The organism is Aeromicrobium sp. EU05-FHT14F07 (assembly GCF_058790455.1).
The window spans coordinates 141,436-251,412 of sequence record NZ_JBYTCR010000003.1 but is presented as its reverse complement, the minus strand read 5'-3'; the positions used below and the strand labels follow the sequence as shown (position 1 = coordinate 251,412).

Sequence of the window (109,977 nt, the reverse complement as noted above, 5' to 3'; positions counted from 1 at the left end):
ACATCTCCACTAAGCCGGGAGGTCCTCCCCTTTCACAACCCCGTGTCACCAACGTGCCTGCCAAGTACAACTAGGGCGGGCGGCGTCGACCAGGGGAGGCCGAGCATGCAGGTACGTCACGCCACGCCGCACGATCTCGCGTGGGCGCACGAGCTGCGGCACCGCGTGTACGCGGAGGAGCTGGGTCAGCACCCGGTGCAGCCCGAGGGGGTCCTGCGCGACGCGCTCGACGACAGCAACGTCTACCTCGTCGCGGCCGACGAGGAGGGCCCCGCAGGGTTCGTCAGCCTGACCCCGCCGTGGGTCGGTCGCTACTCCCTCGACAAGTACGTGGACCGCCGCGAGCTCCTCGACCGCGTCGACTCCCTGCTCGCGGCGCTGGCTCTCGCCCTGGTGCTGGGTGCCTGAGCGGGCGGGTCAGTCCTCGTCCTCCTTGGCGGACGACGTGAGCCCGGCCTTGACGATGTAGATCAGCAGCCCGGAGGAGATGACGAGGAAGCCCATCACCCACAGCGGTGCCCACTTCTGCGACGGGTCGTCCTCCACGTCGGTCACGGTGACGTCGTCCTGGGAGCCCGGCGTCGAGCTGGTGCCCGAGGTGCCCGCGCCGTCGCTCGACGGCTTGACGGTGAAGGGGATCTCGCCGCTGACCGCGTGCCCGTCGGCCGACACGACGCGGTAGACCACCCGGTAGGAGCCGGCCGCGGCCTCCCCCGGGCGGACCCCGACGAGCACGCGACGTCCGGCCACCGTCACGTCGCCGTCGTCGAGACGGGTGCCCGACGAGCTCAGCACGCGCAGCGCGGCGCCGCTGCCCACGTCCTCGCTGAGCGTGATCGACACCGTCTCGGGCAAGGCCGTGAGCGCGGCACCGTCCTGCGGGTCCGACGACTCGACCGACGCGTGGGCCAGGGCGGGCGACGGGGCGGCGAGCAGGGCGACGGTCGCGACGAGACCGAGGACGAACGAGCGCACGGGTGACCTCCTGGGGCGACCGCAGGATGCGGTCGACGGCTACGACGCATCGTAGTAGCCGCCCGCTAGAGGCCGACCGGAGGCGCGGTCGTCGTCGACGGCCTCTCCCTCGCCTCAGTCCGGCGGGCCGTCGTCGCCCCGGGTCGGATCCCACAGGCCGACCGCGGAGCCGGCCCTGAGCTGGTCGCTGTAGACGTCGACCTTCCACTCGATCAGTGCACGGGAGTCCTCGAGCGCCCTGATCTGGGCCTTGACGCGGCGGAGATGCTCTTCGAGGATCTCGAGCCGCTCGCCCTCGTTGCCGGGCCCACGCCTGACCAGTGCCGCGAGCCGGGTGAGGTCTGCGAGCGGCATCCCGGACTCACGGAGCTTGACGCAGTGGTGGAGCCACTCGACGTCCACGGCGGTGTACGCGCGGCGGCCTCCGGAGGTGCGCCCCACGGGACCGACCAGCAGGTCCTGCCGCTCGTAGTAGCGCAACGCGTGGACGCTGAGCCCCGTGCGAGCGGCGACCTCACCGATCGTGAACGTGTCGTGCTGCTGCGCCATGGTGCTCCCGTCGACGACATCAGTCCTTGATCTAGAGTCCGCTCTAGATCCTAGTCTCGCGTCATGACCACTGATCTGCAGAGACCTCTCCACTCAGGATTCGGCGCGGCGTCCACGGCTGAGGACGTGATGGACGGCGTGGACCTCCATGGCAGGACGGCGCTGGTCACGGGCGGGTACTCGGGCCTGGGGCTCGAGACCACCCGGGCGCTGGCGAGGGCCGGGGCACGAGTGTGGGTGCCGGCGCGTCGTCCGGAGCTCGCACGCGAACGGCTGCACGGGCTCGAGGGCGTCACCGTGCTCCCGATGGACCTGGCAGACCTGGCGAGCGTGCGCGCGGCGTGCACGCAGCTCGTCGGATCCGTCGCGCGTCTGGACGTCCTGGTCGCCGCTGCCGGGGTGATGGCGTCACCGGAGCGGCGCGTCGGCCCGGGGTGGGAGAGTCAGTTCGCGACCAACCATCTCGGCCACTTCCTCCTCGTCGACCTGCTGCTCCCGCTGCTGTCCAGGGCGAACGGCGCGCGCGTGGTGTCCTACTCCTCCGCGGGGCACCACCTGTCCGACATCCGGTGGGACGACCTGAACTTCGACGGCGGGTACGACAAGTGGCTGGCCTACGGGCAGTCCAAGACCGCCAACGTGCTCTTCGCCCGGCACCTCGACGCCATCGCGAGCGGCCGAGGCGTGCGCGCGTTCTCCCTGCACCCGGGCAGCATCTTCACCGAGCTCCAGCGCGACGTCAGCGCTGCCGAAGGTGTCGCTCTGGGGTGGACCGACATCGCGGGGAACGTCATCGCCCCTGGACTCAAGACACCCAGCCAGGGCGCGGCGACCGGGCTGTGGGCGGCTACGTTGCCCCTCCTGGAGGACCGTGGAGGGGTGTACTGCGAGGACTGCGACATCGCACTCCCTGCCAGCCCGGACGGGTCCATGCACGACGGCGGCGTCCGGGAGTACGCCGTCGACCCTGCCAGCGCAGAACGACTCTGGGAGGTGTCGGCCCGCCTCACCCGGTAGCCGTCCTCCGCGCTCCCCCTCGACGGGGTCGCCAGCAGCGCCCATCGGCGTTATCATCGGCGAATGACGATCAATCACCACAGCGGCGACGGCCACCGGGCCCGGGCGCACGACGCGTCGCGCGGGCACGAGGGTCACCGCCACGTCGAGCTCACCGGGGCCGACGGCACGGTCGTGGCCGCCCGGCTGTTCCACGGCCTGGCCGATCCCGGCCGGCTGCGCATCCTGCGCCACCTGCAGCTCGGCGAGCACCGGGTGGTCGACCTCACCGCGCACCTCGGGCTGGCCCAGTCGACCGTCTCCGCGCACGTCGCCTGCCTGCGCGACTGCGGCCTGCTCGACGTCCGGCACGAGGGCCGCTCCTCGTACTACCGGCTCGCCCACCCCGAGGCGACGGACGAGCTGCTCGCCACCGGAGCCCGCCTGGTCGGGCTCGCCGCACCGGAGGAGGTCGGCTGATGGGCCACGGGCACGGGCACGGCGGACCGGCCAGCCAGCGGCACCGCGGACGCCTCGCGGTGGTCTTCGTGCTCGTCGCCGCGTTCTTCGTCGTCGAGCTGGTGTACGGCCTGCTCGCGTCGTCGCTCGCCCTCCTCTCGGACGCGGGCCACATGGCCGCCGACGTCGTGACGCTCGGCGCCGCGCTCGCCGCCACCCGGATCGCGACCCGCACCGACCGCTCGGGACGACGCACGTTCGGCTCCTACCGGGCGGAGGTCTTCGCCTCCGGGTTCGCCGTGCTGGTGATGCTCGGCGTCTCGGTCTACGTCGTCGTGGAGGCCGTGTCGCGGATCGGCTCGCAGGTGGAGGTGCAGACCGGTCCGATGATCGTCGTCGGCGTCCTCGGGCTCCTCGTCAACGTCGTCTCGCTCGTGCTGCTGAACGCAGGGGCGGGTGAGTCGCTGGTCGTGCGCGGCGCCTACCTCGAGGTCGTGGCCGACGCCGCGGGATCGGTCGGCGTCATCGTCGCCGGCGTGCTGGTCGCCACCACCGGCTCGGCGTGGTGGGACACCGTCGTGGCGCTGGCGATCGGCGTGTTCGTCGCTGTCCGCGCCGTGGTGCTCGCCCGCCAGGTGCTCGCGGTCCTCGGGCAGCACGTGCCGGAGGGCATGGACGTTGACGCCGTCGTCGCCGACCTGCGCGCCGTCGACGGTGTCGACGACGTGCACGACCTTCACGTCTGGGTGCTCACGTCGGGCATGAACGTCGCGACGGCGCACCTCGTGGCCGCCGGCGCGAGCACCGGCCCCGCCGCTCTCGACCGCGTGCTCGCCGACGCCCGCGCGGTGCTGCGCGATCGGCACCACGTCGAGCACGCCACCCTCCAGGTGGAGGGCTGCCGCGCGCCGGAGTGCCACAGCGTCGACTGGTGACGGTGCCGGCGTCCTACGGAAACAACGTCCGGGAGTACCGAGGTCGCTGCCGGTCGGGTCGGCCGTCGCGCCGCGGCGTGCGACGGTCGTGAGGTCGGGCGGTGTGGTCTCGCCTCCGGGATCGTGGACGAGACTCCCAACCGCACCGCCCGACGCCCATCGGGCCCGGCGCCTTCCGCCGGGCCCGGTGTCGTGGTCAGGGCCAGGGGTTCTTGACGCACCCCTGCAGGCCCTTGCTCTGCTGCAGCATCACCGGAGCCTTCGCGCCCGGTGCCGGGCACCCGACGTGGTACTTGCCGAGCGCGTGCCCGACCTCGTGGTTGACCAGGTAGGTGCGGTAGCCCGACAGGTCGTCGCCGTAGTACGTCACGCCGCGCACCCACCGCTTGACGTTCAGCACGACGCGGTCGCCGCTGCGGCACGACACCTCGCCGCGCGTGAGCAGGGGCGCGCACAGGCGGTCGACCGTGTCGGGGCTCGCGAGCATCACGCGCACGTCGGGGTCGCGTGCCACCTGCGTGAACGACCAGCCGTCGGTCCGCCAGCCGCGCTCGTGACCCAGCACGCGGGCGACGTCGCGGGCGAACGTCTCACGGTCCTGCAGCAGGCCCTTCTCGACCTCGACCGTGTAGGTGCGGTCGCGCCCGCCGCCCGACCCGGCCACGTCGACGACGGGGGCCGTGCGGAAGGTGCCGGCTCCCGCCTGCGGGAAGGTCGTGGGCTCGACCTCGTCCGCCGTGCGGGCGGGCCTCGGCGAGCGGGGCGACGCCGACGCGGACGGCGTGACGGTGGGCAGCGCGGCCTCGGCGCCCCAGGTCGTGGCGGTGTCCTCCGTGGCCACCCGCTCCTGGGGCGACGGACGGACGGCCGACAGGACCACCACGACGAGCGTCACGAGCAGGGAGCCGGCGAGCGCAGCGGCACGCCCGCGGCGGACCGTGCGGGCACGGGAGACCCGGTGCCGTCCGGCGACGTCGGGGCCGGGGCGACGCGGGGGTCCGGGCTCGCTCTGCGTCACCCGTCCAGCCTACGCGGGGATACGCTGGCCGCGTCGGCTGCCGCGAGGCGGCCAGCCACCGCAGCAGGAGGGCCGGACGACCATGAGCAACACCGAGACCTCGCCCGACGAGATGGTGTGCGGCGCCGAGGCACCGGCCGGTCTGCAGGTCCTCACGCCGCGTGACGTGCCGCTCGGCGGGCCACGGGCGATGACGGTGCGCCGCACGCTCCCCCAGCGCGAGCGGTCGCTCGTCGGCGCGTGGTGCTTCCTCGACCACTACGGTCCCGACGACGTGTCCGAGACCGGCGGCATGGACGTCCCCCCGCACCCGCACACGGGACTGCAGACGGTCAGCTGGCTGTTCTCGGGCACCGTCGAGCACCGCGACAGCGCCGGCTTCCACGCCGACGTGCGGCCCGGCGAGCTCAACCTCATGACGTCGGGGCGCGGGATCAGCCACTCCGAGCGGTCCACCGCCGACACCACGGTGCTGCACGGCGCGCAGCTCTGGGTGGCGTTGCCGCAGCACGCGCGGTTCGTCGACAAGACCTTCGAGCACTACGCCCCGCCGACCGTCGACGGCGGCACCGACCAGGGACGGTGGGCGGCGCAGGTGTTCCTCGGCAGCCTGCTGGGCTCGACCTCGCCCGTCGTCACCCACACGCCGCTGCTCGGCGCGGAGCTGCGGCTCGACCGCGGCACCGTCCTCGAGCTCGACGTCGACCCGACCTTCGAGCACGGCGTCCTCGTCGACACGGGTGCGGTGCTGGCCGACGCCGACCCCGTCGCGAAGGACGAGCTCGGCTACCTGCCGCCGGGCCGCGACCGCATCACCCTGAGGGCGACGCAGGACAGCCGGGTGCTGCTCATCGGCGGACCGCCCTTCGGCGAGCAGATCGTCATGTGGTGGAACTTCGTCGGTCGCAGCCACGACGACGTCGTCGAGTACCGCGCCGCCTGGCAGGCCGAGATCGAGGGCAAGCAGGCCGGCGACGCCTCGGACGGTCCGTTCGGCCTGCCCGTGGGCGATCCCGAGGCCCCGCTGCCGGCACCTGCGCTGCCGAACGCCCGCATCCGACCTCGCGGCTGACCGCGAGCCCGACGAGAGGAACCCCGATGAGCCTGCCCCCCACCGAGCACCGGGACGACGAGGGACGCGTCGTCGTCGTGCGTCACGCCCCGGAGCAGCACCGCTACGAGCTCCTCGACGACGGCACCGTCATCGGCCACGCCGACTACCGCGACCTCGAGGGTCACGGGGCCGGCGCGCAGCGCGACTTCCTGCACACCGAGGTCGACGAGGCCTACGGCGGACGCGGGCTCGCGTCGGTGCTCGTCGCCTACGCCCTCGACGACGTCCGCGCGTCGGGGCTGCGGATCGTGCCGCACTGCCCGTACGTCGCGAGCTGGCTCCGCAAGCACGAGGGCCGGTTCGACGACCTCGTCGACTGGCCCGCCTGACCGCGCCGGTCCGACCGGCTCAGCGCCCCCCGCGCGAGCTCGGGCACGACCTCCACGAGACGTCGTAGCGCGGACGCACGGAGGCGCTGGCCGCCTCCTACGCAAAGCCACTCCTCTGGAGACGGAGCACGTTGGCCGCGCCCTAGGCTCAGGACATCATCGTTCGCGCGGGTGCGACCCGACCCGCCCGCAGAGTGGAAGGCCCCGGGGCATGAAGAGCTTGGACGACCACGTCGGCGTCCTCGCCGTCGCCGCGGTCACCTGCCTGTGTCTCAGCCTCTTCGCCAGCCGTGACGTCGCGAGCGGCGCCTACATCTTGACGGGAACCCTGACCGTCTACTTCCTGATCTTGTTCGTCCGACGACGCCGGAGAGCGGAGGCAGAGGCCTCCTCGTCGTAGGGGATGCGGCCGGACCACGACGGGTTCGCCGCGTCGGCGTCGGCGTCCTGGTGAGGAGGCGTGGGCGACCACCGAGGGGCAGTGGACGAAAGCCGCCATGGAGGACGCCGCGAGCAGGTGACCCCTGCTCTCTTCCACGTACGGCAGGGCCGCACGGAAGAAGCGCCAGACGCCCGTCAGGCCGATGCCGATGAGGCACTCGAAGACTGCTGGCTCCGGCGACGTGATCGAGCTGCCGTCACGGTCTGTCCGCTCAACGCCCTGAGCGCAGCGGCGGAACGGCCGGCCGCTCACCGGGGGGAAGACCTCCGTCGCACACGGCCTCGCCTCGGGGTGGAGCCTGGGCGTGCACCTACGCACGGACGACTTCTGGCACGGGATCGTGTCCGGTCTCGTACCGCCGTACGAGACCGCTGCGGCAGTGAACCGTCGTGATGGTCGACCGGCCCCACGTCGGCAGGTGGATCACCGGTCGAGGGTCGAGGGTCGAGGGAGGACCATACGACCGCGTCAGGAGGATCGACTCGACCGATGGCGACCGGGTGTCTCCGGGCGAGCGGTCGGTCGGTGGCTGATCGAGGACTGGAACCGGATGAGGTAACCGTCAGGGTCGGTGACGAGGAACTGTCGAACGCCCGCTTCGGTGTGTTCGTCGATGCGGTACCACGTCGTCTCAGGTTGCATGACGATCGCGGCATCGGCGCCGCGCAGGGCGGTGAGGATGGGGGTGAGGTTCCGGACGCTGATCTGGAAGTTGATTCCTCGCCCACGAGGTGGTTCCAAGGGTGCGGTGATCCAGTTTCGGCCCCTGCCTTGCTGCTCGAGCATGAGGTGAGCCAACCCCAGCGTGATGTAAGCGAAGCCCTCCTCAGGGCGTTGATAGGCGATCTGAAACCCGCAGAGTCCGCACCAGAAGTCGATGCTTCTCGTGACATCGCTGACCAGCAGCTCAGGCACCAGGGCGGGGTCGGGGGTCGCGCTGCTCACGCGTCGATCCTCGCAGACGATCGAGGAGCGCAGCCAGAGTGAGACGGGACGGCACCGTCTCCACGGGACCGCTGGTGTTCAGTCCCAGTTGCACTCGTGGAACGGCAGGTAGATCGGGTTGGTGACGTAGCTCCAGGGCTGGTTGGAGCGCCACGCCTCCAGATCCCAGGTGTCGCCACCATGGCCCGTGACGTCAGCGAACCGGTCGTGGCACGCCATCTGCTTGTACAGCGACTCTCCCTGGTCGTCACTCAGCCCCTTCGGGTAGGGGACGCAGCTCCAGATCTCGTTCCAGAACCTCGGCTCGTCGTCCTGAGCGTCGGTGTACGCGGCCGCTGTGGGACGGATCGAGACCGACTGGCGACCGTTCGTGAGATTGCGGAAGACCTCGACCTCCTCGGCCCATGGGCCTGAGCACGACGCCCGGTAGACGACGCACTCGCTCGTGCAGCCAGGCTTGTTCTCGTCGCCCGTGCCGGGATACCACGCGAGGGTGGCGTTCTGGTACGCCTGTGTCTTCCCGCCACCGGAGATGGAGAACTCATCGCTCGTGGGATAGCCGAACGAGCCACCCTCGTAACCGAACTGACCCCAGAGCTCTCCGATCCGGCCCCAGACGGCGAAGGCCCCCGCGTCGGGATTCCAGTAGAGGGTGCCGCCCTCGTACTCCTGCCGTTTGCCGACGCCGTCGGGGTTGGTGAACTCATCGGCCTTCGGATACCCCAGCGCGCCGCGCTCCCAGCCCAGCTGTCCCCACTTCTTGCCGATCTCACCCCACACGGCGTGGGCACCGGTTGCGGAGGTCCAGTAGATCGTGCCGCCGGCGAAGGTGGTGAAACGTCCGCGGCCATCCGGCGTGCGTTTCTCGCCGGACTGCGGGCAGCCGAGCTTGCTCTCCCACGCGCGATTCGGATTCGGAGCCATCGCCCGGTACTTCGCCTCGATCGCTCCGAGCACCGGGTACCCGCAGTACGTTCCGTCGGCCTGCGCCGCCGGCGCGGCCCCCACGAGCCCGACCAGAAGCGCGACGACGCCCGTCAGACTGGTCGCCAGCAGGCGCAGGCCCGGCCGCCGCATCGAAATGGACTGGCTCAGCACGGTGATTCCCCCGAGTCTCGACATGCCCGTCAGTCCCCGCACCATCCGGGGCCCGCCTTGTCGGTCGAGACGTACCCGCCGAGGTCCGGCGAGTGGTAGCGCCCGTTCACGATCGTGTCGCGGTAGAAGTTCGTGCACGGAGCCAACCAGCCGTAGTACGCCTCACCGTTGGGTGTGGCGAACAGCCTCGTCGAACCCGTGGAGTTGACGTGCACCTTGTGCAGGTCGGCAGTCGCGGCCGGCGATGCCGCTCGAGACTCGTGGACCGGTGCAGCCGTCGACGGCGCCGAGACGGCCAGCGCCAGGCTCGCGGTGAGCGTCGCGGCCGACAGTCCGAGTCCGAGTGTCTTGCCCGTGATGCGTCGCTTCATGAGATCCCCCTCGATCAATGATGCTGTCGACGCTCCGCCTGGGACCGCCCACTGTCAACGGTCACTCCCGATTTCCATGTCGGATGAGGTCGAACACCCCAGACCGGGCCACCCCGTGTGGCTCAGGACCCAGGCTCGGCGGCGGACCACGGGTCGAGGCGACGGGTGAGACCGTGCGCCTGGACGAGGTTTCTCTGAACAGTCTTTCGGCCCGAGCGTTCTCAGGTCTCGGCGATCTCGCGTCGGACGTCGTCCATCGAGCGGCCGCGGAAGCGGCGGAAGCTGTAGACGATGGTCGCCAGCGCGATCAGCCCCGACACGATGAGCGTCGCCCCCGTGCCCCAGCCGCCGAGCAGCCACCACGAGTCGCGCAGCGGCCACCAGTCGGGCGCGGGCGGCTGCAGGCCCCACACCACGCCGAGGCCGACCAGCCAGACGACGCCGGCCAGCGAGGCGAGGATGCGCGGCCACGTCTGCACGCCCTGGGCGGCCGTGCGCAGGGCAGCGTCCTTGACCGGCTCCACGCGACGCCGTGCCCAGTCATAGCGCTGGGACAGCAGGGCGAGCCCGCCGAACAGCAGAAGCAGGCCAGGCCCGGGCAGGAAGATGGCGGCGATGCCGAGCAGGACCATGAGCCAGCCGAGGATCTCCAGCGCGATGGTCTTGCCGTGGTGGATGACGCCCATGTCGTCCTCTCGTCGTCGGTCGCCAGAGCCTACCGAGCGAGGGGAAACAGCGGTCAACGCTTCTTCAGGACCAGCTGCGCGACGTAGATGATCGCCAGGATGACGAGGATGATCAGGAGGATGCGCATGGTGGGACCCTTCGCCGGACGCGCGGGTCGCGTCGGTGCCTGAACGGTAGGTCCGGCGGCACCCGTCCGCACCCCGAGCAGGTGTCCGCACGACCCGATAGCGTCGTGGTGTCCGCACGTCAGCACCAGGAGGACCGCATGCCGCAGACCGTCAAGGCCGTCGTCGCCCGCAGCAAGGGTGCGCCCGTCACCGTCGAGGACATCGTCGTCCCCGACCCGGGCCCCGGGGAGGCGGTGGTCGCGGTCCAGGCCTGCGGCGTCTGCCACACCGACCTCCACTACCGCGAGGGCGGCATCAACGACGAGTTCCCGTTCCTGCTCGGCCACGAGGCGGCCGGCGTCGTGGAGTCCGTGGGCGAGGGCGTCACCGAAGTGGCACCGGGCGACTTCGTCGTCCTGAACTGGCGTGCCGTGTGCGGCGACTGTCGCGCGTGCCGGCGCGGACGCCCGCAGTACTGCTTCGCCACCTTCAACGCCGAGCAGAAGATGACGCTGGTCGACGGCACGGAGCTCTCCCCCGCGCTCGGCATCGGCGCCTTCGCCGAGAAGACCCTCGTCGCCGCCGGGCAGTGCACCAAGGTCGACCCCGAGGCGGACCCGGCCGCGGTCGGTCTTCTCGGCTGCGGCGTGATGGCCGGCATCGGCGCCGCCATCAACACCGGCGGCGTGGGTCGCGGTGACTCGGTCGCGGTCATCGGCTGCGGCGGCGTCGGCATCGCCGCGGTGGCCGGAGCCCGGCTCGCCGGCGCGGCGAAGATCATCGCCGTCGACCTCGACCCGCGCAAGCTCGAGCAGGCCAGGGCCCTGGGCGCCACGCACGTCGTGGACGCGTCGAAGGACGACGTCGTCGAGACCATCCAGGAGCTCACCGACACCTTCGGCGCCGACGTCGTCATCGAGGCGGTCGGCCGTCCCGAGACGTGGGAGCAGGCGTTCTACGCCCGCGACCTCGCCGGCACCGTGGTCCTCGTCGGCGTGCCCACCCCCGACATGAAGATCCCCGAGGTGCCGCTCATCGACGTGTTCGGTCGCGGCGGGTCCCTCAAGTCCAGCTGGTACGGCGACTGCCTGCCGAGCCGGGACTTCCCGATGCTGGTCGACCTCTACCGACAGGGTCGGCTCGACCTCGACGCGTTCGTCACCGAGCGCATCGGGATCAACGACGTCGAGGCGGCGTTCGACAAGATGCACGACGGCGACGTCCTGCGCTCGGTGGTGGTGCTCTGATGGCCCCGGCAGCGCGGGTGCAGAAGGTCGTCACGTCGGGGCAGTTCGAGCTCGACGGCGGCAGCTGGGACGTCGACAACAACGTGTGGCTCGTCGGTGACGACAGCGAGGTCGTGGTGGTCGACGCCCCGCACGACGCCGACGCGATCGCCGCGGCGATCGACGGACGCACGGTGCTGGCCATCGTGCTCACGCACGGTCACAACGACCACCTCAACGCCTCGGTGCGGCTGCGCGAGCTGACCGGTGCGCCGATCTGGTTCCCGCCCGCGGACACCATGCTCTGGGAGGCCGAGCACGGACAGGAGAGCACGCCCGACCACGACCTCGTCGACGGCACCACCTTCTCGGTGGCCGGCACCACGCTGCGGGCCATCGCGACACCGGGCCACTCCCCGGGCAGCACGTGCCTCTACGCCGAGGACCTCGGCGTGCTGTTCAGCGGCGACACCCTGTTCCAGGGCGGTCCGGGCGCGACCGGGCGCAGCTACTCCAGCTTCGAGACGATCGTCGACTCCATCCGCGACCACCTGCTGACGCTGCCCGACGACACGGTCGTGCACACCGGCCACGGCGACGACACGCGCATCGGCGACGAGGCTCCCCATCTGCAGGAGTGGATCGACCGGGGGCACTAGGCACGTCCTGCCCGGCTCTCAGCGGTCGAGGGTGCGCGCTCCCGGCCAGTCACGGAGGGCCACGTCGACGGCATCGACCACCCGGTGCCAGCTGGTCTCGGCTGCGGGGTCGCTGTGGTCGAAGGCACCCGAGGCCTGCAGGCTGACGAAGCCGTGCACGGCCGCGCCGACGAGCCGCGTCGCGTGCACACGCTCCTCCTCCGGGACGGGATACCCCCGGAGCACGGCCGCGAGCAGCGCGCTGTGCCGCCTCCCGGCCTCCACGGCAGGCGTGTCGGGCCCGACCCGGCGCCGGCTCGCCGCGTACCGGCCGGGGTGCTGCAGCGCGTACGTCCGGTAGGCGTCCGCGAGCGCGACGAGGGCGTCGTGGCCGGACCGGCCCGCGAGGGCCTCGGCGCCGCGGTCGGCCAGCTCCTCCAGCGCCAAGGTGGTGACCCCGTCGAGCAGTGCCTCGGCACCCGCGACGTGGGCGTAGAGGCTGGGCGTCCGCACCCCGACGGAGCGCGCGACGGCCGAGGGCGTCACCGCGTCGAGACCGTCACGGTCGGCAAGGTCGGCGGCGGCCGCCAGGACGGCGCGGGTCGAGAGTCCGGCTCGGGGCACGCCGCGATCGTAGCAGCATGACTTCTGGGGTAAGGTCAATGCCTAAGTGTGTTAGGAAGAGCATTCTTCCCCTGATGAAGGAGTGACCGTGCAGCCGCTCGACCCGCGCCAGGTGCGCGCCAGCATCGTCAACAGCTCGCGGAGCAAGGTCGCGACGATGACGTTGCCCGCCCCGTGGCCGCCGGACCGTCTCGACGAGCGCGACTACCTCGGCTGGATCGACCCGAAGGCGCCGCTGCGGGCCTACGTGGTGCTCGGGGAGGAGATCGTCGACGAGCCGGTCGGCGTGGAGCTGCGGCTGGCCGACTCGACGGGACCGGCGCGCACCACGCTGTGCGACTGGTGCCGCACCGACGACGGCACGTCGACCGCCCGGCTCGTGGTGGCGCGACGCGCCGGGCCCCGCGGTCGCGCCGGGGACACGGTCGGCCAGTACGTCTGCGGCGACCTCGCCTGCTGGATGCGGGTGCGCCGACCGCTCAAGGCGCACGAGAAGTCGGTGACCGGCGCGCCCGACCTGCGCGTCGACGACCTGCGTCGTCGCGTGCTGGAGTTCGTCGACCGGGTGCGGGCTGCCTGAGGTTCAGCCGCGACGCAGCAGCACGATGCCCACGACGGCTGCCACGGCGGCTCCGGCGAGGATCGCGATGCGACCCTTGTCGGCCTCGGCGACGGCCTCCTGGGCCCGTCCCTTCACGTCGAGCTTGTCGCCGAGGGCGTCGACCGTCTCGGCGAGGTGCTCCCGGGTCGCGTCGATCTCGGCCTCGAGGCGGGCGCGGTCGCTCATGGGTGCTCTCCCTTCGCGGCGGCCACGTCGGCCTGCACGCTCTCGACCCGGGCGGCCGGCGCCTGGGTCACCTTCGTGACGTTCCGCTTGCCCACGAGGGCGGCGACCCCGGCGACCGCGAACAGCACGACGGCCACGATGAGCGCGGCCAGCCACGGGTCGGTGACGTTCGCCAGTCCGAGCACGGCCGCGCTGATCAGCACGCCCAGCCCGTACAGGGCGATCACGCCCGCGGCGCCGAACAGTCCCGCGCCGGCGCCGACGCGCTTGCCGGCCTGGGCGAGGTCGTCCTTCGCGAGCTGCATCTCGGCACGGATCAGCGTCGAGATGTCCTCGGTGGCCTGCGCGATGAGCCGCCCGGTCGACTCGTCCGAGGGGGAGGTCACGGGCGCCTCGTGCGCGGCTCGGCGAGGTCGGCGGCCGTCGGCGGGTTGTTCGCCGGTCGTGCCGAGGTGACCTCGGTGTCGGCCTCGGCGAGCGCGGCGTCGACGTCGTAGGACGCGTCGGCGGGGTCGGTCGAGACGCGTGCGTCGTCGGAGCCGTGACCCTTGACGACGTCGGCCACCTTGGAGCCCGCGGCGCTGGCGGCGGACGAGGCCGCGTCAGCGGCGGCCGAGCCGGCCGCGCTCGCGGCGCTCTTGGCGGCGTCGGCCGCGTGGTCGACACCGCTTTGGACGGTCGGTGAGTTCCAGACCTTCTGGGTCTGGGTGCGGATCTGGTCGTAGCGCTCGCGGCCGGCGCGCGTGCCCAGCACGTAGCCGGCCACTCCAGCAGCCGCGATGAACAGCTTGTTCACGTCAGGTTCCCCTTCGCAGACGACTCCACCATGGTGGAACACACAGAGGTCCACAGCATCCCGGGAGTCGCCGCGTCCCGCAACCGCAGGCAGGGATCACGCGGCCGGCGGGCGTCCCGGCGGTGTCATGGCCCACCGGATCGACCGCGTGACCACCTCGCCGCCGATCCGGACGGCGCTCGCCTCTGCCGCCGGCAGGTAGGGCAGACGCAGCGGCCACCGCGTCCAGCGCGGCATGAGCCCGACGGCTGCCGCCGCGAGCACGCCGTACGGGACGCGGACGGCGAGCGGCACGGGAGGGTGCACCAGCAGGTAGCGCGCCGTGCGCCGTGCGGCCGCCGTGCTCGCGAGCTCGGGACGGAAGGCCGCGATCGCCGCGTCGAGCTCCGCGACCGTCGTGGGCACGTCGCTGGCGCCGAGCTCACGCGCGACGACGGCCGCCTCCGCCAGGTAGGCGTCGCGGCCGGCGTCGTCCAGCGGACGACGGCCGTACCGGTCGTGCGCCCGCAGGAAGCTGTCGACCTCGGCCACGTGCACCCACCGCAGCAGGTGCGGGTCCGACGCCCGGTAGGGGCGGCCGTCCGGCGCGACCCCGGTGATCGTCTCGTGCACGGCCCGCACGCCCCGGATGGCGCGCGCGGCGTCGGCGTCGGTGCCGAACGTCGTCAAGGCGAGGAAGCCGCTCGTGCGCTGGAGCCGGCCCCACGGGTCGCCGCGGAAGCCCGAGTTCTGGTCCACCGCGGCCATCGCCAGCGGGTGCAGCGACTGCAGCAGCAGCGCGCGGATGCCGCCGACGAACATCGACGCGTCGCCGTGCACCCTCGCGATCGCCGAGTCGGGCCCGAAACGTCGGGGCCCGGGGGCGAACATGATCCGCTCCCGCCGCTGCGGTCCCTCGTCACCCGCCACCCGGGCGAAGATCATCCGCCCCAGCCGGTCGCGCACGTCGAGGTCCATGCCCCCAGTCTCGCCGAGCTGACGAAGTTCGCACGGGAATCTCTCGTCCGCCCGGAAAGCTCCCCAGGCTAACCGCAGGAAACCGTGCGCGGTGAGAGATTCCCAGGTCGACCTGGGAATCTCCCTGCAGGTCAGCTGTGCACGGGAATCTTCGATAGGCCCGGAAAGCGTTCCGGGCGAACCGCGGGAAACCGTGCCTGTGGGAGATTCCCAGGTCGACCTGGGAATCTCCCACAGGGTCAGGGCGTCGGGGTGGCGCGCCGGCGGCGCTGCTCGGCCGGGTCGGGCACGGGGACGGCGGCGATCAGGCGCTGCGTGTACGCCTCCTGCGGGCGCCGCAGGACGTCCTCGCGCGGGCCCTCCTCCACGAGCCGACCGTGCTGCAGCACGGCCACCCGGTTCGCGAGCGAGTCGACGACGGCGAGGTCGTGGCTGATGAACAGGCACGCGAACCCGACCCGCTGCTGCAGCTCCGCGAACAGCTCGAGCACCGTCGCCTGCACCGAGACGTCGAGCGCCGACGTCGGCTCGTCCGCGATGAGCAGGTCCGGGTCGAGCGCGATCGCACGGGCCAGGCTGACCCGCTGCCGCTGGCCGCCGGACAGCTCATGACCGAAGCGCGCCGCGTACGACGCCGGCAGCTGCACCGACTCCAGCAGCGACGCCACCTTCGCGTCCACCTGCGCCGCCGACAGGTCCGTCTGCACCCGCAGCGGCTCGGCGATGCAGTCGCCGATGCTCATCCGCGGGTTCAGCGACGACGCCGGGTCCTGGAACACGAAGCCGAAGCGCGAGCGCAACGGACGCAGCCGCGCGTCCGACAACCCCGACACCACCGTGCCCGACACCGAGACCGTGCCGCTCGTCGGCTGCTGCAGCCCCACGGCCGTGCGACCGATCGTCGACTTGCCCGACCCCGACTCCCCGACCAGGCCGAGCACCTCGCCGCGACGCACCTGCAGCGACACGTGGTCGACCGCCGTGAACGCCGGCTGCCCGAGCCGCCCGGCGAACTCCACCACGAGGTCGTCGACGTCGAGCACCACCTCGCTCGACGGGTCGACCGGCTCCGGACCGTCCTCGCGGCCGAGGTGGGGCACCGCGTCGAGCAGCGCCCGCGTGTACGGGTGCCGCGGCTCGGCGAACAGCCGGTCCACCGGTGCCGTCTCCACCAGGCGGCCGCGGTACATGACGACCACCCGGTCGGCCACGTCGGCCACCACGCCCATGTTGTGGGTGATCAGCACGATCGCCGTCCCCAGCCGGTCCCGCAGGCTCAGCAGCAGGTCGAGGATCTGCGCCTGCACCGTCACGTCGAGCGCCGTCGTCGGCTCGTCGGCCACGATCACGTCCGGGTCGCAGGCGATCGCCATCGCGATCACCACCCGCTGCTTCTGCCCGCCCGACAGCTGGTGCGGGTAGTAGTCCACCCGCTGCTCCGGGTCGGGCAGCCCGACGAGCTCCAGCAGCTCCACCGCACGGGCCCGCGCCTCCTTCGCGCTCACCGACCGGTGCGCGCGGATGCCCTGCACGATCTGCCAGCCCACCGTGCGCACCGGGTCGAGCGCCGTCGACGGCTCTTGGAAGACCATCGACACCTCGTCGCCGCGCACGCCCCGCAGGGTCCGCGCACTCGCACCGACGAGCTCGCGGTCTGTGCTGCTTCGCCGCCCGTCGCCCGGCACCCCCGCCGGGCCGGTCTGCCGCCCCTCGCCCGACCGCAGCACCGCCGACCCCTCAACCGACGCGGTCGAGGGCAGCAGCCCGAGCACGGCGCGAGCCGTCACCGACTTGCCCGAGCCCGACTCGCCGACCACGGCGAGCACCTCGCCCGGCGCGACGTCGAACGACAGGTCGCGCACGGCACGCACCCGGCCCGCGTCGGTGCTGAACGACACCGAGAGGTCCGACAACGACAGCACCGCGGCGCGTCGCACGTCGGTCGGCACGTCCTCGGCGACCGTCGCGGCCGCGTCGTCGTCGAGCTGGATCTCGCTCTCGGTCCCGTCACCGGCGCGCGTGCGCAGCAACGGGTTGAGCACGTCGTTCAGGCTCTCGCCCACGAGCGTCACGCCGAGCACGACCAGCACGATCGCCAGGCCCGGGAACACGCCGGTCCACCAGATCCCGTTCGTCGCGTCCGGCAGCGCCTTGTTCAGGTCGTAGCCCCACTCCGCCGCCGCCGTCGGCTCGATGCCGAAGCCGAGGAAGCCCAGGCCCGCGAGCGTCAGGATCGCCTCGGACGCGTTGAGCGTGCCGATGATCGGCAGGTTCTGGGCCACGTTGCTGAACACGTGCCGGAACATGATGCGCGGGGTCCGCACCCCGACCACCCGCGCTGCATCGACATAGGGCTCGGTCTTCACCGACAGCGTCGCGTTGCGGATGACCCGGAAGTACTGCGGCACGAAGATCACGGTGATCGACAGCGCCGCCGACATGATGCCGCCGAAGGCCCCGCTCGACCCGCCCGACAGCACGATCGAGACGACGATCGCCAGCAGCAGCGACGGGAACGCGTACAGCGCGTCCATGACCAGCACCAGCACGCGGTCCAGCGCGCCGCCGACGTACCCCGACACGAGGCCCAGCGGCACGCCAACCACGCTCGAGAGCACCACGGCCAGCGCGATGACGATCATCGCCGTCCGCGTGCCGTACACGACGCGCGAGAACACGTCGGTCCCGCCGACGGTCGTGCCGAACCAGTGCGCCGCGGACGGCGGCTGCTGCGCGCCGAACACGACGCCGTCGCTCGTGCGGTCGGCGTCGAAGCCGTACGGGGCGATCCACGGCGCGAGGACCGCGACGACGACGAACAGCAGCACCAGGCCGAAGCCCAGCAGCAGCATGAACCGCTGCAGCCCGTGGCTCTGCCGCACGACCCCGGGCACCAGACGCTGCACCCCTGCGCGCGCCATCAGAACCTCACCCTCGGGTCGACGAGCGCGACGATGACGTCGATCACGAAGCTCGCCACGCACACCACGAGCGCGATCACCGTGACGATGCCCTGCACGGCCAGGAAGTCGCGGGCCTTCAGGTACTCCGCGAGGGCGTAGCCGATGCCCTTCCACTCGAACGTCGTCTCCGTCAGCACCGCGCCGGCCAGGAGCATCGCGACCTGCATGCCCATCACCGTCACGACGGGCACGAGGGCGTTGCGGAACGCGACCTTGCGGACCACGCGACCCTCGGCCATGCCGCGGGCCCGCGCCGCCGTCACGTACTCGGCGCGCATCGTCTGCAGCAGGTTGATGCGCACGAGGCGCAGGAACACGCCACCGGTCAGCAGGCCCAGGGCGAGAGCGGGCAGCAGCGCGTACTGCAGCACCTCCAGCACGTAGCGCGGGTCGCCCCACAGGATCGCGTCGACGAGCAGGATGTTGGTGCGCGGATGGACCTGCTCGAGCGTCAGGAGCGTCGAGGTCGACGCCCGCCCCGACGACGGCCAGCCGAACGGCGTGAACGCCAGCTTCAGCAGCAGACCCACGAAGAACACCGGCGCGGCGTACGCGACGATCGCGAACAGCCGCAGGGCCACGTCGGGCAGCCGGTCGCGGTAGCGCGCGGCCAGCCGACCCAGCGGCACGCCGACGACGAACGCCACGACCAGCGCGTAGAACGACAGCTCCAGGGTGGCCGCCCCGTTGACGCGCAGCACCTCCGAGATCGGCTGGTTGTCGGTCAGGGACCGACCGAAGTCGCCGTGCAGCAGACCTGAGAGGTACTCCCAGTACTGCACCAGGAGCGGTCGGTCGAGCCCGGCCTCGGCCTTGCGCTCGGCGATCTGCTCGGGCGTCAGGCGTCCGCCCTGCGCGGCCGTGATCGGGTCGCCGATCACCCGCAGCAGCACGAACACGAGGGTGACGAGCACCCAGATCATCGGGACGACGAGCGCCAGCCGGACGAGCAGGTAGCGCGCGAGCGGCGGCAGGCCCCGGCGCGAGCCCGACGGCGCGGCCGGGACGGGAGTGGGCGGCTCGCCGGCAGCGAGCACCTCGGCGGAAGACATGGAGCTCCTCAGGAGTGGAGGGAGGTCGGACGGGCGGGCACGCGAGAGGGGGTGGGTCCGCCGGACCCACCCCCTCCTCCTGCGTCAGCCCTTCGACAGGGACGAGAAGCGGAACTTGAACGAGGCGTCGAGCGTGTCGTCCACGCCCTCGACGTCGTCCCCGGAGACCGCCACCTGCGAGCCGGTGAGCAGCGGCAGGATCGGCACCTGCTGCGCCACCCGCTCCTGCACCTCGCCGAGCGTCTTCGCCCGCGCCGCGGCGTCGGACTGGGTGCGCTCGGTGTCGAGCAGCTTCGTCGTCGTCTTGTCCTCGTAGTGCGACTGGAGGAAGTTGTTCGGCGCGAAGAACGGCGTCAGGTAGTTGTCCGGGTCCGGGAAGTCCGGGAACCAGCCGAGCTGGTACATCGGGTAGGCGTCCTTGACCCGCTCCTCGGAGTACGTCGTCCACTCCGTCGACTGCAGGTTCACCGTGAACAGCTTCGTCGCCTCGAGCTGACGCTTGACCATCGCGTACTCCTGGTCGGAGTTCGAGCCGTAGTGGTCCGGGTTGTACTGCAGGTTCAGCTCGACCGGGGTGGCCACGCCCGCCTCGTCGAGGAACGCCTTCGCCTTGTCGACGTCGGGCTTCTCGCCGTAGAGCTCCTTGAACGGCTCGGTCGCCGCCGTCTGGCCCTCCGGCACCGCCGAGTAGGCCGGCGTGTAGGTGCCCTTGTAGACCTGCTCGGCCAGCTCGTCGCGGTCGATCGAGCTCGCGACGGCCTGACGGATCGCCGTCTTCTGGGCGTCGTCGTCACCGGGCATGGTCTTGAGGTTGAAGACGATGTAGCGCAGCTCGCCGCCGTCGCCCTGGTGGACGGTGACGCCGTCGGCCTTCTCCAGGCTGGCGATGTCGGTCGGGGTCAGCGAGCGCCACGCGACGTCGATCTTGCCGTTCTGGACGTCGAGCTTCAGGTTGTTGGCGTCGGCGTAGTAGGTCAGCGTGACGGCGTCGTTCTTCGGCGTGCCGAACGCGCCGTCGTAGTTCTTGTTCCGGGTGAACTCGGCCAGCTCGTTCTTCTTGTAGCTGCCGATCGTGTACGGACCGGAGAAGCCCTGGGCCTTCACGGCCGCCGCGTCGTCGAGCACCTTGTCGGCCGGGTAGGTCTCCTCGTCGACGATCGGGCCCGCCGACGTCGCCAGCACCTGCGGGAACGTGACGTCGTTCGGCGCGGCGAGGGTGAACACGACGGTCGAGTCGTCGCGGGCCTCGACCTTCTTCATGGCGCCGAGCAGCGAGGCCGGCCCGTTGGGGTCGTTGATGTCGACGATCCGCTGGAAGGAGAACGCGACGTCGGACGCGGTCAGCTCGTTGCCGTTCGCGAACGTCAGGCCGTCCTTGACGGTGCAGACGTACTCGGTCGGCGTCTCGAAGTCGCAGGATTCCGCGGCGTCGGGCGTCAGGTCCGTGCTCCCCGCGGGGAAGTTCATCAGGTACTGGTACGCCTGCGTCTGGACCTGCGTGGAGCCGTTGTCGTAGGAGCCGGCCGGGTCGATCGACACGACCTTGTCGGTCGTGCCGACGAGGATGCCGGCGTCCGCGTCGCCGGTGTTCCCGGCGCCGCAGGCCGCGAGCGCCAGGCCGGCGAGAGTCGTGGCAGCCACGGCGGCCGCCCCCCGATGGATGTGCATGCGCTGCCTTCCTGAGCAGGTGTGACCGGGCCGTCGAGGGCCCGGGCGTCGTGTGCTGGCACGCTAGTCGCGTCCGAGGGTGACGAGAACCCCCGCGCAGGTTGCGTTTCGGTGACGACCGCGCGGTTCGGCGTCATGGTCCGCGCCGTCGTGACTCGTGTCTCTCGTGTCCATCCGGTTCTCGCCAACTCGCCCCACGGAGCCGGCCCCGCACCTATCCTCGCTCCGGAGGGAGTCGTCCATGCGTGAGTCCGGAGTCGGGGCCGAGCGTCAGAGCCACCTGCTCGACGCGGTGGTCGGGCTGTCCCAGGACCTGTCCTTCGACAACGTGCTGCAGCGCATCGTCGACTCCGCGAGCGAGCTGGTCGGCGCCACCTACGGCTTCCTCGGCGTGCTCGACTCGCCGTCGTCGCACCGCATGGGCACCTTCGCCGTGCACGGCCTGGACCAGGAGCACCAGGACCTCATCGGCCGGCTGCCGGAGGGCAAGGGACTGCTGGGCCTCCTGATCGACCACCCCGAGCCGCTGCGGCTCGACCAGCTCGGCGACCACGCCGACAGCATCGGCTTCCCCCGCCTCCACCCGGCGATGACGTCGTTCCTCGGCGTGCCCATCCGGGTGCACGACACCGTCTTCGGCAACCTCTACCTCACCGACAAGATCGGCGGCGGCGGCTTCACGGCGGAGGACCAGGAGGTCGCGGTCACCATCGCGGCGGCCGCCGGCGTCGTCGTCGAGAACGTGCGCCTCTACGAGGAGAGCGAGCGGCAGCGTCGCTGGCTGAGGGCCACCACGGAGGTGGCCAACGCCCTGCTGCGGCCCATCTCGCGCCAGGCGGCCAGCCAGCTCATCGTCGACCGGATCTGCGAGGTCTCCGAGGCCGGCGCCGCCGCGCTCGTCGTGCCGAGCGAGGAGCACCTGTTCGTCGTGGCCGCGTCCACCGGCATCGAGCCCGACCCGAGCGGGCACCACGTCGACATCCCCTTCCTGCGCGAGGTCGTCCGCACCCACGCACCGGTCGTCCTCGACGACGTCCTCGACGACACCCGCATCGACGACGAGACGCTGGCGGCGTTCCCCGGCCTGCAGGCCGTCCAGGCGCACCCCCTGCACTTCGACGACGGCACCGCCGTGATCGTCATGGGCTGGTTCGCCGGTCAGCCGCCGTCGTCCTGGACCCTGGACCCCGAGCTGCCCTACGGCTTCACCCAGCAGGCCGCCCTCGTCATGCAGGTCGTCCGCGCGCGCGAGTCGCAGGCCAAGCTCGCGATCCTCGAGGACCGCGAGCGGATCGGTCGCGACCTGCACGACCTCGTCATCCAGCGGCTGTTCGCGATCGGCCTGTCCCTCGACAGCATCTCCTCCTCGGTGACGCCGGCGGTCGGTGAGCGGCTGTCCGACGCCGTCGACGGTCTCGACCAGACCATCAAGGAGATCCGGCGCACGATCTTCGACCTCAGCTCGCCTTCGGTGCCCGCCAACCTGCGGCTCGAGATCGACGCGATCGTCGGCGAGGCGGAGCGGATGCTCGGCTACCGCCCGGTCGTCGACACGCACGGACCCGTCGAGAGCGTCGTGCCCGACATCGTGGGCGAGCAGCTCACCGCCGTGCTCAAGGAGATGCTGTCGAACATCGTCCGGCACTCCCACGCCGGCGAGGTGACCATCGACCTCGACGTCACCGACGGCATCGTGCTCACCGTCACCGACGACGGCCTCGGCCTCGACCCCGAGCAGCCCTTCGGCAACGGTCTGCGCAACATGCGCCACCGCGCCCAGAACCTCGGCGGCACCTGCGAGTTCTCCGAGCCCTCGCACGGCGGTCTGCAGATACGCTGGAGCGTCCCCCAGGAGATGTCGTGACGTCCGCGACGGAAGGTAGTGAACCTGTCATGTCCGAGCCGATCCGGATCTTCCTGCTCGACGACCACGAGATCGTCCGCCGTGGCATCCGCGACCTCCTCGAGGCCCAGGAGGGTCTGACGGTCGTGGGCGAGGCCGGCACGGCCGCCGACGCGCTCGCGTCGATCCCCCGCCTGCTCCCCGACGTCGCCGTCCTCGACGCGCGCCTGCCCGACGGCTCCGGCATCGAGGTGTGCCGCGACGTGCGCGCCGAGCACCCCGAGGTCAACGTCATCATCCTGACGTCCTTCGACGACGACGAGGCCCTGTTCTCGGCGATCATGGCCGGTGCCGCCGGCTACGCGCTCAAGCAGATCCGCGGCAACGACCTCGTCCAGGCCGTGCGCCAGGTCGCGGGCGGCGGCTCGCTGCTCGACCCCGCCGTCACGGCCCAGGTGCTGGAGCGCATCCGCAACGCGCCGGCCCCGAAGGACCCGCTCGCCGAGCTGACCCCGCAGGAGCGCAAGATCCTCTCGCTCATCGGCCAGGGCATGACCAACCGTCAGATCGCCGCCGAGATGTACCTCGCGGAGAAGACGGTCAAGAACTACGTCTCCCAGCTGCTCTCCAAGCTCGGCCTCCAGCGTCGCACCCAGGCCGCGGTCCTTGCCGAGAAGCACGGGCTCGCCGGCGACGCCTGACCCTCGTCCGCCCTCTCCCCGTTTCGTGGGGTTGGCGACGATCTCTCCCCCAGAAACCGTCGTCAACCCAACAGGACGCGGGGAGGGGACGGCGGACTACCCTGGTAGCCATGGACCACAACCAGTCGCTCGCCTCGTTCGACCCCGACGTCGCACGTCTGCTCGACGCCGAGCTCGCCCGTCAGCAGACGACGCTCGAGATGATCGCGTCGGAGAACTTCGCGCCGGTCGCCGCGCTGGAGGCGCAGGGCAGCGTCCTCACCAACAAGTACGCCGAGGGCTACCCGGGCAAGCGCTACTACGGCGGCTGCGAGGTCGTCGACGAGGTCGAGCAGATCGCGATCGACCGGCTGAAGCAGCTGTTCGACGCCGACTACGCGAACGTCCAGCCGCACTCGGGCGCCAGCGCCAACGCCGCGGTCCTGCACGCCATCGCGCGCAAGGACGACACCATCATGGGTCTCGACCTCGCCAACGGCGGGCACCTCACGCACGGCATGAAGATCAACTTCTCCGGGCGCCTCTACAACGTGGTCCCCTACCACGTCGACGACTCCGGCCTGGTCGACATGGAGGAGGTGCGCACGCTCGCCCGTGAGCACAGCCCCAAGGTCATCATCGCCGGCTGGTCCGCGTACCCGCGCCAGCTCGACTTCGCCGCCTTCCGCGCGATCGCCGACGAGGTCGGCGCCTACCTGTGGGTCGACATGGCGCACTTCGCCGGTCTCGTGGCCGCGGGCCTGCACCCGTCGCCGCTGCCGCACGCCCACGTCGTCTCCAGCACGACGCACAAGACGCTCGGTGGTCCCCGCGGCGGCGTGATCCTGTCCAACGACCCCGAGATGGTCAAGAAGCTGCAGTCCGCCGTGTTCCCGGGCCAGCAGGGCGGTCCGCTCGAGCACGTCATCGCGGCCAAGGCCGTCGCGTTCAAGATGGCGCTCGAGCCGGAGTTCAAGGACCGTCAGCAGCGCACCATCGAGGGCGCGCAGATCCTCGCCGAGCGACTCCTCGCCGACGACGCCCGCCAGGCCGGCATCCAGGTGCTGTCCGGCGGCACCGACGTGCACCTCGTGCTCGTCGACCTGCGCGACAGCGAGCTCGACGGCCAGCAGGCCGAGGACCGCCTCCACGAGGTCGGCATCACGGTCAACCGCAACGCGGTCCCGAACGACCCGCGTCCGCCCATGGTCACGTCGGGCCTGCGCATCGGCACCCCCGCGCTCGCCACCCGCGGCTTCGGCGCCGAGGAGTTCCGCGAGGTCGCCGACGTCATCGCCGAGACGCTCACGCCGGGCGACCTCGACGTCGAGGGCCTGCGCAAGCGGGTCACGACGCTGGCCGAGCGCTTCCCGCTGTACCCCCACCTCACGCCGTTCACCGCCTGACCGTGGGACCTGCCGCGGACCACGGGACCGCGCCGTCGACGGCGCGGCTGTGGCTGCGGCTCACGCCGCTGCACCTGTTCGCCGTCGTCGCCGTGGTGCTGTGCGTGGCGGGCGGGTTCTGGCAGCTCGGTGCCTACGAGTCGCGCCAGGGCGACGCCGTGCGTGAGTCGGCGGCCGCACCCCCGGCGCCCATCACGCAGGTCTGGGGTCTCGGGCGTCCGTTCGCGGCCGACCTGCAGGACCGCCGCGTCACGGTGCAGGGGCGGTTCGCCCCCGCCGACCAGCAGGTGTGGGTCCGCGGCGAGATCAGCGGCGGTCGCACCTGGCTCGTGGCGCCGTTCCTGGTCCACGGGTCGGACGGCGCCCTGCTCGTGGTCCGCGGCTCGACCGACGCCCCCGGCGAGCTGCCGCCGGTGCCGACCGGCGACGTGAGCCTCGGCGTGGTGCTGCAGCCGAGCCAGGGCGGCGGGCTCCCGCTCGACGCCGACCGCGTGACGACCTCGATCACGACGCCGTCGCTGGTCAACGAGCTGCCCTACCGGCTGTGGTCCGGGTACGGGCTCGTGCAGGAGTGGACCGAGCTGGCGGGATCGGGCGACGCGCCCCCCGGCTTCGGCGCGCCCGTCGACCCGCCCGACCCCGACGTGTCGTGGACGGTGGGACTCAAGAACCTCGCCTACGCGCTCCAGTGGTGGGTCTTCGCGGTGTTCGCGGTCGCGCTCTGGTGGCGGATGTGCCGCGACCAGGTCGACGAGGCGCGAGAACGCCACACGACGGCGCGTCGGGACGACGACCACCCCGTCGATAGCCTGACCCCGTGAGTCGCATCGCTGTCGCCTACCGGGTGCTCGCCTGGGTCGTGGGCGTGAACCTGCTCGTCGTGTTCGCCGGCTTCTTCGGCAAGATCTTCACCGACGAGGGCTCCTGGTGGAACCGTCACCAGGACGTCTTCCTCGTCATCGACCAGGTGCACGGCTTCCTGTTCATGGCGCTGCTCGTGCTGATCGCGATCCTCGCGAGCCGGCACCGCTGGTCGCCGACGTTCACGATCACGACGATGCTGCTCGCCACCATCCCGTTCGTCAGCTTCTGGGCGGAGCGCCGCACCACGCGGGTGCTGCGCGCCGAGCACGACGGCCTCGACGCGACCCGCTGAGCCGTCAGCGACCGGTGAAGGTGGCCCGACCGGGGCCGTCCTGCAGGAACGACTCCATGCCGTGCTGCAGGTCGTCGGTCGCGAACAGTGCCGACGCGATCTGCGTGGTCACGGCGTTCGCGCTGGGCACGCCGCCGGTCTCGTAGGCGCGCAGGATCCGCTTGGCCGCGCCGAACGCCTGCGTCGGACCCACGGCGACCTGCCGCACGATGTCGAGCACGGCGTCGTCGAAGCCGTCGACGGGCAGCACCCGGTTGACCACGTTCCATCGCTCGAAGGTCGCGGCGTCGAACAGCTCGCCGGTGAGCACGACCTCCTTGGCCCGGCCGACGCCGGCGCGCTGCGCGAGGCGCTGCGTGCCGCCCATCGTCGGCGTGAGGCCGATGACCCGCTCCACCAGGCCGAACTTCGCCTTCTCGCTGGCGAGCACGACGTCGCAGGCGAGTGCGACCTCCAGCGCCCACGTGAGCGTCAGCGCGTGGGCGGCGAAGAACGTCGGGACGTCGAGCGCGGCGATCCGGTCGGGCAGCTCGATCATCCGGTCGTACAGGTCCTTCGTGTCCTCCTGCGTCTTCCGGGCGTGGAACTGCGCGACGTCGACACCGCCGGAGACCAGCTTGCCCTCTGCGCGGAGCAGGACGGCGCGGGGCAGGTCGGCCTCGACGGCGTCGAGCGCGGCGTCGAAGGCGTCGTGCAGCTCGAGGGAGTACAGGTTGACCGGCGGCGCGCTGAAGGTCACGACCGCGACGTCGTCGACCCGCGTGACGTCGACGCGCGGCTCGCTCACCGGCTCGCCTCGGCCGGGTCGTAGACGCCACCGCGGTCGGCGGTGAGGTTCCGCGCGACGACGATGCCGGCCACGAGGGCGAGCAGGGCCAGGACCAGACGGATGGGGTGCTCTCGCATGGGCCCACGCTAGCGGGCAGCTCGCCGTCTCGCGTCGCGGTGCGTCGACCGGCCTCAGTTGTCGGGTCGTGGGAAGATGTCAAGGTCCCGTCCCGCACGATCCCCCCGAAGGACTGACGTGTCTTCCCCGCTGAGCGCCACCCTGCACACCAACCACGGCGACGTCGTGGTCCGGCTCTTCCCCGATCACGCCCCCAAGACCGTCGAGAACTTCGTCGGCCTCGCCGAGGGCACGAAGGAGTGGCTCGACCCGGCCACCGGCCAGGTCGCCACGCGCCCGTTCTTCGACGGCATCACGTTCCACCGGATCATCCGCAACTTCATGATCCAGGGCGGCGACCCGCTCGGCACCGGCACGGGCGGCCCCGGCTACACCTTCGAGGACGAGTTCCACCCCGACCTCCGCTTCGACAAGCCCTACCTGCTGGCGATGGCCAACGCGGGGCCGGGCACCAACGGTTCGCAGTTCTTCATCACGGTCGTCCCGACGGACTGGCTGAACCGCAAGCACACGATCTTCGGCGAGGTCGCCGACGAGGCCGGCCAGAAGGTGATCGACGCGATCGCCGCGGTGCCGACGGACGGCTTCGACCGTCCCGTCGAGCCCGTGGTGATCGAGAAGGTCACCGTCGACCGCGGCTGACATGACCGGAACGGCACCGGGGTCGCGCCCCGACGGCGCGCCGCGGTGCTACCGCCACCCGGACCGCGAGGCGCTCATCACCTGCCAGCGGTGCGAGCGGCCCATCTGCACCCAGGACATGAACGACGCCTCCGTCGGTTTCCAGTGCCCGGAGTGCGTCAACCGCGGCGCGAAGTCGGTGCGGCTGCCCCGCACGGTCGCGGGCGGTGCGCTGCAGACACGCGAGGGTGCCGTCTCGTTGGTCATCATCGGGCTCAACGTCGTCGTCTACCTGGTGCAGCTGCTCACCGGCGACCTGCGCAGCCCGCTGTACCAGCAGGGCGCGATGTTCCCGGTCGGCGTCGCCGAGGGCCAGTGGTGGCGGCTGCTGACCTCGGCGTTCCTGCACCTCGGGACCCTGCACATCCTCTTCAACATGTACGCGCTCTACCTGTTCGGCCCGCTCGTCGAGCGCAAGCTCGGCACGGCGCGGTTCGTCGCGGCGTACGTCACGACCGCCGTGGTCTCCGGCGTCTTCGTCATGTGGCTGTCGGAGCCGTTCAGCGGGACGGCCGGCGCGTCGGGCGCGGTGTTCGGCCTGTTCGGCATGGCGCTGCTGTTCATGCTGAGGGCGCGCGAGGACGTGCGCGGGCTGCTCGCCCTCCTCGCGGTGAACGTGGCCATCGGCTTCCTGGGCCCGATCAGCTGGCAGGGCCACCTCGGCGGCTTCGTGGCCGGGATCCTGCTCGGGGCGCTGTTCGCGTACGGGCCCCGGGCGCACCGGACGCTCGTGCAGGTCGCGGCCTTCGTGCTCCTCTGGGCGGCCGTGGTCGTCGCCGTGCTGGTGCGCTCCCAGCAGCTGCTGGGCTGAGGTGCCCTAAATCACACGTCTGTCGTTCTCCCCAGCGTTGCCCACAGCTGTGAACAACACCCGTGTAACTCACGCACAGACCTGTCCACAGCTGTGAACAACACCGGTGTAACTCGTGCACAGGGCCGTCCACACCTGTGCACACGGGCCGATCCCGAGGACGGCCGTGGACGTCAGGTTTCGGATACCGTTAGTATCTGAACATGTCGATCTTCGTCCCGGGCACGCGTGTGCTCGTCACCGGCGCGGCCTCCGGGCTGGGCCTCGCCCTCGTCACCCAGCTGGCCGAGCAGGGCTGCCGCGTGCTCGCCACCGACGTCCACGCCGAGGCGCCCGAGGTCCTGCAGGCGCTCGCCGCGGCGCACCCCGACGTGTCCTACCGGACCCTCGACGTCACGTCCGACGTCGACTGGAGCACCGCGCGCGACCATGTCGTGGAGACGTGGGACGGGCTCGACGTGCTCTTCAACAACGCCGGTGTCGCGGCCGGCGGTCGGATCGAGCTGTCGGAGATGGACCAGTGGCAGTGGATCGTCGACATCAACCTGCTCGGCGTCGTGCGCGGCTGCCGCACCTTCGTCCCGCTCCTGAAGGAGCAGGGCGGCGGCACGATCGTCAACACCGCGTCGGCGGCCGGGCTGGTGCACCCGCCGCGGATGAGCGAGTACAACTCCGTCAAGGCGGGCGTCGTCGCGCTCAGCGAGACGCTGTTCCACGAGCTCAAGCCGTCCGGCATCCAGGTCAGCGTCGTCTGCCCCACCTTCTTCAAGACCAACCTGACCGCGTCGCTGCGTGGCAAGGACGAGTCGGCGCAGAAGTCGGCGGCCAAGCTCATCGACGGCTCGAAGCGCACCGCGGCCGACATCGCCGCCATCGTCATCGCCGAGGTCGAGAAGGGGCGGCACATCGTCCTCACCGACCGCGAGGGCAAGCTGGCCTACGCAGCCAAGCGCTTCCTGCGGCCCGTGTACTACCGCGAGATGGCCAAGGCGGCCGCCCGCATGGGCCGGAAGGACTGACGTGCGCACGAACGTGCTCATCACCGGCGCCAGCTCCGGTCTCGGCGCCGAGATGGCCCGCCAGCTCGCCGCCCAGGGCCATTCGCTGGCCCTGACCGCGCGCCGCGTCGACCGGCTCGAGGCCCTCGCCGCCGAGATCACCGCGGCCCACCCCGACGTGCAGGTGGTCGTGCACGCGCTCGACGTCAACGACCACGAGCAGGTCTTCGACGTCTTCACCCGGGCGATCCAGGACCTCGGCGGCCTCGACCGCGTCATCGTCAACGCCGGGCTCGGCAAGGGCGGTCGCATCGGCACCGGGGCGTTCGCCGCGAACCGCGAGACCGTCGAGACCAACGTCGTCGCGGCGATGGCGCAGTGCGAGGCCGCGATGGCGCACTTCTACGAGCGCAAGGCCGGCCACCTCGTCGTCATCTCCTCGATGTCGGCGATGCGCGGCATGCCCGGCTCGATGACGGCGTACGCCGCGACGAAGGCCGCGGTCGCCCACCTCGCCGAGGGCATCCGCATGGACCTCGTCGGTCGCCGCGGCCTCGACATCGCGGTGACGACGCTGTTCCCGGGCTACATCGCGTCGGAGATGAACGAGCAGGTCGAGCAGGAGCAGCGGCTCATGGTCGACACCCCCACCGGCGTGCGCTCGATGGTGAAGGCCATCCAGAAGGAGGTCGACACCGCCGCCACCCCCGGCTGGCCGTGGGGCCCGCTCGGCCAGGTCCTGCGGTACGCGCCGCGCGGCGTGGTCCGCAAGCTCGTCTGACGCTCGCTCTCCTCCCCGTCTCGGCGCTCCATCGCCGCTGTCTGGCTCAGGAGCGGGCGACGGTGCTCCGAGACGGGGAGTCGACGACGGCAGCGGCGGCGACGTCGAGGGGCGTGGCGGGCAGGATCGTCGCGGTCTCGTCGACGAGCAGCGGCTGCGTGAACAGGTAGGACATCTCGGCCATCGCGCGGACGTCGGCGTTGACGACGCCGACCGCTCGCAGCGCCCAGGCGGGCACGGCGCGCACCCGGACGTCGTCCCGTCCGGCAGCGCGCGCGTAGACCAGGGCGAGCTCGTGCTGCGTCGCGTGCACGACGGGGGCGAGCACGGCGTCGGGCCCGTCGGCGGAGTCGGCGGCTGCGACCATGGCGGCCGCGAGGTCGGGCAGGTAGGTCCAGGCGTGGGGCAGGTCGACGCGACCCAGCGGGCGCACCGTCCGGCCCGTGGTCGCCGGCACGACCATCCGGTCGCCACCGTGCGCCATCGCCGCGCCGGGGCCGTAGAAGTCCGACGCGACCACGCTGGTCGTGTGCGCCGACGACGCGGCGCGACGCGCCAGGAGGGTCGCGCGGATCCGTCCGAGGGCGGAGCGCGGCGCGATCCGCGGGTCGGCGCCGAGCGGGGCGCTCGTGTCGAAGGCGTAGACGCTCTCCGGGTAGACCACGTGCACGTCGTGGCGTTCCGCGGCGGTCAGCACCGCGCGCTCGAGGGGCGGCAGCTCCCGCTCCCAGACGTCGGGGCGGTAGGCCGAGGCGTGCACGCACAGGTGCACGACGTCGATGTCGGCGAACGCGCGGTCGAGCGCGGCGACGTCGGTCGCGTCGAGTCGGGTGCGGGTGACGAGCGGGTGCTCGGGGCCGGACCCGGACCGGGTGGCGACGGTGACCTGCTCGCCGCGCTCGGCGAGCAGGGTGGCGACGTGGGGACCGATCTGGCCGGCGCCGATGACGAGGGTGCGCATGATGACTCCTGGGGCTCAGAGAGCAGCGCTCTCGGTTGGTGGACGAGTCCAGGGTGCGCTCGTCTGCGACACCTGTCAAGAGCACTGCTCTTGGTATCGACATATCGACCTCGACGACGCTAGGGTGAGGTCGTGCCCACCCCCCGTCAGGTCGCCCGCGAGCAGACCCTGCGCGACATCGTCCGCATCGGCCGCGAGCAGCTCGCGACTACGACGCCTGCTGAGCTGTCGCTGCGCGCCGTCGCGCGTGAGCTGGGCCTGGTCTCGTCGGCCGTGTACCGATACGTCAAGGACCGCGACGCGCTGCTGACCCTCCTGATCGTCGACGCGTACGACGAGCTCGGTGCCGAGGTCGAGGCGGCGGTGGCAGCGTCGTCACGGCGCACGCCCACCCGTCGCCTGCAGGCTGCGGCCCAGGCCATGCGGTCGTGGGCGTTGCGCGAGCCGTCGCGCTTCGCCCTGCTGCACGGCACCCCGGTGCCGGGCTACGCGGCGCCCCCCGACACGACCGTCGAGCCGGGGACCCGGGTGGTCGTCGCGCTGCTCACGGTGCTCGAGGACGCGTACCGACGGGGCGACCTGCGTGAGGTCGACGGCCCGCTCCCGCGCAGCCTGCGCAGCGACCTCGAGCGGATCCGCGCCGAGTACGACCTGGCGCTGCCCGTGACGAACCTCGCCCGCGCGCTCGGACTCTGGTCGGCCCTCGTGGGCGCCGTGGCCTTCGAGGTGTTCGGCCAGTACGGTCCCGACACCCTGCACGACCCCGGCGCGTTCCTCGACGTCCACGTCGCCACCCTCGCCACGACGGTCGGCCTCCCGCCCCCCTGACCTCCCCACCTCCCCCTCCCCACGATTCGGTACGTCACCGCCCACTTCCCGCCCCGAAAGGGGCGATGAGGTACCACATCGTGGGGACTACTCGGCGAGGGCGCGGCGGGCGAGGGCGCCGACCTGCTCCTGCTCGACGAGGAAGCCGTCGTGACCGTGCAGCGAGTGCACGACGTCGAGCCCGTCGGCACCCGGCACCAGGTCGGCCAGCTCCTGCTGCTGGTACAGCGGGTAGAGGCGGTCGGAGTCGATCCCGGCGACGACGGTCCGGGCGGTCACGCCGCCGAGCGCCTCGGCGACCCCGCCACGGCCGCGTCCGACGTCGTGGGAGTCCATCGCCCGGGTCAGCGCCAGGTAGGAGCCGGCGTCGAAGCGGCGGGTGAGCTTCGTGCCGTGGTGCTCGAGGTACGACGCGACGCTGAACCGACCGTCGGGCTCGCGCTCGCGGCCGAAGCGCTGCTGCAGCTCGGCCTCGCTGCGGTAGGCCACGTGCGCCACCCGCCGCGCGAGGTCGAGCCCGGTGGTCGGGCCGCGGCTCTCGGCGTAGTAGTCGCCGCCGTGGAAGTGCGGGTCGCTGGTGATCGCCGCCTGCTGCACCGACGACAGCGCGAGCTGCTCGGCCGACGCCTGCGCCGACGTCGCCAGCAGGAACAGCCGCTCCACCCGCGAGGGGTGCCCGACCGCCCACTCCAGGCCCCGCATGCCACCGGCCGACCCGCCCACGACGGCGTACCAGCGCTCGATCCCGAGGGCGTCGGCCAGCAGCGCCTCGGCGGCGACCTGGTCGCGGACCGTCAGGTCGGGGAACCGGCTGCCCCACGCCCGACCGTCGGGGGCGAGGGACGAGGGGCCCGTCGAGCCCTGGCAGCCGCCCAGGATGTTCGCGCAGACGACGTGGAAGCGGTCGGTGTCGATCGGAAGGCCGGGCCCGACGAGGGTGTCCCACCAGCCGGGGCTGGCGTGCCCGGGCCCGGTCGGACCGACCACGTGGCTGTCGCCGGTGAGCGCGTGCAGCACCAGCACGGCGTCGCGTCCCGGCGTCCCCCACGTCTCGTACGCCAGCCGGACGTCGGGCAGCACGGACCCGCTCTCGAGCGCGACGTCGCCGACGTCGGCGAAACGTCGGGAACCGACAGGATCTCCCTCCCGCCACGCGCCGGTGACGGAAGGGAGATCCTGGTTGGTCAGGTGGGGTGAGGTCACTTGGCCGCGCGCAGTCCCGCCTCGAGGTCGGCGAGGATGTCGTCGATGCCCTCCAGGCCCACCGCGAGGCGCACAAGACCGGGCGTCACGCCGGTGGCGGCGTGCTCCTCGGGAGTGCCCTGCGAGTGCGTCGTGCTGGCCGGGTGGATGGCCAGCGACCGCACGTCGCCGATGTTCGCGACGTGGCTGAACAGCTCGAGCGCGTCGATGAAGCGGCGGCCGGCGTCGATCCCACCGGGCAGCTCGAACGTCAGGACCGCGCCGGCGCCCCGCGGGACGTACCGGTCGGCGAGCTCCTTGTACGGGTTGCCCTCGAGCGACGCCCACGTCACCGACGCGACGTCGTCGCGGGCCGACAGCCACTCCGCGACCTGGCGCGTGTTCTCGACGTGACGCTCCACGCGCAGGCTGAGCGTCTCCAGGCCCTGCGCGATGAGGAACGCGTTGAACGGCGAGATCGCGGCGCCGACGTTGCGCAGGTACTGCACGCGCAGCTTCGCGATGTACGCGGCCCGTCCGAGCGCCTCCGCGAACACGAGGCCGTGGTAGCTCGCGTCGGGCTGGGTGAAGCCGGGGTACTTGTCCCCGTGGGCGCCGTAGTCGAAGGTCCCGCCATCGATGACGACACCCGCGATGGCCGTGCCGTGCCCGCCGATGTACTTCGTGGCGGAGTGGATGACCGTGTCGACGCCGTGCTTGAGGGGGTTGAGCAGGTAGGGCGTCGCGACGGTGTTGTCGACGAGGAACGGCACGCCGACCTCCTTCGCCACGGCCGAGATCGCCTCCAGGTCGAGCACGTCGCCCTTCGGGTTGCCGATGGTCTCGCCGAAGAACGCCTTCGTGTTCTCCTGCACCGCGGCGCGCCAGGCGTCGGGGTTGTTGTTGTCCTCGACGAACGACACCTGGATGCCGAGCTTCGGGAACGTGTGGCGCAGCAGCGAGTCGGTGCCGCCGTAGAGGCTCGCCGACGCGACGATGTGGTCGCCCGCCTCGGCGACGTTGGTCAGTGCGCCGGTCGTGGCCGCCTGGCCCGACGCGAACAGCAGCGCGCCGACACCGCCCTCCAGCGCGGCGAGCCGCTGCTCGACGGTGTCCTGGGTCGGGTTGGTGATGCGCGTGTAGATGTTGCCCGGCTCCGCCAGGCTGAACAGGTCGGCGGCGTGCTGGGTGTCGCGGAACTGGTACGACGTCGTCTGGTAGATCGGCAGCGCACGGGCGCCGGTAGTCGGGTCGGGCGTCTGGCCGGCGTGGATCTGCTTGGTCTCGAACGACCACTGGTCACTCATGGTGTCTCCTCAGCTGTCGCGGCGGGGTGTCGCGACCGGGTGTCGCGGGGTGGGTCTTCACCGTGGCACGCGGTCCGGGGACCGAGAAGACGTCTCAGAATCCGGGACGTGCGAGGATCGTCCGATGGACCTGCGACCGGCCACCGAGGGCGACGAGGGCCTGCTGGCCTCGATCCAGCAGGCCGCCAACACCGATGCGCTCGCCCACGTATTCGCACCGCCCTACCCCTGGACCGCCGTGCGCGACCGGTGGGCCGAGCGGATCGCGGCCACGGGGGTCGCGGCCTTCGTGGTGGTCGTCGACGGCGTGGGCGTCGGGTACCTCGCGCACGACCGGACGACGCTGCTGCACCTGGGCGTCGTCGCGCGCCACCGGGGGACGGGGCTCGCCGACGCCGTCCTCGCCGAGGTCCCCCGCCACGTCGACCGGCTCTGGGTGCTCGAGGAGAACGTCCGCGCCCGCCGCTTCTACGAGCGGCACGGCTGGCGCCCCGACGGTCGCACCGGCACCAGCGAGTACCCGCCCCACCCGGTCGAGCTGGGCTACACCCGCCACCCCGACCCGCTGGTCGAGTAGTCCGGCCGGCGACGAAGGAGCTCGGTCGGACGTATCGAGACCACTCGGAGCCGTCGCTGGGGGTTGGCCCGCGCTGATCTGTTGCCGGGTGGTCTCGATACGCACCGACGAGCTCGCTGGCGCTCGCCGTCGCCGCTACTCGACCAGCGGAACCGTCCGCTGGTCGAGTGCCTCCACGAGCGCTAGCGAGGGGAGGTGTATCGAGACCATTCCAAGCGGTCGCTGGGGGTCGGCCCGCGCTGATCTGTTGCCGGGTGGTCTCGATACGCACCGACGAGCTCGCTGGCGCTCGCCGTCGCTGCTACTCGACCAGCGGTGGGTCAGCGCATGTCGAAGGGCTGGGCGGTCGACTCGAGGACGCTGAGCCAGAGGTCGCCGTCGGGGGAGACGTGGTGGGGGCGGTGGGTCACGTAGCTGATCGGCACGTGCACGAACCGGTGCCGGCGCCGCCCGACGACCATGTCGGTGCGGCCGGCCATCGCCGCGTGCACGGCGGTCTGCGCGAGCCGTGAGCAGTACACCGAGTCCGACGGCTCTGCGGGCACCGAGCGGATGAAGTATCCCGGGTCGAAGTAGCGGAACAGGACCTCCTCGCCGCGCGACGTGAAGTCGTCGGTGATCCGCTCGCGCAGCAGGCGACCGATGTCGGCCAGCCGCGCGTTGCCGGACGCGTCGGTGGCGCCGTCGTGCGGGAGGTGCTCCTGGCCCGCGCCCTCGGCGACCACCAGCACGGCGTGACCCTGCGCGGCGACCTTGCGCCGGACGTGCTCCAGCAGGCCGTTGTCGCCGTCGAGCGCGAACGGCACCTCGGGGATGAGGACGAAGTCGGCGTCGTGGCCGGCCAGCGCGGAGTAGCAGGCGATGAACCCGGCGTGACGCCCCATCACCTTCACCAGCCCGACGCCGTTGAGCGACGCCTCGGCCTCGATCTTGGCCGCCTTGATCGACTGCGCCGCCCGCGAGTACGCCGTCTGGAACCCGAAGCTCTGCCCGATGTGCGGGATGTCGTTGTCGATCGTCTTCGGCACCCCGACCACGGCGATGTCGGCGCCGCGCGCGATCGCCTCCTCGGCGATCCGGTGGGCGCCGCGCATCGAGCCGTCACCGCCGATGACGAAGAGGATGTCGATCCCACGGGCCTGCAGGGTGTCGACCACGACGCCGACGTCCTGCGCGCCGCGCGACGACCCGAGCACGGTGCCGCCGCGCTCGTGGATGTTGGCCACGAAGTCGGGGGTCAGCGTGACCGGCTCGAGCCCGAGCCCCGGCACCATCCCGGCGTACCCGTTGCGGAACCCGACCACGTCGCGCACGCCGTAGTGCTCGTGCAGCTCCATGACGATCGCGCGGATCACGTCGTTCAGGCCGGGGCAGAGGCCACCGCAGGTCACGACGCCGACGCGCACCGAGCCGGGGTCGAAGAAGAGGCGGGCACGGGGTCCGCCGGTCTCGAAGGTCGGCAGCTCCTCCAGCGGGAGGCCGCGACGCTGGATCAGCTCGACGGTGTCGTCGAACAGCACACGGTCGTCCTCGCCGACGTAGTACTCGTTGGTCGCGCGGCCGCCGACGTAGTGCGAGAGAGGTGAGGGCACCGTGCACGGACCGAGGGAGCGGACCTGGAGGTCGGCGAGCGTCACCATGTCCTCATCCTAGGGTGAGGAAACCCTCAGGTGCGGGGTCCTGGGGAGCCTCTGCGCGGGAGGTCGACCGTATCCGGTTGGGGCGAAAGTCCGCGCCCGCGGGCGTTCGCGGGGAGAATGTCCGGATGGGAGTGCAGATCACCGTGCGCGGCGTCGCCGAGGCGCGCCATCCGGCCGAGCGCGCCCTCGTGCGGCTCGAGGCCGTCGTGGAGGGGACCGACCGGGTCGACGTCCGCGACCGTGCGGCGGCGCTGCAGGAGCCGCTCGCCGGACACCTGCGCGACCTCGCGGCGCTGGGCGCGGTCGACACGTGGTCCAGCGACCAGGTGACGGTCCACGGCAGCCGCCCCTGGGTCGGCGACCGACGCTCGGACGAGGTCGTGCACACGGCGTCGGTGCAGCTGCGGGCCGAGTTCGTCGACTTCGAGCGCATGAACGGCTTCCTCGACCACTGGGCCGGGGTGGACGGCGTGGAGGTGCTGCCCGTCGAGTGGGACCTGGGCGTCCGCAGCCGACGGGTGCTGGAGGCGGAGGTGCGCAAGGCCGCCGTCGACGACGCGGTGACGAAGGCGCAGACGTACGCCGACGCCGTGCGGCGCGGTCGTGTGGTGGCGGTGCAGCTCGCCGACCCCGGGATGCTCGACGGCCACGGCGACGTGGGGTTCGTCGGTGCGGTCGCGCACCGGCTCGACTCCGGGGAGGACCGCTCGGGGCTCGCCCTCGTGCCGGAGGACATCGTGGTGCGGGTCGAGGTCGACGCCCGCTTCCAGGCCGACTGACCTCCGCGCGACGCCCTCACCCGCCCATACCGGGAGTATGGTGGCGGTATGTCCGTGCGTTCCGTCCTGCGTCGACTGAGGGCGCTGCTCCCCGGCGTCGGCTCCGGGAGCGACGCCAGCACCACCGCCCCGGCACGTCCGCGACCCAGCGTCTCCGTCGTGACGCAGCGGGCCCGGACCGGTCTGCCGCTGCGGAACCGACCCATGCGCGTGGTCTACGACCAGGCCGTCGTGCACGAGGACGTCAGTCTCAAGAGCCGCGTCCTCGGTCGCACCACCCGGCTGGTCTTCAAGCCGCTGCTGCGCCTCGCGCCGCTCAACGACCGCACCCTCACGACGCTGCGATCCCTCGACAAGCTCTCCGCGCGCGGTCCGCGGTCCCGCTTCGTCGAGCCCGTCTCCTTCGAGCTCGACGGCGTGCACGTGGAGTCGATGACGCACCGCTACGGGCCGACGAGCGAGATGACGCTGCTCTACCTGCACGGTGGCGGCTTCTTCTCCTGCGGCATCGAGACGCACCGTCGGATCTGCGAGCGGCTGGCGCTGTACACCGGCGCGACGGTGATCTCCGTCGAGTACGTCCAGCTCCCCGAGGGCTCGGTGGCCGACTCGGTCGACGACGCGATCCGCGCGTACGCGGCGCTGGTGGAGATGAGCGACCGGCCCGACAAGATCGTCGTGGCCGGCGACTCCGCCGGCGGCTACCTGACGATGAAGATCGCCGAGCTGGCGAACCGCCGGGGGCTGCCCGCGCCGGCCGCGCTGCTGACCTTCTCGCCGCTGCTGAGCCTCGACCCCGACCGCATCGACAAGGAGGGCGTGGCCCGAGTGGCCCGGGTGCGCGACGCCTACCTGCCCATCGGGCGCGTCGCGGTGATCCGGGAGCGCTGGCTGCCCGAGGGCTCGACCATCGAGGGCGAGGTCTCGCCCCTCGACGCGGCCGACCACATCACCTCGCCGACGTTCTTCGTCGCGGTGGAGGACGAGATGCTGCGGCCCGAGGTGGAGGCGATGGCGCTGCTGCTGGCCGAGCGCGGCGTCACCGTCGAGACGCACCTGTGGCGCGGCCAGGTGCACGCGTTCCCCGTGCTCGCGGACACGCTGCCCGAGAGTCGGCAGGCGCTGCGGCTCGCCGCCGACTTCGCCCGCCGTGCCGTGGGGGAGGAGTCGGTGACGTCGGGCGAGGCCGACCCGCGACGCCACGACGACCCGACCCACGAGGAGCCCGTGGTCGGCGAGGTCGTGCCGGAGGAGCCCGTGACGCGCGCCGACGACGCGGTGCTCGACGGTGAGCTGGTCGGCGAGGGACGCCGGCGCTGGTCCTTCGGCGCGGGCTGAGTCGGGCCGGGCGCGCCGGCCCGCGTGGTTCTCGCGTCGACACCGTGCACGGGCATCCTTCTCGCCGGCACTGTGGCCGTTCCTGGGACACGGGTCGTCAGGTGCGCTTGGCTGAGCAGGCGGACACCGACGGAAGGCACGAGACATGGTGAGCGGCTCGCTCGCACGGCACCATCCCGACAGCATCTACGCTGCCGGGCTGGTCGTCTTCGCGCTCCTGTGGGTCAGTCCGTTCATCAGCGCGCTCGTGCTCGCTCTCACCCTGCTGGGCTTTCGCCGCGCACACCCGACTGTCCGACTCGTCGTGAAGGTCCTGCTCCTCGTGATGGTCGTGTGGGGAGTCGCCCCTCTCGTGGGCTGACGAACGGCGAGCAGGACGAGGGCGGCCCCGTCAGGACCGGACGGGGGTGGCCACGACGACGACGGTGGAACGGAAGTCGCTGCCGTCGTAGTCGCCGCACGTCATGAGGACGAGGCTGGTCGGGCCCGACGTGCGGTAGACGGCCTGCGCGATGCGGCGGAACTGCTCGACCGGGACCGTGCGCACGGCCCGCACGACGAACGCCGCTCGCTCGCCGCCACGTCTGCCGTCGACGCTGACGCGGTCGCCCGTGGCGAGGTCGCCGAGCCGGTCGAAGACGGCCGCGCCGCGCGAGGCGGTGTGCCCGACGATCGCGGCGCTGCCGGGACCGTCGACCTTGGCGCCGTCGCGCCACCAGCCCGTGACGTCGAGCCGCTCGGGCACCTCCTGGGCACCGTCGTCGCCCGTGCCGAGGCCGACGACGGGCGCGTCGACGTCGATGGACGGGATGCGCACCCGTGCCGGCGTGAACCCGGTGGGCTGGTCCGACGTCGTGGCGGAGGCTGACGCGGAGGGGGCGGGCGACGTCGCGGTGGCCGCCGGGCGCGGCTCGGCCGGGTCGCCTCGGGTCACCAGGAACGCGGCGACCGCCGCCACGCCCACGAGGAGCGCGGCGGCGGCCAGGAGGCGTGGTTCAGCGCGACGCACGGGCGCGCGCGGCGCCGGCGGCGACGCCGAGGACGACGAGGAGGCCGATCGGCAGCCACGCCGGGGTGCCGTCGTGCTCGGAGCCGGACACGCCGGCAGCCGGCGCGTTGGTCGGGAACGGCCAGGCGTTGCCGCCGGCGCCCACGGCACCACCGTCGCAGCCCGTCTGCGGGACCTTGACGTCGAGGATCTGGAGCTCCGGCTCCGCCTCGATGTCGCCGGCGATGCCGACGGCCAGCAGGGTGTCGCGCGGGGTCTTCACGGTGCGCTGCTGGCCGGGCGCCAGCGTGAACTGGCCGTCGGCGTTCTCGGCGTCGCCGTCACCGTAGAGGAACTCGATCGGGGTGCCCGTGATGTTGCGCACCGTGAAGCTGCACGGCGCGGTCCTCACCGCGAACAGCTCGCTCTGGCAGTCCTCGCCGCTCGGGACGTCCCACGTGGTGACGGCGCCGTCGGCGACGGTCACGTCGGCGCGCGGCTCGGCGATGATCGTGACGTCGAGGCCGCCGCCGAAGGTGAGGGAGGAGGCCCGGTAGGTGCCGGCCTCGATCGGCTCGGTGTCCTCGGTGTCGCCGAAGTAGGCGAGCACGTAGTCGAAGGAGTCCGAGCGCGGCACGACGACGGTGCAGCCCTGCACGACGACGGGCGGCGGCGTGACGCCCTCGGGCTCGTCCTGCGCGGTCACGGTGATCGTCGTGGCCGACGTGGTACCGGTCGAGTCGGTGGTCTCCAGGCCGAACGTGAGCGACTCACCGGCCTCGGGGCCGGCGACGCGCTGCGTGCCGGAGGGGTCGAGCGTGCCCGACCAGCCGGTGCCCGTGGCGGTGACGGTGGGCGTCTCGGTGCTGGTGACGTCCCAGACGACGTCGAGCTCCTCACCGGGGTCCAGAGTCAGGTCGGTCGAGGAGCCGTTGACGGTGAACTCCTGGATCACCGGGGCGGCGGACGCCGGTGTGGCGAGTCCGACGAGGCACAGGACGGGTGCCAGGAGGAGGGACAGGACGAGTCGGCGCATGGTCGGCTCACTTCGATTCGAGGGGACGGTGAGGCCATCCGACCACATCTGGCGGATTCTTGGCCAATTCTTCTGAAAACCGGTCCTGGCAGGATGGCGGCCGTGCGCCCCCGTCCAATGGAGGCCGTCATCGCGCTGCTGCCGCTGGTGGCCCTCGCGCGCGGCATCGACCTGCTGAGCCTCGTGGTGCTCCTCGGGGTGGCGGCGTGGTTCGGCGTCCGCCGCGACGCGAGCTGGACCGACGCCGTGGGCCGCGCCATCGACCTCTCGCTGGCTGGGCTCGTCGGTGTCGCGCTGGTGCTCGGCACCGTCGCGCTCCTGCCCCGCGCTCTGCACGAGGGGCTCACGGTGACGCTGGTCGGCGCGTGGGTCGTGGCCGTCGTCGTCACCGCCGGTCTGGCGCTCACGACCGCGGACCAGCCGCGGTGGCGCCCCCTGCTGCGCCGCGCGCTCGACGCCCGGGCCTAGCGGCCGGGTGCGTCAGCCCGTCCCGTCAGCGAGCTCCTCGGGCGAGCGCAGGATGCAGAACTCGTTCCCCTCCGGGTCGGCCAGCACGACCCAGCCCGTCCCCGGACCGTGGATGCCGCGCCGGTCGGCCACCTGCGTGGCGCCGGCCGCGAGGAGCCGCGCCACCTCGGCGTCGCGGGTGCCTGCGCGCGGGCGCAGGTCGAGGTGCAGGCGATTCTTGACCGCCTTGGTCTCGGGCACCTCGATGAACAACAGCTGGTGGCCGGTCTCGGGGTCGAGGACCATGCACTCCTCGTGCCCGGGCTCGTTCGGGTCGTCGGGCACGTCGACGTAGCCGAGCACCAGCTTCCAGAACTCGCTGAGCGCGTACGCGTCGGAGCAGTCGACGGAGGTGTGGGAGACGAACGACGTCATGACGTCATTCCTCCCACACCCCCGCGGCCGTGTCGAGGGCTACTGCTTCCGCTCGGTGAAGGCGACCGAGGCGGACAGCCCGATGTAGCCGTCCTGCGGGTGCGTGTTGCTGAGGCCGACGGCCGCGATGTTGCGCAGGCTGGTGAACACGTCGTCCTGCTCCATGTCGGGCTCGGCCTTCGCGACGGCGTCGAGGATCGCGCCAACGTCGACGAACAGGCCGCCACCGTCGCCATCGCCGTCGATCACCGAGGAGTAGAGGTCGGTGCCGGCGAGGTCGCCGTCCTCGACGAGCTCCTTGGCGACCCGCGGCGACGTGGCGATCGAGACCGCGTCATCGCCCTCGGAGGTCGCCAGCTCGACGCCGGCGAGACGCTGCAGCGACGTGGTGAGGCGGTCGGCGAGGTCGGCTGCCTTCTTCTCGTCGCCCTCGGTCACGAGGCCCACGGCCACGTCGGACGGGTCCGCCGGACCCTGGGGACCGGCGATGTCCTCGAGGCCGTCGCGGCCGACGTAGACCGAGAAGGCGTCGCCGAGAAGCGTCACCAGGTCGTCCGGCAGCGTGACGTCGAGCGTCTTCTCGACCTCCTCGATCGTCGCGTCGATGTCCGCGCTGCTCGCCGCGGGCGGTGCCGCCTGCTGCTGCAGCTGGGCGAGGTACTCCTCCTCGTAGCCCTCGGGGTCGGCGGCGTACGCCTCGGCGTCGAACTCCGGCTGCGCCCCCTCGGCGAACGGGTCCGCGCTGCCGGAGAGCCCCTGACCGGGCACGGTGAAGACGTCGCGGAGGCTGAGCAGGTCGCCGAGGCCGGCCTTGATCTCGTCCCAGTTCTCCTCGACGGCCTTGCCGCCGCCCGGGACGGTCAGCCCGACCACGGTGTCCTCGGGCAGGGCGCCGAGACCGCGGACCTTCGGCAGCGTCGTCGGCTTGTCACCCTCGTGGGCGACCGCGTCGAGGGTGAGCGACGTCGACGAGGCGGAGAGCGCGAACGCCAGGCTGCTGGTCTCGTCGGCCACCGTCTCCAGCTGGGCGGCGTCCGGGCCGAGCGCGTCGTCGATCCCGGCCTCCTGGATCGCAGCGACGCTGCCCTTGACGTCGACCCACCCGGACAGCACACCCTGCTCGTCGAGCACGTCCTGGTCGCGTGCGAAGTCGTCGTCGTCGGCGAGGGACTTCGTCGACGCGGCCTTCACCGCGGCGTCGGCGCTCTTCTGGGTGGGCGTGACGATCGCGTAGCCGTCGAGGAAGCCGACGCCGAACTCCTCGTCGCTGCACGCGAAGAGCTTGCCGATGCCGGCCTTCGCGGCCTTCTCGTCCGTGACCTGCACGGCGACGCGCAGCGACTCCTCCTCGTCCTGCAGGTTCGGGCCGACCCCCAGGCCGACGCGCTCGCCGAGCCACGGCTCGACGTCCTTGGCGTAGTCGACGTCGTCGCAGCCCTGCAGCGCGTTCTCGAGCACGATCTTGCGCAGGTCGTCGCCCTCGTCCTTGATGCCGAGCTCCTGCGACAGCTCGGGCACGCGGCGCGCGAGCCGGAACAGGTCGATCTTCTGGCTGGCCGACGGGTCGAGGTCGAGGCGGACGTAGGCGATCGTGTCGGCCGGGAGCACGTCGTGGGGCTGGGTGCCGCCGCCGGACAGCTGGGTCCAGGCGTAGGCGCCTCCGCCGATGGCGGCCACGGCGACGACCGCGCCGATGCCGAGCGCGACCTTCTTGCCGTTCCCGCCGCCGCTGGCGGGTGCGGCCTCGGGTGCTGCGGGTTGCTCGACGGTGGCGTCGGGGGTCGCCGCGCCGTCGGGCGCCGGCGGGGGCGGGGGGCTGGTGGGCGTCTCGTCGCTCATGGGTCCTCCGAAGAATGGGTGCGTCGCAGCGTACCGATCCTCGACCCTGCTGCGAGCGGGAAGTGGGCAGGACGTACGAGACGTGCGCCACGCCGAGATGGTCCAGGCCACCGACCGGGCGTCGAGGGTCCACCTGCCGGCGTCGGTCCGAGCGAACTAACCGTCAGACTTGCCTGTTTGTGCGACCTGCGCCCATGATGCTCCCGTGACGACGACCCGGACGCCGCAGGCGGAGCGCACCGCAGCCATGCGGCTGCGGCTCATGGAGGCGACCGTCGAGTGCCTCGTCGAGCTCGGGTGGTCGGGCACGTCGACGACCGTCGTCTCGCAGCGCGCCGGGGTGAGCCGCGGCGCCCAGCTGCACCACTTCCCGAGCAAGCAGGCGCTGGTCGTCGGGGCCGTGGAGCACCTCACCGAACGCCGACGGCACGCGATGGCCGACGCGGTGCGCACGCTCCCCGACGTCGGGCGCACGCGCGCCGTGCTCGACGTGCTGGCCGAGCAGTTCACGTCGCCCGTCTTCTTCGCGGCCCTCGAGCTGTGGGTGGCCGCCCGCACCGACCCCGACCTGCTCGAGGCGGTCGCCCCGCTCGAACGTCGAGTGGGCCGCGAGACGCACGCGTACGCCGTCGAGCTGCTCGACGTCGACGAGCGACGCGGTCGCAACCGCGAGCTCGTCCAGGCCACGCTCGACCTCCTGCGCGGACTCGGCCTCGCCGGCACCCTCACCGACGACAGCCGACGACGGGCCGCCGTGCTCGACGCCTGGGCCGTCACCCTCGACACCGGACTGGAGCGCTGACATGTCATCCACGAGCCCACGGGAACGACTCGAGCAGGTGCTCGCCGACCTCGCCGCCGAGGGGGACCAGCTCGACGGCTGGGTCGCCGACCTGCCGATCCAGGAGTGGGGCGCAGTCACGACACCCGAGGGCTGGACCGTCGCCCACCAGGTCGGCCACCTCGCCTGGACCGACGAGACGTCGCTCGCGGCGGTCACCGACGCGGAGGTGTTCGGCGCGCTGCTGAAGGAGGCGGCGCAGGACCCGACGGGGTACGTCGACACCGCGGCCGACACGTGGGCCGCGAAGCCCGTGCCGATGCTCCTCGACGCCTGGCGCGCCGGTCGCGAGGCCCTCGCCGACGCGCTGCGCGCCGTGCCGGACGGGGAGCGCGTCCCGTGGTTCGGTCCGCCGATGAGCCCGACGTCGATGGCGTCGGCCCGGTTCATGGAGACGTGGGCGCACGCGCACGACGTGGCCGAGGCGCTCGACGTCGAGGTGCCTCGCACCGATCGGGTGCGTCACGTCTGCCACCTCGGGGTCCGCACCCGCGGCTTCGCGTACGTCATGCGCGGCGAGGAGCCGCCGACGAGCGAGGTGCGGGTCGAGCTCACCGCGCCGTCGGGCGAGACGTGGTCGTGGGGCGAGGAGGACGCCGAGCAGCGCGTCACGGGCGACGCGTGGGACTTCGCGCTGCTCGCGACGCGTCGTCGTCACCGCGACGACACCGATGTCCGGGCCGAGGGCGCGGACGCCGACCACTGGCTCGACATCGCCCAGGCGTTCGCCGGACTCCCCGGCGCCGACCCGAAGCGGCTCGCGGAGCGCTGACGCCGACTCCTCAGGCCGGGCCTCGCTCGTCCGAGCGGGCTCGCGGCGTGCCGGGCACGACGGTGCGGGGGCTCGGTGCCGCCGCCGGGTGCCGGCGCACTCGCGGGGTGCGGGTGCGGATCGGGCGGGGTCGCACGAACGACGCCTCCATCCAGTGGGCCCGCTCGTCCCCGGCCCTCGGGTCCCAGAAGTCGCACAGGATGAGGTTCGCCGACCGGTGCGTGGCCCAGGCGGGCACGGTCTCCTTCACCTGGCCGTCGTCGTGCTGCCAGAGGCACCCGACCCACACGGGCCGGGCCTGGGGCAGCTCCACGACCCCGGTGGCCGGAGCGGGCTTCTCGTTGACGAGGCTGCTCATGACGGTCCGTCGCCGTCCGTGCTGACGGCCGGGCCGGTCGGCCGGCCGCCGATCCTGTGAGGTGTCATCGGTGGCTCCCTGCTGCGAGGAGGGCGCAGCGGTCCCTGTGCCGCTGCGCTTCCGCCCACCGTGCGCGGCCCGCAGGCCGATCGGGCGGTCGCGCGCGGGACCTCAGTAGCGACGGGTGGAGGAACGCGTAGCGCGACGCCGCTCGCCGGTGGCCCGGGCCTCAGAGCGGCGTCGCGCGCAGGTCGGTCAGCGTGCGTCGCTGTCGCGCACCGCGGCGTCGAGGGCGACGAGCAGCTCCGCCAGGCGCGTGCGGCCTCCAGGGGCCGCCGGGTAGCGGCGCAGGACCGCGGGCACGGGAGGTGCGGCGCGACCCGCGAGTGCTGCCACGACGCGGCCGACGTCGTCCCCGCGCAGCTCGGCGACCCGTGCCACGCACGCCGCCGATCGCAGGACGTGCCCGACCTGGGTCGCCTGCGCGAGGGGGTGCAGGTAGGCCGCTCCCGCAGCGTCCGCGCACGCGAGCGCGGCGAGACGAGTCACGTCGTCGGGTGCCTCCTTCGCCGCTCGGTGGGCGGCGAAGGCGGTGGTGCGCTGGAGGTTCGAGCGCGCGGCGCCGTCGGCGAAGGACCGTGCGGCGTCGAGCGCCTCCCGCGGGCGGCGGTCGTCGGCGACGCTGGACTCGTACACGGGCAGGAGCTCCGCGGCGCAGTCGGCGGCGAAGCGCACCACGGCACGCAGCTCCTCGAGGGTGAGGTCGAGGTCGGGCGGCGTGGTCATGCCCTCATGGTGCCGGGCGGATCGCATGCGGTCCACGGATAAACAAGCAGGCTTGACTGTTTGTTACCTCCGATGCGATGCTGCCGAGGTGACCGTCCGCATCGGCAACTGCTCCGGCTACTACGGCGACCGGCCCACCGCGTTCCGGGAGATGCTGGAGGGCGGCGAGCTCGACTACCTCACCGGCGACTACCTGGCCGAGCTGACCATGCTCATCCTCGGCAAGGACCGGATGAAGGACCCCGAGGCCGGCTATGCGAAGACCTTCCTGCGCCAGCTGCAGGACGGACTCGCGCTCGCGCGGGAGAAGGGCGTGAAGGTCGTCGCCAACGCCGGCGGCCTCAACCCGGCCGGCCTCGCCGCACGCATCCGCGAGCTGGCGCAGGAGCAGGGGATCGACGTGCAGGTCGCGCACGTCGAGGGTGACGACCTGCTCCCGCGGGCGGCCGAGCTCGGCCTGAGCGACGTCGGCGGAGGCAGCCTCCTCACCGCCAACGCCTACCTCGGCGCCTTCGGCATCGCGGCAGCGCTCGACGCGGGCGCCGACGTCGTCGTCACGGGCCGCGTCACCGACGCCTCCGTCGTCATGGGTCCGGCCATCCACGCGCACGGCTGGGGCCGTGACGACCTCGACGCGCTCGCCGGCGCCCTGGTCGCCGGCCACGTGATCGAGTGCGGCACGCAGGCCACCGGCGGCAACTTCAGCGGCTTCCGCGACCTCGACACCTGGCGACCGCTCGGCTTCCCCGTCGCGGAGGTCGACGCCGACGGCAGCAGCGTCATCACCAAGCACGCGAGCACCGGCACGACGGAGACCGGTGGCGCCGTCACCGTCGACACCGTCACGGCACAGCTCCTCTACGAGGTGCAGGGTCCGGCCTACCTCAACCCCGACGTCGTCGCTCACCTCGACACCGTCGCCCTGACGCAGGAGGGGCCCGACCGGGTCCGCATCAGCGGCGTCCGCGGGACGCCACCGCCCGCCACCACCAAGGTCTGCCTCAACCTCCTCGGCGGCTTCCGCAACGGTGTCGACCTGCTCCTCACCGGCCTCGACATCGAGGCGAAGGCCGCCTGGGTGCGTCGCCAGGTGGAGGCGGCCCTGCAGGACGACCCGCCGGACGAGCTCGTGTGGACCCTCGACCGCACCGACGTCTACGACCCGCCCACGCAGGCCGCGGCCACGTCGTACCTGCGGTGCGCCGCCAAGAGCAGCCGGCCCGAGCCCGTCGGCCGCACCTTCAGCGACGCGTTCGTCAACGTCGCGCTCGCGTCCTACCCGGGCTTCACGCTCACCGCACCGCCCGGCCGCGGCACCCCGTACGGCGTGTACCGCCCGGCGTACGTGCCGCAGACCGAGGTCCCGCACGTCGTCGTGCACGCCGACGGTCGGCGCGAGGACGTCGCACCACCCTCCACGACCGCCGCCGTCGCGGTGCCGCCGGTCGACTCCCCGGCCGCCCCCGACCTGGGCGAGAGCGAGCCCCGCCCGCTCGGCGAGCTCGTGCACGCCCGCTCCGGCGACAAGGGCGGCGACGCGAACGTCGGGCTCTGGGTGCCCGCCGACCACCCACGTCGCGCCGACGCCGTCGCGTGGCTCGTCGGAGTCGTCAACGCCGGCTGGGTGCAGGGCATGCTCCCCGAGGCCGCCGACCTCGACGTCGACGTGCACCCCCTGCCGAACCTGGGCGGCGTCAACGTCGTCGTCCGCGGGCTGCTGGGGGAGGGCGTGTCGTCGTCGACCCGGCTCGACCCGCAGGCCAAGGCGCTCGGCGAGTGGCTGCGCGCCCGCGTGACCGCCGTGCCCACCCGACTCCTGGAAGGCCGACGTCTGTGACCACCACCGACCTCTTCGAGACGCCGGAGCGGCAGGCTCTGCGCACCGCGGTCGAGCAGTTCACCGCACGCGAGATCGTCCCCCACCTCCCACAGTGGGAGGACGACGGGGAGCTCCCGCGCGAGCTGCACGCCGCCACCGCGAAGGCCGGGTTCCTCGCCGTCGGCTACCCCGAGGAGGTCGGCGGTGCGGGTGGAGATGCCGTCGATGCCTGCGTCGTCACCGAGGCGATGCTCGCGGCCGGTGGGTCCACGGGGCTGCAGGCGAGCCTGTTCACGCACTCCATCGCCCTCCCGCACATCATCGACGCGGCGTCATCGGGAACGGGGGACCACGCGCTGGTCGACGCCTACGTCCGCCCGACGCTCGCGGGGGAGAAGATCGGCTCGCTCGGGGTCACCGAGCCCAGCGGCGGCTCCGACGTCGCGAACATCCGCACCCGCGCCGTGCGCGACGGCGACCACTACGTCGTCAACGGCGCGAAGACGTTCATCACCTCGGGCGTGCGGGCCGACTTCGTCACCACCGCCGTGCGCACGGGCGGGGAGGGGCATGCCGGCATCTCGCTGCTCGTCATCGACAAGGACCTGCCCGGGTTCACCGTGAGCCAGAGCCTGCGCAAGATGGGCTGGCACTGCTCCGACACCGCCGAGCTGGCCTTCGACGACGTGCGCGTCCCGGTCGAGAACCTCGTCGGCGAGGAGAACGGCGGCTTCTACCTCGTCATGCAGCAGTTCGTCGGCGAGCGCCTCGGTCTCGCCGTGCAGGCGTACGGCACCGCGCAGCGGGCCCTCGACCTCGCCGTCGCCTACGCCCGCGAGCGCGACACGTTCGGCAAGCCCCTGATCGCCCGCCAGGTGATCCGGCACAAGCTCGTCGAGATGCACGCCCGCACGGCCGCCGCACGGGCGCTGACCCGCCAGGCGCTGGTGCGGTCGCTGGAGACGCCGAAGACCGACCCGTCGCTCATCCTCGACGCCGTGACCGCCAAGAACGTCGCCGTCGCCGCCGTCGAGCACGTGGTGCACGAGGCCGTGCAGGTCTTCGGCGGCATGGGCTACATGCGCGAGTCCGAGATCGACCGCCACTACCGCGACGCCCGCATCCTCGGCATCGGCGGCGGCGCCACCGAGGTCATGAAGGACCTGTCCGCGAAGCTGCTGGGCTACTGAGAGGCATGCCGTGAAGACCACCATCGACCCGACGTCGGCCACCTACGCCGACAACCGCGCGCAGATGCTCGAGCGCGTCGCCGACCTCGCCGAGCAGCACGCGAAGGCGCTCGCCGGAGGAGGGGAGAAGTACGTCGCCCGGCACCACGGCCGCGGCAAGCTCACTGCCCGCGAGCGCATCGAGCTGCTGCTGGACCCCGACACTCCGTTCCTCGAGCTCGGGGCGCTGGCCGGGTGGGGCACCGACTTCACCGTCGGCGGCTCGCTCGTCACCGGCATCGGCGTCGTCGAGGGGGTCGAGTGCATGATCGTCGCCAACGACCCCACGGTGAAGGGTGGCTCGTCGAACCCGGTCACCGTCAAGAAGGGCTTCCGCGCCGCGCAGGTGGCCGAGGAGAACGGCCTCCCGACGATCAACCTCGTCGAGTCCGGCGGCGCCGACCTGCCCACGCAGAAGGACATCTTCATCCCCGGCGGCGCGAGCTTCCGCAACATCACCCGCGCCAGCGAGGACCGACGCCCGACCGTCGCCCTCGTCTTCGGCAACTCCACCGCCGGCGGCGCGTACATCCCCGGCATGAGCGACTACGTGATCATGGTCGACGGCGGGGCCAAGGTGTTCCTCGGCGGACCGCCGCTCGTGAAGATGGCCACCGGCGAGGAGTCCGACGACGAGTCGCTCGGCGGCGCGTCGATGCACGCGAAGACGTCGGGCCTCGCCGACTACCTCGCCGTCGACGAGCACGACGCCATCCGGCTCGGCCGCCAGGTGGTGCGCCGGCTCAACTGGCGCAAGAAGGGCGCGAGCCCGCGAGCCGACTACGCCGAACCGGTGCTCGACGGGGAGGACCTGCTCGGCATCGTGCCGACCGACCTGAAGATCCCGTTCGACCCGCGCGAGGTCATCGCCCGGCTCGTCGACGGGAGCGAGTTCGACGAGTTCAAGCCGCTGTACGGCTCGAGCCTCGTCACCGGCTACGCGCAGCTGCACGGCTACCCGATCGGCATCCTCGCCAACGCGCAGGGCGTGCTGTTCAGCGCCGAGGCGCAGAAGGCCGCCCAGTTCATCCAGCTCGCCAACCAGACCGACACGCCCCTGCTGTTCCTGCACAACACCACCGGCTACATGGTCGGCGCGGAGTACGAGCAGGGCGGCATCATCAAGCACGGCGCACAGATGATCAACGCCGTCTCCAACTCCAAGGTCCCGCACCTGTCGGTCGTCATGGGCGCCTCGTACGGTGCCGGCCACTACGGCATGAGCGGGCGTGCCTACGACCCGCGCTTCATGTTCAGCTGGGTCGGCGCGAAGTCGGCCGTGATGGGTCCCGCGCAGCTCGCGGGCGTCATGGAGATCGTCGCCCGCCAGTCGGCGGAGTCGAAGGGCCAGCCGTTCGACGCCGAGGGCTTCCAGGGCGTCAAGGACTACGTCGAGCAGCAGATCGAGGAGCAGTCGCTCGCCTACTTCACGTCGGGCATGGGCTACGACGACGGCGTCATCGACCCCCGCGACACCCGCGCGATCCTCGGGATCTGCCTCTCCGCCATCCACACCGCCCCCGTCGAGGGCGCCCGCGGCTACGGGGTGTTCCGGCTGTGACGCGCGATGTCGCTGGTCGAGTAGCCGGGCCTGGCGAGGGACGAGCCTGGGGCCGGCGTATCGAGACCACTGCGCGCGGCTCAGTGCTCGGTGTGGCTCACGCTGGTCCGTTGCCGGGTGGTCTCGATACGTCCGACCGAGCTCCTTCGGCCCCCGCAAGCGGGAGGTGCCCCCAGCCGGTCGTCCTACTCGACCAGCGGGACCGTGCCGCTGGTCGAGTAGCGCGGAGCCGCGACGAAGGAGCGTGCTCGGGGTGTATCGAGACCACTCTGGCCGGATCAGCGCTCCCGCTGACGATCGAAAGGACCTCCTCATGATCCGCACCGTCCTGGTGGCGAACCGGGGGGAGATCGCGCGGCGGGTGTTCCGCACGTGCCGCGACCTCGGCATCCGCACCGTCGCCGTCCACTCCGACGCCGACGCCTCCGCGCCGTTCGTGGCCGAGGCCGACGTCGCCGTCCGGCTCGCGGGGAACGCCCCCGGCGAGACCTACCTGCGCGCCGACCTCGTCGTCGACGCGGCCCGGCGCGCGGGCGCCGACGCGATCCACCCCGGCTACGGGTTCCTGTCCGAGAACGCCGACTTCGCGCGCGCCGTCGCCGACGCCGGTCTCACCTGGATCGGCCCGACGCCCGAGTCGATCGACGCGATGGGCAGCAAGATCCGCGCCAAGGAGCTCATGGCCGCCGCGGGCGTGCCGATCCTCAGCGTCGACCCCGCCGCTCTGCTGGAGGGGGGCGCACGACCGGACGACTTCCCGCTGCTCGTCAAGGCGTCGGCCGGCGGCGGCGGTCGCGGCATGCGCGTGGTCGAGCGCGCCGAGGACCTCGAGGGCGAGCTCACCGCGGCTGCGGCGGAGGCGGCGTCGGCGTTCGGCGACGACACGGTGTTCGTCGAGCCGTACCTGCCGACCGCCCGCCACGTGGAGGTGCAGGTGCTGGCCGACACGCACGGCACCACCTGGATCCTGGGCGACCGCGACTGCTCGCTGCAGCGCCGTCACCAGAAGGTCGTCGAGGAGGCGCCCGCGCCGAACCTGAGCGACCCCGTGCGCCGCACCCTGCACGACGCGGCGCGCGACGCCGCCGAGGCGGTCGGGTACGTCGGCGCCGGCACGGTCGAGTTCCTCGTGGCCGACGGGCACGCCGACGACGGCCGCGTCTACTTCCTGGAGATGAACACGCGCCTGCAGGTGGAGCACCCGGTGACGGAGGAGGTCTTCGGCGTCGACCTCGTCGCGCTGCAGCTCTCCGTGGCCGAGGGGCATCCGCTGCCGACCGAGCAGCCCGCCGGGCCGACCGGCCACGCGATCGAGGTGCGCCTCTACGCCGAGGACCCGGCCGACGACTACGCACCGCAGACCGGCACCCTGCGCACCTTCGAGGTCCCCGCCGGCCCCGGCCTGCGCACCGACTCCGCCGTCGAGCCCGGCTCGGCCGTCACGCACTTCTACGACGCGATGATCGCGAAGGTCGTCGCGCACGGCACCGACCGCGCCCAGGCGGTGCGCCGGCTCGACGACGCCCTGCGCCGCACCCGGGTGCACGGCCTGACCACGAACCTCGGGCTGCTCCGTGGCGCGCTGGCCGACGAGGAGTTCCTCGCCGGACGCGTGCACACCGCACTGCTCGGCGAGCGGATCGACACCTGGACGCGGCCGCTGCTCGACGACGGCGCGGTGCAGCGCTCGGCCCTCGCGGCCGCGCTCGCCCAGGCGCGGACCGCCTCGACGTCGTCGCCGGTCCTCGCCCGCATCCCGACCGCGTTCCGCAACGTGCCGAGCCAGCCGCGCACCCGACGGCTGCGCCTCGACGACGACGAGCTCGTGGTCGAGTACCGCGCCCAGGGCGGGCGGCTGCGCAGCGACCTGGCCGACGTGGTCGAGGCCGAGCCCACCGGCGTGGTGCTCCGGGTCGGCGGCGTGACCGAGACGTACCGGGTGACCGTCGCCGACACGACGGTCGACGTCGACGGGCCCGCCGGGTCGCTCTCGTTCGACGTGGTGCCGACCTTCGTCGACCCCGCCGACGTCGTGGCCGAGGGCTCGCTCCTCGCACCCATGCCGGCCAGCGTCGTGAAGGTCGGCGTCGAGGCGGGTCAGCAGGTGGCGAAGGGCGACGTGGTCGTCGTCCTCGAGGCCATGAAGATGCAGCACACCATCACCGCGCCGACCGACGGCGTGGTCGCGGAGCTCGCCGTGACGGCGGGCCAGCAGGTCGAGTCCGGGGCCGTCCTGGCCGTCATCGAAGGGGATCCAGCATGAGCCAGTTCACCGAGTCCGAGGAGCGGCGCGAGCTCCGCAAGGCCGTCGCGTCGCTCGGCGCGAAGTACGGGGAGAAGTACTTCCACGAGGCGGCCGCCGAGGGACGCAAGACCACCGAGCTGTGGGCGGAGGCGGGACGCCTGGGCTACCTCGGCGTGTCCATCCCCGAGGAGTTCGGCGGTGGAGGTGGCGACATCGGCGACCTCGCCGCCGTCTGCGAGGAGCTGGCCACGGCCGGCTGCCCGCTGCTGCTCATGGTGGTGAGCCCGGCGATCGTCGGCACCACCATCGCGCAGTACGGCACGCAGGAGCAGAAGGAGCGCTGGCTGCCCGGCCTGGCCGACGGCACCGCCACGTACGCCTTCTCCATCACCGAGCCCGACGCCGGCTCCAACTCCCACAACATCGTCACGCACGCCGAGAGGGCCGAGGACGGCAGCTGGGTGCTCAACGGCACCAAGACCTACATCTCCGGCGTCGACGAGGCCAGCCACCTGCTGGTGGTGGCGCGCTACTCCGACGCCCGGAGCGGCAAGCTGAAGCCGGCGCTGTTCATGGTGCCCACCGATGCCGACGGGTTCACGAAGCAGCAGATCGAGATGGGCGTCGTGAGCCCGGAGAAGCAGTTCACGCTGTTCTTCGACGACGTGCGCGTGCCCGCCGACGCGCTCGTCGGCCACGAGGACGCCGGTCTGGAGCAGCTGTTCGCGGGTCTCAACCCCGAGCGCATCATGGCTGCGTCGATGGCGACCGGCACGGCACGCTGGGCGATCCGCAAGGCCGTCGCCTACGCCAAGGAGCGCGAGGTCTGGGGCAAGCCGATCGGTGCCCACCAGGCGATCAGCCACCCCCTCGCCCGCCTGCACATCGACGTCGAGATGGCCCGCCTGCTCACCCAGAAGGCCGCCGCGCTCTACGCCGCCGGCGACCTCATGGGTGCCGGTGAGGCCGCCAACATGGCCAAGGTCGCGGCCGGCGAGGCGGCGGCGAAGGCCGTCGACCAGGCCATCCAGACGCACGGCGGCAACGGCCTGGCGCTCGAGTACGGTCTGGTGCAGGCCGTCGCGTCGTCGCGCCTGAGCAACATCGCTCCGGTGTCCAAGGAGATGGCACTGAACTTCGTCGCCCAGTTCTCGCTGGGCCTGCCGAAGTCCTACTGAGGAAGGATTCCCAGGTCGACCTGGGAATCTCGGGCGACGACGAGAGCAGAGGAGTGGTCATGGCAGAGCTGGTGCACCTGGAGGTCGCCGACGGGGTCGCGACGGTGACGCTCGACAGCGAGCACAACCGCAACGCGCTGAGTCGTCAGCTGGTGACCGAGCTGGCCGACCGGCTCGCGCAGGCCGACGCCGACGCCGACGTCCGGGCGATCCTGGTGCGCTCGGCGCACCGGGTGTTCTGCTCCGGCGCCGACCTGTCCGAGGCCGCCGGCGGCGGGATGGAGGAGGGGGCGCGGGCCATCGTGGCCCTGCAGCGGCAGATCGCGACCGCCGGGACACCGGTCGTGGTCGAGCTGGCCGGCCCGGTGCGCGCGGGAGGGCTCGGCATCGTGGGCGCCGCCGACGTGGTCGTCGCGGCGGAGTCGGTCACCTTCGCGCTCACGGAGGTACGGCTCGCGCTGGCGCCGGCCGTCATCTCCCTCACGCTGCTCGAGCGGTTCACCGACCGGGCCGCGGCCGAGCTGTTCCTCACCGGCCGTCAGTTCGACGCCCGCGAGGCGCAGGCCGCCGGACTCGTCACCCGTGCCGTGCCCGACGCCGAGCTGGCGGACGCGGTGGCGGCCGTGCTCGCCGACCTCGTGCAGGGCTACCCGCAGGGCCTGCGGGAGACGAAGCGTCTGCTCAACCACGACCTCGTGGCCCGGATCGACGCCCTCGGCGACGACGTGGCTGCACAGTCGGCGCGGCTCTTCGGCAGCGACGAGGCGCGCGAGGCGATGACCGCCTTCCTCCAGCGGAAGCGGTGACCGCTGCGGCGGCGACCGAAGAGGAAGAAGACGCGAAGAGTCCGGTCACGGGCCTGGGGCCGACGCCAGACCGGTCGTAGCGTCGAGAGCATGAAGACCCTGTCCCTCGTCGTCGCCGGGGCGCTGCTCCTGCTGACGGCTGGTTGCGCCTCCCACGACGCCTCCGACCCGTCCGCCGGGTCCGGGCGCCCCTCCCCGTCCTCCACCACCGGGTCGGCCAGCACCGGGACGTCCAGCCCGACCCCGACCACCCCGACCTCCTCGTCCTCGTCGACCCCCTCCGCGGCGTCGCGCCCCACGTGCGCCACCGCCGACCTGGACGTGACCGTGCGTCCCGACCCGAACGGTGCTGCGGCCGGCAGCACGTTCGACGACGTGCTGCTGCGCAACACCGGCGGCACGACCTGCCTGATGACCGGCTGGCCGGGGGTCTCCTTCGTCACCGGCTCGCAGGGGCGACAGGTGGGTGCACCCGCGGCTCGTCAGGGCACCCCGGCCGTCGTGTCCCTCGCGCCCGGCGCGAGCGCGGAGGCGTTGCTGCAGGTGGCCGAGGCCGGGAACTTCGCCCCGTGCACGATGACGTCGGTGCGAGGCCTGCGCGTCTACCCGCCCAACCAGCGCGACGCGGTGTTCGTCCCGCTGCCGACGAAGGCGTGCGCGCAGACCTCGGCGCAGCAGCTCACCGTCCGCCCGGTCGTGCGCCGGGGCTGACGCCCGGTCACCCCTCCCGCAGCAGGGCGTCGACGCCGCCGACCACGAACGTCACGAGCCAGGCGTGCCGCGTCGCGAGGTCGGGCGCGCTCGGCGTCCCCTCGGTGAGGTACTCGAACCGTCCGGGCCCGGAGAAGAGCTGGAGGCTCGAGGACACCAGGAGCAGGTAGGCGTCGAGCACGGCCACGGGGCGGGCACCGGGGTAGAGGGCCTGCAGCCGACCGACGAACGTCGCCGCGATCGCGTTGTACTCCTCGGCCACGAGCACCTGTTCCGGCAGGCCCGACACCGACAGCTGTGCGACGAACCGGAAGTAGTCCGCCCACCCGGGCCGCCCCGCCTGGTCGAGCATCGGCTCGGTGAACGCCCGGACGACGTCCTCCAGCGACGTCGCCCCGGCCAGCCGGGTGCGACGCTCGGCGTTCAGGGGCTCGACCCGGCGCAGCAGCACGGCACGGAACAGCTCGCGCTTGCCACCGAAGACCTCGCTGACGGTGGCGGTGCGGACGCCGGCGTCGCGGGTGATCTCGCGGACCCCGACGCCCGCGTACCCGGCACGCGCGAACGCCCGCTCGGCCACGTCGAGCAGGCTCTCGCGCAGCTCCTGCCGCGGTCGACGGCGCGAGGTCTGCGGGGCGGACGTCTCCGGCGCGCGGGTCACGACGGGAGCACGCGGTGCACGACGCGCCCCACCCCGTCGAGGACGAGCTCGAGCTCGTCGCCGGGACCGATCCAGCGACCCGTCTCCATGCCGCTGCCACCGGGCAGCGTGCCCGTCGCGAACAGCTCACCGGGCAGCAGCCGCTCGCTGCGTGAGGCGTGCGCGAGGACCTCGCCGAGGCTCCAGCGCATCCCGGCGGTCGACACCTCCGCGACCACCTCGCCGTTGACGACCACCCGTCCGCGCAGCGCGTCGACGTGGGGGAGGACCTCGTCGGCGGTCACGAGCACGTCCGACATCGAGCTGGCGAAGTGCTTGGACTTCTGCGGCCCGAACCCGCTGGCCATCTCCCGACGCTGGACGTCGCGGGCGCTGAGGTCGTTGACCAGCACGAAGCCGCCGATCGCGGCGGTCGCCTCCTCCGGCGTCGCGTCGAGCAGCGGACGCGCGAGCACGAAGCCCAGCTCGAGCTCGTAGTCGAGCGCCCGCGAGTACGACGGCGGCCGGACGTCGGTGCCGCTGGGCACGAAGGTCAGGTGGTTGCCCAGGTAGTAGATCGGCTGCTCCTGCAGCAGGCGGTGCGGGCGGAACGCCGGGAACGGCCGGCGGGTCAGGATCTCCACCGTGCGCGCGGCGCGGTACTGCGCGGGGTGGAAGCGCTTGACGAGCCCGCGCGAGGCGTCGACGGTGTGCTGCTCGAAGAGCATGAAGTCGCGGAAGGAGAGCGGCTGGAACGGCAGGAGCGCGCCAGAATCGTGCGGCACAGAGTCGGCGCCCGCGGGCCGGAGGTGCTCGACGCGTCCACCGCGCTCGACGCCTGGGTCAAGGCCGTCACCCTCGAGCAGGTGGCGGCGTTCCCGGGGCACACCCCGGGCCGGATGCGCGCGTACTGGCGCAGCCGTCGCCTGTTCGACGCGCTCGTCCCCGTCGTGACGCCGCACCTCGGCGTCGACGTGCGTCCGCTCGACGTGCCGGTGGACGGTGACGTGGTGCGGGGCTACCTCGTCACCCCGACCGACGGGGGTCCGCGGCCGGTGGTGCTCGTGACGAACGGCCTCGAGGGCACGGTGCAGGAGCTGCTCCTGCCGCTGCTGCGCTACCGCCACAGCGGGCTCGCCACGTTCGTGATGGAGATGCCGGGCAGCTACGCCTACGGGCAGCCCATGTCGCCGGCCTCGGAGGACGTGTACCGCGCCGTCGTCGACCACCTCGTCCGCGACCCGCGCGTGGACGGCTCGCGGCTCGGCGTCGTCGGGGTCAGCTTCGGGGGCTACTGGGCGGCGCGGCTCGCGGCCGCGGAGCCGCGGCTCACGTGCGCGGTCGCCTGCGGCGCGCCGACCCACCGCACCTTCCTGCCCGGCAACGCCGTGGGACTCCCGCAGGTGATCCTCGAGGCGCTCAAGGCCGTGACCGGCTCGCGTGCCCTGCTCACCATGAGCCACCGGCTCCGGGCGCTGTCGTTGCGCCGCCGCTACGGCGACGCCCGCGTCCCGCTGCTGGTCGTCAACGGCGACCACGACACGCTGCTCAGCACCCAGGACTCGGTCGACCTCGCGGCGCAGGCGCCAGGCGCGACGCTCCTGCTCTACCCGGACGACGACCACTGCGCGATGGGCCACTACCGCGACTGGCTCGACGCGTCGCAGCAGTGGCTCGTGCGGCACCTGGCTCCGTCCGACGACGCGCCGGTTCCGGTCGTCGCCGACTGACGCACCACCACCTTCGCGATTTCGCTGCGCCAGGGCCGCCGACCGCTCATGCTGGAGGCTCGTCCGCCTGGTGCGAAAAGGGAGATCGCATGGGTGCTTCACGCGCTGTGGCGCGCGGCTGCGTGCTGCTCGTCGTCTCGGTGCTGGCCACGCTGCTCGGCGTCGCGCCCGCGCACGCCGCGCCCGTGGCGTTGTCCGGGAGCGTCGTCGGCACGTCCGGTGCCGGTCTGTCGGGCATCGAGGTGGCCGTCACGACGCGCGCTGGTGCCGCCGTGCAGGAGGCGACGACCGACAGCACCGGAGCCTGGTCGGTGCAGGTGGAGCCTGGGACGTACGCGGTCGGGTACGTCGACCCCGAGGGCTGGTGGAAGCCGGAGTTCTGGGACGACCAGACCACCCTCGCCGCCTCGACCGCCCTGGCCGTCGGCACGTCGGGCCGCACCGGTGTCACGGCACGCCTCGCGCCCTACCCCGTCGTCTCGGGCACCGTCCGCTCCGGCGCCGAGCCCGTCGCCGGTGCCGAGGTGCGCGCCTACGCGAGTGCCCACGAGACCGACTCCGTCCGCACGGTCACGACCGCCGCCGACGGCACGTGGGCCGTGCCGCTCCCGTCGGGCAGCTACCGGTTCGCGTTCGAGAGCCCCGACCACGTGGTCGAGTACTGGAACGACCGCGCGAGCCTCGCGGCCTCCGACCCGATCACCGTCACCAGCTCCGACGTTCCCGGACGCGACGTCACGCTCACCCCGCTGCCCGTCGCGTCGGGTCGGGTGACGGCCGGGGGCGCGGCCGTGCGCCGCCCCGAGGTCACCGTGCTCGCCCGCGACGCCGCCACGGGCCTGTGGACCGAGCAGGAGACCGTCACCGGTGACGCCCAGGGTCGCTGGTCGGTGCGCCTGTCGGCGGGCCGGTACAGCTTCCGGTTCGCGGGCGACGCCCGCCACCGGCCCGAGTTCTGGGCCGACCAGACCCGCCGCTCCGACGCGACACCGGTCGACCTCGTCTCGGCGCCCGTCGTCCTCGACGCCGACCTCGCCGTGCTGCCCACGGCCCGCGGCCTGGTGCGGGACGGCTCGGGCGAGCCGGTCGAGGACGCCGACGTCGTCGCGCTCGACGCGGCCGGCGACGAGGTCGCGCGCGACCGGACCGGTCCCGACGGCGCGTTCGGCGTGCCGCTCGCCCCGGGCGCCTACGGGGTCGAGGTCCGTGCCCGGGGCTTCCGCACCTGGACGCGGAGCGTGGTCGACGACCCGCTCCTCGTCGGGCAGCGCGGCGGCGACGTCGGCACCGTCGACCTCGCGCCCGCCCTCGCGATCCGGGGCCGGGTCACGGGGCCGGACGGGTCGCCGGTGCGCACCGACGTCGTCGTGCACGCGCCGCGCGTCGTCGCGGGCCAGACCCGCTGGGTGGTCGCCGACCGGGTCTCCACCGACGCGTCCGGCCGCTGGTCCGCCCCCGTCGTCCCGGGCGACTACCGCCTGCAGGTCGAGGGCACCGACGACCTCGCGGGCGAGTTCTGGGACGACGCCGCCTCGCTCGCGACGGCGCGCACGGTCACCGTCGCCGACGCCGACGTGGTCGGGCGCGACACCGTCCTGGCGGCCCGGTCGCGCTCCGGGGTGCGCGGCACCGTCACCGGCGGGACGGGTGCCGCCCTGGCCGACGCCCGCGTCACCGCCTCGGTGCTGCACGACGGCGAGTGGGTCGTCCTCGACGAGACCACCACGGCGGCCGACGGCCGGTACCGGCTGCTGCTGCCGGACGGCACCTACCGGCTGGGCTTCTCGGCGGACCGTCACCGCGGCACCTTCGGTCCGGGCGCCGCGACGGTCGCCGCCGCGCCGTCCGTCGTCGTCGCCGGGTCGCTCGTCACCCGCGACGTCCGGCTCGACGCCGTCAGCGCCCGCGTGCAGGGCACCGTGCGGGGTCCGTCCGGACCGTTGGCAGGCGTCGAGGTCCGCGTCCTGCAGGGTGGCAGCGACGACCTCGTGCCGGTCACCTCGGCGCGCACCGACGCCGCCGGCCGCTACGAGGTGCAGGTCGACGCGGGGCGGTACGTGCTCGCGTTCGAGGACCCGTCGGGCGACCACCGCGGCGAGTACCTCGCCAGTGCCAGCACGTGGGCGGCGGCGACGCGGGTGGTCGTGGCCGACGGTGCCACCCTCACGGGACGCGACGTCACCCTCGCGGCGAACCCGCGGCTCGTCGGCCGGGTGCAGACGTCGTCCGGCGCCGGGGTGGGCGACGCGGTGGTCCGCCTCGTCCGACCGCTCGACGCCACGGGTGCCGGGGGCGACGTCGTGGCCGAGACCACCACCGACGACGCGGGCGCCTACGGGCTCGCCGCGCCGGCCGGCACGTACACGGTCGAGGTGGTGCTCGGCGACGAGGTCCGCTGGACCCTCTCCTCCCTCGCGCTCACCTCGGGCAGCACCACCCGCACGGTGACGCTCGCGGACCAGCGGGCCGTGACGGGTCGGCTCGTCGGGCCCGACGCCCGCCCGGCCGCCGGCGTGGAGGTGCGTGCCTGGCGCTACGACCCCCGTGACGACACGGCGGTCGTGGTCGGGCGGGCGGTCTCCGGCGCGGACGGCCGGTACGTGCTCGCGGTGTCGCCGGGCGTCTACCGCGTCGGCTTCCACGGCCTCCCGCTCGGCTACGCGACGACCTTCGCGGGCGGCCCCGACGTCGGCTCCGCGCGTGCGGTGCGGGTGGCGTCGGCCGACGTCGCCGGCGTCGACGCCACGCTGCCCGCCGCCACGGGGATCACGGGCAGCATCAGCGACGCCGCGGCGCTCGCGGACGCACCGCCGCCGGAGCTGGAGGCCGTGTTCCTGCGCCTCGACCCGGAGGCCGGGCGCTGGGTCGAGCAGGAGCGCACGACCCCCGGCTACGGCACGTACCAGGTCGAGCTGCCGCCGGGCCGCTACCGGGTGAGGGTCGTCGAGCGGCAGGAGCCGTTCCGCACGACGCACCACGGGGGCGGCACCGCGTTCTCGTCGGCGGCGGACGTCGAGGTCCTCGCGGGATCGCTCACGCCGGGAGCCGACGTCGTCGTCGGCTCCGAGCTCGGCGCGCTGCGCGCGGTCGGCGGGCCGACCGTCACGGGACGGGCCGTCGTCGGCGGCACGCTCACCGCTGACCCCGGTACCTGGACGCCCGCCGCCACCGACGTGGCCTTCCAGTGGCTGCGCGACGGCACGCCCGTCACCGGCGCCACGGGCCGCAGCTACGTGCCGGGCGCCGCCGACGTCGGACGCTCGGTCTCGGTGCGGGTGGTCGCCTCGCGCGCGGGGTACCGCTCCGCCCTGGCCGTCAGCGCGACCGCGACGGTCGCTCCCGGGACGCTCACGTCGACCGCGCCGCCCGTCCTCACGAGCGACCCGGTGGTCGGCACCCGCACCACCGCGTCGAGCGGCACGTGGTCGCCCGCCGACGTGACGCTCACCCGCCAGTGGTTGCGCGACGGTGTCGCCGTGGAGGGGGCCACCGGCAGCGACCACGTCCCCACCGCAGCCGACGTCGGGCACCTGCTCGCGCTGCGGGTGACCGCCTCGGCGCCCGGCTACACGTCGCTCACCGTCGTGTCGCAGCCACGCACCGTGACCGACCCGCCGCTCACCGCCACCGCGCCGCCCGTGCTCACCGGCGACGCGACGACGGGCGCGACCCTCGGCAGCACCGACCCGGTCTGGAGCCGCACCCCCGGCTCGACGTCGCGGCAGTGGCTGCGCGACGGGCGACCCGTCGTCGGCGCCACGGGCACCACCTACCGCCTGCGTCTCGACGACGTCGGCAGCACCGTGGCGCTCCAGGTGGTCGGACGGGTCGACGGGCAGGAGGCCGTCACGACGGTGTCGGCCGCGCGGACGGTCGCGCCCGCCGCCCTGACCGCCCGCACCGCGCCGAGCATCAGCGGGACCGCCCGCCCCGGCTCGACCCTGACCGCCTCGCCGGGCACCTGGGACGCCGGCGACCCCACGACCGGCGTGACGTCCTTCGCGTACCAGTGGCTGCGGTCCGGCCGGGCCGTCGCCGGGGCGACGGCGCCGACCTACCGTGCGGGCACCGCCGACCTCGGCCGCCCCCTGACGGTCCGGGTGACCGCCACCCGAGCCGGGCACGCCACGGCGTCGCGCCCGTCGGCGTCGCGGACGGTCAAGGCACAGCCCGCCCTGGCCGTGACCAGCACCGGCGGCCGTGGGAGCGCGACGTTCACGGTCGTCGTGCGAGCCGCAGGTGCCACCCCGACCGGGACCGTGCGCGTGCGTCTCGGGTCGCGCACCCTGCGCAGCGCGACCCTGACCACCTACCGCGGCACGCGGCGCGCCGTCGTCACCGTCACCCGGCAGGCCAAGGGCGCCCGCACCTACACGGTCGACTACCTGGGCGACGCGAAGGTCGAGGCCCGCTCGACCTCGCGCCGCGTCACCGTGCGCTGACCGAACCGTGCACTGACCGAACCGTGCGCTGACCGAACCGTGCGCTGGGCGACGGGACGGGCGTCCCACGGGCGCTGGCCCGGTGCGGATTTCGTCGTGGGGCGGCGGGTATCATCGGGAGTTCGCAGAACGACCCACGAGAGCCGAGGAGAGGCGTGTCCTCCGAGCAACAGGCCGCCGCAGAGATCGCGGCGGAGCAGGCGTACGTCGACGTCGTCTACGGTCGCCTCGACGAGTCGACGAAGGTGGCGCAGTCGCTCGTCACCGAGGGCTTCGCCCGCGGGCACGTCGGCAACGAGGGCGGTCTGGTCGAGCGCGACGCGATGGTCTTCCAGGCGACCCGCCGGCTGTCGGCGCTCAACGCCGCGCACGACGGGCTCGTGTTCGGCCGCCTCGACCTGCTGGGCGGCGAGGCCCGCTACATCGGCCGGATCGGCGTCCGCGACGCCGACCGCGAGATCCTCCTCGTCGACTGGCGGGCGCCCGCGGCCGCGCTGTTCTACCAGGCCACCGCCCAGGACCCCACCGGCGTCGTGCGACGCCGCGTGCTGCGCAGCTCGGGCAAGACCGTCGTCGGCGTCGAGGACGACCTGCTCGACGCCGAGAACGCCCCCGACGACATGGTCGTCGTCGGCGAGGGCGCCCTGCTCGCGAGCCTCTCGCGGGCGCGCGACAGCACCATGCACTCCGTGGTCGCCACGATCCAGAAGGAGCAGGACGAGGCCATCCGGGCACCCAGCCGCGGTGCGACGATCATCGGCGGCGGCCCGGGCACGGGCAAGACCGTCGTGGCCCTGCACCGCGCGGCCTACCTGCTGTACACCGACCGCCGACGCTTCGAGTCCGGCGGCGTGCTCGTCGTCGGCCCCTCCTCGGTGTTCATGAGCTACATCGAGCGGGTGCTGCCGAGCCTCGGCGAGACCGCGGTGACGCTGCGCTCCCTCGGCGAGGTCGTCGACGGGGTCGGCGCGCGCGAGCACGACGAGCCGGTCGCCGCCGCGGCCAAGGGCTCGTCGCGCATGCTGCCCGTGCTCCGCCGGCTGGCCACCTCGCCGCAGCCGGGTGAGCCGACGTCGTTCCGCTACTTCTACAAGGACGACGTGCTCGTCCTCGACGCCAAGAAGCTCGCCGGCCTGCGCCGTGGGCTGCTCTCGAACCTGCCCCGCAACCGGGCCTACCCGAAGGCCCCGGCCGCCGTGGCGCGGGCGCTGTGGCAGCAGGTGTCGGGCGAGCGGGCCCTCGAGAAGGGCGAGGAGGGCTTCCTCGACGAGCTCACCACCGACCACCGCTACCTCGACTTCGTCGAGGCCTGGTGGCCGCCGGTCGACGCCGTCGAGCTCTGGCGCACCCTGCCCAAGCGGATCGGCGAGCTCGCCAACGGTGCGTTCTCGCGCGAGGAGCTCGACGCCATGGTGACGTCGTGGTCGTCGGGCGTGCCCGCCATCGAGGACGTCCCCCTCATCGACGAGCTGCGCTACCTGCTGGGGGAGGTGCCGCCCGACGACGAGCGCGACGACGACGTCCCGCGTCAGCTGATGAGCTTCGAGCGACGCGAGCGCGAGGTCGAGGACGAGCTGCGCTCCACCACCAGCATCGACGACGACGGGTACGCGCACGTGCTGGTCGACGAGGCGCAGGACCTCTCACCGATGCAGTGGCGCATGCTCGGCCGGCGCGGTCGCTACGCCAGCTGGACCATCGTCGGCGACCTCGCGCAGTCGTCGTGGCCGCACGCCGAGGAGGCTGAGCAGGCCCGGGTCGCCGCGCTGGAGGGCAAGGTCGAGCACCGGTTCCGGCTCTCGACCAACTACCGCAACTCCGCCGAGATCTACGACCTCGCGGCCGACGTCGCCCAGGTCGCGATCCCGGGGGCCGACCTCGCGGAGGCCGTGCGCCGCACCGGAGAGGCGCCGCGGCACGAGTGGGTCGCCGACGCCGCCCTGCTCGACGCCGTCGCGGCCGAGGCCGACACCGTGCTGGAGCGGGTCGAGGGCACCGTCGCGGTCGTCGCCGCCCGCGCCGACCTCCCGCGCCTGCGCGACCGCCTGGCCGACCGGCTCCGCGCCCACGACCGCCTGCGGGTGCTCGACGGGCTCGACACCAAGGGGCTGGAGTTCGACGCGGTGGTCGTGGTCGAGCCCGACGCGATCGTCGCGGAGTCCGAGGCGGGCTGGCGGACGTTCTACGTCGTGCTCACGCGGGCCACCCAGCTCCTCACCACCGTCGGCACCACCCAGACCTGGCTCTCCCGCGTCTCCTGACCCCACCCAACCCCACCCCCCCGAGCCCTCCCCGCGTTCTGTGGAGTTGTCGACGGTTCCTGCGCGAGAAACCGTCGTGAAGTCCACAGAACGCGGGGACGTCGGGCTGAGCGGAGGGTTCTAGGGTGGACGGGTGCGCAAGATAGCGGTCGGCCTCGTCCTGCTCGCCGCCGCCGTCCTCACGGGACTGCCGGTGGCGACGTCGACGTTCCTGCACAGCGAGCGGCACCTGACGATCGGCGCGCACCAGGCGGTCGTCAGCCCGCAGGTCGACGGTCACGCGACGATCGACTTCGGACCGTTGCTGCCGGAGGTCCGCGTCCCGGTCGACGCGCCGCTGGGCGTCGGCGTGAACGTCCGGCTCGGCGACTCCGACGCCGTCGGGCTGGAGGAGCTGCTGCAGCGCGACGCCGCCATCGCCGCCCAGCCGAGCGGCGAGGTGCGCGAGGTGACGGCCGCGGTCACCGACATGGCGGCCGAGGCGGCGCTGCGGGGGCTGGGCGTCGGGGTCCTCACCGTCACGGTGCTCGTCCTCGGCTGGCGCGCGGTCGGTGCCGACCGTCGACGGCGGATCCGCCGCGAGATGGTGCAGCCCTCGCGCGGGCAGGTGGCCGGGGGCGTCGCCACCGTCGTCGTGGTGGTCGGTGCGCTGGTGCTGGTCAGCCTGCCCGAGCGTCAGGACGCCGCTCCGGCCCAGACCTGGACCTCGGCCCGCGAGGTGTTCCCCGAGCTGCCGGCCGACCCGGTGCTCGACCGGCTGCAGCTGGCCCAGGGCAGCGCCACCACGAGCAGCCGGGCCCTCGTGGAGGGTGCGCTGTACCTCTACCGCGACTCCGTGAGCTTCTACGGCGCCCTCGAGGAGCAGGCGACGCAGGTGCGCGTGCGCGAGCCCCAGGACGGCGAGACGACGGCGCTCGTGGTCACCGACCGGCACGACAACATCGGCATGGACCCGGTCGCCCGCAACATCGCCGACCGGGCGCAGGCCCGCCTGCTCATCGACCTCGGCGACGACACGTCGCAGGGCGGTGCCTGGGAGACCTTCAGCATCAACTCCCTCGCCCGCGCCTTCAAGGGCTTCGACGTCGTCTCCATCGGCGGCAACCACGACTCCCGGCGCACGACCAAGGACCAGGAGAAGGCCGGGTTCACCGTGCTGGACGGCGATCCCGTCGAGGTCGGTGGGGTGCGCTTCCTCGGCGACACCGACCCGCGCGGGACGACCCTCACCGGCTACACCGAGGACGCGAAGACCCGCGACACCGCCCTGGACGACCAGGACGAGGCGCTCACGAAGGTCGCCTGCGAGGCCGACGAGCGCGGCGACCGGGTCGGCGTGCTCGCCGTCCACTCGTGGGCGTCGGGACGCAAGGTCGCGGCCAGCGGCTGCGTCGACCTCGTGCTCACGGGGCACCTGCACTACCAGGTCGGCCCGCGCGCGATCGCCGGTCCCGACGGCAGCTCCACCACCCGGCTCACGACCGGCACCACCGGTGGCGCGGTCCTGCCGATCGCCCTCGGCAGCAGCCTGCGCCGCGACGCACAGGTCACGATCGTCACCTTCGACGCCGACGGCGCACCGGTCGGCCTGCAGGTGGTCACGTTCACGCCCGCCGGCGTCATCGACGTCGGCGACTACACCGAGCTGCCGCTGACCTCGTCTCCGTCGCCCGCCGACCCGGACCCCACGGAGGACCCGACCGCGGAGGAGCAGGACCCCGAGGCGCCCGTCCAGCCGTGATCGAGGTGCCGGCCGCGGTCGCGGCGTTCGCGGAGCGCGGTCCGCGCTGGGCCGCGTTCGTGGACGCACTGCCGCGCACGGTCGACGACCTCCTCGACGCGTGGGCGCTCCGGGTCGCGGGCGGCCCGATGCACGGCGAGGTCGCGCTGGTGCTGCCGGTGCTCACCGACCGCGGCGTCGAGGCAGTGCTGAAGGTGGGGTTCGTCGACGAGGAGTCCCGCCACGAGCACCTGACGCTGGCCACGTGGGACGGCCGCGGGGCCGTGCGGATGCTGCGGGCCGACCCGGCCCGCGGGGCGCTGCTGCTCGAGCGCGCGGGGCCCACGGCGCTGTCGTCGCTGCCCGCGCTCGAGGCCTGTGAGGTGGTGGCCGGGCTGTACGCGACCCTCCACGTCGGCGCCCCGCGACGTCTGGTGCCGCTGTCGTCGCTCGTAGGCCGGTGGACCGAGCAGCTGGCCGCGGCGCAGGACGCGGTGCCGGCCCCGCGCCGTCTCGTGCAGCAGGCCGTGTCGCTCGGCCGCGCGTTCGCGAGCGACCCGAGCACCGACGGCCTGACGATCCACGCCGACCTGCACGACGCCAACGTGCTCGCCAGCCGTCGCGACCACGGGCAGGAGCCCGGCGGGAGTGCCGGGCCGTGGGCGGCGGAGAGGTCCCCCTGGCTGGTGATCGACCCGAAGGGGATCAGCGGCGATCCCTGCTACGAGCCCGCGCCGCTGCTCTGGAACCGGTGGGAGGAGGTGACGTCGGCGCGTGACGTGCGGTTCGCGGTACGGCGTCGCTTCCACACCGTGGTCGACGTCGCGGGCCTCGACGAGCACCGGGTGCGCGACTGGGTGGTCGTGCGGATGATGCTGAACGCCCTCTGGACCCTGCAGGACGCCCAGGAGGCGGGTCGCTCGCTCGACGCCGCCGACCGCGCGTGGGCCACGCGCTGCGTGACGGTCGCGAAGGCCGTGCAGGACTGACGGCGGTGGAGTGCAAAGCCTGTGTAAAGCCTCGGGCGTGACGGGTGCCACGTGGTGGCGGTCACACCTAGCGTCGGGGGTCGCGGCGAGTCAGGGCCCCTCCCGCGACGTCCCACCCCGCGGGCCACGAGGTGACCACCATGAGCGACACGACAGCGCAGACCGAGCAGGAGGGCGCGCCCGGCATCCGGCGCGCCGTGTTCAACACGGTCCGAGGCTCCCTCGGCAACCTGGTCGAGTGGTACGACGTCTACGTCTACACCGTGTTCGCGAGCTACCTGTCGAGCAGCTTCTTCGCGGAGGGTGAGCCGAACGCCGGCATCTACACGATGGCGATCTTCGCCGTCACGTTCGTGATGCGGCCGATCGGCTCGTGGTTCTTCGGGCGGTACGCCGACCGGCACGGCCGCCGGCCCGCGCTGGTGCTGAGCATCTCGATCATGGCCGGTGCGTCGCTGCTCATCGCGGTCACGCCCACCGCCGAGACGATCGGCGGCGGCGCCGTGGTCATGCTCGTCCTGTGCCGTCTGCTCCAGGGCTTCGCCACCGGTGGCGAGTACGGCACGTCGGCCACCTACATGTCCGAGGCAGCGGCACCGGGGATGCGCGGCTTCTTCTCCTCGTTCCAGTACGTGACGCTGGTCGGTGGTCACGTGCTGGCCCAGCTGACGCTGCTCGTCCAGCAGGCGCTGCTCACCGACGAGCAGATCGCCGCCTGGGGCTGGCGCGTCGCGTTCCTCATCGGCGCGGTCGGCGCGGTCGTCGTCTTCTGGCTGCGTCGCAGCATGGACGAGTCGCTCGTCGAGACCGGCGAGGAGCGCCGCTCGGGCTCGATGGTCGAGCTGGTCACGACCTACCCGAAGCAGCTGCTGCTGTGCTTCCTCATCACGCTCGGCGGCACGATCGCGTTCTACACCTACAGCGTCAACGGCCCGCTCATCATCAAGTCGACGTACGCCGACGAGGGCATGACCGGCACGTGGATCAACTTCGCCGCGCTCGTCCTGCTCATGCTGATCCAGCCGCTCGGCGGCCTGCTGAGCGACCGGGTCGGCCGCAAGCCGCTGCTGGTCGCGTTCGGCCTCGGTGGCGTGCTGTGGACGTACACGTTCCTGACGGTCCTGCCCACGGTGACCACGCCCATGGCGTCGTTCCTCATGCTCGCCGGCACGTACGTGCTGCTCACCGGGTACACGTCGATCAACGCGGTCGTGAAGGCCGAGCTCTTCCCGGCCCACGTCCGCGCGCTCGGCGTCGGGCTCGGGTACGCGCTGGCGAACTCGATGTTCGGCGGCACCGCGCCGCTCATCTACGAGGCCGCGATCAGCCGCGACTCCCTCGAGGTGTTCGCCGTGTACGTGACGATCGCGATCGGCGTCTCCCTGCTGGTCTACGTGTTCGCCCTCCGCAACCGCTCGGTCACCTACCTCGACACCGAGCAGGTCGTCCGCGACCGGGAGGTCGTCGGCACGCGCTGACCTCGCCGTCGGACGAGCGGGCCCCGTGGTCGGGGTCCGCTCGTCCGCGTCGTGGCACCATCGGGGCGACGAGAGGACGTGCGGTGCGAGTGGTGATCGTCGAGGACGACGTGGGGGTGGCGGCCGCGCTCACGCAGGTGCTGCGCGACCGCGGCTGGACGGTGCGCCACGCACCGACCGCGGCGGAGGCGATGCCGCTCGTCGACGACGCCGACCTGGTGCTGCTCGACATGGGCCTGCCCGACCGTGACGGCCTCTGGGTCTGCCAGCAGGTCCGCGCGCGCTCGGACGTCCCGGTGGTCGCGCTGACCGCGCGGCGGCATGAGGGAGCGGTCGTCGCCGCGCTGCGCGCCGGGGTCGACGACTACGTGACCAAGCCGTACAGCACCGACGTGCTGCTCGGGCGGGTCGACGCCGTCCTGCGCCGCACGCACGGGGCGGCCGCCCGGCCGGCGACCGTCGACGCGGGGCTGGAGGTCGACGTCGAGGCGCGTCGGGTCCGCTTCCCCGACGGCACGACGGTCGACCTGACGGCGAAGGAGTGCGAGCTGCTGCGTGCCCTGGCCCGCACGCCGGACGAGCCGGTCACGCGGGCCGCCCTGATGGAGGAGGTGTGGGACACGACCTGGGTCGGTGCGTCCCGCACCCTCGACGTGCACGTGGCGGCGCTGCGCTCGAAGCTGGCCGACCGGGTGGTGATCGACACGGTGCGCGGCGTCGGCTACCGGCTGGCCCCGTCGGGCAGCGCGTCGTGAGACGTCGCCTGCTGGTCCTCAGCGTGTCGCTCGCGGTGACCGTGCTGGTGCTGCTGACCGTCCCGCTGCTGCGCTCGTACGCCGAGAGCCGTGCCGTCGACCTGCACCAGCAGCGGCTCGCGGCGGCCACCCGGTTCGCCGCGCTCGCGGACGACGGCTCCTCGGGCGTCCGGCTCCCCGACCTGGAGGGCGACCTGACCCGCTTCGACGACGTGGTCGGCAGCACCCGCACCTGGGTGGTCGGCACCGACGGCAGCGTCGTCGGCGCTGGCGGGTCGCCGCTGCCGGGCGACGTGCCGGGCCTGTCCGCGGCGGTCCGGGCCGCGCTCGCCGGCACCCCGACGACCGCCCCGGGGCCGCTGTGGCCGTGGGCCGGCGACGACCTGGTGGTCGCCACCCCCGTCGGCCGCGACGCGCAGGTGCTCGGCGCCGTGGTCATGGTGGAGGACACCGCGGGGCCGCGCGCCGACGTGGCCCGGGTCATGGGGCTGGTGGCGCTCGGCGCCCTGCTGTTCGTGGTGCTGCTGGGCTGGCTGGTCGGGGTGCCGCTCGTGCGCTGGATCGTGCGGCCCGTCGAGCAGCTGGAGGACCGCGTGCACGCGCTCGGGCGTGGACGCGCGTCGACGGTCGGCCGGGTGGAGGGGCCGCCGGAGCTGCGCCGGCTGGTGCAGGCGTTCAACGAGATGGTCGAGGACGTCGAGCAGGCGCGGCGTCAGCAGCGCGACCTGGTCGCCGACGTGTCGCACCAGCTGGCGAACCCGCTGACCGCCATCCGGCTGCGGCTGGAGCACCTCGCGCGCGAGGACGAGTCGGTGGTGCCGGTACTCGCGGAGACGGAGCGGATGGCGCAGTCGCTCGAGGACGTCATCGCCATCAGCCGGGTGGGCAGCCTCGACCGGGAGCCCGTCGCCGTCGACGTCGCCGCCCAGGTGCGGGGCCGGGTGGAGCTCTGGCAGCCGCTCTTCGGGACGCACCTGCGGGCCGCCGTCCCCGACGGGGTCGTGCCGGCGGTGCTGGAGGAGGACCTCGTCCCCACGGTCGTCGACGTGCTGCTCGACAACGCCGCGAAGTACGCACCGGACGCCGACGTGGAGGTGGAGCTCACCCACGACGAGGGTGCCGTCCGCCTGCTCGTGCGCGACCGCGGAGCGGGGGTGACGCCCGAGGAGGCGGCCGAGGTGGGGCGACGGTTCCACCGGCTGGACCGGCACGCCGACGTGGCCGGCGCCGGACTGGGGCTGTCGATCCTCGAGCTGCGGGTGCGCGACGCCGGTGGTTCCACCCGTCGCTGGGCCGCCCGCCCGGGGCTGGCCGTCGAGGTCACGCTCCCCGGTCGAGCCGACGCCGCAGGAACTCCTCCGCTCCCGGGTGCAGCGGGATCGGCTGGGTGAACATGGCCGCGGCCAGCGTCGGCTGGCGGACGTCGGGCACCCGCCGGGAGAGCGCGTCCTGCCGGTCGAAGACGACCGACGCGAACCCGCCGACGACGTCGTCGGCCAGGGTGGGACGGGCCAGCAGGTAGGTCTTGACGCTCACCGTCTGCACGGCCTCGGGCAGGCGGTACGGGGCGGCGGGCAGGGGGCCCGCCACGTACTCCTCGCCGCCCGGACGCGCGGCGAGGACGCCGACGAGCTCGCCGAGGTCGACGGCCCGCAGGGCTCGCCGTCGACCGAGCTCCACGAGCGCGGGCACGGGGAAGCCGCTCACGAACGCGAGGGCGTCGACGCGCCCGCTCTCCAGCGCGGTGACGGAGTCGGCGAGGGACAGGTCGTCCACGGCCACCGCGTCCGCGTCGAGGCCGGCGGCGGAGAGGCAGCGTTCCACGACGAGCCGGGTGCCCGACCCGACCTGTCCCGCCGCGACACGTCGCCCGGCCAGGTCCTGCACGGTCCGGACGGGGGAGTCCCGCGGCACCACCACCTGCAGGAAGCTGTCGTAGAGCCGGCCCACCGCCACCAGGCCGGCCGGTCGGTCGAACGGGGCCTCGCCGTCGAACGCCAGCCGCGCCGTGTCGCCCAGGCAGAAGCCGACGTCGGCGCGCCCCCGGACCAGCAGCCGGGCGTTGTCCACCGACCCGCGGCTGAGCACCTCCGTGGCGTCGACGTCGGGCATCACCACCCGGGCCTCGCGGGCCAGCGCCGCGCCGTACCGGTCGAACACCGCGCCCCGGTTGCCCGTCGCGATCCGCAGCCGGCCCCGGGCGTCGCGCCACGGCTCGTCCGTCCCGCAGCCGACGAGCGCGGCGAGGGCACCCGCGCCCACGATCAGCCGACGTCGCGAGAGGGTCACCGGGCCAGCATCGCAGGTCGGCCGAGGCAGGACGCGGGTCAGCCGCAGTGGTGCAGCAGCAGGTGCGCGTAGGTGCGGGCGCTGAGCACGACCTCGTCGATGGGCACCGACTCGTCGACCGCGTGCGCGTCCTCGATGTCCCCGGGACCGTACTGCACCGTCGGGATACCGGCGGCGGCGTACTGGCGCAGGTCGGAGCCGTACGGCGCGCCCACGAACGCGGGCGCCCCGCCCCCGGCCGCGACCACCGCGTCGTGCACCGTCGCGCCGAACGGGTGGCCGTCGGGCAGGGAGCCGGCGGCGAACCGCCCCCCGGGCCACGTGACGACGGGCGTGTGCTCGCGCAGCCACGGGTGGTCGACCGCCGCGACCGCCGCGACCGCCGCCTCGAAGGCCGCCGTCGCGTCGTCGAAGGACTCCCCGGGGCGCACCCCGAACCGACCCTCCGCGACCAGCAGGTCGGGGACCGTGCTCGCCCAGTCGCCCGCCTGCACGACACCCACCGACAGCGGCCACGGCCGGTCCGTGAACGGCGCCGGCGGGTCGACGTTCCGCTCCGCGTCGAGCCGGCGCAGCGCCTCGTGCACCCGCTCGAACAGCTCGACCGCGCTGACGCCGTGCCCTGCGCGCGAGCCGTGCGTGGCCTTCCCCCTCACCTCCAGGCGGAACGTCAGCGACCCCGCGTTCGCGCTCACCACCGTGCCGGCCGTCGGTTCCGCGATCAGGCACGCGCGGCCGGTGTGGCCGCGGCGCAGGGTCGCGAACGTGCCGAGACCGCCGTCCTCCTCGCCCACCACGAGATGCACCGCGAAGGGCTTGGTCAGCCGGTCGCCCACCGCCCGCACCGCCGCGATGATCGCGACCACGCCGCCCTTCATGTCGCACGTGCCGCGTCCGTACCAGCGACCGTCGGCCTCGTGCAGGAACCACGGGTCGTGCGCGGTCCACCAGTCCGCGTCGCCGGGCGGCACGACGTCGACGTGCCCGTTCAGCACGAGGCGTGGTGTGCCCGGGCCGCCACCGGTCCCGACGCAGCCCCACGCCTCCTCGCGCTCGACCTCCTCGCCCGGGTAGTCGGGGGCGGCGCGCAGCTCGTCGAGGTCGAGCTGCCACAGGTCGACCTCGAGCCCGAGGCCCTGCAACGTCGCGGCGCACCAGCGCTGCACGGACGCCTCCGACTCGCTGCCGCCCACGCTGGGGTAGCTGACGAGCTGCGCGAGGTCGCGACGGATCAGGTCGGCGTCGATGTCCACGAGGCAAGTCTGGCAGCGCTCGCGTGGTAGTCGATCCTGCCCTCCGCGATACCGATCACGAGGTCGTAGGCAGGATCCTCGGGGGCGTCGAGCCTGACGCCGTTCAGTCGGTACAACAGGACGGTCGCGAGCCACCCCAGACGCTTGTTGCCGTCCACCAGTGGATGGTTCCGCACGGTCGACTCGAGCAGCACGGCTGCCTTCTCGTCGAGGGTGGGGTAAGCATCCTCGCCGAAGACCGTGGTCCGCGGACGGTGCGCGGCTGCGTCGAGAAGCCCCGGGTCGCGAACGGCCTGAAGTCCTGCCTCGTCGACGACGAGGAGCAAGAGCTCGAGGTCCAGGTACTGCGTCACTGGGCGAGGCGGTCGAGCAGCGGGCCGTACTGCTCGACGGCCTCACGCGTGAGCCGCCGGACCTCTTCCTCCCGCGAGATCCGCGCGGCCTTCTCATCGATGGCGCGCGTGGCCGCCTCGTTCTTGCTGATGCCCTGAGCGTTCGCCAGCCGCGTGAGCGCGGCGTCCTGCTCGTCGGTGAGTCGCAACGTCATGGCCATGGATCGATGGTATCCGGGTGGTATCACTCGCTCAAGGCGCTAGGCTGCGACCGTGACATCGCGCTGCGACCGCACTCCGGTCATCCGCTGGTGGCGTCCTCTCCCGTAGAGGAGGCCTGTCACGCGACCCCACGCCCAGACCCCTCAGCCGAGTGGTCTGGGCGTTCTCCGTCCCGGCGCGGCCGAGGCGACCCGAAGGACTGACCCATGACCCACCCGCTCGTCAGCGAGCTCCAGCAGCAGCCCGCGTTCGCCCTCATCCGGGTGCGCGACAGCGACACGGTGACCCTGGTCGGCGGCGCCTACGAGGACGTCAAGAACCTCGCCGACGTCCCGCTCGGGACCGGGGTCCCCGCCGACGGGCCCACCTGGGACCACCTGGTGCTCGTGCCGTTCCGCCAGGCGCGCGAGCGCGGGTTCGCCGCGCACGACGACGGCACGCCGTTGCGCGTCGTCCGCGCCGACGTGCTGCACGAGCTGCCCCTCGCCGACCTCCTCCCGACGCTGCCCGACGGTGGCGTCGAGCTGGAGGACCGCGGCGGCTTCGAGACCTCCGACGCCGACTACGCGGCGATGGTGCGCCAGATCATCGACGACGAGATCGGCCGGGGCGAGGGCGCGAACCTGGTCGTCGGCCGCCACTACCGCGCGAAGATCGCCGACTGGGGCCACGACGCCGCGCTCGCCGTGTTCCGCCGTCTCCTGGAGCGGGAGCGGGGGGCCTTCTGGACCTTCCTCATCTTCACCGGCGACCGCTACCTCGTCGGCGCGAGCCCGGAGCGGCACGTGAGCGTCGAGGCCGGCCAGGTGCGGATGAACCCGATCAGCGGCACCTTCCGCACCAAGGGCCTCACCACGCACGCCGAGAGGACGTCGGCCCTGCTGGAGTTCCTGCGCGACGAGAAGGAGATCTACGAGCTCTTCATGGTCGTCGACGAGGAGCTCAAGATGATGTGCGACATCTGCCACGAGGGCGGGCTCGTCCTGGGTCCGTACCTCAAGCCGATGAGCCACCTCGTCCACACCGAGTACCTGCTGGCCGGTCGTACCCACCGCGACGTGCGGGAGGTGCTGCGCGACTCGATGTTCGCGGCGACGGTCACGGGCAGCCCGGTGGAGAACGCCTGCCGGCTCATCGAGCAGTACGAGGAGCACGGCCGCGGCTACTACGCGTCGGTGGCGGCGCTCGTCGGCCGCGACGCGGAGGGCAGGCAGCGGGCTGACGCCCCCATCCTCATTCGCACGGCCGACGTCGACCTCGACGGCAACCTCAAGGTCACCGCGGGCGCGACGCTGGTGCGCGACTCCGACCCGGACTACGAGACGGCCGAGACCTGGGCGAAGGCGTCGGGCGTGCTGAGCGCGTTCGGCCTGGTCGAGGCCCCCACCCCGGCGTCGGGCCCCGTGGAGGGCTTCGACGCGTTCACCCGCGAGGACGACGTGCTGATCGCACTCGGCGAGCGCAACGCGCGGCTGAGCCAGTTCTGGCTGTCCGACCAGTCCGGCGCCGCGCCGGAGCCGTCGTTGCAGGGCCGTCGCGTCGTGGTCGTCGACGGCGAGGACGACTTCGTCAACATGCTGTCGCACGTGTTCGGCGTGCTCGGCATGACCACCGACGTCGTCCGCCACGACGCGTACCGAGGCTGGGTCGACTCCGGTCGCTCGCTCGACGAGTACGACCTCGTGGTGGTCGGGCCCGGCCCCGGCGACCCGCGCGACGTCGGCGACGCGAAGATCGCCGTCGTCGACGACGTGGTGGTGGGCCTGCTGGCGTCGGAGCAGCCGTTCCTCGCCGTGTGCCTGGGCCACCAGGTGCTGAGCCGCCACCTCGGCCTCGAGCTCGGGTTCAAGGACATCGTCTTCCAGGGCACGCAGGCGCGCCTCGAGGTGCTCGGACGACCCGAGACGGTCGGCTTCTACAACACGTTCGTCGCGCGCGTCGGCGCTGCCGGGCTGCCCCCGGGCGTCACGGTCGAGCGCGAGGAGGCGACCGGCGACATCCACCACGTGGCCGGTCCGCACTTCCACGGCATCCAGTTCCACGCCGAGTCGGTGCTCACCCAGCGCGGGTTCGCGATCCTGCGCGACCTCGTCCTCGACCTCCTCGGCTGACCCCCCTCACCGTCATGCACGGGCCGATGCCGTCCGGTGTGGCTGACGGGGCGGCACCGCGCCGCGGCGAGCGGCAGGAGGCGAGGGTCGTGGGATCAGCAGAGCGACCGGATCTGGTCGGCGACCCGGTCGTACTCCGACTGCGCGGCCTGGACGGCTCGGTCGTCGACGGCGCTGCCGGCCGCGACCGCCTCGGCCTCGTCGCGCAGGGTCGACAGTGCGGTGCCGGCTCGCTCGACGAGCGCGCGGACCTCACCCGTCAGCGTGGGGGCGGCGGCCTCGATCGCGGCACCGGCGGCTGCGAGCTCGCGCCGCGCCCCCGCGGCGTCGTCGCTGATCTCCTGGCCGACCCCGTCGACCAGTCCACGGCCCTCGTCCACCGCCCGGCCCGCGACCTCGCACCCTGCCCGGGTGCCGGCCGACGAGGCGACGTCGTCGACGGCGGACCCGACGTCCGAGCACGCCCCGAGCGCGAGCAGGGGCAGCGGCAGGAGAAGTCGTAGCCTCGTCATGCCCCGATGGTGACAGGGCCCTGGTCGTCGCCGCCCGTCGGACGGTACGAGCCCCTTTGGGCCCGAGGACGGGGGGTCAGGACGTGAGCTTGTTCAGCGCCGACGGCTCGTGCGCGGCCTTGGCGCCGGTCTTCTCGCTCTCGACGACGAGCTTGGGCTCGTCCTCGCTGGCCTTCCACTGCCGGTTGTCCAGCTGGAAGTCCTTCGTCTTGCGCTCCACGACCTTGCCCTGCGTCCGACCCTGGGGGCTGTCCCAGCTCACCCGGTCGCCGACCTTGATGTTCGTCATGACCCCACCCTGCGGTCGTCAGGCCGGCGCCGCACCTCGACGTCGTACGCGCGTGATGGCCACGCCGAGGAGGCACAGCGCCCCGCCGACGAACGCGAGCGGTGCCGGCACTTCGCCCAGCAGGGCCCAGGAGATGAGTGTCGCCACGGCGGGCACGAGGTAGGTCGTCGACGCGACCTGTCCCGCGGAGAGCCGGCGCAGCGCGTACGACCAGGTGGTGAACCCGATCGCGGTGGGGAAGACACCCAGGTAGACGAGCCAGGCGACGTCGCCCGCCGACGCCGACTCCACCTGGTCGACGAGGGCCGGGGCGAACGGGAGGCACACCACCGCGCCGATGGTGCACGCCATCCACACCGACATCGCCGGGGCGACGGTGCGCAGCGTCGGCTTCTGGGTCAGCGCGCCGACGGCGTACAGGACGGCTGCGAGGACGCAGAGCAGCACGCCGGTCGCGCTCGCCGTGTGCACCGACGTGTCGTGGCGCGTGCTGGTGGCGATGAGCACGACGCCCGCGAAGGCCACCGCCATGCCGATGACGAGGGGCCGCGGGAACCCCTCCTTGAGCACGACGCCCGCGATCAGCGCGATGAGGATCGGACCGATGTTCACCACCAGCGCCGCGGTGCCGGCGTCGAGGTAGGTCTCGCCGGCGTTCAGCGCCACGTTGTAGGCGCCGAACCACAGCACGCCGTAGACCACGACGAGCGCCAGCGTGCGGCCCCGCGGCAGGCGGTGGCGCCACGGTCGCGCCAGGACCACGAGCGCGAGCGCTCCCACGAGCAGCCGCCCGAGGCTCAGCGGCCCGGGCTCGAAGACGTCGGCGACCGCGCGGATGCCGACGAACGCCGACGCCCACAGCAGCACTGTGACGCCCATCGCCGCCAGCGACCAGTCGCGTTCGGTCGACGTCGACGGTGCGGGGGACGTGGTGGGGGAGCTGGTCACCGCACCACGCTAGGACCGTGGCACGGGCGGTGTCGCGCGGGATCCGGACATCGTCCTGCGAGATCCTGCCGACCCCCCGACCCCCCGACCCCCCGTCCGTCCGGGCCCGAGCAGGAGAGAACCTCCCCGGACGCCGGTGCCGGGCGTCCAGGGAGGTCGGGGCGGCCGGGGGGTGCCGCCGGTCGGTGGGCCGGGGGTCAGTCGGCCGTGGCGCCGCCGTCGGAGGCGAGCGTCACCTGGGTCTCGGCCTTCTTGCCGTCGCGCAGGTAGGTCAGCGTCACCTGCTCGCCCGGGCGGTAGCCGCGGATGCCGGCCACGAGGGCGTCGGAGCTGCCGACGGGCTGGTTGTTGATGGCGGTGACGATGTCACCGCGCTCCAGGCCCGCCTTCGCGCCGGGGCTGTCCGGGGTGACCTCGGTGATCTCGGCGCCGATGCCGGTGATCTCGTCGTTGGAGACGGCGGGCCGGACGGTGACGCCGATCAGGGCGTGCTCGACCTGCTCGCCCTTGACCAGCTGGTCCGCGACGCTCTTGGCGAGGTCGATCGGGATGGCGAAGCCGAGGCCGATCGACCCGGCGCTGGCCGACGTCGTGCCGCCGGAGCGGATCGCGGAGTTGATGCCCACGACCCGGCCCTCGAGGTCGACGAGCGGCCCGCCGGAGTTGCCCGGGTTGATCGCCGCGTCGGTCTGGACCGCAGGGAACACGGTCGTGTTCTGGCCGGTGCCGTCGGAGGACGACACGGGGCGGTTCAGCGCGCTGACGATGCCGCTGGTCACGGTGCTCTCCAGGCCGAACGGCGAGCCGATCGCCACGACCTCCTCGCCGACGGCGAGGTCGGAGGACTTGCCGAAGGTCGCGGGCGTCAGGCCGGTGCGGTCGACCTTGACCACGGCGAGGTCGGTCTTCGGGTCGCGGCCGACGATCTGGGCCGACGACGTGGTGCCGTCGCTGAAGGCCACCGTGATGGTGCCCTGCTGCGCGGCCGCCTCGACGACGTGGTTGTTGGTCAGGATGTTGCCGTTGCTGCTGATGATGATGCCGGTGCCGGAGCCGGCCTCGCTGCCGCCCGCGACGTTGATCTGCACGACCGACGGGAGCACGGCCTTGGCGACCTTCTCGACCTGGCCGCTCGTGGCCTGGGCGTCGCCGCCGCTGCTGTCGGAGTCGAGCGAGCTGACCACCGGGCTGGTGCCGGAGTCGCCCGTGAGCTGGTCGTACAGCGCGGACCCACCGGCACCGCCGGCGGCGCCCAGCAGGACGATCGCCGCGGCCGCCGCGACCAGACGCGTGCCCCGGCGGCGGGGCTTGGGTGCCGGTGCCGCCTCCTGGGCGACGAACGCCGGAGGCACCGCGCCGCCGCCACCGCCGGGGAGCACGACCGTCGGCTCGCCGGCCGGGGCAGCGGCCTGGGGGGCGGCAGGTGCCTCGTAGCGGTGCGCGTACTCCGGGGGGACGGGGGTGGCGGCCGGCTGCGGTGTCGTCGGCTGCTCGTCGGCGCGGGCCGCGGCCGGCTGCTCGACGGTGGGGTGGGGGTGCTCACCGACCGGGGTCTGCACCGTGGGCTCGTGGTCGGCCGGGGTGCCGGACGGCGTCGGGTCCGCGGCCCCCTGAGGGGCCTGCTCGGAGGTCCCCTCCGCACCGGGGGAGGGGGCGTCGCCGTCACCGCGCTGCGTCGGCGGCGTGTACGGGCGATCGGCGAAGGGATCGTTCTGGTCGGTCATGGGACAACATTCTCCCCGATCGCTGAGACCCCGCTGAGCGGCACGTGTGAGGCACGGAAGAACCGTGCGTCCGTCCTGGTGCGCCGGCCGAGCGCGCCGGTCGGTGCGGTCCGGGGCCGGAGCGGCTCAGGCGGGAGGCGTGTCCGTGGCGGCCGGCAGCTCGAAGGTGACGACCGTGCCGCCCGACGGGGGCGACTCCGCACGCACCGACCCTCCGTGGCGCACGGCGGCCTGGTGGACGATCGACAGCCCGAGGCCGGACCCGGGCATCGTCCGCGCCTCGGTGGAGCGGAAGAACCGCTCGAAGACGTGCGGCAGGTCCTCCGCGGCGATGCCGGGACCCTCGTCGCGGACCGTCAGCACCCCGTCGCGCAGCCGCACGGTGACCGTCCCGCCCTCGGGGCTCCACTTCACGGCGTTGTCGAGCAGGTTGGTCACGGCACGCTCGAGCACGTGGGCCTCGCCGATGACGTCCCAGGGCTCCAGCCGCACGTCGAGCACCAGGCCGCCGGCCCGCGGACGCACCCGCTCGACGGCCTGCTCGACCACGTCGACCAGGTCGAGGGGTTCGGGCGCGCGGTGCAGCGGCTCGTCGCGGGCGAGCTCCACGAGGTCGCCGACGAGGGTGGTGAGCTCGCCGAGCTGCGCGCGGACGTCGTCCATGATCTCGCGACGCTGCTCGATGCTGAGGTCGCGGTCGGAGCGCTCCGTGGCTTGACCGAGCAGCTCGATGTTGGTGCGCAGGCTGGTGAGCGGGGTGCGCAGCTCGTGCCCGGCGTCGGCCACGAGCTGGCGCTGGCGCTGCTGCGACGCGTCGAGCGCCAGCATCATCTGGTTGAACGAGGACGTCAGACGAGCGAGCTCGTCGTGCTCGGAGCCGGTGACCTCGATCGGCTCGAGCTGCGCGGTGCGGGCGACACGCTCGGTCGCGGCCGTGAGCCGACGGACCGGGCGCAGCCCGTTCGTGGCGACCACCCAGCCGGCCACGCCCGCGACGAGGATGCCGACCGCACTGGTGAGCAGGAGGATGACCTTGAGCCGTTCCAGCGACCGCTGCGTCGACTCCATCGACTGCGCCAGCACCAGCGCCTGGCCGGGGCCGGCCTGCACCGCGACGATGCGGTAGGGCACGCCGGCGATCCGCGCCGTCCGCTGCGACGTCTTCTCCTCGCCCAGCGACACCTGGATCTCGCGCTCGTCGAACGGCACGTTCGTCTGCGTCTGCCGCGTGAAGATGCGGCCGCCCTCGACGGAGATGAAGCGGATGCCGAAGACGGCGAGCAGGTCGGTGTCGGCCGTCGACATCGTCGACGGCGAGTAGCCGGCCGCGACGGCCGCGTCGGCGCGCTTGATGAGCGAGGCGTCGAGGGAGTCCTCCAGCTCGGCGCGCACGGTGATGTACACCGTCGCGCTCGCCACGGCCAGCACCGCCGCGACCGCGCCGGTGGTGAGCAGCGCGACGCGCAGGGCGAGCGAGGCTCGTGCGGTGAACGGATGGATGCGCCGGCGGGCGGCGTCCATCACCCCCGGACGTCCGTCGGGGGCGTCCGTCCGGTCCTGCTCGCTCATCAGGGCGGCGTCTCGCGCAGCACGTAGCCGACACCGCGGACGGTGTGCAGCAGCCGCGGCTCGCCCTCGGCCTCGAGCTTGCGTCGGACGTAGCCGACGTACACCTCGAGGGAGTTGGCGGTCGTGGGGAAGTCGAAGCCCCAGACCTCCTCGAGGATGAACGAGCGCTCGAGCACGCGCTTGGGGCGCTGCATGAACAGCTCGAGGAGCGCGAACTCGGTGCGCGTGAGCGAGATGGCCCGACCACCGCGCGTGACGTCGCGGGTGACGGGGTCCAGCGTCAGGTCGGCGAACTCCAGCGGCTGCTCGTCGGCCTCGAGCTCGGCCTGGCGGGCCGAGCGACGCATGAGGGCGCGTACGCGGGCCAGCAGCTCGTCGAGCGCGAAGGGCTTGGTGAGGTAGTCGTCGGCGCCGGCGTCGAGCCCGTCGACCCGGTCGCTCACGGCGTCGCGCGCGGTGAGGACCAGGATGGGTACGTCGTTGCCGGCGCTGCGCAGCGCGCGCGTGGCCTCGAGGCCGTCGAGCCGGGGCATCATCACGTCCATGACGATGATGTCGGGGTCGGTGCGGGGCACGACGGCGAGCGCCTCGGCCCCGTCGGACGCCAGCTCGACCGTGTAGCCGTTGAACTCCAGCGAGCGCCGCAGCGAGTCGCGGACGGCGCGGTCGTCGTCGACCACCAGGATGCGCATGCCCCCAGTGTGCCGAATGCCCCTGTGCGTGCGCTGAGAGCGTGGGCCGACGCGCGCGGCGGCGTCAGTCGGTGGGCGGCTCGAGCGCGGCCTTCGCGGCGGCCGCGGCGCGGGCGCCGTAGGTGCCGCCGAACAGCACGGCGTGCACGAGCAGGGGGTGCAGCTGGTGCAGCGGGACGCGGCCGCGCCAGCCGTCGGCCAGCGGTGCTGCGTCGTCGTAGGACTCCAGCACGCGCTGCAGGTGCGGCAGGCCGAACAGGGCGAGCATGGCCAGGTCGGTCTCGCGGTGGCCGCCGTGCGCGGCGGGGTCGATGATCCAGGCGTCGCCGTCGCTGCCCCAGACGACGTTGCCCGACCACAGGTCGCCGTGGATGCGGGCCGGCGGCTCCGCGGGCCCGGCGAGGTCGTGGATCCGGCTCATCGTGCGCTCGATGGTGTCGGCCTGCTCCGCGGTGAGCGCCCGGCGCTGCACGGCGGCCCGCACGTAGGGCATGACGCGGCGCGACGCGTAGAACTCCGGCCAGGTCTCCATCGGCCGGTTGGGCAGCGGGGCGAGGCCGATGTAGCCGTCGACGTCGGCGCCGAAGGTCGGGGCGCCGGCCGCGTGGGTGCGCGCGAGGGCCTGGCCGAAGCGCTCGGCGGCCTCCACGGTGGGCTTGCCGGGCTCGACCCAGGCGAGCACGACGCAGTCGTCGTCGGCGCCGAGCAGCTCGGGCACCTTCGCGCCGTCGCCGACCTCGGCGAGCCAGCGCAGACCGGCCGCCTCGCGGGCGAAGAAGCCGGCCGGCGCCTGCGGGCGGGTCTTGATGACCGCGACGCGTCCGTCGCTGAGGCGCAGCCGCGTGGTCGTGCAGATGTCGCCACCCGCCACGGGGGTCGTCGCGACCACCCCGTGCCCGATGAGCGCCTCCGCGCGCGCCGCCGTCCCCGTCATCCGTGCCATGGCCGCGAGGTTACCCCGTGACCTCGGCGCGCAGCCGGGGCACGGCGGCGACGATCGCGTCGCTGGTGCGCTCCACGACGGCCAGCACGCGCTGGAAGCCCTCCGGTCCGCCGTACCAGGGGTCGTCGACCTCGTCGTCGCCCTCGGTGGCCTCCGGGTCGAAGGACCGGAACATCCGCACACGGCCCGCGTCGGCGACGGTCGGGGCGAGGTCGGTCATGTCGGCGAGGTTGCTGGCGTCCATCGCGAGCATCAGGTCGGTCTCGGCGTAGGTGTCGCGCGTGAAGGTGCGCGCCCGGTGCCGGCTCGGGTCGTAGCCCGCGTCGCGCAGGGCGGCGGCCGCGCGCTCGTCCATCGCCTCGCCCTCGTGCCAGCCGCCCGTCCCGGAGGAGGTGACGACCACGTCGTCGGCGAGCCCGGCGTCGGCGAGGCGCTGCTCGAGCACGACGTGGGCCATCGGCGAGCGGCAGATGTTGCCCAGGCAGGTGACCTCGAGCCGCAGGGGTGCGTCGGGCACGGCTCAGTCCTCCGCGAACGCGCCGAGGACGGCGTTGACGACGGAGATGACGATCGAGGCCAGCACGGCCCAGCCGAAGCCGTCGATGAAGAACGGCGCGTTCAGGGCGTCGGCGATGCGCGACGTCAGGAGCAGCAGGACGGCGTTGATGACGACGAGCAGCAGGCCGAGGGTGAGGATGATGAAGGGCAGCGAGAGCAGCTTGATCACCGGCGCGACGAACGTGTTGACGACGGCGAAGATCGCGGCGACCACCGCCAGCGTGACGAGCCGCTCGGAGGTCGTGTCGGTCGCGGTGCCGATGCTCATGTGCGTGCCGAGCAGCCACGCGGCGGTCGCGAGGGCGGCGGCACCGAGCACCCAGGAGGTCAGAAGTCGGGAGAGCATGCGTCGATCATGGCAGCGTGCGCGACGCCGGCGCGACGTGCGGCGGAACGCGTTCCGCGTCAGGTGACCGGCGGCAGCTCGTCGGGGTGCGGGTCGCGCCGCGCGGTCTGCGCCAGCACGATGCCGACCAGCACCATCGCGACCCCGCCGAGCTGCACCGCGGTGAGCGACTCGGCGTACCAGCCCCACCCGACCAGCGTCGCGACCACCGGCTCGAGCATCGCGACGACGCTGACCACCGTCGCCGGGAGGGCCCGCAGCGCGAGCAGGAGCAGGAAGAACGGGGTGACGGTGCCGAGCAGCACGATCCACGCCATCGCCGCCCAGGACGGGACGGAGAGGTCGTCGAGCCGGCCGAGCATCGAGGCGTCGGCGCCGAGCGCGTCGGCCCGCCACACGGGTGCGACGACGTTCATGAGGACGGCGGCGAGGGCGAACGCCCAGATGATGTGGTGCAACGGGTCCGCGGACACCCCGTCGTCCTCGCCGAGCAGGAAGTAGCTCGCGAAGCAGACCGCCGCCAGCAGCGCCGCGACGACGCCGAGGCCGTCGAACGCGAGCCCGGACCACACCTGGCTCACGACGGCCAGCCCGGCGAGGGTGAGGCCCAGGGCGGGCCACATCCGTGCGTGCACGGGACGGCGTCGCGCGAACCTCACCCACAGCACCACCAGGACCGGGCCGGTGTACTCCAGCAGCAGCGCGATGCCGAGCGGCAGGCGGTTGATGGCCACGTTGTAGAAGCCCTGGAGCCCGGCGATGCCGACCACGCCGAGGCCCACCAGCAGGGGCAGGCGGCGCGGCGCGGGCAGGCGGAGGGCGTGCCGGTCGACCACCAGCGCGACGACCACGAGCACCACCAGGGCGCCCGTGATGCGGACGGTCGTGAACGTCGCCTCGTCCGTGCCGGACCGCAGCGGGATGCGAGACGCCCCGGCGTTGAGGCCGAACAGGACGGCGGCCGTCAGGACGAGCGCGTAGCCGACGAGGGGCGACCGCACGACGCGCTGCTCGGAGAGGCTCACGGCAGCATCATCGTGGCCCGCGACGACGGGGACGTCGGCGGGTCGAGCCGGGAGGCGGGGGGCTTACGCTCGGGCCCATGACCGTCCCCTCGCCCCGTCCCGTGTTCGACGCGATCCCCGGGTACAAGGCCGGTCGGCCCGCGGAGCACGACGAGCTGAAGCTGTCGAGCAACGAGAACCCGTTCCCGCCCCTGCCGGGCGTCGTCGAGCGTGCCGGGGCGGAGCTGGCACGCGTCAACCGCTACCCGGACGCCGGGGTCGCGCGGCTGCACGCGGCGCTGTCGCAGCACCTGGCGCGCCCCGAGGAGGCGTTCGCCGCCGGCACGGGCTCGGTGGCGGTGCTGTTCTCGCTGCTCGACGCGTACTGCGGCCCGGGCGACGAGGTCGTGACGGCGTGGCGCTCGTTCGAGGCGTACCCCATCGCGGTCACCGTCACGGGTGCCACGCACGTGACCGTGCCGCTGCGCGCCGACCACACCCACGACCTCGACGCGATGGCCGCCGCCGTCACCGACCGCACGCGCGTGGTCGTGGTGTGCACGCCCAACAACCCGACCGGGCCGGTCGTGCGGCACGACGAGCTCGAGCGCTTCGTCGCCGCCCTGCCGCCGTCGGTGCTCGTCGTGGTCGACGAGGCCTACGTCGAGTTCGTGCGCGACCCCGACGCCGCCCGCGGGCTCGACCTGCAGGCCCGGTTCGACAACGTCCTCGTGCTGCGCACGTTCTCGAAGGCCTACGGGCTCGCCGGCCTGCGCGTCGGCTACCTCGTCGGCCACCCCGACGTCGCCGCCGCCGTGCGCAAGGCGACGCCCCCGTTCAGCGTCACCGACGTCGCGCAGGCTGCCGCGGTGGCGTCGCTGGACGCCGCCGACGAGCTCGCCGCCCGTGTGGACGACGTCGTGCAGGGTCGCGGGCTGCTGCTGGAGGGTCTGCGCGCCCAGGGCTGGACCGTGCCCGACACCCAGGCGAACTTCGTGTGGCTGCCGTCGGACCAGGGCCCGCAGCTCGCCGAGGCCTTCTGGCCGGTCGCGGTGCGACCCTTCCCCGGCGCCGCGACCGAAGGCGGCGGCGTGCGGGTCAGCGTCGGCACGACGTCGGCCAACGAGCGCCTCCTCGACGTCGCCGCGCGGCACCTGACGGGGCGGTAGGGCTGGCCATCGGTGGCTGGCCAACCGCAGAACCGCCCCTGCGGTTGATGGTCCACCGCCGGGCGCTGTGGGCCCGGATCGGTGGCTGAGCAACCGCAGAACCGCCCCTGCGGTTGATGGTCCACCGATCGAACGGCGGAGAACCCACCGCGCCCCGCGCCCGCCGCCGGTCGAGGCCTCTCGGAACGCAGGTCCAGCCCAGCCCAGCCCCAAGATCAGGGCGCCAGCCAGGCGTGGACGAGCGGCACGACCGACGCGCCCTCGCCGCTGGCGGAGGCGACGCGCTTCATCGAGCCGGAGCGGATGTCGCCCACCGCGAACACGCCGGGTGCGGTCGTGGCGAGGGTGTCGGGCGGGACGATCGCGTCCGACGCCCACGGGCCGGGCACGCCGCCGGGGCCGAGCCAGGCCTCCTTGGGCACGTCGCGTCCGGTGAGCACGAAGCCGCGCGCGTCGCGGGCGATCGACGCGGGCACCCAGCCGCAGGTCGGCTGCGCGCCGAGCAGGAGGAACAGGCCCGCCGCCGGGACGCGCTCGACCTCGCCTGACGCGTTGGTGCGCAGGTCGAGCCACTCGAGCTGGCCGGCGCCGCCGCCGTCGACCACCTCGACCCCGACCCGCACCTGGACGCGCTCGTTCCAGCGCAGCTCGTCGATGAGGTACTGCGACATCGTCTCGGCGAGGTCGCGGCGGACCACGATCGTCACCGACGAGGCGAAGCGGGCGAGGTGGATCGCCGCCTGTCCGGCGGAGTTGCCGCCACCGACCACGACGACGGGCTGGCCCTCGACCTCCGGCGCCGCCGTCATCGCGGACCCGTAGTACACGCCGCGACCGACGAGCTCCTCGACCGACGCGACGCCCAGGTGGCGGTAGGCGACGCCCGTCGCGATGACGACGGTGCGCGCCCGCACGTGCCCGCCGCCGGGGGTGGTGAGCACGTGCTCGCGCTCGTCGTGGGCGAGCGACGCGTCGCACGGCTGCAGCGCGTCGACCTCCCAGCCGGTGAGGAAGCGCGCGCCGAAGCGGACGGCCTGGTTGCGGGCACGCTGCGCGAGCCGCATGCCCGACACGCCCCGCGGGAAGCCGAGGTAGTTGCGGATCATCGAGCTGGTGCCGGCCTGGCCGCCGACGGCCTCGGCCTCCAGGACCACGGTGCTGAGACCCTCGCTCGCGGCGTACACCGCCGTGGCGAGACCGGCCGGACCGGCGCCGACGACGGCCACGTCGACCACGTCGGGCAGGACCGTCTCCCCGCTCGAGCCGTTGAGCACCTGGGCGACGTCGCGCACCGACGTCGCCACGAACGGCGCGCGGTACACGCTCGCCACGACGGGCTCGCCCGGCTCCGACTCCTCGACCTCGCCAGACCCCTCGCGCGCGGCGGCGAGCTCGGCCAGGACCTCCCGGCCGACGTCGCTGTCGGGGTGGTGGACGCCCGCGGGGATGCCCATCCGGTGCGCGAAGTCGCGGACGGCGGCGGTGACGGGGTTGCCGGGGCGCGACACGAGGCGGATGGTCTCGACCTCGGGCCGCGCGACGGTGGAGCCCCAGTCCGACAGCAGCTCCACGACGGCGGCGTGGAACTCCTCGTCGCGCAGTCCGCGGGGCATGAGCAGGAAGGCGTCGAACTTCCCGTGCGCCAGCCCCGGGCGCAGGCGGTCGCCGTCCTCGAGGAACCGGTCCCAGGGCACCGTGACCAGGCGGCGGGCCGTCGGGACCACGCGGCGCCAGGCGGCGAACGACGTCCACACGTCGGCGTCGGGGAGGGCGGCGTCCTGCACGAGGAGGGCGATCTGCCGGTCGGCGGCGCACAGCCGCTCGAGCAGCGCGGTCGCGTCGGCGCACGTGCGCACGACGCGGACGTCGTAGTCGCGGTGGTAGCGACGGAACTCGTCGTCGAGGTGGGAGGCGTGCTCGTCGCTCGCCAGGACGATCACCGGGTGGTCCACGACCCCAGTCTAGGAAGGTGCCCCCTTGGCGTCGTCCCTCCGACCGGCTACGGTGACGACAGGTGTGACTGCGGTCACGCCTCGACCAGGACGTCTGCGCCACCACTGCAGGCCATCGGTCCCGTACCGCCCCACCGCCGTGGAGACCCCACGTCGGACGCGAGAGGAACAGCGCATGACCGTACCCGTGCACACCCCAGGCTCCGAGACGGCGCGACCGGTGACCACACCGTCCACCGTCGACACCGAGCTCGTCCAGCTCCTGACGCCCGAGGGCCGTCGTGTCGAGCACGAGCGCTACGCGTTCGACGGCGACGACGAGAGCGTCCGGTCCCTGTACCGCGACCTCCTCCTCGTCCGTCGTGTCGACCACGAGGCGCACGCGCTGCAGCGTCACGGCGAGCTGGGTCTGTGGGCGCAGTGCCTGGGCCAGGAGGCCGCCCAGGTCGGCTCGGGCCGCGCGCTCCGGTCGCAGGACTTCGCGTTCCCCACCTACCGCGAGCACGGCGTCGCCTGGTGCCGCGGCATCGACCCGGCCAAGCTGCTCGGCCTGTTCCGCGGTGTCGAGCTCGGCGGCTGGGACCCCGCCGAGACCGGCATGGCGCTCTACAGCATCATCATCGGCGCGCAGACCATGCACGCCACCGGCTACGCGATGGCGCTGCAGCGGGACGGCGCGGTCGGCACCGGCGACCCGACCCGCGACGCCGCCGCGCTCGCGTACTTCGGCGACGGGGCCAGCAGCCAGGGCGACGTGCACGAGGCGTTCGTGTGGGCGTCGTCGTTCAACGCGCCCGTCGTGTTCTTCTGCCAGAACAACCACTGGGCCATCTCGGTGCCGCTCGCGCGCCAGAGCCGCACCCCGCTCGTGCAGCGCGCGGCCGGCTACGGCTTCGGCGGGGTGCGCGTGGACGGCAACGACGTGCTCGCCGTCCACGCCGTCACGCAGGCCGCGCTGCAGCGGGCCCGCGACGGCGAGGGCCCGACGCTCGTCGAGGCGGTCACCTACCGCATGGGTGCGCACACGACGTCCGACGACCCGACGCGCTACCGCGACTCGGCCGAGGTCGAGGCGTGGCGGCACCGCGACCCGCTGGCCCGGGTCGAGCGCTACCTGCGCGAGCTCGACACGCCCGAGTCGTTCTTCACCGACCTGCAGACGGAGGCCGACGACCTCGGCGCGCACCTGCGCGAGGCCTGCCGCTCGCTGCCCGAGCCCGACCTCGGCGCGCTGTTCGACGGCGTGTACGCCGACGCGCACCCCGAGCTCGCCGCGCAGAAGGCCGAGTACCTCGCCTACCGCGACTCCTTCGACACCGAGGGCGGTGCGGCATGAGCACCAGCACCAGCGAGCGGACGTCCGCGGTGGGTCAGCGGCTCAGCCTCGGCAAGGCGATCAACGCCGGGCTCCGGGCGGCCATGGAGGCCGACCCGAAGGTGGTCGTCATGGGTGAGGACGTTGGCCCGCTGGGTGGCGTCTTCCGCGTGACGGAGGGTCTGCAGAAGGACTTCGGCGAGGACCGCGTCATCGACACGCCGCTCGGCGAGTCGGGCATCGTCGGCGCCGCCGTCGGCATGATGCTGCGCGGCTACCGGCCGGTGATGGAGATCCAGTTCGACGGCTTCGTCTACCCGGCGTACGACCAGATCGTCAGCCAGGTGGCCAAGCTGCACGCCCGCAGCCAGGGCGTCGTGCGGATGCCGGCCGTCATCCGCATCCCGTTCGGTGGCGGCATCGGCGCGGTCGAGCACCACTCCGAGAGCCCCGAGGCGCAGTTCTGCCTCACGGCGGGCCTGCGCGTGGTGAGCCCGTCCAACGCGCACGACGCGTACTGGATGATCCAGCAGGCGGTCGCGAGCGACGACCCGGTCGTGTTCATGGAGCCGAAGCGTCGGTACTGGGACGCCGGGCCGGTCGGCCAGGAGAGCACGCCGCTGCACGCGTCGCAGGTGGTGCGCGACGGCCGCCACGCGACCCTGCTCGCCTACGGACCCATGGTCCGCACGTGCCTGGAGTCGGCGGAGGCGGCCGCGGAGGACGGCGTCGACCTCGAGGTGATCGACCTGCGCACCCTCAGCCCGCTCGACCTCGGCCCCGTGCACGAGTCCGTCCGCCGCACCGGTCGCGCGGTCGTCGTGCACGAGGCGTCGCGCACGCTCGGCCTCGGTGCCGAGATCGCCGCGCGTGTGCAGGAGGAGTGCTTCTACTCCCTCGAGGCGCCCGTGCTGCGCGTCACCGGCTACGACCTGCCCTACCCGCCGAGTCGGGTGGAGGAGGAGTTCCTGCCCGACCTCGACCGTGTGCTCGACGCCGTCGACCGCGCGATGGCGTTCTGAGAGGAGGGGAGCACTCATGAGCGAGCGACAGCGAGTGAACGATCAGCACCTCACGACGGTGCACCCGTACCGTGCTCTTCCGACGGGGGTGGCGTCGTGAGCGAGTTCAGGCTGCCCGACGTGGGCGAGGGACTGACCGAGGCCGAGGTGCTCACGTGGCACGTGGCCGTGGGCGACGTGGTCGAGGTCAACCAGACGATCGTCGACATCGAGACCGCGAAGTCGGTCGTGGAGCTGCCCAGCCCGTTCGCGGGCGAGGTGACGGCGCTGCTGGTGCCGGAGGGCACGACCGTGCCGGTGGGCACGCCGATCATCGCGATCGGCGGCCCCACGGGACCGGTCGTCCCCGACGACGCGTCGTCGCTGGTCGACGACGGGGAGTCGGTGGACGGGGAGGAGTCGGCGGGGGAGCCGGCGGTGCAGTCGGTGGGGGAGAAGCGTGAGCCCGTGCTCGTCGGCTACGGCGTGCGCACCGCGTCGACGCGTCGCCGTCGGCGCAAGGGCGAGTCGGCGTCGGCACCGTCGGAGCCGGTCGAGGCCGCACCGGGCCGGGTGGCGACGATCGACCGTCGCGCGCTGGCGAAGCCGCCCGTGCGCAAGCTGGCCAAGGACCACGGCGTCGACCTGCTCGAGGTGCCCTGCGACGGCCCGGTCGTCACGCGGGCCGACGTCGAGGCGTTCATCGCCGGCCGACGTCCCGAGCCGCAGGCCGCGGCACCCGCGTCGGCGCCGGTCGCCGCCGCGGACGGGGACACCCGCATTCCGGTCAAGGGCGTCCGCAAGGCGACGGCCCAGGCGATGGTCAGCTCGGCGTTCACCGCACCGCACGTCACCGAGTGGGTGACGCTCGACGTGAGCGCGACGATGGAGCTCGTCGAGCGGCTCAAGGCCGACCGTCGGTTCGCGGGCGTCAAGGTGTCGCCGACGCTCGTCGTCGCGAAGGCCGTCTGCCTCGCGCTGACCCGCACGCCCGAGCTGAACGCCAGCTGGGACGAGGCCGCGCAGGAGATCGTGCTGAAGGGGTCGGTGAACCTCGGCGTCGCCGCGGCCACCGAGCGTGGGCTGGTGGTGCCGAACATTCCCGGTGCCGACCGGATGACGCTGCTCGAGCTGGCCGAGGCGCTCGGCGAGCTCACCGCCACGGCCCGCGCGGGTCGCACCCAGCCGGCCCAGATGAGCGGCGGCACGTTCACGATCACCAACGTCGGCGTGTTCGGCGTCGACGCGGGCACGCCCATCCTCAACCCGGGCGAGACCGGCATCCTGTGCGTCGGCCAGATCGACCGGCGTCCGTGGGTCACGGGAACACCCGGCGGGGCTGACGAGAGGGTCGAGCCGCGGTGGGTCACCACGCTCGCGGTGAGCTTCGACCACCGGGTCGTCGACGGCCAGCAGGGTTCGCGCTTCCTCGCCGACGTGGCGTCGATCCTGCGCGACCCCGCCCTCGCCCTCACCTTCTGACCCGGGTTGCCCTTTGGGTTGGGCCCAACCCCAAGGGCAACCCCCCAACGCAGTGCTGGGGTGGGACGCACCCTTGGAGGTGGGACGCCCGCCGGGTCAGGCGGGGAGGCGCTCGCCCGCCTCGACGACGTCGGTGATCGTGTTGCCCGGCGATGCGAGGGGGCAGCGCCAGCGGTCGTCGTAGCGGCACGACGGGTGGTAGGCGAAGTTCAGGTCGAGCACGACCGTGCCGCCGTCGGCACCCCCGCCGTGCTCGACTGCCGCCCGGGGCCCGGCACCCCCGCCGTGCCCGGCTGCCGCGCTCTGCTGGTCTGCAGCGGGCCCGGCACCCCCGCCGAGCCACGACCCCTTCGCGGTGTCGAGCAGGTAGCGTCCCGCGCCGTACGACGCGGCGCCGTCGGCGCGGCCCGACGTCGCGTCGCGCAGGGGCACGAAGATGCCGCCGGCGTACTGCAGGAGCGTCCAGACGTCGAGCGTCGAGCCGGTGGGCAGCTCGAGCCTGCCCGTCCGCCGCATCGTCACGTCGCCGTCGCCACCCCCGTCGACGACGCGCTCGTCGGGGTCCGTCGCGTCGGTCGGTGCGGGCAGGAGCGGCAGCTCGAAGCGCCACGCCGGGTCGTAGGGCCAGTAGGGCAGGCCCGTCTCGCGCAGCGGGTCGCGGGCCGGCAACGGCGACTGCGGGTGGCTGCGGAACAGCTCGTCGCGACCCTGCCGCCAGGTGGCGTGCCCCCGTTCGGGGTCGGGGTCCGCGCGGACCTGCTCGTAGAGCGCGGCCACGCGCACCCGCCAGTCGACCAAGGTCAGCAGCACACCGCCCAAACTACGATGCGGACGCCGGGACCGCAGCCCGCGCGTGCAGCGCACCCACCACGCACACGACCAGCGTGATCGCGGCCGCGAGCAGCAGGCCGGCCCCCAGGTGCCAGCGCAGCAGCGCGGCGCCCGCCGCCGCACCCGCGAGGATCAGCACCACCGCGGCCACGCGACGACCCGACCCGCCGCCCTTGCCGTTCCCGAGCACGGAGTCGGCGGCCAGGCCCGTGATCGTCGACGTGACGACCACGGTGGTGACGTCCTTGACGGCGATGAACCGGGCGGTCGCGGCCTGCAGGCCCATCGCCGCGCCCAGCAGCGTCGTGATGACGACCTGTCCCACGTGACCGACCTCGTCGCCGACCACGAACAGCACGACGCCGAGCGCGAGGATCGACGCACCGACGCAGGCGATCAGCGTCGTCGTGCGGGCCGACCACCCGGTCCGCGCGCCCTTCAGCACCCGACCGCCGAGCGCGGCCCCCGCCAGGAACCCGACCAGCGCGAGCGCCGGTCCGAGGATCGGGAGGTCGTCGGCGCCCACGACCGCCATGCCGAGGATCACGACGTTGCCGGTCATGTTGCCGGTGAACACGCGGTCGAGCCCGAGGTAGCCGACCGCGTCGATCACCCCCGTCGAGAAGGTGAGGGCGAGCATGAGGACGAGGTTCATCCGGTCGGACGGGATGCGGCGCAGCATCCCCAGATTCTGACGGTGCGGTCGGGCGGGGTCGTGGCCGGGATGTCACGAGTCCGTGACATGGGGTCTCTAGGGTGTCCGTCCATGACCACCCACCAGGGCCCCCCGCGCAGCACGCCGCTCGACGCCGCACCCCTCCACACGGGCACCGGCGTCCCGTCCGGCGCGACCTACCTGCCGTCCACGGCCGGCCACGTGCTGTGGGGCCGCCTGCCCTGCGCCACCGACCGCGCCGTGCTGTCCGTCGACCCGGGCGACGAGGTCGTGGTCGACACGATCAGCCACGAGGGCATCCTCGAGGACCAGGGCCGCGACCCGCGCGCGTTCTTCGAGCCGTACGGCGTCGACGTGCTCGACGACGCGGTGGCGCTCGCCGCGTCCGGCTACCCGCGGACGTTCGGGGTCGACGGACCGCACGTGGTCACCGGCCCGATCGAGGTCCGCGGCGCACGTCCGGGCGACCTGCTGGCCATGACGCTCGTCGACGCCCAGCAGCGCGTGCCGTACGGCGTCGTCTCGAACCGGCACGGCAAGGGTGCGCTGCCCGGCGAGTACCCGCTCGACGGCGACGTGTTCAGCGTGTTCGCCCGCGCCGAGGGCGACACCGGGGTGATGGCGTACGGCCCGGACGACGCGCGCACCGTACGGTTCCCGCTCGCGCCCTTCCTCGGCATCATGGGCGTCGCGGTCGACGGCGACGAGCGACCGCACACCGTGCCGCCCGGTGCGCACGGCGGCAACCTCGACATCAACCTGCTCACCGCGGGCGCGACCCTCTACCTGCCCGTGCAGGTGGCCGGCGCGCTCGCCTACGTCGGCGACCCGCACTTCGCGCAGGGTGGTGGGGAGGTCGCGCTCACCGCGATGGAGGCGTCGCTGCGGGCGACGGTGCGCCTCGACGTGGTGCCGCGCGAGGAGGCCGTGGCGCAGTTCGGCGAGCTGGTCGGCCCCCTGGCCCGCACCCGCGAGTACCTCGTGCCGACGGGCCTCGACCCCGACCTCGACGTCGCGACCCAGAACTGCGTGCGTGCGGCGATCGGGCTGCTGCAGGCGCGTTACGGGATGGACCCCCGGCATGCGTACGCGTACCTGAGCGCGTCCACCGACTTCGACATCAGCCAGGTGGTCGACGTGGTGAAGGGCGTGCACGCACGGATCCGGCTGGCGGACTTCGCGTGAGCGACGACGCGCCCGAGGGGCTGCTCGAGGCCTTCTGGGCCTACGAGAAGGCGCTCATGTCCGACGACCTGGAGACGCTCGACGCCCTCTTCGCCGACCGTCCCGACACGCTGCGCGGCGACGCCGCCGGCCTGCTCGTCGGCCACGAGACGATCAGCCGCTTCCGCGGGTCGCGCGGTGGTGCACCGCGGCGGACGATCGCCGAGGTGCACGTGCGGGTGGTCGACCCGACCCACGCGCTCGTCGTCGCGGTGACCGCGCCGGAGCGTGGCGGTCGGGGCCAGCAGACGCAGCTGTGGGAGCGGACCGAGGTGGGCTGGCAGGTCACGGCCGCGCACGTCGCGGTGCCGGCGCCGGCCGTCGACACCCGGGTCTGGCGGGCGGTCGGCGACCCGCTCGTCCGGCCCGGGTCGGGGCCGCTGTCGGGCGAGAGCGTCGCGGTGAAGGACCTGTTCGCCGTCGCCGGGCAGCCGGTCGGCGCCGGCAACCCGACCTGGGCCGCCCACGCGCCCGTCGAGTCGAGCCACGCCTGGGCCGTGCATGCCCTGCTGGGCGCCGGTGCGTCGGTGCGCGGCATCGCCCGCACCGACGAGTTCGCGTACAGCCTGGCCGGCACGAACGCGCACTTCGGCACCCCGCCGAACCCCCGGGCGCCCGGACGCATCTCCGGTGGCTCGTCCTCGGGGTCGGCGTCGGCCGTCGCGCTCGGCCACGCGACGGTCGGGCTGGGCACCGACACCGGCGGCTCGATCCGGGTCCCCGCCGCCTACCAGGGCCTGTACGGGATGCGACCGACGCACGGCAGCGTGCCGACCGCCGGGCTGATGCCGCTCGCGCCGTCGTTCGACACGGTGGGGTGGATGACCCGCGACGCGAGCCTGCTGCGCCGGGTCGGGGCCGTGCTGCTGCCCGACGCCGCGCCCCGCCCGCTGCGCGACGTCGTGGTGGTGCCCGAGCTCATGGCTCTCGCGTCGCCCGACGTGCGAGTGGCGATCGAGACGTTCCTCGAGGACGGTCCGCGAGGCGCCGGCTGGGGCGGTGACGGCGGCACCCTCGTCGAGGAGTCCTGGGACCTGCCGGCGGAGTGGCCGGAGGTGTTCCGGGTGCACCAGGCGGCACAGGCCTGGCAGAGCCACGGCTGGTGGCTGCGCACCCGCCTGGACTCCCTGGGCGCCGACGTGCGGAGCCGCTTCGAGATGGCCGCCGAGATCGACCACGACGCCGCCGTGCAGGCCGCGGACGACGCCGCCCGGGCGCGGGACGCGGTGCGGCGTCTCGTCGGCGACCGCGTGGTGGTCCTGCCGTCGGCACCGACGGTGGCGCCGGAGCTGGGGGCCGACCTCGGCGAGGTGCGTGCGGCCACCCTGCGCCTGACCTGCGTGGCCGGGCTCGGCGGCCTCCCGGCGGTCAGCGTCCCGCTCACCACGGCCGACGGCCTGCCGTGCGGTGTCTGCCTCGTGGGACCGCCCCGCCGCGACCTCGACCTGCTCGACCTCGTGGCGGGTCCGCTCCGCTCGTGAGGCGGTGTCCGTTACCCGGATGAAACGCGGGTTGCACGAGACGTAACACGATGGTCCTAGCGTTCCTCGGGACGAGGGAGGGACCACGTGGACATCACGACGTTCGACACGGCCGACGCCGACCAGGCCGAGGCCGTGCTGCGCACCTGCGCCGACGTCGACGCGTGGGTCGACGCCCTCGTCGCGGGGCGCCCCTACGGGAGCGTCGCGGCGCTCGTGGCACGGGCCGACGCGCTGGCCGCGGGCTGGACGGGAGCGCAGGTCGAGGCCGCGCTCGCCGACCACCCGCGCATCGGGGAGCGGCACGTCGGCACGGGTCGCAGCGCCGACCTCTCCGGACGCGAGCAGTCCGGTGTCGACCGCTCCGCCGACACCGCGGCGCGCCTCGCGGCGGGCAACGCGGCCTACGAGGAGCGGTTCGACCGGATCTTCCTCGTGCGCGCGGCCGGGCGCAGCGCCGACGAGATCCTCGCCCTGCTCGAGCAACGGCTCACGAACGACCCCGACACGGAGCTGGCGGTCACCGCAGGCCAGCTCCGCGAGATCGCCCTGCTGCGGCTGGAGGACACGTTCGCATGACCACCCTCTCCACCCACGTGCTCGACGCCGCGCTCGGGCGCCCCGCGGCCGGCCTCGTCGTCTCGCTCGACGACGCGGTCACCGCGACCACCGACGCCGACGGTCGCATCCGCTTCGACGACCCCGTCGACGTCGGGGTCCACGAGCTCGTCTTCGCGACCGGTCCCTGGTTCGCCGACCAGGACCGCAGCACCTTCTACCCCGTCGTGCGCGTCGCGTTCGAGGCGGGGGCGGGCCAGGAGCACCACCACGTGGCGCTGCTGCTGAGCCCGTTCGCCTACACCACCTACCGAGGGAGTTGACCATGGCGACGGGCGACATCGTCCTGGGACCGAACCAGTACGGGAAGGCCGAGAACCGGCTGGTGCGGATCACCCGCGACACCGACCGGCACGAGATCGAGGACCTCAACGTCACCTCGCAGCTGCGGGGCGACTTCGTGGCGTGCCACGTCGACGGCGACAACAGCCAGGTCGTCGCCACCGACACGCAGAAGAACACCGTGTACGCCTTCGCCGAGCAGCACGGCATCGGCTCGCCCGAGCAGTTCCTGCTGACCCTGGGGGAGCACTTCGTCACCAGCTTCGACTGGGTCTCCGGCGGACGCTGGGAGGCTGAGCTCTACGCGTGGGAGCGCATCGCCGTCGGCGGCCGGCCGCACGACCACTCCTTCGTCCGCACGGGCCAGGAGGTCCGCACCGCCCTCGTGCAAAAGGACGGCGAGCAGACGTGGGTCCTGGCGGGGTTCAAGGACGCGACGGTCCTCAAGTCGACCGGCTCGGAGTTCCACGGGTTCCCCCGCGACCAGTACACGACGCTGCGCGAGACCACCGACCGCATCCTCGCCACGTCGGTCACGGCGTGGTGGCGCTACAGCAGCACCGACGTCGACTGGAACGCCCGCTACGACGCCGTGAAGACGGTCCTGCTCGAGACGTTCGCGAGCGTGCACTCCCTCGCCCTGCAGCAGACCATCTTCGCGATGGGGCGGGCCGTCCTGGAGCAGTTCGATGACGTCGCCGAGATCAAGCTGTCGTGCCCCAACAAGCACCACTTCCTGGTCGACCTCGAGCTGTTCGGGCTCGACAACCCGAACGAGGTCTTCTTCGCCGCCGACCGCCCGTACGGGCTCATCCAGGCCACCGTCCAGCGCGAGGGCGCCCCGCAGGCCCCGCAGGCCTGGGCCACCGTGCCCGGCTTCTGCTGAGCCCACCGACCCCACGAGAGCGAGCACGACGATGACCGCACGAGCGAGCGAGCACGCAGCGACGCCCCGTCCCGAGGACGAGGTGCTGCCGGTGCCGCAGCTGCTCGGCTACGGCCTCCAGCACGTCCTGGCCATGGTCGGCGGCATCATCGCGGTGCCGCTCATCGTCGGTGGTGCCGCCGGGCTGGAGCCGGCGGAGTCGGCCACGCTGGTCGCGTGCGCGCTGCTCGTCAGCGGCCTCGCGACGATCCTGCAGACGATCGGCGTCCCGTTCCTCGGGTCCCGCCTCCCGCTCGTCCAGGGCATCAGCTTCGCCTCCGTCTCGACGATGGTCACCATCATCGCCGGCGAGAGCGACGGCGAGCGTGGGCTCCGCGTCGTCGCCGGGGCGGTGGTCGTGGCCGCCCTCGTGGGCTTCGCGATCGCGCCCCTCCTCTCGCGCCTGATCCGGTTCTTCCCGCCCGTCGTGACGGGGTCGATCATCACGGTCATCGGGGTGTCCCTCATGCCGGTCGCCGCCGGCTGGATCACCGGGCAGCCGACCGTGGCCGGCGGCGAGAACCCCGACTACCTGAGCCCGACGAACCTCGTGCTCAGCCTCGTCACGCTGGCCCTCGTGCTGGTCATGACGTCGGTCCGGGCGCTGGCCCGCCTGGCCGTCCTGCTCGGTCTGGTCCTCGGCACGCTGGTGGCGTTCGCCGTCGGTCGGACCAGCCTCGACGGCGTCGGTGACGCCGGCGTCGTGGCCGTGCCGACGCCCTTCGCGTTCGGGACCCCGGTCTTCGAGGTCGGCGCGATCGTGGCGATGGTCGTCGTGATGGTGGTCATCATGGTCGAGACCACGGCGGACATCCTCGCCGTCGGGGAGGTCGTCGGGACACCCGTCGACTCCCGGCGCGTCGCCGACGGGGTGCGCGCCGACATGATCTCCTCCGCGATCGCGCCCGTGCTGAACTCCTTCCCGGCCACCGCGTTCGCGCAGAACGTCGGGCTGGTCGCGCTCACGGGCGTCAGGAGCCGCTTCGTGGTCGCCACCGGGGGCGCGGTCCTGGTGCTGCTCGGGCTCTCGCCGGTGCTGGCCTCGCTCGTGACGGTCATCCCGCTCCCGGTGCTCGGCGGCGCGGGGCTCGTGCTGTTCGGCACGGTCGCCGCGAGCGGCGTCCGCACGCTCGCCCGGGCCGACCTCGACGACCACCGCAACCTCGTCGTCGTGGCCGTGTCGCTCGGCTTCGGGCTGCTGCCGGTCGTCAACGAGGAGTTCTGGAGCAGGACGCCCGACTGGGTCGCCACGATCCTGGGCTCGGAGATCAGCGCCGCCGCGCTCGTCGCGTTCACGCTCAACCTGTGCTTCACCGTGCTGCGCCGCGGCGAGCCGGGTGCGGACGCGGAGCCGGCCGCTGCGCCCGCCGCGCCGGCGGCCGGGTCGAGGGACTGACGACGCCCATGCGACTCGACGCGATCCAGGCCCAGCACGTGCTCGTCGACGGAGCGTTCCGTCCCGCGACCCTGACGCTCGCCGACGGCCGCATCACGGCCGTCGGACCCCTCGACGACGTCCCCGCCGGCGAGGTCTACCGCGCGCCCGACACCGCCTTCGTGGTGCCCGGCGTCGTCGACACGCACGTGCACGTCAACGAGCCGGGCCGCACGGAGTGGGAGGGCTTCCGCACGGCCACGAGGGCCGCGGTCCTCGGCGGCGTGACCACGCTCGTCGACATGCCCCTCAACTCCGTGCCGCCGACCACGACGCTCGAGGGCCTGGCCGCCAAGCGCGCGGCGGCCCGGGGCCAGCTCGCCGTCGACGTCGGCTTCTGGGGCGGCGCGGTGCCCGGCAACGTCGCCGACCTCGAGCCGCTCTGGGACGCCGGGGTGTTCGGCTTCAAGTGCTTCCTCAGCCCGTCGGGCGTCGACGAGTTCCCGCCGCTGGACCGGGCCGCGTTCGACGCGGCCCTCGCGGAGGTCGCCCGGCTCGACGCGCTCATGATCGTGCACGCCGAGGACGCCGCGATCCTGGAGCGCACGCCGGCCCCGGCGAGCCGCGCCTACCGCGACTTCGTGCTGTCGCGTCCCGACGCGTCGGAGGTCTCCGCCATCCGCCAGGTCGTCGACGGTGCCCGGGAGACCGGGGCCCGCGTGCACGTCCTGCACCTGAGCAGCGCGCGGGCGCTCGACCTCATCGCCGACGCGCGGGCGGAGGGGCTGCCGCTGACCGTCGAGACCTGCCCGCACTACCTCACCTTCAGCGCCGAGACGATCCCCGACGCGGCGCCGGAGTTCAAGTGCTGCCCGCCCATCCGCGACGCCGGCAACCGCGAGGCCCTCTGGCAGGCGCTCGAGGAGGGTCTGGTCGACTGCATCGTCAGCGACCACTCGCCGTCGACCGTGGAGGAGAAGCAGAAGGGCGACGGCGACCTGCAGCAGGCCTGGGGCGGCGTGTCGGGCCTGCAGGTCGGCTTCGCCGTCCTGGCGCACGAGGCGAGGCTCCGCGGCATCCCGCTGGCACGGCTGAGCCGGTGGATGTCGACGAGCACCGCCGACCTCGTCGGCCTCGCGCACAAGGGACGTGTGGCCGTCGGCGCCGACGCCGACCTCGCGGTCTACGACCCCGCCGCCGAGCTGCACGTCGATGCCGCCCGGCTGGCCCACAGGAACCCGATCACCGCGTACGACGGACTGCACCTCGCAGGCCGGGTCGTGGGCACCGTCGTGCGTGGTGAGCTGGTCGACGTGGACCACGTCGACCACCGCCACGGCCGGCAGCTCGGCAGGCCGTCGTCGTGACCCCGCACCTCGCCGCACCACCGATGGAAGGACCCATGGACACCGCTCCCGTGAACCCCCCGCCCCGCCTGCTGATGGGACCTGGTCCGATCACCGCCTACCCGCGGGTCCTGCGGGCCATGTCGGCCCAGCTCGTCGGCCAGTACGACCCCGCCATGACCGGCTACATGGTGGAGGTCATGGGCCTGTACCGCGAGGTGTTCGCGACGGCGAACGAGCAGACCTTCCTCGTGGACGGCACGTCGCGCGCCGGCATCGAGGCGGCCCTCGTCTCGCTGCTGGAGCCGGGCGACCGGGTGCTCGTCCCGGTCTTCGGCCGGTTCGGCCACCTGCTCGCGGAGATCGGCGAGCGGTGCGGTGCCGAGGTGCACACGATCGAGACCGACTGGGGCACCGTGTTCGCGCCCGAGCAGGTCGAGGCGGCGATCCTCGAGGTCCGGCCCAAGGTGCTGGCGGTCGTGCAGGGCGACACCTCGACGACCATGTGCCAGCCGCTGGCCGACCTCGGCGAGATCTGCCGACGGCACGACGTGCTCCTCTACTGCGACGCCACCGCCTCGCTCGGCGGCAACCCGTTCGAGACCGACGCGTGGGGGATCGACGTCGCGACCGCCGGCCTGCAGAAGTGCCTGGGCGGTCCGTCCGGCTCCTCGCCGATCACGATCTCGCCGCGCGCCGTCGACGTGATCGACGGTCGTCGCCACGTCGAGACGGGCATCGCGGAGGACCGCGACGTCGCCCGCGGCGTGCGCATCGCCTCGAACTACCTCGACCTCGCCATGATCATGGACTACTGGGGACCGCGACGGCTCAACCACCACACCGAGGCCACGACGATGCTCTACGGCGCGCGCGAGTGCGCCCGGCTCCTCGTGGAGGAGGGGATGGCCGCCGCCGTCGAGCGGCACCGCCTGCACGGAGCCGCGATGCTCGCCGGGGTGCGCGGGCTCGGGCTGGAGGTCTTCGGGGACGTCGAGCACAAGATGAGCAACATCGTCGCGGTGCACATCCCCGACGGCGTGGACGGCGACGCCGCGCGGGCGGCGATGCTCGAGGACTTCGGCATCGAGATCGGCACCTCCTTCGGACCCCTGCACGGCAAGGTGTGGAGGATCGGCACGATGGGCTACAACGCCCGCAAGGACGCCGTGCTCGTCACGCTCGCGGTCCTGGAGCAGGTGCTGCGGGCCGGTGGCGTCACCGTGACGGCTGGCGCAGGCGTCGGCGCCGCCCAGGAGGTGTACGCATGAGTGCCTCGACGGACCTGCCCACGAGCGGCTCCGCGGTCGGCTCCGCGGCGGAGGTGCTCGCCCGCTGCGCCGAGCTCGACCTCTACTCCTCCCACCCCGAGCACCTGGAGCGCGTCTACCTGTCGCCGGAGCACGCCGCGGTCAACCGCGTCGTCGCCCGGTGGATGACCCGCGCCGGGCTGACCCCGCGCCAGGACGCGGCCGGCAACCAGTACGGCCGACGTGAGGGTCGTACGCCGGGGCTGCCCGCCCTGCTGCTCGGCTCCCACCTCGACACCGTCCCCGACGCCGGGTCCTACGACGGCATGCTCGGCGTGCTCATGGGCATCGCGGTCGCCGAGCGGCTCGGCGACCGGGTCGACGAGCTGCCGTTCGCCCTCGAGGTGGTCGGGTTCAGCGACGAGGAGGGCACGCGGTTCGGCAAGGCGCTGCTCGGCAGCTGCGCGGCCGCCGGCACGTGGGACCCGGCCTGGTGGGACCTCCACGACGCCGGCGGCACCAGCCTGCGGACGGCGTTCGAGGAGTTCGGCCTCGACCCGCGCGCCGTCGGCGACGCCGCGCGGCGACCCGAGGAGCTCGTGGGCTACCTCGAGGCGCACATCGAGCAGGGTCCCTACCTCGAGGAGGCCGACGCGTCGCTCGGGTACGTGACCACGATCGCCGGCGCGCGCCGGTTCGTCCTGGAGGTGGTGGGCGAGGCCCGCCACGCCGGCGGGACGCCCTACGAGCGCCGCAAGGACGCGATGGTGGGCGCCGCCGAGTGCATCACGGCGATCGAGCGGATGGTCCGCCCGTCGGGCTGCATCGCCACCACCGGCCGGATCGAGGCCCGCCCCGGCGCGGTGAACGTGATCGCGGGGCACGTCGAGGTCAGCCTCGACCTGCGCGCGCCGACCGACGCCGCCCGCGACGCGATGTGGGAGGAGCTCGAGGTCGAGCTGCAGCGGCTCTGCGCCGCGCGGGGTCTGGGCCTGCGCGTGACCGAGACCCACCGGGCGCCCGCGATGCCGTGCGCACCCTGGCTCACCGACGCCGTCGTCACCGGCATCGTGGGCACGGGCGACACCACGCCGATGGGGATGTGGAGCCGCGCCGGGCACGACGGCATGGCCGTCGGCGCGGTCACCGACGTGGCCATGCTGTTCGTGCGCTGCCACGACGGTGTGAGCCACCACCCCGACGAGGACGTCCGCGAGATCGACGTCGCCCGCGGGCTGGACGCCTTCGAGGCCGCGGTCCTCGAGGTCGCGGCGAAGGTCGCGGCACGATGACCTCCAGCCCCGTGACGTCCAGCGCCTCGACGTCCAGCCCTGTGACATCCAGCCCCGCGACGGCCGGCCAGGGGGCTCCGTCGGCGTCCCCCGGCGAGGGCGCGCGCCCGATCGAGGTGCGCATCACCGAGAAGTACGCCGACCTCGCGCCGCAGGAGCGCCGTGCCGCCGACGTGCTGCTCGAGCACCTCCACGACCTCGCGATGTACCGCGCGTCGGAGCTCGCCGAGCTGGCCGGTGTCTCCAAGGCCACGATGAGCCGGCTGTTCCGCCGCCTCGACTACGAGGACTTCACGCAGGTCCGCGACCAGCTGCTCGTGCTGCGCAACGCCGGACTGCCGGTGCCCGTGGGTGCCCCGCCGACCGTCGCGCGCCACCTGGAGACCGAGGTCGAGCACCTGCACCGCGTGCTCACCGCGGCCGAGGGTGCGATCGAGCAGGCTGCGGGGCTGCTGGCCGGGGCCGCGACGGTGACCGTCGTCGGGATGCGCAACAGCTACCCGGTGGCGCTCCACCTGACCCAGCAGCTGACGCAGGTGCGCCGTGGCGTCTGCGTCGCGCCGTCGCCGGGGCAGTCGCTGTCCGACGAGGTGGTCGGGCTGGGTGCCGACGACGTCGTGGTCGTGGTCGCGTTCCGCCGCCGACCGCCGGAGATCGCCGGGCTGCTCGACCTCGTCCGGTCGCAGGGCGCCACGGTCGTGCTCATGGCCGACCCGTCCGGTCGGCGGCTCGCGTCCCCCGGTGACGTCTGGATCGAGTGCGGGGCTGCCACGCAGGTCGCGTTCGACAGCTACGCGGCGGCGATGAGCGTCGTCGCGGCGCTGTCGTCGCGGGTCCTGGACGCGCTCGGTCCGGCCGCGGGCCAGCGGGTCGCGGCGATCGCGTCGGCCTACCGCGCGCTCGGCGAGATCGAGGACTGAGCCGTGGACCTGCACACCGTGGAGTCCTTCCGCCTGCCCGACGGCCCCGACGACCTCCGGCTCGCGCCGGGGGAGACCTGGCTGGCCGGCGGCACCTGGCTGTTCTCCGAGCCGCAGGTGACGACCACCGGGCTCGTCGACCTGACGGCGCTCGGCTGGCCCGACTGGGAGCTCGGCGACGGGTCGACCGGCCGACTGACGATCGGGGCCACCTGCACGCTCCTCGACCTCGTCGCGCACGCCGAGCGGTCCGGGCTCCCGAGCCTCGCGGTGGCGCGTCCGTGCGTCGAGGCGCTCGTGATGTCGAGCAAGGTCTCGCGGCGGGCCACCGTCGGTGGCAACGTGTGCCTGGCGCTCCCGGCCGGCGGTGCCACCTCGCTGCTGACCGGCCTCGGTGCCGTGGCCGTGGTGTGGGGCCCCGACGGCGAGCGTCGCGTGCCGGTCGCCGCGCTGGTCACCGACGTGCGCCGGACGGCCCTGGGCCCCGGCGAGCTCGTGCGCGCGTTCGAGGTGTCGCGGACGTCGCTCGACGCGACGACGGCGTTCCGTCGTGCCGCCCTGACCTCCATGGGCCGCTCGGGCGCCGTGCTGGTCGGACGACGCGAGCCGGACGGCGGCGTGCACGTCAGCGTGACCGCCTCGACCCGCCGTCCCCACGTGCTCGACCTCGGCGCTGCTCCCACGGAGGCCGACGTCGCGACCGCGGTGGCCACGATCGACCGCTGGTACGACGACCCGCACGGTGCGCCCGACTGGCGCGCGGCGCAGACCCTGCGGTGCGCGCTCGAGGTCGTGGAGGAGCTGGCGTGAGCAGTCCGGTCGAGAGCCGTCCCGTCGAGAGAGGGACGTTCGAGGTGCGGGTCAACGGCTCGAGCGTCACCACGGCCCCGGCGCCGGGCCAGTGCCTGCGCACCTACCTGCGCGACCACGACCGCCTCGACGTCAAGAAGGGCTGCGACGCCGGCGACTGCGGTGCCTGCACCGTCCTGGTCGACGGCGACCCGACACACGCGTGCGTCTTCCCAGCGGTGCGGGCCGCCGGTCGCGAGGTCACCACGGCGTCCGGCCTCGGCACGCCCGACGACCTGCACCCCGTGCAGCAGCGCTTCGTCGACGCAGCCGGGTTCCAGTGCGGGTTCTGCACGGCCGGCATGGTCGTGACGGCCTCCACGCTGCCGGAGGGCCTCGCCCACGACGACCTCTGCCGCTCGATGAAGGGCAACCTGTGCCGCTGCACCGGGTACCGGTCTGTCCGCGACGCCCTCGCGGGCCGGACCAACGTCGGCGAGGCCGCTCCCGGCGCGGCCTTCGGCGCCTCGGTCGCGGCACCGGCGGCGTGCCGTGTCGTGGCCGGGCAGGAGCCGTTCACCCTCGACCTGGAGGCGCCGGCGGACCTGCTGCACGTGGCGGTCCTCGGCAGCCCGCACCCGCACGCCCGCGTCACGTCGATCGACACGTCGCGCGCGGAGGCGCTGCCCGGTGTGCACCTCGTGCTGACCCACCACGACGCCCCCGACGTCCTCTACTCCACCGGCCGCCACCAGAGCCGCCTCGACGACCCCGACGACACGCGGATGCTCGACCCGGTCCTGCGGTTCGCGGGCCAGCGCGTCGCGGTGGTCGTGGCCGAGACGGTCGCGACCGCGCAGGAGGCGTGCCGGCTCGTCGACGTCGAGTACGAGGTGCTGCCGGCGGTGCTCGACCCCGACGTCGCGCGACGGCCCGGGGCGCCGCTCGTGCACGGTGACAAGGACGCGGTCGTCTCGCGGATCGCCGAGCCGACGCGCAACGTGGTCGCCCAGCTGCACGACGAGCACGGCGACGTCGAGGCCGCGCTCGCCTCGGCGCACGCCGTGGTGTCCGGGACGTGGCAGACGTCGCGGGTCTCGCACGCCCAGCTCGAGACGCACGGGGGACGGGGCTGGCTCGCCGACGACGGCACCCTCGTGGTGCGCACCAGCACCCAGGTGCCGTTCCTCGTCCGCGACGAGCTCGCGCACGTGCTGTCGCTGCCACGCGAGCGGGTGCGCGTGGTCGCCGCCCGCGTCGGCGGGGGGTTCGGCGGCAAGCAGGAGATGCTCGTCGAGGACGTCATCGGGCTCGCCGTCCTGCGCACCGGACGCCCCGTGCAGTACGAGCTGAGCCGAGAGGACCAGTTCACGGTCGTGCCGTGCCGCCACCCCATGCGGGTCGGCGTCACGCTCGGCGCCGACGCCGAGGGGCACCTGACCGCGCTCACGCTCGACGTGCTCTCCGACACCGGCGCGTACGGCAACCACGCCGTGGGCGTCATGTTCCACGGCTGCCACGAGTCGGTCGCGCAGTACCGCTGCCCCAACAAGCGGGTCGACGCCGAGGCGGTCTACACCCACCAGCTCCCGTCGGGCGCCTTCCGCGGCTACGGGCTCGGGCAGGTCATGTTCGGCATCGAGTCCGCGATGGACGACCTCGCCGCCGAGCTGGGCATGGACCCCGTCGAGCTGCGCCGTCGCAACGCCGTCGTGCCTGGCGACCCGTTCGTGGTCACGGCGCTGGAGGAGGACGACCTGGAGTACGGCTCGTACGGGCTCGACCAGTGCCTCGACCTCGTCGACGCGGCGCTCGGGGCGGGGCGGGGCGACGTCGCTCCCGAGGGCTGGCCCACGGGACGCGGCGTCGCGATGGCCATGATCGCCACCATCCCGCCGCGCGGGCACTTCACCGACGTGTCCGTGGCGGTCGACGCCGACGGTCGCTACACCGTCTCCGTCGGCACCGCCGAGTTCGGCAACGGCACCACCACGGTGCACGTCCAGCTCGCGGCCACCGAGCTGGCCACCACGCCCGACCGGGTCCGGGTGCGCCAGAGCGACACCGCGACGTCCGGCTACGACACCGGTGCCTACGGGTCGGCGGGCTCCGTCGTCGCCGGCAAGGCGGTGCACGTGGCGGCGGAGCGGCTGCACGCCGAGCTGCTCACGCTCGCGGCGCGCGCGGCCGGGGTGGCGCGCGGGCACTGCACGCTCGAGCGCGACGGCGTGCGGCTGCCCGACGGGTCGCTCCTGACCTTCCGCGAGGTCGTGCCCGAGGGACTGTCGGCCGAGGGCACCCACGACGGCAGCCCGCGCTCGGTGGCCTTCAACGTCCACGGCTTCCGGGTCGCGGTCGACCCGACGTCGGGCGAGGTCAGGGTGCTGCAGTCGGTGCACGCCGCCGACGCCGGTGTCGTCATCAACCCCGAGCAGCTGCGGGGCCAGGTCGAGGGCGGCGTCGCCCAGGCGATCGGGTCGGCCCTGCAGGAGGAGGTGGTGGTCGAGGACGGCCATGTCGTCACGCGCACCTTCCGCTCCTACCGCATGCCGCAGATGGCCGACGTGCCCCCGACCGAGGTGCTCTTCGCCGACACCCACGACGAGCTCGGGCCGCGCGGCGCGAAGTCGATGAGCGAGGCGCCGTACAACCCGGTGGCTCCCGCGCTGGCCAACGCGATCACCGACGCCCTCGGCGCTCGTCCCCGCACGTTGCCGATGAGTCGTGACCGGGTCTGGCGGCTCGCGCAGACCGGCTCCGACGCGCCGCCGGCCGCGCAGCGCCAGGGTTAGACGGGTCGGCCGTCAGCCCGGCCCGGACCCTCCTGCGGCCGGTGGATGGGGCCGGTCGTGGTGGAGAGCGGCTGCGCCGAGCCGCCGTGGCGGACGGCCAGCACCTCCGCGAGGATCGCCACCGCGGTGTGCTCGGGGCTCGAGCCGCCGAGGTCGAGACCGATCGGGGAGCGCAGACGGCGGAGGTCGACGCCGTCGAGGGCGCGCACGCGCTGCTCGTGCGTGGCCCGCGAGCCCATCGCGCCGACGTAGCCGGCTCCGCCCTCGAGGGCCGAGGCGAGCACGACCGTGTCGCGCTCGAGGTCGTGGCCCAGCACGCACACGGCGTCGTCGGGCGACCACGTCCGGGCCGCGCACCACTCCTCGACGCCGGACGCCACGACCGCCGTCGCGTCGGGGAAGCGCTCCTTCGTCGCGAACGTCGCGCGGTGGTCGAGGACGGTGACGGCGAAGCCGGCCCGTGCGGCGAGCGCGCACAGAGCCACCGCGAACTCCACGGCACCGACGACCACGAGCTCCGGCGGCCGGTGGACCGAGATGCTCGTCCCGGCGAGGGTCAGGGTCGCGGACCGCCCGCCGGCGGCGCACTCGACCTGGTACCACTGGTCCGCGTCGAGCGACGCGAGGTCGCACACGAGCACCTCGATCGACCCGCCGCACATCAGGCCGGGCTCCAGCCAGTCGCCCGCGGCGTAGGTACGCCGTCTCGTCGGTCCTCCCGCGAGGACCTCCTCGCACTCGGCGACGAGCGCGCCCTCGACGCACCCGCCGGAGATGCTGCCCACCACGCGACCCGTGTCGTCGACCGCGAGGGCCGCGCCCACCGCGCGCGGTGCGCTGCCGTGCACGGCGACCAGGGTGGCGACGGCGACGCGGCGACCCTCGGTCGTCCAGGTGCGCAGGGTGGGGGCGATGTCGAGCACGGGACCAGGGTGCGGGACAAGTGTTTCATCGCGGGGACGATGAAGAAACGCCCACGAAACACCCTCTTGCGACGATCGCGTCGCGGACCACGAGAGAGGGAGTCGACCATGGCCGACGAGCAGGACACGACGTGGCTGGCGCTGGCCGTCGACCTCGCCACGCAGAACGTGGCGGAGGGCGGCGGACCCTTCGGCGCGGTGCTGGTCAAGGGTGACGAGCTGGTCGCCACGGGACAGAACCGGGTCACGCGCGACCTCGACCCGAGCGCCCACGCGGAGGTCGTCGCGATCCGTGCCGCGTGCCGCGCGATCGGCGACTTCTCCCTGGCAGGACTGACGTTGTACTCCTCCTGCGAGCCGTGCCCGATGTGCCTGGCGACGTCGCTGTGGTCGCGTGTCGACCGGGTCGTGTTCGCCGCCGACCGCGACGACGCCGCCCGCGGCGGGTTCGACGACCGCGAGTTCTACGAGCTCTTCTCGCGCGACCGTGCGACGTGGGGCACGACGGTCGAGGCGACCCGCACGGCCGACGCGTCGTCGCCGTTCGACGCGTGGCTCAGCCACGCCGCGCGCACGGCCTACTGAGATTTACGCAGGCGTAATGCCACTGCGTCAGGAGCGGAACGCGACGCTCATAACGTCTCGGTCTGTAACGGGGGTTTCATCGTCAGCAGCGCACGCTGCTCGAGCCAGGGAGTACCACAGTCATGAACCAGTCCATCCGCCGAGGAACCAGTGCGCGCGTCGCCGCGGTGCTCTCGGCCGCCGCCCTCGCCCTGTCCGCGTGCGGCTCGAGCTCTGACTCCGCGGACGAGTCGTCGGGCGACGGCCTCGGAGACGTGACCGTCCAGTTCTCCTGGATCAAGAACGCCGAGTTCGCGGGCGAGTTCATCGCCGACAGCGCCGGCTACTACAAGGACGCCGGCCTCGGGAAGGCCACCTTCCTCGCCGGGCCGGTCGCCCAGGAGGAGATCGTCGCCACCGGCAAGGCCGACTTCGGCCTGAGCAACGCCGTCTCCACGGCCTCGGCGATCACCAACTCCGACTTCCCGCTCAAGATCATCGGCGCGACGTACCAGAAGAACCCCTTCTCGATCCTGTCGCTGGCCGACCAGGGCAACATCAAGACGCCGCAGGACCTCATCGGCAAGAAGATCGGCGTCCAGGACCCGAACCTCAGCCTCTTCAAGGCGTTCCTCGCCGCGAACGACATCGACGAGAAGGACGTGGAGATCGTCCCGAACGGCTTCGACGTCGCCCCGCTGGAGGACAAGCAGATCGACGGCCTCGTCGCCTACGTCACCAACGAGTCGCTGCTGGTCAAGAGCCACGGCTTCGACACGGTCGACCTCTCCTTCGCCGACAACAACCTGCCGTTCGTCGCCGAGAGCATCATCACGACCGACGAGACGCTCGAGAAGAAGCCCGACTACGTCAAGGCGTTCCTCGAGGCCGAGATCCGAGGCTGGAAGGACGCGTGCGACGGCGAGGCCGGGTACGAGAAGGGCGCCAAGCTCGCCGTCGACACCTACGGCAAGGACATCGACCCGCCGCTCGAGCTCGACAAGGAGATCGCGCAGGCCAAGCAGCAGTGCGAGCTGCTCGTCAACACCGACGAGACCGCCAAGAACGGCATCTTCACGATCAGCGACGACCTGGTGCAGGCCAACCTGACGTCGCTCAAGGCGGCGGGCATCGACATCTCCGCCGACGACCTGTTCGACCTCGAGCCGCTGACCGAGCTGCTCAAGGAGAAGCCCGAGCTCGCCAAGTGAGGACCGCGTGAGCAACCTGACGACGCCGGCCGGGGGGGGGGGGGGGGGGGGGCCCACCAACAGCCCCGGACCTCACACCCAAGAACCGTC

Annotated in this window: 108 protein-coding genes; 61 read left to right on the top strand and 47 right to left on the bottom strand. The window is 73.1% G+C overall.

Annotated elements, in window-relative coordinates:
* Window positions 1-105 precede the first annotated feature (105 nt).
* Window positions 106-408, top strand: a complete 303-nt coding sequence (locus AC3WRM_RS05065) for a hypothetical protein (RefSeq protein WP_492247327.1) — start codon at window positions 106-108, stop codon at window positions 406-408.
* 9 nt (window positions 409-417) lie between these two features.
* On the opposite strand, the gene AC3WRM_RS05060 is transcribed toward AC3WRM_RS05065, so the two are convergent.
* Together AC3WRM_RS05060 and AC3WRM_RS05055 are read right to left on the bottom strand one after the other, a co-directional pair.
* Window positions 418-975 (bottom strand): copper resistance CopC family protein, encoded by a 558-nt coding sequence (locus tag AC3WRM_RS05060; RefSeq protein WP_492247328.1) that lies wholly within the window; start codon window positions 973-975, stop codon window positions 418-420.
* A gap of 114 nt (window positions 976-1,089) precedes the next feature.
* The gene (locus AC3WRM_RS05055) at window positions 1,090-1,524 is read right to left on the bottom strand and encodes a MerR family transcriptional regulator (RefSeq protein WP_492247329.1); all 435 of its coding nucleotides are present in this window, start codon (window positions 1,522-1,524) and stop codon (window positions 1,090-1,092) included.
* Window positions 1,525-1,587: 63 nt separating this feature from the next.
* Between AC3WRM_RS05055 and AC3WRM_RS05050 the strand changes: the two genes are divergently transcribed.
* The 3 genes from AC3WRM_RS05050 to AC3WRM_RS05040 all read left to right on the top strand — a co-directional run bounded on the left by AC3WRM_RS05050 (window position 1,588) and on the right by AC3WRM_RS05040 (window position 3,914).
* The gene (locus AC3WRM_RS05050; RefSeq protein WP_492247330.1) at window positions 1,588-2,541 is read left to right on the top strand and encodes an oxidoreductase; all 954 of its coding nucleotides are present in this window, start codon (window positions 1,588-1,590) and stop codon (window positions 2,539-2,541) included.
* 63 nt (window positions 2,542-2,604) lie between these two features.
* Entirely contained in the window at window positions 2,605-3,000 is a 396-nt protein-coding gene (locus AC3WRM_RS05045; RefSeq protein ID WP_492247331.1) for an ArsR/SmtB family transcription factor, read from the top strand.
* Window positions 3,000-3,914 carry a cation diffusion facilitator family transporter gene (locus tag AC3WRM_RS05040; protein WP_492247332.1) on the top strand — a complete coding sequence of 305 codons (915 nt, stop codon included), beginning with the start codon at window positions 3,000-3,002 and terminating at the stop codon, window positions 3,912-3,914. Before AC3WRM_RS05045 ends, AC3WRM_RS05040 begins: the two co-directional genes overlap by 1 nt.
* A gap of 196 nt (window positions 3,915-4,110) precedes the next feature.
* Here the strand turns inward: AC3WRM_RS05040 and AC3WRM_RS05035 are convergent, their stop codons facing one another.
* Window positions 4,111-4,932 (bottom strand): DUF3152 domain-containing protein, encoded by an 822-nt coding sequence (locus AC3WRM_RS05035; RefSeq protein WP_492247333.1) that lies wholly within the window; start codon window positions 4,930-4,932, stop codon window positions 4,111-4,113.
* An 82-nt stretch (window positions 4,933-5,014) separates the two neighbouring features.
* On the opposite strand from AC3WRM_RS05035, the gene AC3WRM_RS05030 reads away from it, so the two are divergent.
* From AC3WRM_RS05030 to AC3WRM_RS05020, 3 genes are all read left to right on the top strand, one after another.
* Window positions 5,015-6,004, top strand: coding sequence for a pirin family protein (locus AC3WRM_RS05030; RefSeq protein ID WP_492247334.1), 990 nt, complete (start codon window positions 5,015-5,017; stop codon window positions 6,002-6,004).
* A gap of 26 nt (window positions 6,005-6,030) precedes the next feature.
* Window positions 6,031-6,375 (top strand): GNAT family N-acetyltransferase, encoded by a 345-nt coding sequence (locus AC3WRM_RS05025; RefSeq protein ID WP_492247335.1) that lies wholly within the window; start codon window positions 6,031-6,033, stop codon window positions 6,373-6,375.
* 211 nt (window positions 6,376-6,586) lie between these two features.
* Window positions 6,587-6,775: a hypothetical protein gene (locus AC3WRM_RS05020; RefSeq protein WP_492247336.1), complete on the top strand. Its 189-nt coding sequence runs from the start codon at window positions 6,587-6,589 to the stop codon at window positions 6,773-6,775.
* Window positions 6,776-7,285: 510 nt separating this feature from the next.
* Here AC3WRM_RS05020 and AC3WRM_RS05015 read toward each other — a convergent pair.
* From AC3WRM_RS05015 to AC3WRM_RS05000, 4 genes are all read right to left on the bottom strand, one after another.
* Complete coding sequence (locus AC3WRM_RS05015; RefSeq protein WP_492247337.1) at window positions 7,286-7,762, bottom strand: bleomycin resistance protein; 477 nt, start codon at window positions 7,760-7,762, stop codon at window positions 7,286-7,288.
* A 78-nt stretch (window positions 7,763-7,840) separates the two neighbouring features.
* On the bottom strand, window positions 7,841-8,860 hold the full coding sequence (locus AC3WRM_RS05010) for an LGFP repeat-containing protein (RefSeq protein WP_492247338.1): 1,020 nt from the start codon (window positions 8,858-8,860) through the stop codon (window positions 7,841-7,843).
* A 29-nt stretch (window positions 8,861-8,889) separates the two neighbouring features.
* Window positions 8,890-9,231 carry a hypothetical protein gene (locus AC3WRM_RS05005; protein ID WP_492247339.1) on the bottom strand — a complete coding sequence of 114 codons (342 nt, stop codon included), beginning with the start codon at window positions 9,229-9,231 and terminating at the stop codon, window positions 8,890-8,892.
* 221 nt (window positions 9,232-9,452) lie between these two features.
* Entirely contained in the window at window positions 9,453-9,917 is a 465-nt protein-coding gene (locus tag AC3WRM_RS05000; protein WP_492247340.1) for a PGPGW domain-containing protein, read from the bottom strand.
* 266 nt (window positions 9,918-10,183) lie between these two features.
* Here AC3WRM_RS05000 and AC3WRM_RS04995 point away from each other — a divergent pair, with 266 nt between their 5' ends.
* Window positions 10,184-11,272, top strand: coding sequence for an S-(hydroxymethyl)mycothiol dehydrogenase (locus AC3WRM_RS04995; protein WP_492247341.1), 1,089 nt, complete (start codon window positions 10,184-10,186; stop codon window positions 11,270-11,272).
* On the top strand, window positions 11,272-11,910 hold the full coding sequence (locus AC3WRM_RS04990) for an MBL fold metallo-hydrolase (protein ID WP_492247342.1): 639 nt from the start codon (window positions 11,272-11,274) through the stop codon (window positions 11,908-11,910). The genes AC3WRM_RS04995 and AC3WRM_RS04990 overlap by 1 nt, the downstream gene beginning before the upstream one ends.
* A gap of 18 nt (window positions 11,911-11,928) precedes the next feature.
* On the opposite strand, the gene AC3WRM_RS04985 is transcribed toward AC3WRM_RS04990, so the two are convergent.
* A complete protein-coding gene (locus AC3WRM_RS04985; protein ID WP_492247343.1) occupies window positions 11,929-12,513 on the bottom strand; it encodes a TetR-like C-terminal domain-containing protein in 585 nt (194 codons plus the stop codon).
* An 88-nt stretch (window positions 12,514-12,601) separates the two neighbouring features.
* Here AC3WRM_RS04985 and AC3WRM_RS04980 point away from each other — a divergent pair, with 88 nt between their 5' ends.
* Complete coding sequence (locus AC3WRM_RS04980; protein WP_492247344.1) at window positions 12,602-13,093, top strand: FBP domain-containing protein; 492 nt, start codon at window positions 12,602-12,604, stop codon at window positions 13,091-13,093.
* Window positions 13,094-13,096: 3 nt separating this feature from the next.
* On the opposite strand, the gene AC3WRM_RS04975 is transcribed toward AC3WRM_RS04980, so the two are convergent.
* The 7 genes from AC3WRM_RS04975 to AC3WRM_RS04945 form a co-directional block, all read right to left on the bottom strand.
* Window positions 13,097-13,300, bottom strand: a complete 204-nt coding sequence (locus AC3WRM_RS04975) for a DUF3618 domain-containing protein (RefSeq protein ID WP_253022277.1) — start codon at window positions 13,298-13,300, stop codon at window positions 13,097-13,099.
* Window positions 13,297-13,686, bottom strand: a complete 390-nt coding sequence (locus AC3WRM_RS04970; RefSeq protein ID WP_492247345.1) for a phage holin family protein — start codon at window positions 13,684-13,686, stop codon at window positions 13,297-13,299. The genes AC3WRM_RS04975 and AC3WRM_RS04970 overlap by 4 nt, the downstream gene beginning before the upstream one ends.
* Window positions 13,683-14,096: a hypothetical protein gene (locus AC3WRM_RS04965; protein WP_492247346.1), complete on the bottom strand. Its 414-nt coding sequence runs from the start codon at window positions 14,094-14,096 to the stop codon at window positions 13,683-13,685. Before AC3WRM_RS04965 ends, AC3WRM_RS04970 begins: the two co-directional genes overlap by 4 nt.
* 96 nt (window positions 14,097-14,192) lie before the next feature.
* Complete coding sequence (locus tag AC3WRM_RS04960; protein ID WP_492247347.1) at window positions 14,193-15,053, bottom strand: oxygenase MpaB family protein; 861 nt, start codon at window positions 15,051-15,053, stop codon at window positions 14,193-14,195.
* Window positions 15,054-15,292: 239 nt separating this feature from the next.
* A complete protein-coding gene (locus AC3WRM_RS04955; RefSeq protein ID WP_492247348.1) occupies window positions 15,293-17,974 on the bottom strand; it encodes a dipeptide ABC transporter ATP-binding protein in 2,682 nt (893 codons plus the stop codon).
* The gene (locus tag AC3WRM_RS04950) at window positions 17,974-19,068 is read right to left on the bottom strand and encodes an ABC transporter permease (protein ID WP_492247349.1); all 1,095 of its coding nucleotides are present in this window, start codon (window positions 19,066-19,068) and stop codon (window positions 17,974-17,976) included. The genes AC3WRM_RS04955 and AC3WRM_RS04950 overlap by 1 nt, the downstream gene beginning before the upstream one ends.
* Window positions 19,069-19,152: 84 nt before the next feature.
* Window positions 19,153-20,736, bottom strand: a complete 1,584-nt coding sequence (locus tag AC3WRM_RS04945; RefSeq protein ID WP_492247350.1) for an ABC transporter substrate-binding protein — start codon at window positions 20,734-20,736, stop codon at window positions 19,153-19,155.
* 241 nt (window positions 20,737-20,977) lie between these two features.
* On the opposite strand from AC3WRM_RS04945, the gene AC3WRM_RS04940 reads away from it, so the two are divergent.
* The 5 genes from AC3WRM_RS04940 to AC3WRM_RS04920 all read left to right on the top strand — a co-directional run bounded on the left by AC3WRM_RS04940 (window position 20,978) and on the right by AC3WRM_RS04920 (window position 25,821).
* A complete protein-coding gene (locus AC3WRM_RS04940; RefSeq protein ID WP_492247351.1) occupies window positions 20,978-22,600 on the top strand; it encodes a GAF domain-containing sensor histidine kinase in 1,623 nt (540 codons plus the stop codon).
* Between the two features lie 29 nt (window positions 22,601-22,629).
* The gene (locus tag AC3WRM_RS04935; protein ID WP_492247352.1) at window positions 22,630-23,280 is read left to right on the top strand and encodes a response regulator; all 651 of its coding nucleotides are present in this window, start codon (window positions 22,630-22,632) and stop codon (window positions 23,278-23,280) included.
* 110 nt (window positions 23,281-23,390) lie between these two features.
* Window positions 23,391-24,665: a serine hydroxymethyltransferase gene (glyA, locus tag AC3WRM_RS04930; protein ID WP_492247353.1), complete on the top strand. Its 1,275-nt coding sequence runs from the start codon at window positions 23,391-23,393 to the stop codon at window positions 24,663-24,665.
* A gap of 2 nt (window positions 24,666-24,667) precedes the next feature.
* Window positions 24,668-25,486, top strand: coding sequence for an SURF1 family protein (locus tag AC3WRM_RS04925; RefSeq protein ID WP_492247354.1), 819 nt, complete (start codon window positions 24,668-24,670; stop codon window positions 25,484-25,486).
* Window positions 25,483-25,821 (top strand): DUF3817 domain-containing protein, encoded by a 339-nt coding sequence (locus tag AC3WRM_RS04920; protein WP_492247355.1) that lies wholly within the window; start codon window positions 25,483-25,485, stop codon window positions 25,819-25,821. The genes AC3WRM_RS04925 and AC3WRM_RS04920 overlap by 4 nt, the downstream gene beginning before the upstream one ends.
* 4 nt (window positions 25,822-25,825) lie before the next feature.
* On the opposite strand, the gene AC3WRM_RS04915 is transcribed toward AC3WRM_RS04920, so the two are convergent.
* Together AC3WRM_RS04915 and AC3WRM_RS04910 are read right to left on the bottom strand one after the other, a co-directional pair.
* Window positions 25,826-26,608 carry an enoyl-CoA hydratase/isomerase family protein gene (locus AC3WRM_RS04915; protein WP_492247356.1) on the bottom strand — a complete coding sequence of 261 codons (783 nt, stop codon included), beginning with the start codon at window positions 26,606-26,608 and terminating at the stop codon, window positions 25,826-25,828.
* Window positions 26,605-26,727 carry a hypothetical protein gene (locus tag AC3WRM_RS04910; RefSeq protein WP_492247357.1) on the bottom strand — a complete coding sequence of 41 codons (123 nt, stop codon included), beginning with the start codon at window positions 26,725-26,727 and terminating at the stop codon, window positions 26,605-26,607. Before AC3WRM_RS04910 ends, AC3WRM_RS04915 begins: the two co-directional genes overlap by 4 nt.
* A gap of 118 nt (window positions 26,728-26,845) precedes the next feature.
* Here AC3WRM_RS04910 and AC3WRM_RS04905 point away from each other — a divergent pair, with 118 nt between their 5' ends.
* From AC3WRM_RS04905 to AC3WRM_RS04890, 4 genes are all read left to right on the top strand, one after another.
* The gene (locus AC3WRM_RS04905; protein WP_492247358.1) at window positions 26,846-27,370 is read left to right on the top strand and encodes a peptidylprolyl isomerase; all 525 of its coding nucleotides are present in this window, start codon (window positions 26,846-26,848) and stop codon (window positions 27,368-27,370) included.
* Window position 27,371: 1 nt separating this feature from the next.
* Window positions 27,372-28,220, top strand: coding sequence for a rhomboid family intramembrane serine protease (locus tag AC3WRM_RS04900; RefSeq protein ID WP_492247359.1), 849 nt, complete (start codon window positions 27,372-27,374; stop codon window positions 28,218-28,220).
* A 203-nt stretch (window positions 28,221-28,423) separates the two neighbouring features.
* On the top strand, window positions 28,424-29,239 hold the full coding sequence (locus AC3WRM_RS04895; protein WP_492247360.1) for an SDR family oxidoreductase: 816 nt from the start codon (window positions 28,424-28,426) through the stop codon (window positions 29,237-29,239).
* Between the two features lies 1 nt (window position 29,240).
* A complete protein-coding gene (locus AC3WRM_RS04890; protein WP_492247361.1) occupies window positions 29,241-29,999 on the top strand; it encodes an SDR family oxidoreductase in 759 nt (252 codons plus the stop codon).
* Window positions 30,000-30,045: 46 nt separating this feature from the next.
* Here the strand turns inward: AC3WRM_RS04890 and AC3WRM_RS04885 are convergent, their stop codons facing one another.
* Entirely contained in the window at window positions 30,046-30,960 is a 915-nt protein-coding gene (locus tag AC3WRM_RS04885; RefSeq protein WP_492247362.1) for an NAD-dependent epimerase/dehydratase family protein, read from the bottom strand.
* Between the two features lie 132 nt (window positions 30,961-31,092).
* Here AC3WRM_RS04885 and AC3WRM_RS04880 point away from each other — a divergent pair, with 132 nt between their 5' ends.
* A complete protein-coding gene (locus tag AC3WRM_RS04880; RefSeq protein WP_492247363.1) occupies window positions 31,093-31,788 on the top strand; it encodes a TetR/AcrR family transcriptional regulator in 696 nt (231 codons plus the stop codon).
* 87 nt (window positions 31,789-31,875) lie between these two features.
* On the opposite strand, the gene metX is transcribed toward AC3WRM_RS04880, so the two are convergent.
* Both metX and AC3WRM_RS04870 read right to left on the bottom strand, forming a co-directional pair.
* Window positions 31,876-32,991 carry a homoserine O-acetyltransferase MetX gene (metX, locus tag AC3WRM_RS04875; RefSeq protein WP_492247364.1) on the bottom strand — a complete coding sequence of 372 codons (1,116 nt, stop codon included), beginning with the start codon at window positions 32,989-32,991 and terminating at the stop codon, window positions 31,876-31,878.
* Entirely contained in the window at window positions 32,988-34,277 is a 1,290-nt protein-coding gene (locus tag AC3WRM_RS04870) for a bifunctional o-acetylhomoserine/o-acetylserine sulfhydrylase (RefSeq protein ID WP_492247365.1), read from the bottom strand. Before AC3WRM_RS04870 ends, metX begins: the two co-directional genes overlap by 4 nt.
* Before the next feature lie 124 nt (window positions 34,278-34,401).
* Here AC3WRM_RS04870 and AC3WRM_RS04865 point away from each other — a divergent pair, with 124 nt between their 5' ends.
* The gene (locus AC3WRM_RS04865) at window positions 34,402-34,854 is read left to right on the top strand and encodes a GNAT family N-acetyltransferase (protein ID WP_492247366.1); all 453 of its coding nucleotides are present in this window, start codon (window positions 34,402-34,404) and stop codon (window positions 34,852-34,854) included.
* Window positions 34,855-35,174: 320 nt separating this feature from the next.
* Here AC3WRM_RS04865 and AC3WRM_RS04860 read toward each other — a convergent pair whose 3' ends face one another.
* Complete coding sequence (locus tag AC3WRM_RS04860) at window positions 35,175-36,494, bottom strand: ATP-dependent 6-phosphofructokinase (protein WP_492247367.1); 1,320 nt, start codon at window positions 36,492-36,494, stop codon at window positions 35,175-35,177.
* Window positions 36,495-36,619: 125 nt separating this feature from the next.
* Between AC3WRM_RS04860 and AC3WRM_RS04855 the strand changes: the two genes are divergently transcribed.
* The 3 genes from AC3WRM_RS04855 to AC3WRM_RS04845 all read left to right on the top strand — a co-directional run bounded on the left by AC3WRM_RS04855 (window position 36,620) and on the right by AC3WRM_RS04845 (window position 38,972).
* On the top strand, window positions 36,620-37,273 hold the full coding sequence (locus tag AC3WRM_RS04855; protein WP_492247368.1) for an SIMPL domain-containing protein: 654 nt from the start codon (window positions 36,620-36,622) through the stop codon (window positions 37,271-37,273).
* Between the two features lie 48 nt (window positions 37,274-37,321).
* Window positions 37,322-38,611 (top strand): alpha/beta hydrolase, encoded by a 1,290-nt coding sequence (locus tag AC3WRM_RS04850; protein WP_492247369.1) that lies wholly within the window; start codon window positions 37,322-37,324, stop codon window positions 38,609-38,611.
* A 148-nt stretch (window positions 38,612-38,759) separates the two neighbouring features.
* Window positions 38,760-38,972, top strand: coding sequence for a hypothetical protein (locus AC3WRM_RS04845; RefSeq protein ID WP_492270911.1), 213 nt, complete (start codon window positions 38,760-38,762; stop codon window positions 38,970-38,972).
* Window positions 38,973-39,002: 30 nt separating this feature from the next.
* Here the strand turns inward: AC3WRM_RS04845 and AC3WRM_RS04840 are convergent, their stop codons facing one another.
* Both AC3WRM_RS04840 and AC3WRM_RS04835 read right to left on the bottom strand, forming a co-directional pair.
* Window positions 39,003-39,620, bottom strand: coding sequence for a class F sortase (locus tag AC3WRM_RS04840; RefSeq protein ID WP_492247371.1), 618 nt, complete (start codon window positions 39,618-39,620; stop codon window positions 39,003-39,005).
* Window positions 39,607-40,635, bottom strand: coding sequence for a hypothetical protein (locus AC3WRM_RS04835; RefSeq protein ID WP_492247372.1), 1,029 nt, complete (start codon window positions 40,633-40,635; stop codon window positions 39,607-39,609). Before AC3WRM_RS04835 ends, AC3WRM_RS04840 begins: the two co-directional genes overlap by 14 nt.
* A gap of 102 nt (window positions 40,636-40,737) precedes the next feature.
* Between AC3WRM_RS04835 and AC3WRM_RS04830 the strand changes: the two genes are divergently transcribed.
* A complete protein-coding gene (locus AC3WRM_RS04830; protein ID WP_492247373.1) occupies window positions 40,738-41,103 on the top strand; it encodes a hypothetical protein in 366 nt (121 codons plus the stop codon).
* 12 nt (window positions 41,104-41,115) lie between these two features.
* Here the strand turns inward: AC3WRM_RS04830 and AC3WRM_RS04825 are convergent, their stop codons facing one another.
* Both AC3WRM_RS04825 and AC3WRM_RS04820 read right to left on the bottom strand, forming a co-directional pair.
* Entirely contained in the window at window positions 41,116-41,517 is a 402-nt protein-coding gene (locus AC3WRM_RS04825) for a VOC family protein (RefSeq protein ID WP_492247374.1), read from the bottom strand.
* Window positions 41,518-41,556: 39 nt separating this feature from the next.
* Window positions 41,557-43,356, bottom strand: coding sequence for a DUF3352 domain-containing protein (locus tag AC3WRM_RS04820; protein ID WP_492247375.1), 1,800 nt, complete (start codon window positions 43,354-43,356; stop codon window positions 41,557-41,559).
* A gap of 205 nt (window positions 43,357-43,561) precedes the next feature.
* On the opposite strand from AC3WRM_RS04820, the gene AC3WRM_RS04815 reads away from it, so the two are divergent.
* Entirely contained in the window at window positions 43,562-44,158 is a 597-nt protein-coding gene (locus tag AC3WRM_RS04815; RefSeq protein ID WP_492247376.1) for a TetR/AcrR family transcriptional regulator, read from the top strand.
* Between the two features lies 1 nt (window position 44,159).
* Entirely contained in the window at window positions 44,160-44,969 is an 810-nt protein-coding gene (locus AC3WRM_RS04810; protein ID WP_492247377.1) for a TIGR03084 family metal-binding protein, read from the top strand.
* 10 nt (window positions 44,970-44,979) lie between these two features.
* Here AC3WRM_RS04810 and AC3WRM_RS04805 read toward each other — a convergent pair whose 3' ends face one another.
* Window positions 44,980-45,327 (bottom strand): hypothetical protein, encoded by a 348-nt coding sequence (locus AC3WRM_RS04805; RefSeq protein WP_492247378.1) that lies wholly within the window; start codon window positions 45,325-45,327, stop codon window positions 44,980-44,982.
* A gap of 255 nt (window positions 45,328-45,582) precedes the next feature.
* On the bottom strand, window positions 45,583-46,113 hold the full coding sequence (locus AC3WRM_RS04800) for a putative immunity protein (RefSeq protein ID WP_492247379.1): 531 nt from the start codon (window positions 46,111-46,113) through the stop codon (window positions 45,583-45,585).
* A gap of 88 nt (window positions 46,114-46,201) precedes the next feature.
* Here AC3WRM_RS04800 and AC3WRM_RS04795 point away from each other — a divergent pair, with 88 nt between their 5' ends.
* The 7 genes from AC3WRM_RS04795 (at window position 46,202) to AC3WRM_RS04765 (ending at window position 55,662) form a co-directional block, all read left to right on the top strand.
* Window positions 46,202-47,950, top strand: coding sequence for an acyclic terpene utilization AtuA family protein (locus AC3WRM_RS04795; RefSeq protein WP_492247380.1), 1,749 nt, complete (start codon window positions 46,202-46,204; stop codon window positions 47,948-47,950).
* Window positions 47,947-49,122: an acyl-CoA dehydrogenase family protein gene (locus AC3WRM_RS04790; protein ID WP_492247381.1), complete on the top strand. Its 1,176-nt coding sequence runs from the start codon at window positions 47,947-47,949 to the stop codon at window positions 49,120-49,122. The genes AC3WRM_RS04795 and AC3WRM_RS04790 overlap by 4 nt, the downstream gene beginning before the upstream one ends.
* Window positions 49,123-49,132: 10 nt before the next feature.
* On the top strand, window positions 49,133-50,722 hold the full coding sequence (locus tag AC3WRM_RS04785) for an acyl-CoA carboxylase subunit beta (RefSeq protein ID WP_492247382.1): 1,590 nt from the start codon (window positions 49,133-49,135) through the stop codon (window positions 50,720-50,722).
* 313 nt (window positions 50,723-51,035) lie between these two features.
* Window positions 51,036-52,985, top strand: a complete 1,950-nt coding sequence (locus AC3WRM_RS04780; RefSeq protein ID WP_492247383.1) for an acetyl/propionyl/methylcrotonyl-CoA carboxylase subunit alpha — start codon at window positions 51,036-51,038, stop codon at window positions 52,983-52,985.
* On the top strand, window positions 52,982-54,145 hold the full coding sequence (locus AC3WRM_RS04775; protein WP_492247384.1) for an acyl-CoA dehydrogenase family protein: 1,164 nt from the start codon (window positions 52,982-52,984) through the stop codon (window positions 54,143-54,145). The genes AC3WRM_RS04780 and AC3WRM_RS04775 overlap by 4 nt, the downstream gene beginning before the upstream one ends.
* A 59-nt stretch (window positions 54,146-54,204) precedes the next feature.
* Window positions 54,205-54,951: an enoyl-CoA hydratase-related protein gene (locus AC3WRM_RS04770; protein WP_492247385.1), complete on the top strand. Its 747-nt coding sequence runs from the start codon at window positions 54,205-54,207 to the stop codon at window positions 54,949-54,951.
* 90 nt (window positions 54,952-55,041) lie between these two features.
* The gene (locus AC3WRM_RS04765; RefSeq protein ID WP_492247386.1) at window positions 55,042-55,662 is read left to right on the top strand and encodes a DUF4232 domain-containing protein; all 621 of its coding nucleotides are present in this window, start codon (window positions 55,042-55,044) and stop codon (window positions 55,660-55,662) included.
* A 7-nt stretch (window positions 55,663-55,669) separates the two neighbouring features.
* Here AC3WRM_RS04765 and AC3WRM_RS04760 read toward each other — a convergent pair whose 3' ends face one another.
* On the bottom strand, window positions 55,670-56,323 hold the full coding sequence (locus tag AC3WRM_RS04760; RefSeq protein WP_492247387.1) for a TetR/AcrR family transcriptional regulator: 654 nt from the start codon (window positions 56,321-56,323) through the stop codon (window positions 55,670-55,672).
* Window positions 56,320-57,087 (bottom strand): fumarylacetoacetate hydrolase family protein, encoded by a 768-nt coding sequence (locus AC3WRM_RS04755; RefSeq protein ID WP_492247388.1) that lies wholly within the window; start codon window positions 57,085-57,087, stop codon window positions 56,320-56,322. Before AC3WRM_RS04755 ends, AC3WRM_RS04760 begins: the two co-directional genes overlap by 4 nt.
* Here AC3WRM_RS04755 and AC3WRM_RS04750 point away from each other — a divergent pair.
* The 8 genes from AC3WRM_RS04750 to AC3WRM_RS04715 all read left to right on the top strand — a co-directional run bounded on the left by AC3WRM_RS04750 (window position 57,079) and on the right by AC3WRM_RS04715 (window position 71,068).
* Entirely contained in the window at window positions 57,079-58,032 is a 954-nt protein-coding gene (locus AC3WRM_RS04750; protein WP_492247389.1) for an alpha/beta hydrolase family protein, read from the top strand. The genes AC3WRM_RS04755 and AC3WRM_RS04750 overlap by 9 nt on opposite strands.
* 89 nt (window positions 58,033-58,121) lie before the next feature.
* Window positions 58,122-62,474 (top strand): carboxypeptidase regulatory-like domain-containing protein, encoded by a 4,353-nt coding sequence (locus AC3WRM_RS04745; protein ID WP_492247390.1) that lies wholly within the window; start codon window positions 58,122-58,124, stop codon window positions 62,472-62,474.
* Window positions 62,475-62,629: 155 nt separating this feature from the next.
* On the top strand, window positions 62,630-64,735 hold the full coding sequence (locus AC3WRM_RS04740; protein WP_492247391.1) for a HelD family protein: 2,106 nt from the start codon (window positions 62,630-62,632) through the stop codon (window positions 64,733-64,735).
* Window positions 64,736-64,868: 133 nt separating this feature from the next.
* Window positions 64,869-66,476: a metallophosphoesterase family protein gene (locus AC3WRM_RS04735; protein ID WP_492247392.1), complete on the top strand. Its 1,608-nt coding sequence runs from the start codon at window positions 64,869-64,871 to the stop codon at window positions 66,474-66,476.
* Window positions 66,473-67,444 carry an aminoglycoside phosphotransferase family protein gene (locus AC3WRM_RS04730; protein WP_492247393.1) on the top strand — a complete coding sequence of 324 codons (972 nt, stop codon included), beginning with the start codon at window positions 66,473-66,475 and terminating at the stop codon, window positions 67,442-67,444. Before AC3WRM_RS04735 ends, AC3WRM_RS04730 begins: the two co-directional genes overlap by 4 nt.
* A gap of 140 nt (window positions 67,445-67,584) precedes the next feature.
* Entirely contained in the window at window positions 67,585-68,922 is a 1,338-nt protein-coding gene (locus tag AC3WRM_RS04725) for an MFS transporter (protein ID WP_492247394.1), read from the top strand.
* 83 nt (window positions 68,923-69,005) lie between these two features.
* Window positions 69,006-69,677 carry a response regulator transcription factor gene (locus AC3WRM_RS04720; protein ID WP_492247395.1) on the top strand — a complete coding sequence of 224 codons (672 nt, stop codon included), beginning with the start codon at window positions 69,006-69,008 and terminating at the stop codon, window positions 69,675-69,677.
* Window positions 69,674-71,068, top strand: a complete 1,395-nt coding sequence (locus tag AC3WRM_RS04715) for a HAMP domain-containing sensor histidine kinase (protein WP_492247396.1) — start codon at window positions 69,674-69,676, stop codon at window positions 71,066-71,068. Before AC3WRM_RS04720 ends, AC3WRM_RS04715 begins: the two co-directional genes overlap by 4 nt.
* Here the strand turns inward: AC3WRM_RS04715 and AC3WRM_RS04710 are convergent.
* The 4 genes from AC3WRM_RS04710 to AC3WRM_RS04695 are packed head-to-tail and all read right to left on the bottom strand — an operon-like array spanning window position 70,998 to window position 73,772.
* Window positions 70,998-71,966, bottom strand: coding sequence for a TAXI family TRAP transporter solute-binding subunit (locus tag AC3WRM_RS04710; protein WP_492247397.1), 969 nt, complete (start codon window positions 71,964-71,966; stop codon window positions 70,998-71,000). The genes AC3WRM_RS04715 and AC3WRM_RS04710 overlap by 71 nt on opposite strands.
* Before the next feature lie 38 nt (window positions 71,967-72,004).
* Window positions 72,005-73,219, bottom strand: a complete 1,215-nt coding sequence (locus tag AC3WRM_RS04705; RefSeq protein WP_492247398.1) for an ArgE/DapE family deacylase — start codon at window positions 73,217-73,219, stop codon at window positions 72,005-72,007.
* Entirely contained in the window at window positions 73,198-73,545 is a 348-nt protein-coding gene (locus AC3WRM_RS04700; protein ID WP_492247399.1) for a type II toxin-antitoxin system death-on-curing family toxin, read from the bottom strand. The genes AC3WRM_RS04705 and AC3WRM_RS04700 overlap by 22 nt, the downstream gene beginning before the upstream one ends.
* Before the next feature lie 23 nt (window positions 73,546-73,568).
* Complete coding sequence (locus AC3WRM_RS04695; protein ID WP_492247400.1) at window positions 73,569-73,772, bottom strand: CopG family transcriptional regulator; 204 nt, start codon at window positions 73,770-73,772, stop codon at window positions 73,569-73,571.
* A gap of 207 nt (window positions 73,773-73,979) precedes the next feature.
* On the opposite strand from AC3WRM_RS04695, the gene AC3WRM_RS04690 reads away from it, so the two are divergent.
* Window positions 73,980-75,884 (top strand): chorismate-binding protein, encoded by a 1,905-nt coding sequence (locus tag AC3WRM_RS04690; protein ID WP_492247401.1) that lies wholly within the window; start codon window positions 73,980-73,982, stop codon window positions 75,882-75,884.
* A gap of 95 nt (window positions 75,885-75,979) precedes the next feature.
* Here AC3WRM_RS04690 and AC3WRM_RS04685 read toward each other — a convergent pair whose 3' ends face one another.
* From AC3WRM_RS04685 to AC3WRM_RS04640, 10 genes are all read right to left on the bottom strand, one after another.
* Window positions 75,980-76,396 (bottom strand): hypothetical protein, encoded by a 417-nt coding sequence (locus AC3WRM_RS04685; RefSeq protein ID WP_492247402.1) that lies wholly within the window; start codon window positions 76,394-76,396, stop codon window positions 75,980-75,982.
* A gap of 76 nt (window positions 76,397-76,472) precedes the next feature.
* Complete coding sequence (locus AC3WRM_RS04680; protein WP_492247403.1) at window positions 76,473-76,685, bottom strand: hypervirulence associated TUDOR domain-containing protein; 213 nt, start codon at window positions 76,683-76,685, stop codon at window positions 76,473-76,475.
* A gap of 18 nt (window positions 76,686-76,703) precedes the next feature.
* Window positions 76,704-77,633, bottom strand: a complete 930-nt coding sequence (locus AC3WRM_RS04675) for a DMT family transporter (protein ID WP_492247404.1) — start codon at window positions 77,631-77,633, stop codon at window positions 76,704-76,706.
* 197 nt (window positions 77,634-77,830) lie between these two features.
* Complete coding sequence (locus AC3WRM_RS04670; RefSeq protein ID WP_492247405.1) at window positions 77,831-79,357, bottom strand: S1C family serine protease; 1,527 nt, start codon at window positions 79,355-79,357, stop codon at window positions 77,831-77,833.
* A gap of 126 nt (window positions 79,358-79,483) precedes the next feature.
* Window positions 79,484-80,926, bottom strand: coding sequence for a sensor histidine kinase (locus AC3WRM_RS04665; protein WP_492247406.1), 1,443 nt, complete (start codon window positions 80,924-80,926; stop codon window positions 79,484-79,486).
* Window positions 80,926-81,618: a response regulator transcription factor gene (locus AC3WRM_RS04660; protein ID WP_253025940.1), complete on the bottom strand. Its 693-nt coding sequence runs from the start codon at window positions 81,616-81,618 to the stop codon at window positions 80,926-80,928. Before AC3WRM_RS04660 ends, AC3WRM_RS04665 begins: the two co-directional genes overlap by 1 nt.
* A 64-nt stretch (window positions 81,619-81,682) precedes the next feature.
* Window positions 81,683-82,561: a fructosamine kinase family protein gene (locus AC3WRM_RS04655; protein WP_492247407.1), complete on the bottom strand. Its 879-nt coding sequence runs from the start codon at window positions 82,559-82,561 to the stop codon at window positions 81,683-81,685.
* A gap of 10 nt (window positions 82,562-82,571) precedes the next feature.
* A complete protein-coding gene (locus AC3WRM_RS04650; protein WP_492247408.1) occupies window positions 82,572-83,078 on the bottom strand; it encodes a low molecular weight protein-tyrosine-phosphatase in 507 nt (168 codons plus the stop codon).
* A 3-nt stretch (window positions 83,079-83,081) separates the two neighbouring features.
* Window positions 83,082-83,465, bottom strand: coding sequence for a phage holin family protein (locus tag AC3WRM_RS04645; RefSeq protein ID WP_492247409.1), 384 nt, complete (start codon window positions 83,463-83,465; stop codon window positions 83,082-83,084).
* Window positions 83,466-83,524: 59 nt separating this feature from the next.
* The gene (locus AC3WRM_RS04640; protein WP_492247410.1) at window positions 83,525-84,490 is read right to left on the bottom strand and encodes an EamA family transporter; all 966 of its coding nucleotides are present in this window, start codon (window positions 84,488-84,490) and stop codon (window positions 83,525-83,527) included.
* 77 nt (window positions 84,491-84,567) lie between these two features.
* On the opposite strand from AC3WRM_RS04640, the gene AC3WRM_RS04635 reads away from it, so the two are divergent.
* Window positions 84,568-85,638 carry a histidinol-phosphate transaminase gene (locus tag AC3WRM_RS04635; RefSeq protein ID WP_492247411.1) on the top strand — a complete coding sequence of 357 codons (1,071 nt, stop codon included), beginning with the start codon at window positions 84,568-84,570 and terminating at the stop codon, window positions 85,636-85,638.
* Window positions 85,639-85,853: 215 nt separating this feature from the next.
* Here the strand turns inward: AC3WRM_RS04635 and AC3WRM_RS04630 are convergent, their stop codons facing one another.
* Entirely contained in the window at window positions 85,854-87,590 is a 1,737-nt protein-coding gene (locus AC3WRM_RS04630) for an NAD(P)/FAD-dependent oxidoreductase (protein WP_492247412.1), read from the bottom strand.
* A gap of 175 nt (window positions 87,591-87,765) precedes the next feature.
* Between AC3WRM_RS04630 and pdhA the strand changes: the two genes are divergently transcribed.
* From pdhA to AC3WRM_RS04615, 3 genes are all read left to right on the top strand, one after another.
* Window positions 87,766-88,926, top strand: a complete 1,161-nt coding sequence (pdhA, locus tag AC3WRM_RS04625) for a pyruvate dehydrogenase (acetyl-transferring) E1 component subunit alpha (protein ID WP_492247413.1) — start codon at window positions 87,766-87,768, stop codon at window positions 88,924-88,926.
* Window positions 88,923-89,927, top strand: coding sequence for an alpha-ketoacid dehydrogenase subunit beta (locus tag AC3WRM_RS04620; protein WP_492247414.1), 1,005 nt, complete (start codon window positions 88,923-88,925; stop codon window positions 89,925-89,927). Before pdhA ends, AC3WRM_RS04620 begins: the two co-directional genes overlap by 4 nt.
* A gap of 96 nt (window positions 89,928-90,023) precedes the next feature.
* The gene (locus AC3WRM_RS04615) at window positions 90,024-91,388 is read left to right on the top strand and encodes a dihydrolipoamide acetyltransferase family protein (protein WP_492247415.1); all 1,365 of its coding nucleotides are present in this window, start codon (window positions 90,024-90,026) and stop codon (window positions 91,386-91,388) included.
* A gap of 96 nt (window positions 91,389-91,484) precedes the next feature.
* Here AC3WRM_RS04615 and AC3WRM_RS04610 read toward each other — a convergent pair whose 3' ends face one another.
* Both AC3WRM_RS04610 and AC3WRM_RS04605 read right to left on the bottom strand, forming a co-directional pair.
* Window positions 91,485-92,198 carry a DUF1684 domain-containing protein gene (locus AC3WRM_RS04610; protein ID WP_492247416.1) on the bottom strand — a complete coding sequence of 238 codons (714 nt, stop codon included), beginning with the start codon at window positions 92,196-92,198 and terminating at the stop codon, window positions 91,485-91,487.
* Between the two features lie 10 nt (window positions 92,199-92,208).
* Window positions 92,209-92,901 carry a YoaK family protein gene (locus tag AC3WRM_RS04605; RefSeq protein WP_492247417.1) on the bottom strand — a complete coding sequence of 231 codons (693 nt, stop codon included), beginning with the start codon at window positions 92,899-92,901 and terminating at the stop codon, window positions 92,209-92,211.
* 84 nt (window positions 92,902-92,985) lie between these two features.
* Between AC3WRM_RS04605 and AC3WRM_RS04600 the strand changes: the two genes are divergently transcribed.
* The 12 genes from AC3WRM_RS04600 to AC3WRM_RS04545 all read left to right on the top strand — a co-directional run bounded on the left by AC3WRM_RS04600 (window position 92,986) and on the right by AC3WRM_RS04545 (window position 107,189).
* Complete coding sequence (locus tag AC3WRM_RS04600) at window positions 92,986-94,080, top strand: acetamidase/formamidase family protein (protein ID WP_492247418.1); 1,095 nt, start codon at window positions 92,986-92,988, stop codon at window positions 94,078-94,080.
* On the top strand, window positions 94,077-95,600 hold the full coding sequence (locus AC3WRM_RS04595; protein ID WP_492247419.1) for an AtzH-like domain-containing protein: 1,524 nt from the start codon (window positions 94,077-94,079) through the stop codon (window positions 95,598-95,600). The genes AC3WRM_RS04600 and AC3WRM_RS04595 overlap by 4 nt, the downstream gene beginning before the upstream one ends.
* An 87-nt stretch (window positions 95,601-95,687) precedes the next feature.
* Window positions 95,688-96,179 carry a 2-oxo-4-hydroxy-4-carboxy-5-ureidoimidazoline decarboxylase gene (gene uraD / locus AC3WRM_RS04590; protein WP_492247420.1) on the top strand — a complete coding sequence of 164 codons (492 nt, stop codon included), beginning with the start codon at window positions 95,688-95,690 and terminating at the stop codon, window positions 96,177-96,179.
* Window positions 96,176-96,481 carry a hydroxyisourate hydrolase gene (gene uraH / locus AC3WRM_RS04585; RefSeq protein ID WP_492247421.1) on the top strand — a complete coding sequence of 102 codons (306 nt, stop codon included), beginning with the start codon at window positions 96,176-96,178 and terminating at the stop codon, window positions 96,479-96,481. Before uraD ends, uraH begins: the two co-directional genes overlap by 4 nt.
* Window positions 96,482-96,483: 2 nt before the next feature.
* Complete coding sequence (pucL, locus tag AC3WRM_RS04580) at window positions 96,484-97,386, top strand: factor-independent urate hydroxylase (protein WP_492247422.1); 903 nt, start codon at window positions 96,484-96,486, stop codon at window positions 97,384-97,386.
* A 31-nt stretch (window positions 97,387-97,417) separates the two neighbouring features.
* Window positions 97,418-98,821, top strand: a complete 1,404-nt coding sequence (locus AC3WRM_RS04575; RefSeq protein WP_492247423.1) for a nucleobase:cation symporter-2 family protein — start codon at window positions 97,418-97,420, stop codon at window positions 98,819-98,821.
* Between the two features lie 8 nt (window positions 98,822-98,829).
* Complete coding sequence (gene allB / locus AC3WRM_RS04570) at window positions 98,830-100,167, top strand: allantoinase AllB (protein ID WP_492247424.1); 1,338 nt, start codon at window positions 98,830-98,832, stop codon at window positions 100,165-100,167.
* A 35-nt stretch (window positions 100,168-100,202) separates the two neighbouring features.
* The gene (locus AC3WRM_RS04565) at window positions 100,203-101,417 is read left to right on the top strand and encodes a pyridoxal-phosphate-dependent aminotransferase family protein (RefSeq protein ID WP_492247425.1); all 1,215 of its coding nucleotides are present in this window, start codon (window positions 100,203-100,205) and stop codon (window positions 101,415-101,417) included.
* The gene (locus AC3WRM_RS04560) at window positions 101,414-102,688 is read left to right on the top strand and encodes an allantoate amidohydrolase (protein WP_492247426.1); all 1,275 of its coding nucleotides are present in this window, start codon (window positions 101,414-101,416) and stop codon (window positions 102,686-102,688) included. Before AC3WRM_RS04565 ends, AC3WRM_RS04560 begins: the two co-directional genes overlap by 4 nt.
* Before the next feature lie 41 nt (window positions 102,689-102,729).
* Window positions 102,730-103,608, top strand: a complete 879-nt coding sequence (locus AC3WRM_RS04555) for a MurR/RpiR family transcriptional regulator (protein ID WP_492247427.1) — start codon at window positions 102,730-102,732, stop codon at window positions 103,606-103,608.
* A 3-nt stretch (window positions 103,609-103,611) separates the two neighbouring features.
* Window positions 103,612-104,418, top strand: coding sequence for an FAD binding domain-containing protein (locus AC3WRM_RS04550; protein WP_492247428.1), 807 nt, complete (start codon window positions 103,612-103,614; stop codon window positions 104,416-104,418).
* The gene (locus tag AC3WRM_RS04545) at window positions 104,415-107,189 is read left to right on the top strand and encodes a molybdopterin-dependent oxidoreductase (RefSeq protein WP_492247429.1); all 2,775 of its coding nucleotides are present in this window, start codon (window positions 104,415-104,417) and stop codon (window positions 107,187-107,189) included. The genes AC3WRM_RS04550 and AC3WRM_RS04545 overlap by 4 nt, the downstream gene beginning before the upstream one ends.
* Here AC3WRM_RS04545 and AC3WRM_RS04540 read toward each other — a convergent pair.
* Window positions 107,186-108,112 carry an XdhC family protein gene (locus tag AC3WRM_RS04540; RefSeq protein WP_492247430.1) on the bottom strand — a complete coding sequence of 309 codons (927 nt, stop codon included), beginning with the start codon at window positions 108,110-108,112 and terminating at the stop codon, window positions 107,186-107,188. The genes AC3WRM_RS04545 and AC3WRM_RS04540 overlap by 4 nt on opposite strands.
* A 108-nt stretch (window positions 108,113-108,220) precedes the next feature.
* On the opposite strand from AC3WRM_RS04540, the gene AC3WRM_RS04535 reads away from it, so the two are divergent.
* Window positions 108,221-108,697: a nucleoside deaminase gene (locus AC3WRM_RS04535; RefSeq protein ID WP_492247431.1), complete on the top strand. Its 477-nt coding sequence runs from the start codon at window positions 108,221-108,223 to the stop codon at window positions 108,695-108,697.
* A gap of 122 nt (window positions 108,698-108,819) precedes the next feature.
* Entirely contained in the window at window positions 108,820-109,887 is a 1,068-nt protein-coding gene (locus tag AC3WRM_RS04530; RefSeq protein ID WP_492247432.1) for an ABC transporter substrate-binding protein, read from the top strand.
* Window positions 109,888-109,977 lie beyond the last annotated feature (90 nt).

Bases quoted from the DNA above. Each gene is read 5' to 3' on its own strand.
- AC3WRM_RS05025 (WP_492247335.1), top strand. From the start codon at position 6,031: ATGAGCCTGCCCCCCACCGAGCACCGGGACGACGAGGGACGCGTCGTC.
- AC3WRM_RS04855 (WP_492247368.1), top strand. From the start codon at position 36,620: ATGGGAGTGCAGATCACCGTGCGCGGCGTCGCCGAGGCGCGCCATCCG.
- AC3WRM_RS04765 (WP_492247386.1), top strand. From the start codon at position 55,042: ATGAAGACCCTGTCCCTCGTCGTCGCCGGGGCGCTGCTCCTGCTGACG.
- AC3WRM_RS04565 (WP_492247425.1), top strand. From the start codon at position 100,203: ATGGACACCGCTCCCGTGAACCCCCCGCCCCGCCTGCTGATGGGACCT.
- AC3WRM_RS04835 (WP_492247372.1), bottom strand. From the start codon at position 40,635: ATGCGCCGACTCGTCCTGTCCCTCCTCCTGGCACCCGTCCTGTGCCTC.
- AC3WRM_RS04670 (WP_492247405.1), bottom strand. From the start codon at position 79,357: ATGACCGACCAGAACGATCCCTTCGCCGATCGCCCGTACACGCCGCCG.
- AC3WRM_RS04820 (WP_492247375.1), bottom strand. From the start codon at position 43,356: ATGAGCGACGAGACGCCCACCAGCCCCCCGCCCCCGCCGGCGCCCGAC.
- AC3WRM_RS04825 (WP_492247374.1), bottom strand. From the start codon at position 41,517: ATGACGTCGTTCGTCTCCCACACCTCCGTCGACTGCTCCGACGCGTAC.
- AC3WRM_RS04870 (WP_492247365.1), bottom strand. From the start codon at position 34,277: ATGAGTGACCAGTGGTCGTTCGAGACCAAGCAGATCCACGCCGGCCAG.
- AC3WRM_RS05055 (WP_492247329.1), bottom strand. From the start codon at position 1,524: ATGGCGCAGCAGCACGACACGTTCACGATCGGTGAGGTCGCCGCTCGC.
- AC3WRM_RS04805 (WP_492247378.1), bottom strand. From the start codon at position 45,327: ATGAGCAGCCTCGTCAACGAGAAGCCCGCTCCGGCCACCGGGGTCGTG.
- AC3WRM_RS04645 (WP_492247409.1), bottom strand. From the start codon at position 83,465: ATGCTCTCCCGACTTCTGACCTCCTGGGTGCTCGGTGCCGCCGCCCTC.
- AC3WRM_RS04810 (WP_492247377.1), top strand. From the start codon at position 44,160: ATGTCATCCACGAGCCCACGGGAACGACTCGAGCAGGTGCTCGCCGAC.
- AC3WRM_RS04680 (WP_492247403.1), bottom strand. From the start codon at position 76,685: ATGACGAACATCAAGGTCGGCGACCGGGTGAGCTGGGACAGCCCCCAG.
- AC3WRM_RS04780 (WP_492247383.1), top strand. From the start codon at position 51,036: ATGATCCGCACCGTCCTGGTGGCGAACCGGGGGGAGATCGCGCGGCGG.
- pucL (WP_492247422.1), top strand. From the start codon at position 96,484: ATGGCGACGGGCGACATCGTCCTGGGACCGAACCAGTACGGGAAGGCC.
- AC3WRM_RS04885 (WP_492247362.1), bottom strand. From the start codon at position 30,960: ATGCGCACCCTCGTCATCGGCGCCGGCCAGATCGGTCCCCACGTCGCC.
- AC3WRM_RS04990 (WP_492247342.1), top strand. From the start codon at position 11,272: ATGGCCCCGGCAGCGCGGGTGCAGAAGGTCGTCACGTCGGGGCAGTTC.
- AC3WRM_RS04940 (WP_492247351.1), top strand. From the start codon at position 20,978: ATGCGTGAGTCCGGAGTCGGGGCCGAGCGTCAGAGCCACCTGCTCGAC.
- AC3WRM_RS05050 (WP_492247330.1), top strand. From the start codon at position 1,588: ATGACCACTGATCTGCAGAGACCTCTCCACTCAGGATTCGGCGCGGCG.
- AC3WRM_RS04775 (WP_492247384.1), top strand. From the start codon at position 52,982: ATGAGCCAGTTCACCGAGTCCGAGGAGCGGCGCGAGCTCCGCAAGGCC.
- AC3WRM_RS05030 (WP_492247334.1), top strand. From the start codon at position 5,015: ATGAGCAACACCGAGACCTCGCCCGACGAGATGGTGTGCGGCGCCGAG.
- AC3WRM_RS04995 (WP_492247341.1), top strand. From the start codon at position 10,184: ATGCCGCAGACCGTCAAGGCCGTCGTCGCCCGCAGCAAGGGTGCGCCC.
- AC3WRM_RS04600 (WP_492247418.1), top strand. From the start codon at position 92,986: ATGACCACCCACCAGGGCCCCCCGCGCAGCACGCCGCTCGACGCCGCA.
- AC3WRM_RS04955 (WP_492247348.1), bottom strand. From the start codon at position 17,974: ATGGCGCGCGCAGGGGTGCAGCGTCTGGTGCCCGGGGTCGTGCGGCAG.
- AC3WRM_RS04910 (WP_492247357.1), bottom strand. From the start codon at position 26,727: ATGCGAGAGCACCCCATCCGTCTGGTCCTGGCCCTGCTCGCCCTCGTG.
- AC3WRM_RS04535 (WP_492247431.1), top strand. From the start codon at position 108,221: ATGGCCGACGAGCAGGACACGACGTGGCTGGCGCTGGCCGTCGACCTC.
- AC3WRM_RS05040 (WP_492247332.1), top strand. From the start codon at position 3,000: ATGGGCCACGGGCACGGGCACGGCGGACCGGCCAGCCAGCGGCACCGC.
- AC3WRM_RS04865 (WP_492247366.1), top strand. From the start codon at position 34,402: ATGGACCTGCGACCGGCCACCGAGGGCGACGAGGGCCTGCTGGCCTCG.
- AC3WRM_RS04685 (WP_492247402.1), bottom strand. From the start codon at position 76,396: ATGACGAGGCTACGACTTCTCCTGCCGCTGCCCCTGCTCGCGCTCGGG.
- pdhA (WP_492247413.1), top strand. From the start codon at position 87,766: ATGACCGTACCCGTGCACACCCCAGGCTCCGAGACGGCGCGACCGGTG.
- AC3WRM_RS04745 (WP_492247390.1), top strand. From the start codon at position 58,122: ATGGGTGCTTCACGCGCTGTGGCGCGCGGCTGCGTGCTGCTCGTCGTC.
- AC3WRM_RS04655 (WP_492247407.1), bottom strand. From the start codon at position 82,561: ATGGCACGGATGACGGGGACGGCGGCGCGCGCGGAGGCGCTCATCGGG.
- AC3WRM_RS04660 (WP_253025940.1), bottom strand. From the start codon at position 81,618: ATGCGCATCCTGGTGGTCGACGACGACCGCGCCGTCCGCGACTCGCTG.
- AC3WRM_RS04560 (WP_492247426.1), top strand. From the start codon at position 101,414: ATGAGTGCCTCGACGGACCTGCCCACGAGCGGCTCCGCGGTCGGCTCC.
- AC3WRM_RS04620 (WP_492247414.1), top strand. From the start codon at position 88,923: ATGAGCACCAGCACCAGCGAGCGGACGTCCGCGGTGGGTCAGCGGCTC.
- AC3WRM_RS05000 (WP_492247340.1), bottom strand. From the start codon at position 9,917: ATGGGCGTCATCCACCACGGCAAGACCATCGCGCTGGAGATCCTCGGC.
- AC3WRM_RS04665 (WP_492247406.1), bottom strand. From the start codon at position 80,926: ATGAGCGAGCAGGACCGGACGGACGCCCCCGACGGACGTCCGGGGGTG.
- AC3WRM_RS04800 (WP_492247379.1), bottom strand. From the start codon at position 46,113: ATGACCACGCCGCCCGACCTCGACCTCACCCTCGAGGAGCTGCGTGCC.
- AC3WRM_RS04635 (WP_492247411.1), top strand. From the start codon at position 84,568: ATGACCGTCCCCTCGCCCCGTCCCGTGTTCGACGCGATCCCCGGGTAC.
- AC3WRM_RS04935 (WP_492247352.1), top strand. From the start codon at position 22,630: ATGTCCGAGCCGATCCGGATCTTCCTGCTCGACGACCACGAGATCGTC.
- AC3WRM_RS04530 (WP_492247432.1), top strand. From the start codon at position 108,820: ATGAACCAGTCCATCCGCCGAGGAACCAGTGCGCGCGTCGCCGCGGTG.
- AC3WRM_RS04690 (WP_492247401.1), top strand. From the start codon at position 73,980: ATGACCCACCCGCTCGTCAGCGAGCTCCAGCAGCAGCCCGCGTTCGCC.
- AC3WRM_RS04900 (WP_492247359.1), top strand. From the start codon at position 27,372: ATGACCGGAACGGCACCGGGGTCGCGCCCCGACGGCGCGCCGCGGTGC.
- AC3WRM_RS04575 (WP_492247423.1), top strand. From the start codon at position 97,418: ATGACCGCACGAGCGAGCGAGCACGCAGCGACGCCCCGTCCCGAGGAC.
- AC3WRM_RS04770 (WP_492247385.1), top strand. From the start codon at position 54,205: ATGGCAGAGCTGGTGCACCTGGAGGTCGCCGACGGGGTCGCGACGGTG.
- AC3WRM_RS04860 (WP_492247367.1), bottom strand. From the start codon at position 36,494: ATGGTGACGCTCGCCGACCTCCAGGTCCGCTCCCTCGGTCCGTGCACG.
- AC3WRM_RS04960 (WP_492247347.1), bottom strand. From the start codon at position 15,053: ATGGACCTCGACGTGCGCGACCGGCTGGGGCGGATGATCTTCGCCCGG.
- AC3WRM_RS04850 (WP_492247369.1), top strand. From the start codon at position 37,322: ATGTCCGTGCGTTCCGTCCTGCGTCGACTGAGGGCGCTGCTCCCCGGC.
- allB (WP_492247424.1), top strand. From the start codon at position 98,830: ATGCGACTCGACGCGATCCAGGCCCAGCACGTGCTCGTCGACGGAGCG.
- AC3WRM_RS04950 (WP_492247349.1), bottom strand. From the start codon at position 19,068: ATGTCTTCCGCCGAGGTGCTCGCTGCCGGCGAGCCGCCCACTCCCGTC.
- AC3WRM_RS04695 (WP_492247400.1), bottom strand. From the start codon at position 73,772: ATGGCCATGACGTTGCGACTCACCGACGAGCAGGACGCCGCGCTCACG.
- glyA (WP_492247353.1), top strand. From the start codon at position 23,391: ATGGACCACAACCAGTCGCTCGCCTCGTTCGACCCCGACGTCGCACGT.
- AC3WRM_RS04605 (WP_492247417.1), bottom strand. From the start codon at position 92,901: ATGCTGCGCCGCATCCCGTCCGACCGGATGAACCTCGTCCTCATGCTC.
- AC3WRM_RS04945 (WP_492247350.1), bottom strand. From the start codon at position 20,736: ATGCACATCCATCGGGGGGCGGCCGCCGTGGCTGCCACGACTCTCGCC.
- AC3WRM_RS05020 (WP_492247336.1), top strand. From the start codon at position 6,587: ATGAAGAGCTTGGACGACCACGTCGGCGTCCTCGCCGTCGCCGCGGTC.
- AC3WRM_RS05045 (WP_492247331.1), top strand. From the start codon at position 2,605: ATGACGATCAATCACCACAGCGGCGACGGCCACCGGGCCCGGGCGCAC.
- AC3WRM_RS05005 (WP_492247339.1), bottom strand. From the start codon at position 9,231: ATGAAGCGACGCATCACGGGCAAGACACTCGGACTCGGACTGTCGGCC.
- uraH (WP_492247421.1), top strand. From the start codon at position 96,176: ATGACCACCCTCTCCACCCACGTGCTCGACGCCGCGCTCGGGCGCCCC.
- AC3WRM_RS04725 (WP_492247394.1), top strand. From the start codon at position 67,585: ATGAGCGACACGACAGCGCAGACCGAGCAGGAGGGCGCGCCCGGCATC.
- AC3WRM_RS04975 (WP_253022277.1), bottom strand. From the start codon at position 13,300: ATGAGCGACCGCGCCCGCCTCGAGGCCGAGATCGACGCGACCCGGGAG.
- AC3WRM_RS05065 (WP_492247327.1), top strand. From the start codon at position 106: ATGCAGGTACGTCACGCCACGCCGCACGATCTCGCGTGGGCGCACGAG.
- AC3WRM_RS04895 (WP_492247360.1), top strand. From the start codon at position 28,424: ATGTCGATCTTCGTCCCGGGCACGCGTGTGCTCGTCACCGGCGCGGCC.